Here is a 113766-nt window from a genome sequence, read left to right as displayed (position 1 = left end):
GGGGTGATGTCCTACAGCGATCTGCAGTCGGTCGCGAAGGACGTTGGCGTGAAGGCGAATTTGAGCCGGGAGGAGATGACCGACGAGATCATCGAAACGGTGACGGGCGAGGGGTCGGATTCGGACGAAGAGTCGGAGTCCGAAGCGGAGGCGGAAGCCGAGTAGTCGACTAACACGCATCGAACCCCGTTCGGAGAGGGGAAAGAGGCGGACACCACGCGGTAATCTCGGAGAGACCAATGAGCGAATCGCAACTACACGATCGGGTGCACGAGGTACTGAACCGGGCCGACACATCCAGTGGGTCGATCGTTTCCGGGGGCGATGCGGACGGCGACGACGAGTCGGCCGAGACGGACCTACTCGAGGCCGCCGCGGACGCGAGCGATCTGCTCGAATCGGCAGACCCCGACGAGTTGCTCGCGGCGGTCGGGCTGGACACCCTCGAGGACGGGAGCGAACCGGGCTCGATTCCGGAGGCGATCGCCCGCGGCGAACAGGAGAACCTCGAGGACCTCCAGCGGTTGCTCCACCTCTCGAAACTCGCCGATCGAGCGGACGATGGGGGGCTCGAGGCGGCCGTCGGCGACCTCCGGGAGACGATCGGCGAGCGGGCCGAGGCCGGCGGTGCCGGCGAGGAGAGCGACAGCGGCAGCGACGAACCGGACGCCGAACCGGCGAGTAGCGAGGACGGAGCGGACGAATCGACGAGCGACGAAGCGGACACGGCCGAGAGTGAGGACCCGGACGAGTCGGAGACCACCGGTGACATCGGGGACCGTCTCCGATCGGCGATGAGCGATTCGTTCGCCGACTTCGGCGACGAAATCTCCGAACTGAAAGAGCGACTCGAGTCGGCGAGTGCGGGGGCCGCCAGCGGCGAATCCGCTGGGGATGGGGACGATACCGACGAACCGGCCACCGATGCCGAGGACGGGGACGAAGCCGCGGCCGAGGAAGCGGAGACGGACGATACGGACGCGGAGGACGACGAGGGCCTCCTCGGATCCGGACTCGGAAGCGACGGAAACCGGGGCTCGGCGTCGGGCGGCCCGAGTCGCCACTCGACGATGGCACCGCCGCCGTCGAAGCGGGCGGACATGCGCGGGACCGCACGGCACTCGACGATGCCGGACAAGCACGGGTAGGTGCCAGGATCGGGTTCGGTCGGTGCCAGTTGGGGTTCGAACTCGCTCGAGACCGGTGCGACTAGTCGGGACCGGGTAAGCCCGCTCGAGACGGAGCGAGACGAAGCCGGGCGAAGCCATGCGTACTCCCGCTGAAACCTTATTCGCCTCGCCGTCGACGACCGGGTATGACAACCCATATCAGCGAGACGCAGGTCCGCCACTGGCTCGACGACACGGCGATCCGCGACGTGACCGAGCACACCGACGAGGACACCGCGTTCAATTTTCAGGTCGAACTCTCGCACCTGCCGGTCCACGTGATCAAGGAGGGCGAGTTCGGCCCGGTTCGAATCGTCGGCCGCAGCGGGTTCGACACCGAGGAAACCAGAAATCTGCTCCGCGACGATCAGCAACGCGCCGAGTTGCTCCGGTACGTCGGACCGATGCTGGCGGCGACGCCGGGGTTCTACACGTTTCTCGACGAGGAGGGGATCTCCTGTCAGTTGCGCGAAGCGGAGACGGTGCAGGTCGAGTACCGCATCTATCCGGACGGCGCATCCCAGCAGGCGCTAATGGACGGGATCATGTCGATCGCGACGAGCATGCGGTACGTCCAGAACGTCGTCGCGGCGGTCGCACAGTCCGAGTGATTCGTCGACGGTCGACGCCGTTCCGGTCGCCGTTTCGTAACCGGAAACCGTTACTATTTCGCCGGTAGCGCCGCCTCGATCGGGAGTCGTAACCGCTGGCGACTATTCGGAGCGGTACGTTTATAGGAGTGTCTTCCATCGTTGTTCCCAATATGGAATATCGACGCCGGGAGGTCCTCGGGGCGAGCGCGGCGGGGATTGCGACGGCCGTTGCGGGCTGCATCGGATCGGGGGATGACGATGGGGAAGGCTCGATCGCGGACGAGGAACTCGCACTCGCGACGACGACGAGTACGGAAGCGACGGGACTGCTCACCGAAATTAACGAAGCCTTCAGGGAGCGATACGGCGTGCGAGTCGCGGCCAACGCGGAGGGAACGGGTGCCTCGATCCGTTCCGCTCGAGACGGGAACGCGGACGTGATTCTGGTCCACGCCCGCTCGCGCGAAGACGAGTTCATGCAGGAGGGGTACGGCGTCAACCGGCGCGATCTGATGTTCAACGATTTCGTCGTCGTCGGCCCGAGCGACGATCCGGCCGGCATCGGCGACGCCGAGGGCGCGGCGGCCGCCTTCGACGCGATCGCGAGCGCCGAGGCGACGTTCGTCTCCCGCGGGGACGAGTCCGGAACGCACACGAAGGAACTCGTGATCTGGGACGAGGCCGGCGTCGAACCCGGCGGCGAGTGGTACCAGGAACTCGGGCAGGGGATGGGCGAGACGTTGACCAACGCGAACGAGTCGGGGGCCTACACGCTCGCCGATCGGGGCACCTACCTCTCGCGGGACGACCTCGACCTCGAGATCCTGGTGCAAGGCCCGATCGAGGGCGGCCCGGAGCTACTCGCGAACCCGTACGGGATCATGGCGGTCAACCCCGAGATTCATCCGAACGTCAACTACGACCTCGCGATGTCGTACATCGGGTTTTTCACGAGCCCCGAGGGCCAGCAGATCATCGAGGAGTTCACCGCGAACGGCGAACAACTGTTCTATCCCGAGGCGCTGTCGGAGGACCCGAACTTCCAGCAGTACGTCCCCGAAGGGTGGCAACCTGACTCCTCGGACGACTGATCGCGGTCGGCTCTCCCCACACCACTAATGGCATTCGAAGCGTTCTCCGATCCGACGTATCTCCGGAGCATCATCCGGATCTCGCTGACGGTCAGTCTGATCGCGGTCCTACTGAGTACCGCCCTGAGCCTGCCGATCGCCTTCGCCGTCGGCTTTTCGGACTTCAGGGGGAAGCGGTTCGTCACCGCCGTCATCAACACCGGGATGGGGTTTCCGAGCGTCGTCGTCGGACTCCTCGTCTGGTACGTCCTCTCGAATCAGGGGCCGCTGGGGTCCCTGAACCTCATCTACACGCCCGAGGCGATGATCATCTCCCAACTCGTCCTCGCCGCGCCCGTGATCACCGGCGTCGCGCTCTCAGCGATCGAAAGCGTCGACGACGCCGTGCAGGGGGCCGCCTACGGGGTCGGTGGCACGCGAGCCGATGTCGCCCTGATTACGCTCAAAGAGGCCCGATACGGCGTCATCACAGGCGTTCTCGCCGGATTCGGTCGAGCGATCAGCGAGGTCGGCTCCGTCCTCATCGTGGGCGGTAACATCGCCTACGCCGACGGCACCTCGAAGACCCGAACCCTGACCACCGCGATCCAGTTCGAGGTCCGGAAGGGCGAGTTCGAAACGGCGCTGGTACTCGGCGCGGTGTTGCTCGTCCTCGTCTTACTCGTCAACGGAGTCGTCTTGCGACTCGGAGGTCGATGATGCACGAGAGATACGACGCCCACGAGAACCTCGCGTCCGATCCCGATGAGACGACCATGAACCTCGCGCTCGAGGATGTCGCCTACGGCGTCGACGGCACGGAAATCGTAACGGACGTTTCACTCGAGGTCGAGTCCGGCGAGATCGTGACGATCATCGGTCCCTCGGGGGCCGGCAAGACCACGCTGTTGCGGCTGGCCGCCCTGTTCGAGCGACCGACCGACGGCGTCGTCCGCTGTGACGGGACGGACCCGTGGGCTCGCTCTCGAGACGAGCGACTCGAGATCCGCCGGCGGATCGGCATGGTCTTCCAGCGGGCGAGCCTGTTCGAGACGACGGTGGCGCGCAACGTGGATATCGGCGGCCGGGTCCGCCGGCCGTGGTCCCAGCGGCTCCGGGACTTCGCACAGCGAGTCGTTACTCGCTGGATTCGGGGCTCGCCGACGGTCGACGACCGCACCCTCGAGGCGCTCGAACTCGTCGGGCTCCGGGACGAGTGGGACCGCGATGCGGGGTCGCTGTCAGGCGGGGAGGCCCAGCGGGTGTCGTTCGCCCGCGCGCTCGCGCCGCGACCGGAGTTGCTCGTCCTCGACGAGCCGACCTCCGATCTCGATCCGCGGAATACGGCCATCCTCGAGCGGGCGATCGAGCAGGTCCGCGAGCGCGACCGCGGCGTCTTGCTCGCGACCCACGACATGCACCAGGCCGAGCGGATCTCGGACCGCGTCGCCTTCCTGCTCGAGGGGGAACTCGTCGAGGTCGGCCCGCCGGACCGGATCTTCGACGACCCGCGCGACGAGCGGACCGCTCGCTTCGTCCGTGGGGATCTATTGTACGATGAAAACGAACTTCCAGCCTGACCGCGAAGGGTGACTCGAGCGGTCCCATCGCGATCGGTCGGGACCACCGCGTGAGCCACCGATGACCATGGAAAAGGAGTTCGACCCCTATCTGCGGATCGACGATGTCGCAGTCGACCGCAGCGACGTCGCGATGTTGCGCGCGATCGACGAGCGCGGCTCGCTGTCGGGCGCGGCCGAGGCCCTCGAGCGCTCCTATCCGCGGCTGCAACAGCGGGTGGTCGAACTCGAGGCGGCGATCGGCCCGCTGGTCGAGCGGACCCGCGGCGGGGCTAACGGCGGCGGGAGTTCCCTGACGGGGACGGCCAGAGACCTGCTGGCGCGGTTCGATCGGCTGGTCGCGGCCTACGAGGGCGTCGCCCGCGTCGACGAGACGGTGCTTTCAGGCCCGGTCGTCGACCGCGATGGCGAACTCGCGACCGTCGCGACCGGTGTCGGGGACGTGCTGGCGGTCGTGCCGTCCGACGCCGCGAGCGCGTCCGTGACGATCCGATCCGACGCCGTCAGCCTGCACGCACCGAGCGACGTGCCCCGAGCAGAGGGGACGAGCGTCAGAAATCGGTTTCCGGGGACCGTCTCGTGGCTCGAGGCCGGCGATGCGGTCGCGCGGGTGGGGATCGAACTCGGAGGCGACGGCGGTGACAAGAGCGGGAATGCGGACGACACGGAACTCGTCGCGCTCGTCACGCGGCGAAGCGTCGAGGCGCTGGGGCTCGAGCCCGGCCGCTCAATCGTCGCCTCGGTGAAGGCGACGGCGGCTCGCGGCGTCGCGGACCGTGTGCGGAGGGCCAACGGCAACTGACCGAGTTACTGCGTCCCGCCGACGCCGATCTCGTTCTCGAAGCGCGCGAAGAAGTCGTCGACGAACCGCCGGCGGGACTCGCCGAGGCGACGTCCGGGTTCGGTGTACAGCGCGTCCAGCCGCTCGTCGACCCACTCTCGAAGGAGCGTGATGTCCGGCAGCCCCGACACAGCCACTTCGGATGCCGACGCGTCGTCGATTACCGCGTACGGTTCGCCCCGTCTCCCCGACCGTTCGCCGACGATACAGGACAGTCGGACGATCCCGCGTGCGCCGGCGGCGTCTAACTTGTCCGCGTCGAAGAGCAGCCGCGCCTCCAGCGTCTCCGGCTCCGGCGAACTCGCCCGAATACTGTGCGCCCGGATACAGTGCGTGACGGCGTCGATTCGGTCCGCCGCGACACCTTCTCTCTCGAGGCGGTCCGCGGCCTCGGCCGCGCCCCACGCATCGTGATCGTCGATCTCGCCCGTTCGCTCCAGCGGGCGACCGATGTCGTGGAACCAGGCCGCCGCAGCGAGGACGTCTCGCTCGACGGCGCTTTCGCAGTCGTTTGCCAACCGAATCGATAGGTCTCGGACGCGGGTGGCGTGGAACCGATCGTGCGCCGGGAGGGCGTCGTCGTAATAGGGCATCGACAGCGCTCGAGCAAGGGGGGCCAATTCCTGTGGCATCGTGGCCGTGAGAAGCACCGGCCGATACTACAATCCTTCTGAACTATCAGAGAGACGATCGGATTTCGAGAGCGTCTCCGGACGGCGGCCGACGAGCCATAGGCCTTTCTCGAGGCGGGCCGTATCGACGTCCATGTACGACTCCGTTCTGGTCGCGACCGACGGCAGTGAGGCCGCGGCCACCGCGGTCGACCACGCGGTCGCGCTCGCCCAGCGGTTCGACGCGCCGCTGTACGGGATCGCCGTCGTCGACGAGCGGACCGATTACGACAGCGGTATCGTCGACCCCGAGGAGGCCCGCCGACACCTCGAGGAGCGCGCGGACGACTGGCTCGCGGATCTCGAGACGACGGCGACCGAGGGCGACGTGGCCGTCGAGACGGTGGTTCGGTCCGGCGTTCCCCACGAGGAGATCCTCGAGTACGCGGCCGAGGTGGACGCGGGTGCGGTCGTCCTCGGCTCCCGCGGCCGCTCGTCGTTCAAGGGTGCGCTGCTCGGGAGCACCGTCGATAGGGTCGTCAGAACCGCGGACCGCCCGGTACTGGTTGTCGGGTAGCGAATCCGACGGGCTCGGATCGGTCGCGAACCCCGCAGGACGGCGGTATCAGATGTGAGTGCCCGGTTAGTAGAGGGAGAACATTTACCACTGCTGTCGTGTGACGTAGTCGTATGTCACTGCTCGTTCCCTTCGACGGCTCGGAACTGGCGACCCATGCGCTCGAGCGCGCGTCGACGTTCGGCGACCTGCTCGACGAGGAGGTCGTCGTCCTGACGGTGATTCCGGACGACGCCGACTACGCGCGAGAGCGGGGCTGGATCACGCAGGGCGAGCCGTTCGACGCGGAGGCGATCGCGGCGGGGATGCAGACGCGCGCCGCGGATGTCGCGCCGGAAGCGACAGTCAGGGTCGAGCGGGTCAGCTCCGACGAGCCGACCGCGACGTCGACGACGAACGTCGTCCGCGAGATCCGCCGCGTCGCCGGCGAGATCGAGGCGTCAGTCGTTTTCATCGGCTCGGAGAACGCTGGCTCGGTGATCGCGCCCCAGTCGAGCGTCGGGAGCCCGGTCGCGAACGACCAGCGCTACGACGTGTACGTCGTTCGCCGGCACGATACCGACGGTACCGAGGAAATCGTCGATATCGACTCGACGACGGACGAACCGTAGCCGACCTCGAGCGGGACCGACCACACTGTTGGGGGATGGATTCTCGCGAACGATTGCGCAGCGCCGTCCGTCTCTGCCCACCGGCTGGCGATTTGGAGGAACGTTTATTCCCCTGACCATCCACGGTTCGGACGAGATATGGTCGATCGGAACGGGTGGGACCGAGACGCGTCCGCACCCATCGGACCTACCCACACCCCGCCCGAGTCGTTCGTCGAGCAGGCGAACGTCTCCGATCCGGGGATCCACGAGGCGTTCGAGACGAACTGGCCGGAGTGTTGGAACCGCGCGGCCGACCTCCTCTCGTGGGACGAGGCCTACGACACCGTCCTCGAGGAGGCAGACGCCCCTTTCTATCGCTGGTTCGCGGACGGACGCCTCAACGCCTCGTACAACTGTCTGGACAGACACCTCGAGTCGGGGCGCAAGAACCACGCCGCGATCCGCTGGGAGGGCAAGCAGGGCGAGCGCCGGACCTACACCTATCGGGACCTCTACGTCGAGGTCAACGAGTTCGCGGCGGCGTTACGGGACCTCGGCGTCGAGGAAGACGACGTGGTGACGATCTACCTGCCGATGATCCCCGAGTTGCCGATCGCCATGCTGGCGTGTGCCCGCATCGGCGCACCCCACAGCGTGGTCTTCGCCGGGCTTTCCGCGGACGCGCTCGCGACGCGGATGGACGCGGCCGACAGCGAGTATCTGGTCACCTGCGACGGCTACTACCGCCGGGGCGACGCCTTCAACCAGAAGAGCAAGGCCGACAACGCCCGCATCGGCCTCGAGCAGGACGTTCGAACCGTCGTCGTGGATCGGCTCGGCGACGACCTGCCCCACGTCCTCGGCGACGACGAGTGGGACTATCACGACCTCCGCGACGAGTTCGCCGGCGCGACCGTCGAGCCGGTGTCCCGCGACGCCGAGGACATGCTGTTCCTGATGTATACCTCCGGGACCACTGGCGAGCCGAAGGGCGTCGTCCACTCGACGGGGGGCTATCTCGCCCACGTCGCGTGGACGAGCCACGCCGTCCTCGATGTCAAACCCGAGGACACCTACTGGTGTGCGGCCGACATCGGCTGGATCACCGGTCACTCCTACATCGTCTACGGCCCGCTCGCGCTGGGGACGACGACGGTGATGTACGAGGGAACACCGGACTATCCCGACCGCGATCGGCTCTGGGAGATCGTCGACCGGAACGCCGTCGATGTCTTCTACACCGCGCCGACGGCCATTCGCGCGTTCATGAAGTGGGGATCGGACTACCCTGACGCCCACGACCTGTCGTCGCTGCGGCTGCTCGGCACCGTCGGCGAGCCGATCAGCCCGCGCCCGTGGAACTGGTATCGCGAACACATCGGCGGCGGCGACTGCCCGGTCGTCGACACGTGGTGGCAGACCGAGACCGGCGCGGTCACGATCTCGACGCTACCGGGACTCGACGAGATGAAGCCCGGCTCCGCCGGCCCGCCGCTGCCGGGAATCGACGCCCGAATCGTCGACGAAGCCGGCGACGAGGTCGACCCCGGCGAGACGGGCTATCTCACGATCGCCCGCCCGTGGCCGGGGATGGCCCGCACGCTGTACGACAACGACGAGCGGTTCGTCACGGAGTACTGGCGGCGGTTCTCCGATCCCGACGAGGACGCGTGGCGCTACTTCAGCGGCGATACGGCCCGGATCGACGAGGACGGCTACATCACCGTCCTCGGGCGGGTCGACGACGTCATCAACGTCTCCGGCCACCGGCTCGGCACCATGGAGATCGAGAGCGCGATCGCCGATGTCGACGGCGTCGCCGAGGCCGCCGTCGTCGGTCGCTCGAGTCCGACCGGGGACACCGAGGTCTACGCGTACGTGAGCACCGAGAGCGGTCACGACTCCGACGCGGCGGTCCGGTGCGCGATCCGCGACAACATCGAGTCCGCGATCGGCCCGATCGCTCGGCCCGAAGCGGTGATCTTCACCCCGGAACTGCCCAAGACCCGCTCGGGCAAGATCATGCGCCGCCTGCTCGAGGACGTCGCGAACGGCGAGGAACTCGGCGATACCAGCGCCCTGCGAAACCCGGAGATCGTCGGCGAGATCCAGGCCGAGATCGGCGAGGAGGGCGACCCCGACGGATCGATCCGATAGGATTTCGCTGTTCCGACGATCGCGAAACGTACTCTCCTCGGCTATTGCCCACTGCAATCGAGTATCTGCCAGAAACGTTGTTCAGTGGCGATACAATTATGTTCGCGCCGCCAGAATGGCCGAACAGAATCGATGAGTCTCGAGGGGAGTGTGGGGGACGTACTCGGGCGGCGGGAGTACGAGTCGCTGCTCGACGCGGCCGAAACCTACCGGGAGGCGCTGGTGATCCGGCTCTGCGGGGATGTCGGGCTTCGGCCGGTCGAGTTGACGCGGCTCACGATCGACGATATCGATCAGGTACGGATCGATCCGCCGCGGTACCTGATCCGGGTGCCGACCGACGACGAGCGAGAGTCCCGAACAGCGTACCTGCCGACCCGCGTCGAACGGGAACTCCGACGCTACGCCCGCAGTAACGACCTCTCGACGGACGACCTGATCTTCACCGTGACGCCCCGCCGGCTACAGATGCTGGTCTCGGACGTCGCCGAACGAGCGAGCGAACTGGCCGACGACCGCAGTCTCGCCGATATCTCTACGAGCGATCTCCGCCAGTACTTCGCCCACACCGCGCTGGTCGACCACGACGTGAACCCCCGTGTCGTCAAGACCGCAGGCGGCTGGCGCAGCTTCGAAGCCCTCGAGTCCTACCTGCCCGAGCCGACCGACTCCCAGATCGTCGACGCATTCGACGCCGTCGAGGAGCCGTCGGGTCCCCGATCCGGCGATCCCCAGACCGGGCCCGCGGTGAGCGACGACAGCGTCGTCCGGCTCCTGTTGGCCGCGAGCGACCGGTACGCGCTCGTCCGCCTCGATGCGGACGGCTACGTCGAACGCTGGAACCGGAGCGCGGCCGCGCTGTTCGGCTACCGCGCCGGCGAGATCGTCGGCACGCACGTCTCCGCGTTCTACACCGACGACGCCGTCGAGGACGGCGCGCCCGACCGCACGCTCTCGCGGGCCGTCGAGGAGTCCGGCTGCGAAACCGACGGCTGGCGGGTCCACAAGGACGGCTCGCGCTTTCGCGCGACCGAAGTCGTCTCGCCGCTGCGGGACGATCGGGGCCGCCACCGCGGCTTCGCCGTCTTCGTCCGCGACGGAACGGCCGCCCACGAGGAACTCGAGACCGTCCGGGAGCGCCGCGACGAACTCGAGGGGCTGTACGCGGTCGCCCGGCGACACTGGGACGTGACCGACGCGCTGCTCGAGTCGACCGATCACGAAGAGGTCGAGACGACGACGTGTACCGCGCTCACCGACGGGGAGGCCTACGACGCCGCGTGGATCGACCGGGCGACGATTTCGGATCGCCGCCGGGAGTGGCGCGCGTCCGGCGGGATCGATCCGGATGCGGTCGAGCGGCTCGTTCCCGACGAGTGGCGGGCGGACGAGCCGGTCGAGTCCCTTGCGGATGCGGAGCCGACGGAGACCGCCCGGTCGCGGGACGAGGCGGTTACGGTCGCGGATGACGTGACGGCGACGCTCGAGGACGGCGATTCGTTTGCGGGGGCCGTCGCGAAAGTCCCGCTCGCGTACGGCGATACCGTCTACGGGACGCTCTCGGTCGCGACCGACCGACCGGCGGCGTTCGGAGAGGACGAGCGCACGTGGCTCGCGACGATCGGCCGACAGGTCGGCTACGCCATCGCCGCCATTCGCCGGCGGAACCTCCTGTTGTCCGATCGCGTGATCGAACTCGAGGTCGCCTGTCGGGACGACCGCTCCTTTTTCGTCGACGCCTCGCGCCAACTCGACTGCCGGTTCGAACTCGACTCGCTGGTCCCGATCGACGAGTCGACCCAGCTCTACTACGTCCGGCTCGAGGGGGCGTCGCCCGCCGACGTCTTCGACCTCGCCGACGCCGCGCCCGGGATCGAGGACTGCCGGCTAGTCGAGACCGACGAGGACGGCTGGCGCGTCGAGTTCGTCATCGAGGGCTCCTGTCCCATCGTCACGCTGACCGAGTACGGCGTGACCGTCCACGAAGCGATCTTCGAGGCCGGCGCGGCGACGCTCACCGGCGACTGCGCGGCCGACGCCGACCTCCGGACGATCATCGACGGCCTCCGCTCGGCGTTTCCCGACTCCGAACTGCTCGGGAAACGCGAGGCCGAACGGACCGTCCAGACGGCCCGCGAGTTCCGTGAGGGCCTCGAGGACCGGCTGACCGACCGACAGGAGGCCGCGCTCCGAGCGGCCTACTTCGGCGGTTACTACGACTGGCCACGGGAGAGCACGGCCGAGGAAGTCGCCGACGCAATGGGGGTCTCCTCGCCGACACTGCACAACCACCTTCGGAAGGGCCAACACGAACTGCTCCGGACGTTCCTCGACGATCCGGACGGGTAGGCCGTGACCGCACACCGTCGGCCATCGAGACTAAGTCTCTAGAGAGTCCGTCGGTTCCGGACGAATTCAGCGCCAAAATACACGTTCATTGTCATCTGTTATCGCTCGGAACCCCCGTTTCGCACTCGAAAACCCGAACGTTCGGGGGCGGCGGTCGGCTATCAGGACCTAATATAGTCAATATATGCTAGGTTCCCCTCCGAGTATCGGGTCGATTTTGCACAACTAGAGGCCGCCTTTACTATGGATGTACTCGATTGAGTGGGTGTACCATGTCACAGGACAATGCCAACCTCGAGGCACGACTCGCGGAGCAGGAGGCGTTCGAGCCGCCCGAGTCGTTCGTCGAGCAGGCAAACGTCTCTGATCCGGGGATCTACGAGGAGTTCGAGGAGAACTGGCCGGAGTGTTGGGAGCGTGCGGCCGACCTCCTCTCGTGGGACGAGGAGTACGATTCCGTGCTCGAGGACGACAACGCGCCGTTTTACGAGTGGTTCACCGACGGGAAACTCAACGCGTCGTACAACTGTCTCGATCGGCACGTAGAGGAAGGACGCGGCGACAGCGTCGCGATCGAGTGGGAGGGCGAACTCGGGGAGACGCGAACCTTCACCTACGACGAACTCTTGGACGAGGTCGAGGACTTCGCCGCGACGCTGCGCGACCTCGGCGTCGAGGAGGACGACGTCGTCACGCTGTACATGCCGATGGTGCCGGAGCTGCCCATCGCGATGCTGGCGTGTGCCCGCATCGGCGCACCGCATAGCGTGGTCTTCGCCGGCTTCTCGGCCGACGCGCTGGCGACGCGGATGAACTCGGCCGACAGCGAGTATCTGGTCACCTGCGACGGCTACTACCGTCGCGGCGACGCGCTCGATCACATCTCGAAGACCAACGAGGGCCTCGAGGGGGTCGAGCACGAGGTCTCCGATGTCGTGGTCGTCGACCGACTGGGCGACGACTTAGAGCACGACCTCGCGGAGAACCAGCACGACTACGACGAACTCGTCGCCGAACACGAGGGGTCGACGGTCGAGCCGGTCTCCCGGGACGCCGAGGACATGCTGTTCCTGATGTACACCTCGGGGACGACCGGCGAGCCGAAGGGTGTCAAGCACACCACCGGCGGCTACCTCGCCTACACGGCGTGGACGAGCCACGCAGTCCTCGATATCGAGGCTGATGACACCTACTGGTGCTCGGCCGACATCGGCTGGATCACCGGTCACTCCTACATCGTCTACGGCCCCCTCGCGCTGGGGACGACGAGCGTGATGTACGAGGGGACGCCGGACTACCCCGAGAAGGACCGGCTGTGGGAGATCGTCGAGAAGAACGGCGTCGACATCTTCTACACCGCGCCGACGGCCATCCGCGCGTTCATGAAGTGGGGCGAGGAGTACACGCAGAACCACGACCTCTCCTCGCTGCGGCTGCTCGGCACCGTCGGGGAACCGATCAATCCGCGCGCGTGGAAGTGGTACTACAAGCACATCGGCAACGAGGAGTGCCCGATCGTCGACACCTGGTGGCAGACCGAAACCGGGGGCATGATGATCACGACGCTGCCGGGAGTCAACACCATGAAACCCGGCTCCGCCGGCCCACCGCTGCCGGGGATCGACGCTCGCGTGGTCGACGCCGAAGGCGAGGAAGTAGACGCCGGACAGGCCGGCTACGTCACGGTCGACAACCCGTGGCCCGGCATGCTCCGCACGCTGTACAACAACGACGAGCGGTTCCTCGAGGAGTACTGGCAGGAGTACTCCGACGAGGAGGCAGACGAGTGGGTCTACTTCCCCGAGGACGGCGCGAAGATCGACGACGACGGCTACATCACCATCCTCGGCCGGGTCGACGACGTGATCAACGTCTCCGGCCACCGGCTTGGCACCATGGAGATTGAGTCCGCCGTGGTCGGCGTCGAGGGAATCGCCGAAGCCGCCGTCGTCGGCGGCGACCACGAGGTCAAAGGCGAGGCCGTCTACGTCTACGCCATCCCCGAAGACGGCTACGAGGGCAACGAGGAACTCGAGGAGCGGGCCGTCGAGGCCGTCCTCGACTCCATCGGGCCGATCGCCAAGCCCGAGGAGGTCGTCTTCACGCACGAACTGCCCAAGACGCGCTCGGGCAAGATCATGCGTCGCCTGCTCGAGGACATCGCGAGCGGTAACGAACTCGGGAACACCTCGACGCTGCGTAATCCGGACGTCGTCGACGACATCGCAGACCAGGTAGCGACCGACTAATCGATCGCCGTTCGATTTTCGAGATTCAACAACGACACACTCACACGATTCGCATACATATGCCAGATAATAACACTCACGACTCAGCCGACAACCGAACCGCAACGGACGGTGGCGTGGCCGGACAGGCCGGCCAAGCCCACCGAAACACCGACTACCTCGGCTCGGAGGTGAACCTGCTGAACCCGAGTACGCCGTTCATGCGCGATCACCTGCGCATCGTCTGGACCGGCTTCGCCATCTGGATCCTCGCGGTCTGGGGCCCGGTGACGGCGACGTACCTCGCGACCGACGCGATGACGACGCAGATGCCGGTGCTCGGCTTCCCGCTGCACTACTTCCTCGTCGCCTTCGGCGCGCCGACCAGCGCGCTGATCCTGTCGTTCTGGTACTCGCGAAAGCGCGACGCGTTAGACGAGAAGTACGGCATCGATCACGCGACCGCCGGCGGAACCAGCCGCGGCGGCGAGGCCGCTGCTGCTGACGGCGGTGAGCGATCCGACGAATCGCGAGCCTCGTCGGAGCAACGCTCTGACGGAGGTGTCGACGAATGACGGGCGTTCCGGTCGTTCCGTTACAGGAGAGTCTCCTCCCGGAGGCGATGGACATCTCGTTCAAGATTCTCCCCGCGCTCCTCGTGGTTGGGATGCTGGGCCTGTTCCTCGCCATCGGCTTCGTCTTCCGCGTGGCCGACACCGAGGACATGTGGGTCGCCGGCCGCTCCATCGGGAATCTGGAGAACGGGATGGCGATCGGCGCGAACTGGATGTCGGCGGCCTCCTACCTCGGGATGGCGGCCTCGATCGCACTGGCCGGCTTCTACGGGCTGGTGTACGTCGTCGGCTGGACGACGGGTTACTTCATCCTCCTGATCTTCATGGCCGCACAGCTGCGCCGGTTCGGGAAGTACACGGCACCCGACTTCGTCGGTGATCGATTCAACTCCGACAGCGCACGCGCCATCGCGGCCGTGACGACGTTCCTCATCGGGTTCGTCTACGCCATCGGGCAGGCAAAGGGCATGGCGCTCGTCGGCCTGTACATCTTCGGTGACTACGGCGGCCTCATCCCCGGCCTCGACGGCTACCAGGTGATGGTCGTCGCCATGATGATCATCACCGTCGCGTACCTGACGCTGTCCGGTATGATGGGCGCGACGAAGAACCAGGCTGTCCAGTACGTCATCCTCATTCTGGCGTTCGTGGTCGGCCTGCTCGTCGTCGGCTACACGAACGGCTACTCGACGGTGCTACCCCAACTCGAGTACGGGATGCTGATCGACGACCTCGGCAGCGAGTTCTCCGAGCCGTTCGCGACCTCGAGTTACTACCTCTGGGTCGCGACCACGTTCTCGCTGATCGTCGGGACCTGCGGACTGCCCCACGTGCTGGTGCGGTTCTACACGGTCGAGAGCGAACGAACGGCCCGCTGGTCGACGGTTTGGGGGCTGTTCTTCATCTGCATCCTCTACTGGAGCGCCCCGGCGTTCGCGGCGTTCGGGACCGACCTCTACACGCAGAACGTCAACCCGACCTACGGCGACCCCGGCATGACCGGTGCAGCCAGTGAGGTCATCGTCGTGCTGGCGGCCCAGCTGTCGAACCTGCCCCAGTGGTTCGTCGGACTGATCGCGGCCGGCGGGATCGCCGCGGCGATCGCGACGATCGCCGGCCTCTTCATCGCCGGTTCCTCGGCGATCAGCCACGACATCTACACGAACATCATCAACGAGGACGCGACCCAGCGCCAGCAGATCTTCGTCGGTCGCCTCTCGATCGTCGCGCTCGGCGTGCTGACGACGCTGGCCGCACTCGACCCCGCGTCGTCGATCGCCGCGCTCGTCGGCTACGCGTTCGCGCTGGCCGGCTCCGTGCTGTTCCCGATGTTCTTCCTCGGGATGTGGTGGGAGAACGCCAACCGTCCGGGCGCACTCGCCGGCATGACCACCGGGCTCGTTGGCTGGTCGATCCCGATGATCAACGAGATCGTGCCGAACTACGTCTCCTCGCTCGAGGCCCCGCTGTCGGCGGGGCTGGCCCAGTGGATGCCGGCCATCGGGTCGGCGCTCATCACGCTGCCGATCGTCTTCGCGGTGACCATCATCGTCTCGCTGATGACCGACGAACCGCCGATGGAGACCAAGCGCGTCGTTCGGCAGTGTCACAGCCCCGAACCGATGCGCCAGCAACAGACTGCCGAAGACGTCGTGACCGACGGGGGCGAGACCCCCGCGGACGACTAAGACAATGTACGAACGCATACTCGTTCCGACCGACGGGAGCGACACGGCCGAGATGGCGGTCGAGCACGCGCTCGATCTCGCCGAACAGTACGGGGCCGATGTACACGCCCTGTACGTGGTTGATACCAACGCGATGAGTCTCAGCCTCGGCGGCGAGCAACTCGACCGCATCGAGCAGGGCCACTACGGCGAGATGGACGAGGTGCGGGAACGCGCCGAACGCGCCACCGGCTACGTAGCCGACCGCGCGGCCGAACGGGGGATCGAAACCGTCGAGCACGTCTCGGCGGGACGGCCCCACGACATGATCGCCAACTACGTCGCCGACAACGGAATCGATCTCGTCGTCATGGGATCGCACGGCCGGTCGGGCGTCAGACGGGCGCTGCTCGGCAGCGTGACCGAACGGACGCTCCGCTCGACCCGCGCACCGGTCCTCGTCATCGATACGGACGAAAGCGACTAATCGATCGGGACGCAGCTTTTTTCGCGACGCCACTCGGGTAGCGACGGCGAATCCGATCCGGCAGGCGGCGAGAACAGTCGGCGGCGCTGTCGGTGCTACTTTGACGGGGTCGTCCGAGCAACCGGTCCAGAACCGGCCGTCGAGACTACTGGTTCTGGCGTCTGGTCGCGAGTTCGAAGTTCCAGATGAACCCGAAGTACGCGACGATTCCCGCGAGCATGAGCATGTAGTACACCAACGTCGGCGGCCCGAGCAGGTAGTTGACCGTCTCGACGATCGTCACCCAGACGACCGCGAACGCGAGGTCCGTCAGTATCCCCCACCGCTCCTCCCGTGCGGTCCGGAGCCACTCACCGGCACCCGTCATCGGCGCACCACCCGGTTCCTGAAAGCGACCATAGTGTGACCCTTTCGCAGGGGACCGAAAAAGCCTATCGGAGAGGCCGGTCGTCGACCGCCGCTCGAGGCCGGCTCCGACCCGCTACTCGTCCCAGTACGCCGTCTCGTCGTCGAGGTTGTAGTAGCCCTCGAGCGACCGCTCGTCGCGGCCGCCCGGCGGTGAACCGACGAAGACGCCGAATTTCTCCATCTCGGGGTAGACGGTTATATCCGGCTCGTTCATCGTCGATATCGCCAGATACCGGAGCGGCTCCTCGCCGTCGTTGACGACCCTGTGACCGCCGCGTTCGTCCGCCGGGAGCGCCACGTAGTCGCCGGCCGAAAGCGGCTCGAGGCCGTCTTCGGCTTTGAGTTGGCCGTCGCCCGCCAGCACGTAGATCGCCTCCTCGTTGGCCGTGTGGTAGTGATAGGGCCACGACCGCATCCCGGCCGGCAGTTCGTAGAGGCTGCAGCCGAGGTCGTCGGCGTCGACGGCGCTCGAGAGCTCCTTTCGACGGAACGCAGTCTCCCCGTGATCGGACTCGTTCCAATCAAGCGTCGATTCGTTGACCTTCTCCATAGCCTGTGACTGGTAGGCACAACAGTATAAGCGTTCTCGAGCCTCGAATCGTGTCAGGTCACGACTGATCGGGGCACGAGAGGGGAACGAACCGATCGGTGGGTGCAGCGCAGCATCCGCTCGCGAAGCGAGCGGTTCACCGAGCGCGCCCTTGGCGCGCTCGGTCTTCCTCGTGAGTTCCGAAGGAACGAACGAGGGCTCGAGAGAGCTTCGCTCTCTCGGCGTTTTTCATCGAAGTCCGCGAGAGCTCTGCTCTCGCGGGCCCATCAGAAATCTCCGATTTCTGAGGTCGTTTTTGTGCCAGCGCGGGACCTTCGGTCCCGCGGGCCATGCGAACGGGCGCTACGCGCCCGTGAGCAGACGAGCGGTGAGCAAGCAAAGTCGTTCGAAAGACGCGAAGCGTCTTTCGTGATGACGAGAGGCCTCCGGTCTCTCGAACCACGAGCGAACCCGAGGCACAAAAAGTTCGGTTGGAAAACGAAACCCCCTAACCCCGTCCGAGAGTGAGTTCGCACATGCACGACGATAGCGAGGTCGTCGTCCTCCGGCTCGGCCACCGCCCCGGTCGGGACGATCGGATGACGACCCACGTCGGACTGACCGCGCGGGCGCTGGGTGCCGACCGCGTGCTCTTTCCCGACAACGCCGGCCAGTCGCTCGAGACCGTCGCGGACATCACCGATCGGTTTGGCGGCCCCTTCGAGGCCGAACTCACGGAGTCGCCCCAAGCCGTCATCCGCGACTGGGAGGGGCGGGTCGTCCACCTCACGATGTACGGCGAGCGCGTCCAAGACGTCGAGGACGAGATTCGGTCGGCCCACGCGACCGAGGGCGAGTCGCTCTTACTCGTCGTCGGCTCCGAGAAGGTTCCCTTCGACGTCTACGAGGAAGCCGACTGGAACGTCGGCGTCACCAACCAGCCCCACTCCGAAGTGGCCGGTCTCGCCGTCTTCCTCGACCGGTTGTTCGAGGGCCGCGAACTCGATCAGGAGTGGAGCGGTGCCGATCGGGAGGTGCTCCCGATGGAGACGGGCAAGCGCGTCGAGTCGGCGGACCCGGACGCTGACGCGGAGCGAGACTAGCGACGCGCAAAGCGAACGGTCCCGCGGTACCGAAGGTCGGCCGTCGACTCAGTCACCCAGTCGAAACAGCCGGAACGGCCGACCGAGCCGACTACTGACCGTCCCCACGAGATTTCGGACGAACGGGCCGGCACCCATCTCGTCCTCGTCGATCGTATACCCGTTTCCGACTCGTTCGATCGGCCCCGACTCGCCGTGAATCTCCAGTAGCCGCTCGAGGTCCTCGTTTGGAAGGCCGGTCTGGTCGCAGATTTCGTCGCTGGTGAGCGGGCGGTCGGCCTCGCGGAGCGCCTCGAGAACCCACTGGTTGTGCTGGCCCACAAGGGCAACCTCGTCTTTCGTCATGGCCTCAGCAGTCGTGTCCGGTTCGCCATCGGTGGTCGCTCCGCCGCTGTGTCGTGCATACAACCCGTCGAGGCAGATCCAACAACCCGCCGCGAGGAGGGCGCTGCCGAACCAGAGGCCGCCATCCCGGAACTGGACGACACCGGCGATGACGGCAAACGAACCGAACCCGATCCGAGCGAGTGCCGGATCGATGTCTGCGCTGTCGAACGCGACTTCGCCGAGCGGCGCGATGACTGCGGCCACGAGGACCATCCCGATGATGGATGCGTCAACGCCGAGAGCGAAGAGGACGCCGGCGAAGACACCTACCGTGACGATATCCGCGGTGTCGATCCGATTGCGGAGCCACGTGACGGACCCGGAGGTCATTTGTCGTCCGTAATACAATAACAGTGGTAAGTGTATCGCTCGAGTCAGCAGCCTATCGGTACGATCGAATGCTCTGTCCCGGTACTGTGTGGGGTACAATTTTAAGCACGGCCCTCGGTACCACAAATCATGGATCTGGAAGCGGTCGATCAGTCCGCGCGAGCGGGGAACGTCGCGAAACTGTTCGACCAGACCGCAGTACACCACGGCGGGAGCCAAGCGATGGAGCACCACGGCCGCCGCTGGACCCACGACGAGCTACGCGACTGGACAGCCGAACTCGCCGGCGGCCTCCACGATCTCGGCCTCGAGCCCGGCGACCGGATGCTGGTTTTCCTGCCGAACTGCCCGCAGTACCTCGTCGCCTCCCTCGGCGCGTTCAAGGCCGGCGTCGAGATCTCGCCGGTCAATCCCCAGTACAAACGCCGCGAAGTGGCCTACCAGCTCGAGGACACGGCAGCGACGGCGATCGTCACCCACCCGGCGCTGCGCGAGGTGGTCGACGAGGCGATCACGGACGCGGGGATGGAGCCGGAAATCATCACGATTCAAAGCGAGGACTGGCCCCGGGACCCCGAGGATCACGCCTTCGAAGAACTGCGCGGCGAGCCGACGCTGGTCGACCGCGCCGACGACGACGTGGCGCTGCTGCCCTACACCTCCGGGACGACCGGCGATCCGAAGGGGGTCCAGCTCACCCACGGCAACACGCGGGCACAGCTCCTGTGGCCGCTGACCGCCTCGAACGTCGACGTCGACCCCGACGACATCCGCAGTCTGACGTGGCTCCCGCTGTACCACATCACCGGTTTTACGCACACCGCCCTCCAGCCGCTGGTCGGCGGCGGGCGGCTCTACTTCCGTAGCGCACTCGAGTGGGACGCCCAGGAGTGCATGCAACTCATCGAGGACGAGGGAATCACCCACTTCGTGGGCGTGACGACGATGTACGCGGACATGGTCGAGGCCGAGGGCTTCGGCGAGTACGATCTCACCAGCCTCGAGTCAGCGTCCGAGGGCGGCGCGAAGCTTTCGACGGCAGTCCAAGAGCGATTCGAGGAGACTGCGGGCGTGAATATCTCCGAGGGATACGGCCTCACCGAGACCCACGGCGCGACCCACACGCAGTCGGGCTCCACGTTCGGCCTGAAACACGGCACGATCGGCCAGCCCTTGCGGATGACCGACTGCAAGATCGTCGACGAATCGGGCGACGAAGTCCCGCCCGGCGAGGAGGGCGAACTCGTCGTCCGCGGGCCGCAGGTCATGAAGGGGTATCTCAACCTGCCCGAGGCCACCGAGGCGGCCTTCACCGAGAACGGCTACTTCCGGACCGGCGACATCGCCCGCCGCGACGGGAACAACTACTACGAGATCGTCGACCGCAAGAAGCACATGATCAACACCGCTGGCTACAACGTCTATCCCAGCGAACTCGAGAACCTCCTGCTCGAGCACGAGGCCGTCGCCGATGTCGCCGTCGTCGGGATTCCGGACGACCGGCGCAACGAGGTGCCGAAGGCGTTCGTCGTCCCCGCCGAGGGCGTCGCCCTCGGCAGCGATATCACGGCCGAGGAACTCACCGAGTTCTGTCTCGAGGAGATGGCCAGCTACAAACACCCGCGCGAGATCGAGTTCATCGAGGAACTCCCGCGGACGACGAGCGGGAAGATCCAGAAGTACAAACTCGAGGAAGGCGAGGGGTAATCCCGCCGCCCCCGTCGCGACCGGTCCGGATCGGCGTTTTCACTGCGTTTCGTAGTAGCGGACGCCGTCGTCGGTCTCGTAGGAAACCGAGCCTCGGTTCTCGAGCGTTCCCAGTGCCCCGAGCGTATCGAGAACCGGCGCGTGATAGCGGACGTTTCCGACCCGCTCTTCGGCGATCGAAAGCGGCGTCGCGGGTTCGATCGCCTCGAGTGCCGTCCGCGTCTCCTCGAGGAGCGTATCCAGTCGCTCGCGCGTCGTCCGGATAACGCGCTGGGGGTCCTCGAACGCAGGGCCGTGGCCGGGGAAGACGTGCGTCGCGGTCGTCTCGGCCAGCCGGTCCATCGCCTCGTCGTAGGCCTCGACCCCCTCGTAGGCCCCGCGGTCGAACCCGACCTGAAAGGCCCCGGCGCGGAACGGTTCGATGAGCGTATCGCCCGCGAAGAGGACCGTCGTTCCGTCCACAGTCGTCTCGTAGCAACAGTGATCGATCTCGTGGCCGGGCGTCTCGAAGACTTCGAACTCGCGGCCACCGACAGAAACCGGCCCCACGGGATCGAACGGCTGGACGGTTTCGGCATCGATTAATCGCCGGTCCCTGCGGCGCGACTCGAGTTCCTCCTCGAGGACGTCGTCGCCGTCCTCGCCCCGATAGCCCGCCGATCGCGCCGTCTCCCGGAGTCCGGACCGGACGGTCTCGAGATCGCGCTCGAGCCGCGAAATCGCCGCCTGTGAGACGTGCACCGTCGCGCCGGTGTCTCGAAGCGCCGGGAGTTGGCCGATATGGTCGCTGTGGACGTGAGTCACGAGGACGTGGTCGATATCGGCCGGTTCGTAGCCGAATTCGGCGAGTCCGTCCCGCAGTTCCGACCCGCCGTCCTCGCCGGGTGCACCCGCGTCGATCAGGATCGGTTCGGGCCCCTCGAGCAGGTAGGCGGCGACGTGTTTCGGCGGCCACGGAACGTCGAACTCGAGGCGACGAATGCACGAGAGATCGGAGTCGGCCCGCACGGCACCGCACGACGCATCGGTAGTCATCGTCTCGAGACGTGCCAGCCAGCACCATAAACGTCGCGTCCGAACGCGCCGATCAATCGAACTTCACCATCTTATAACCGTTGAGTATCGAACTGAGACCTGTTCTGTTCAATCGGTACGTGGAGGTCACCGGTGAAGACGAGTGCGCTGCTCTCGTGGCGGCAGGGAATCGCCACGCCCTCCCCAACCGATTCGCTCGCTCCGGCGTCGCTCACTCATCCCTCGCGCAGCTTCGGGGTCCGTCTCACTCGCTGTTCGACGCACCCCAGCGCGCGCCACCGCTACGTGAACCCCGGTCCGGAGTAATACGGGGCTCATCCGAGCGTCTCGAATGATGTTTCAATAGCGGCGACAACCAGCACTGCGCCATCGCGGGCGGGGTACTTGATAAGACTTAATGGCCTCATGCCGTTACACGTAGGTAATGGCTTTTGAGGACCTGCTCGAGGACCCGGTGATCCAGAAATATTTGCACGAGCTGGTCGGTCCCAAGGGGATGCCCGTCGCGGCGGCACCCCCGGACGGGGAAGTGACCGACGAGGAGCTCGCCGAGGAGCTCGACCTCGAGTTGAACGACGTGCGGCGCGCGCTGTTCATTCTCTACGAGAACGATCTCGCCACGTATCGGCGACTGCGCGACGAGGACTCGGGGTGGCTGACCTACCTCTGGACCTTCGAGTACGACAACATCCCGGAGAACCTCGAGGAGGAGATGTATCGGCTCCACGAGGCGCTCGACGAGCGCCGGGAGTACGAGCGCAATCACGAGTTCTACCTCTGTGAGATCTGTTCGATTCGCTTCGAGTTCGGCGAGGCGATGGACTTCAACTTCGAGTGCCCCGAGTGTGGGTCGCCGCTCGAATCGATGGACAACAACCGACTGGTCACTGCGATGGACGACCGCCTCGACGCCCTCGAGGACGAACTCAACATCGACGCGGACGCCTGATGGTCGTACTCGCAACCAAACTGTACGTCGAAGGCGACGCTCGAGAGCGCTCGCTGGATTCGCTGCGCTCGCTGGTGGCAAACGAGATCGGCGAACTCGACGTCGAGTTCGAGATCGGCATCCGCCACGACGACTTCCCGTCGGTAACGATCGAAGGCGAGGACGCTACCGTTGCGCGAAACGTCCTTCGCGAGGAGTTCGGCGAAATCGTCCCCGACCTCGAGGCCGGCGAGACCTACGTCGGCACGCTCGAGTCGTGGGACGAGGACGGGTTCGTCCTCGACGCCGGGCAGGGAGACGGCGTGCGGATCCCGACCGACGAACTCGGGCTCGGTCCGGGGTCGGCGACGCAGATCCGCGAGCGCTACGGGCTGGTCCAGCACCTGCCCCTGCGGTTCGTCTACGGCGGCGACGGCGAGGAGCCGTCGCGGCTCGCCGAGGACGAGCAGGATCGCCTCTACGAGTGGACCCGCGGCGACGGCCGACTCAACGTCAACAGCGCGACCCGGGCCGAGGTCCGAGCGACGCTCAACCGCGCCGGCCACGCACAGGACTATGTGACCGTCGAACGGCTCGGCCTGCTCGAGCAGAGCGTCATCTGTACGGAAAACACCGATCCGCCGGGGCTGCTCGCGAGCGTGGGCGAATACCTCCCGGCCGAACTCCGCTGTGTCGTCCCTTAGCATGAACCGACGGCTCGTTTTCGCGACGATCGCGGTCGTGTTGCTCACGACGGTAGCCGGCTGCTCGGCGCTTTTCGGCGGGGTATCGGACGAACAACTCGATCAGGAGCAGGACTACAGCGATCTGCGTGACAGCGACGCCGACGTCGCCATCGAGGTCGAAGACGGGAGCGTCATCGAGAGCGGCGAGTTCCGGGCGGTCTACGACCTCAATGGAACGGAGGAACTGTCGCTGTACCGGTCGGCACTCTTCCACGACGAGCCGCTAGAGATCAATAGCGTCCGCTACTGGCATCCCAACGGCACCGAACTGACCGGCTCGGAACTCGAGGTCGATCAGAGCCGTTCGGAGACCACTGTCCAGGTGCCCGACGGAAACGGCACGCTCGCGTTCTCGGGCGACGCCGGCCGAAAGACGTTCCAACTGCCGGCCTACGTCGAGGGCTCCTACGAGGTGACGCTGCCCGAGGGCCACCGGACGACGAACTTCCTGTTCGGGGACGCCTCGCCGAACGGGTACGAACGCGAAATCGTCGACGGCCGGGAGCGACTCTACTGGGACGAACTCGACAGCACGGTTTCGCTGCGCTACTATCTCACGCGTGACATTCCGTTGTTCCTCGGACTCGTCGGGGCGGCAATCCTACTCGGGGGCATCGGCATCGGGTACTACTACCGACAGGTCAAACAGCTCCAAGAACAGCGAGAGGAGTTCGGCCTCGACGTGGACACTGACGACGATTCGGACGGCGGGCCGCCGGGCTTCCCGTAGTTCCCGTAGTCTGTTTCTGCCGCACCGTCGCCGCCGTCGAATTCGGAGCGACAGTCAGGAGTGGATCGTCCGCTCGTCGAGCCAGACGACTTCGTCGCCGTCGATCTCGAGTCGCCCTTTCACGTGAGTCGTCGCCATGTGCGGGGCCTCGAGCGAGGCGGGTCGGACGCGTCTGGTCACGTCGATATCGTCGACGAGCCAGCCGTAGTAACGGCCGTCGCCGTCGGTGACCGAAAAGACGAGGAGTTTCGGATCGTCGACCCGGTCTGCCGTCCGGAACGACGACCCGAATACCCGCGGCAGGTCGACGACTCTGACCCGTTCGCCGGCGGCAGAAAGCGTCCCCGCGTTCCACGGATCGTCGGCGGCCGCGAGGGGGTCATCGTCCGCGACGCCGAGAACGGAGGCGACCGACTCGGCCCTGACACAGTATCGCTTCTCCTCGAGGTCGAACGTGAGTACCGTGACTCGGTCGTCGGTCCCGCCGTCGTCGTTCGATGCCGATCCCATTCCACCTGACGGATGTCCGTTCGAAAAATAAGCGTTCCGATGCGCGACATAGCGCGACGTAACTGTAGAATCAGAGATGACTAGTACTGGTTACGGCACACTAAGCGGCGGTCGTCGACGCGAAACGCGCTCTCGGTGCCGTGTAAACGAGATGGTGAGGGTGATGGTGACACAGGTGAACGTTTTGGACTGTGTGACTATCACGGTGGAGTCAACGTTTTATTGATGGACCCTGATACACGAACAGGACCATGGCCCCGGATCTCTCGGAAAAGCTTCTCGGAATCGATATCGACGACGCCGATCGGACCCGCGACGCGGACGGCGACGACGGCGAGCAGGAACGACTCGCCCAGTTCGTCTTCGTCGGCGTCGGCGAACACCGGCTCGCGCTCCCGGTCGACGCGGTCAGAACGCTCGCGGAACCGCCGGCGGACCTGACGCGAGTCCCGCGCTCGCCGCCGGCGATCGAGGGACTGATGGACCTCCGCGGGGAGATCACCGCGGTCATCGATCCGACCGTTCACTTTCCCGTCACCGAAACCCGGTCGGGCCGCGAGCGCCTGCTCGTGCTCGATCGGTCGAGCGACCAGCAGTCAGTCGCGATCCGGGTCGACGACGTCATCGGCGTCGAAACGATCCCCGAGAGCGATATACTCGAGGGCGACGCGGTCGAGACCAGTGACCTCTCGGGGGACGCCCTCGAACATCCCCTGATCGTTGCGCTCGTCACGCAGGAACGGGAGCCACGCGCCGATCTCGGGAGTGCGGTGGCCGACGATCCGGCCGACGACGCCGCCAGTGTGACGGCTGCGCCCGGAGCCGGTGGACTGGACGCCGCGGGCGGCTCCGCGGTTCTCTCGTCGGCTCGAGGGACGGACAGCGGGATCGGTGAGTCGGTCGGCGAGGCGTTCGAGGTCGAACCGACGGCGGACGACACCGCGGACGCGGACGACCAGGACGAGGGCGATGAATCCACGCGCGAAATCGTCGTCGAGGCGACCGCAGTGATCGATATCGACCGTCTGCTACAGGCGTCCGGCCACTCCGAATAACCGCCGTAGACGGCCCGTTTCAGATCTAGTGTCCTGAGTGGTGTCTCCGGGGCGTATTCGACCTTATCACGTCTGATAATCGGGAGACAGCATTTATGGTAGTTGTATCTCTACGGGGATTTGGTGTACTAACTGAATGTCGACAGGGGTGCTCATCGTAGACGACTCTCATTTTATGCGGAATCTACTGCGCCAGATCTTGGAACAGGATTACCGCATTCTCGGAGAGGCGTCCAACGGCGCTGAAGCCGTTAAATTGTACAAAGAACACGATCCCGACATCGTCATGATGGACATCGTGATGCCGAAGTGTAACGGCATTAAAGCGACCGCGGCGATCAAGAAGATCGACCCGGACGCCCGCGTCATCATGTGTACGAGCGTCGGACAGCGTGAGAAAATGAAACTCGCCGTGAAGGCTGGCGCGGACGGATACGTCACGAAACCGTTCGAGGAACCCAGCGTCAGAAAGGCCCTTTCGGACGTCGTCGCTGCATGACGCGAGTACTCGTTGTCGACGACTCGAAGTTTATGCGGACAGTCATCGGCAACGCGCTCGAGGCGGCAGACTACGATGTCGAAACGGCAGCGGACGGGTCGCAGGCGGTCGAGACCGTGGACGCGTTCGACCCTGATGTCGTGACGATGGACGTCGAGATGCCCGAGATGGGCGGTATCGACGCTGTCGAGCGGATCATGACGTCGAATCCAACCGCGATTCTCATGCTCAGCGTTCACACCGAACGCGGCACGGAAGCCACGCTCGATGCCTTAGAACGCGGGGCCGTGGACTTCCTCCACAAGCCCGACGGCTCGGACTCGCGGAACATCGCTCACCTCACGGACGACGTCGTCGCGAAAGTCGACGAACTCGCCGAGGCCGACGTGTCGTCGGTCGCGCTCGCACGGGCCGCCGCGACCGCCCACGCGACCCGAACGGGACGCGCCGGCAGCCCGGCGCGCGAAACCGCGACCAGAAACGCCGTCGCGGGCGGCGGCTCCGACGCCCGACTCTCTCCCGATCGCGGGACGGCCGCGCCGAACGCGTCGCCCGGGATCGGAACCGGCTCCGAATCCGACGAGGAGACGGCCCCCGTCGCCGTCGAGGGCGAGCGCGCGGACGCGCCGACGGTCGTCATTGGCGCGTCGACCGGCGGGCCGAAGATCGTCGAACGTCTGTTCGAGCGGCTCCCGGCCGACCTCGAGGCGAAGGTACTGGTCGTCCAGCACATGCCGCCGGGCTTTACGGAACGGTTCGCGGAACGCCTCGACTCACACAGCGCGTACGATGTCAGCGAGGCCGCGGACCGCGACCGAATCCGACCCGGCGAGGCGGCGATCGCGCCCGGGAACGCCCACCTCGAGGTGGCCAGCAACGTCGGCAGCGCCCTCCGTCTGCGACTCGACGACGGCGACCGAGTCCACGGCGTGCGGCCGGCGATCGACGTGACGATGGAAAGCGCCGCCGAACGGGTCGCAGACGGGCTCTGTGGCGTCGTCCTGACCGGGATGGGCCGCGACGGTGCGGCCGGGATCGAGGCGATCAAGGCCGCGGGCGGCCACACGATCGCACAGGACGAGGCGACGAGTCCGGTCTTTGGTATCCCCTGTCAGGCGATCGAAACCGGCTGTGTCGAGACGGTCGCGCCCGCCGACGGCATCGTCGGCGCGATCGTCGACGCGTTCACGACGGACGGTGAGAACGATGACTGATTATCTGACAGACTTCGTTCAGGAGAGCGAAGAACGGATTACGGAACTGAACAACGCCTTACTCACGCTCGAGCGCGATCCCGACGACGAGGAGGCGATGGAGAACATCTTCCGGATCGCACACACCCTCAAGGGTAACTGCGGGGCGATGGGGCTGGAGTCGGCCAGCGACCTCGCCCACGCGATCGAGGATCTGCTCGATGCCGTCCGCGCCAACGAGACCGAAGTGACGGCGGAGCTGATGGACGTCATCTTCGACGCCGTCGACGAACTCGAGACGATGGTCGACGAGGTCGCCGAGTCCGGCGAGATCGAGACCGATCCGTCGGCCACCATCGAGGCGCTTCGCGACCACCTCGCGGACGCGGACGGCGCGGCGGCTCGCGTCGGAACGCCCACGACGAGCGAGATCGACGATGTCTGTGCCCGGTTCGAACCACCGGCCGACGACGCTCACAACGTCTATCTCGCGCGGCTCGCGATCGCACAGCGCGAGGGGGTCAACAACGGCGAACTGGTCGTCGACGCCCTGATCGACGCGTTCGATCTGATCGGCACCGAGCCGCCCCGCGAGGCGATCGAGGCCGCGGACTACGGCACCGCGTTCGACGCGGTCTTCGGGACCGCGGTCGGCGAAGCCGCGATTTCCTCCGGCCTCGAGCCGGTCGAGGAGGTCGACGACTTCGAAATCGTCGACGTCAGCGATCGATTCGAGACTGCCGAGGCCGCGGAGCCGCCCGCCGGCGCGGAACCCGGCGACGACATCTCGTCGGACGAAGCCCAAGACCTCGAGGTCGATGACCTGCTCGACGAGTTCAACGAGTTCGACAACTTAGACGAGATGGTCGAGGACGTCGAGGACGAGGAACTCGACGCCTTCGAGGACATGGGCGAAGCCGGCTCGTTCGACGACCTGCTCGACGAGGACGACGTCGCCGAACTCGAGGCCGAACCCGGCGAACCGCCGGCCGACTCCCTCGAGGAGGACGAGGCGGCCGCCGAGGGGACATCCGAAGCCGACACGGAATCGGACGCCGACGACGCCGACGAAGTCGACGATGCCGGTGCGGTCTTCGACGAACTCAAAGACGAGGTCGAGATGGTCGGCTTCGACGAGTTACAGGACGAACTCGAGGAACTCGAGTTCGACGAGTTCGACGACGAGGAAGAAGTCGACATGGACGAACTCCTCGGCGACGACGCCGACGACGATTCGTTCCTCGACGACGCGGAGCCGTCCGAGAGCGCGGTCGACGACATCTTGGTCGACGCGGAATCGGACGACGGCGCGGAACCGTCCGAGGATGCGATCGACGAGATGCTTGTCGACGCGGAACCGTCCGATGATAACGTCGACGAAGCGATCGCCGTCGACGAGACGACCGCTGAGAGCGATGCTGCCGAAGCGGCTCAGTCCACCGAGGACGACCTCGACGATGCCGTCGACGACCTCGCATTCGACGAGGACGACGTGTCGGAAACCGGAGACGATGATATGACGGCGACGGATTCCGATGCTGTCGCCGCCGGAGACGACGCACTCGAGGCGTCATCGCCGGCCGAAACCGACGACCAACCGGCTGCTACCGACACCCAGCCGGTTGATTCCGACATCCAATCGGTCGGTTCAGAACCCGCCGTCTCGAGCGACGAGACTGCCGGCGACGATGGCGCGGCAGCCGAACTCGACGGCGAGGACGGAGCCGACACGGTCACCGACGAGGAACCGGCAGACGCGCGCTCTACTGGTGCTGTCGAGTCGGCCGATACTGGCTCTGTCAGCGACGATGGCGACGGCACCGACACCGAGTCGGTCGAGGATGCTGTGCCCGAAACGGCCGCGGCCAGCGCCGAGGCTGCGGACGCCACCGCCGAGGCCGACCTCGAGACCGCCGAAACCGACGATACGTCGGCAGTTGCGGAACGGGAGGACGCTTCGGCGATCGAGGAACCGGACGACACCGCGGTAGCCGCGGAATCGGTCGATACTGCGACAGCCGCGGACGAGAACGCGGACGACGAGTCGACGACCGACTCGTTCGGTGAGTCCGCCGCGGACGACTTCGAGCCGACGGCAGCCTTCGACGACGACTTCGAGGCCGCGAACGACGAGACGGATCCGTTCGGGGACGAGGAGTTCGGGGTCGATGACGACTCGTTCGACGACCTCTCGGCCGACCCGGTCGAGTCCGAGACGGATTCGGACGACGACTTCGAGGCCGAGTTCGACGAGGGATCCGACGAGGCGTTCGCCGGAACCGGCGACTTCGAGACCGACGACGCCGGCTTCGATTCGCCGGCATCGGCATCCGACGCCGACGACTCGAGTCTGCCCTCGGCCGCCTCCTTCGGCGACGATTCGACCGCCTCGGATGACGACGGCGACGACGATGACGTGGTGCGGATCGTCGACGAGCCGGAGATGGAAATTCCGGATATCTCCCTGCCCGAGACGAGCGATCGGCCGGACGCCGACGACGAGACCGACGAGATCCAGTCGGTCCGGGTCGACGTCGAGCAGATCGACTCGCTGCTGACTCTCGTCGAGGGGCTGGTGACGAGTCGCGTTCGACTCCGGCACGCGGCCGATTCGAACGACGGCGGCTCGGCGCTCGAGACGGAACTCGACGCGCTGTCGGACCTGACGACGGACCTTCAGGAGACGGTGATGGACATCCGGCTGGTGCCGCTCCAGTCGGTGACGAACCGCCTCCCGCGGGTCGTCCGCGACATCGCCCGCGATCAGGACAAGGAGGTCGCCTTCGAGATGACCGGCGAGGACGTCGAACTCGACCGGAGTATTCTCGATCGGATCGGCGACCCGCTGATCCATCTGGTTCGCAACGCCGTCGACCACGGGATCGAGGCCCCCGAACGCCGCGAGGAGGTCGGCAAACCCCGCGAAGGGGCCGTCGAGGTCCACGCCGACCGCTCGCGGGACCGCGTCACCATCACCGTCGAGGACGATGGGAGTGGGCTCGACCCCGATCGGCTCCGTTCCGAAGCCGTCGAGGCCGGTATCCTCGACGAGTCGGACGCGGAGTCGCTCCCCGACGAGGACGCCTACGATCTGATCTTCCATCCCGGTCTCTCGACGGCCGACGAGGTGACCGACGTCAGCGGCCGCGGCGTCGGGATGGATGTCGTCAAACGGACGATCGAGGACTTCGACGGCACGGTCTCGATCGACAGCGACGAGGGTGACGGGACGACCGTCACGATGACGCTCCCGGTGACGGTCGCGATCGACGAGATCCTGTTCGTCGAGAGCGGCGGCGAGGAGTTCGGCGTCCCGACCAAGGCCGTCCAGGACATCGAGGCGGCGACCGCGATCGAGACGACCGATGGCGACTTCCTCCTCCCCGGCGAGGACGGCGACTATCCCGTTCTCTCGCTCGCCGATGTCCTCGAGACGCCGGCGACCGGTGCGAACGGCGACGGCATGGTCGTCCGCATTCGCGACGAGGTACGGGAAGTGGCGCTGCACTGCGATCACGTCCACGGACAGCAGGAAGTCGTCGTCAAGCCCTTCGAGGGCGTGATGAGCGGCATTCCGGGGATCAGCGGTGCGACGGTGCGGGGACGAGGGGAAGTAGTCAACATACTGGATGTGACGACACTATGAACGAACACGAACACCGACACCGACGGAGAAACCTATGACGATGATGGTCGATATTCGAAAGCTGAGCTTCATAAACGAAATGGCGAAGGTCGGGACGAACGGCGTCGCCGACAACATGAGCAAACTGACCGGCGAGGACGCCCAGATGGAGGTGACGAAGACCAACTTCATCGACGTCGAGGACATCGAGTCCCAACTCGACGGCGGGAAGCGGGTCGGCGTCCGCGTCCGGCTGCTCGACCCGCCCCACGGACACATCCTCATCCTCTTCCCCGAGGCGAGCGCGAAGAAGATCACCGCGATCATGCTGCGCGACGTCGTCGACGACATGGGCGATGTCTCCGGGAAGATGGCCCGCAGCGCCGTCGAGGAGATGGGTAACATGATGGCCAGCGGCTTCATCGACGGCTGGGCCGACGTGCTCGGGCGTGCGATCGATATCGCCGCACCGCAGCTCGTCTACGCGCCGACGGAGGACATCGTTACCCGAACGGCGAGTCTCGGCGGTGACGATCTCGCCCTGTTCTTTGATTCCGATCTGTCCGTCCCCAGCTACCAGATCGAAGCCGAAATCTACGCATTCCCCGACTTGGAAGAGTTCGTGGAAATGGTCAACGGCATCGACGTCCAACCCGCATGAAACTCGACGTCAACGCACTCGGCACGTTCTACCGAATGGCTCGAGAGGGGGCCGGATTAGCGGCGGGCCGACTCACACACATGCTGGGCGTCGAGACGCAGGTCGGCGTGACGAAACTCAACTTCATGCGGGGACAGGAGATCCAGCGCGACTTCGAGGATTCGACGGAGAAAGTCGGCGTTCGCGTCAAGTTGACCGGCGGGATCGAAGGCTACTCGGTCGTCGTTTTCGACCGGAAGAACGCGCTCCGGATCGTCGAAACGCTGCTGGCCGAGGCCGGCCCCAACGCGGATGTCGACGCCGACGTCAGCGAAATCGACGGCTTCGACGAGATGACCGAAAGCGCCGCGACGGAAGTTGGTCACATCATGAACAGCGGCTTCATCGACGGCTGGGCCGACGTCTTGGAGACCGTCATCGACGTCTCGACGCCCGAGTTCGTCGAGGGCCAGACCGCCGAGCCCTTTTTCGGCGATATCGACGAGGCACCGGCCGACGACGACCTCGCCTTGCTCTTCCAGAGCCGGATCGAAACCGTCGGCACCGAGGTCGGCTTCAGCCACTACCTCTTCCCGAAACGCGAGTCGATGTCGAAGCTCTTGGAGCGCCTGCGCACGAGCGGGGGCATCGAGTACGACAAACTCGACGGCTTCGACCGAATGGCCGAACGCGGTGCCGAAGAGGTCGCCAAGACGGCGACGACGCTGACCGGCATCGACACCAGCATCGATATCCGCCGGCTGAACTTCGTCTCGCTCGAGGCGATTCCCGAACAGGTCGCCGACGAGAAACTCGTCGGCGTCGCCTTCGAGTTCGACGGGATGCCGAGCGGCTATCTCCTCTTCTTATTCGACGAGGAGTCCGCTCACGAAATCGTCGACGCGATGGTCCCCATGGAGGTCGACGAGGACGGCTTCGGGGAGATGGGAACCAGCGCGATCAAAGAGCTGGGTAACATCATGGCCAGCGGCTTCCTCGACGGCTGGGCGAACGTCCTCGATACGACGATCGACCACTCGACGCCGGAGTTCATCCACGATATCGGCGCTGCGGCTGTCGATCCGGTGATCATCCAACTCGGGGAAAACCAGGACTTCGCGTTCGTCTTCGACACGGTCGTCATGGCCGACGGCCGCGAGTTCGACTGCGAAGTGTACGCGATCCCCGACGAATCGGACCTCGAGCGAGCGCTGAACAACTTAGACGTCGATCGGATCGAGGAGGCCCCGACGACGGCGGAGTTCCAGGAAGTCGATAACGCATGAAAACCTACGGCACCGAACCGGGCGCACCGACGCCGGTCCAGGTCGGCATCTCGGAACTGGTCGTCAGTGACGGCGACGACACGCTCAAATCCTACGGGCTCGGCTCGTGTCTCGCCATCGCGCTGTACGATCCGAACACCGGAATCGGGGGGTTAGCACACGTCATGTTGCCCGACGGCGACGACGCGGACAACAGCGATCGCAAACCCGGCAAGTACGCCGATACGGCGATCCGAGCGCTCCTCCGCCGAATGGTCGAGCGGGGAGCCAACTACACCGCCGTCGAAGCGAAGATGGCCGGCGGTAGCGATATGTTCGAGTTCGAGAGCTTCGGCGACGGCGTCGGGCAGCGCAACATCGTCGCCGCGAAGGCGGAACTCGAGAAACTCGGTGTGCCCCTCGAGGCGGAAGACGTCGGCGGCGAATACGGCCGGACCGTCGAGTTCACGCCGGGCACGGGAATACTCACCGTGAAGACGTCCGACGGGGACAACGGAGTGACGGAATTGTGATCGGCGACGGTGCTGGTGACACCGGAATCGATCCCGACGACCACACCACCAACAGCGGGAGCGATGCGCCCAGCGGCGATGACGATGTCTTCGCCGACCTTCTCGCGTTCGTCGAGGACGAACTGGCGTTCGCGACGAGCCACTACAACGACAGCTATCTCGACCGACGCGTCTCCTCGCGAATGCGGCGCACGCAGCGTGACACCTACGGCGCGTACTTCGAGAAACTGCGAGCCGATCCGGCCGAGCAGGAGGCGCTACTCGAGGCGTTGAGCATCAACGTCACCGGCTTCTTTCGGAACCCCGATGTCTGGTCGGGGATTCGAACTATCCTCCGCAAACTGTCCAAAAACAGTGCCACCGTCCGGATCTGGAGCGCCGCGTGTGCCGACGGCCGGGAGCCGTACTCGCTCGCGATGCTCGCTCGCGACGATCCGGAGATCGACGAATCCAGCGTCTACGTCCTCGGAACCGACATCAGCACACCCGCACTCGAGACGGCTCAAGCGGGGGTTTACGAGGAATCGAGAACGATCGATCTGGACGAGCAGCTCTCCTTTCTCGACGACTACCGGCAGTACGTCGACGTCGACGGCCGAACCTATCGGATCGGTGACGACGTACGACGAAACGTCCGCTTTCAGCGCCACGACCTGATCAACGACGAACCGAAGTCGGGATTCGACCTCGTCATCTGTCGCAACCTGTTCATCTACATCGACAACGCGTACAAACGGCCGATGCTCGAGACGATCGCCCGCTCGCTTCGAACGGACGGCTACCTCGTCATCGGCAAGGCCGAGACGATTCCGCCCAACCTCCAGTCGTCCTTCGCCGTCCGCGAGGCCCGCTTGCGGATCTACCAGCGAGAGCGGTAACCGACGGCGGGACGCCTTGGGTGGGCCCCAGTTCCAAACTGATCACGCGGTCCTGTTCGCAGACTGGAAGACAACCACTCGTTACATGACGGTCCGCCGTATACTCCCGACGGATGCCTTCGCCCGACCTCCGATCGTTCGTCGCCCGCGTCGGGGCACTGGTCGACGCCGCGCCGCCGACCTCCCGCCGGGAGACCCGGACCTCGCTCGTCGAACCCTTCCTCGAGACGCTCGGCTGGGGCTGCCGTGCCGACTCGTGTGTCACGGACCGCTCCGTCGATGGTACTCGGCTCGAGTACGTGCCGTCGATCGATTCGGTTCCGGCGCTGTTCGTCGCCGTCGAAACCTACGACGACTCGCTCGACGAATCCCGAGCGAACGCGCTCCGGAAAGCGATGGCCTGGACGGGCGTCGACCGCGCGATCTACACGAACGGCCGCGAGTACCTCCTGCTCGCGGGCACGACCGACGTCGAGTACCGCGCGCTCAGGCTCTCCGAACTCGCCGATAGCGAATCGGCCCTCGACAACTACTCGAGGGAGACCCTCGACCGTCGGCTCGAGCAACACGCCAGAACCCACGTCGCCAGACAGCTCGCCGTCGAGCGACCGCAACTCGTCGACTCGATCGTCGATCGGCTCGCGGCGGCCACCGTTCAGGGCGACGTCTACGCCGACGAGTTCGAATCCGCGGCCGACCGGTTCCTCGACCGGCTCGTCGTCGCGTTCGCCGAGGACGATCCGAACGGCCGGGACACCGCGTCGGATGTCTCGATTCGGTTCAGCGAATCGGCGATCACTGACGACGGAACGCCGACGACCGCCGGCAGCGACCCCGCCCCCCGGTCCGGAACGAACGGGTCCGAGCCCGATAGCGACGGCAGTTCCGAGGCCGGTACGGACGCGACGGTGGATCCGGAACACGTTGCGGGCTCGAGCACGGATGCCGCTGCCGAACCGGACACGGACGATACGACCGGGTCCGAACCGAACGATGAATCAGCGTCCGCCGCTCGAGACGACGGACAGACGCGATCGGCTACCGACACCGAGACGGACGCCGAGGGTGACGACGGAAGCGCCACGGCGAGGACGGACGGCGAATACGTCGTTCGGTTCTTCAACGAGCGCGGCTCGATCGGTGCGATCGGCCACTCGACAGCTGAGGGAGCGCTCGTGGAAACCGCCGAATACCTCTTCGAACGCGGCCTCTCCGGGGTCGAGGTTCCGTGGAGTCCCGACGACGCCGACGACACGGTCCTGAACGCCGAGCCCACTCACGCCGACGGCTCGCCGATGGCCGCGTCGACACAGCTCTCGAACGGCCTCTATCTCGCGACTGCGGGTAATGTCGACGAGCTGGCGGCTCGAGTCGAGGCGCTGGCCGCTCGCGCTGGTTTGCGGGCGATGCTGACCGGTGATTGGGAGAAAGAGTAATCGGGAGTCGGCCGATCCGATCAGTACTTGATGTCGACATCGACCAGCGTCACGACGACGCGACCGGGATCACCGGCATCGCCGACGTCGCACGTTCCCGCATCCCAGTTTCCACTGTCGAGCGTCGAACTCCACGCATCATCGTAATCGCTTTCTTCGACGGAGATATCCACGTCGCTCGTCTCATTGTAGACCTTACTACTACGATCTTCGACGGACATCGTGAACCCGAGCCCGTCACTGCTCTGTATCGATCGGTCATCCGCCGAGACCCTGACGAGCGAGATAACCGCCGTTTCGTCACCGCATCGCAACTGCGGTCGTTTGCTGACAAGGCTCCAGGACTCCGACTCGTCGCTCCGGACGAGGCCGCCGCCCTCGTAGGCGATTCGATCTCCCTCGGACGTGTACGTGAATTCGCCGAGGTCAATGGTGGCCCCGGCCCCGTCTCCGTACCCGTCGAACCGAGCATCGTCTATCGGATCCCCATCGATCGAGATCGTCAACGTCGTTCCGCTATCGCCGGTCCTGACCGTCCCCTCACGCAACGCGAGTTCGCCGTAGCGTTGCTCGATTCCATCGTATCTGATGACGTCGTTGAAGTTTACGGCGAGCGCCTCCATCGCCCGTTCGGCGTTTTGCAGTTGTTCGGCCTCCTGATAGTCTCGCATCGCCTGGAGTCCGGTCATCGACAGCAACGTGACGGAACTGAGGATGATCGCGAACACGAGAATAAATGCGAGCACGTCGGAGACTGCCCTATCGCCGCGCTGTTCTGACGCAGCCGTCATCGGTTGTGTTCGTCTCATCGGGATCGACTCCTGATCGATATCTCATCGCTTTCGTAGACGATTTCGATCGTGCCGCCGGTCGCCGACGTCTCACTGATAGTTTCGTCAGTCTTGATCGGCACGTGAGCGACGGCATCGGTGTCCTCCGCGGTCAGTGTCACACAGTCTACTTCGTCGAGCAGCGGCTCGTCACAGTCGGTTCGTAATTCGATAGTGTACCGAGAACTCGCGACCGTCCGCGGATGCTCGGTCGTCAGAGTCACGCTATCGTCGGTTCCATTCGCGATCTGATCGACGTTGCCGATTTCGTCGGCGATCCGTTCGCCGACCGTCTCGAGCGAGGCGTCGGCGCTGCGTTCGGTCTCTGACTCGAGCATGGTTCCTGATGCCGTCAACAGCATGGCGATGAGAATCGTCGTGATACCGATCGTGAGGACGTGAGTGAGCGTGATTGACACGGCGCGGTCGCGCTCGTTTTGCTGGCCGATCGTGGGCATGTCAGGGACACCTCGGTTGGATGGTCAGATCTCGTCTGTGGCTGAGCGAATTCGAGTCGTACACGACGGTTACATTGACGTTTTCCAAGGTTGGATCGCTATTAGCGGTCGCTTCGATGTCCCTGATATTCACGGCCGCCGGTGTCGAGTGAGCCGTCGTGTTCTGATAGGCCGTATTGAACGCCGAGATGTTGGCTACTGCCTGATCCTCTAACGTACTGTTGTCACTCGCACCCGATTGGTCTTCCACCTCTACGAGCAGACACCCGATGCTCTGGTCAATCTCGTGTTCGATTACGTCGGCGTCACTCGCACTCTGACTCGTCCCGCCGGAGGATAGCGTCTCCGTATAGAGAACGCCGTTGAAAACGACGACGATGCCTAGAATGATGAACGCGAGCGAAACCGCGCCGATGAGGATCACCTGTGCGCGCTCGCGTCGTCGGGTTACCATAGTATCACCCGCACCTCTACGACGTTGTAGAGCGGCGTTTCATCGTCATCTGTATATTTCCGTGGGATCATCTCGTAATTGTTTCCGTCCTCGGCAGCGTCCCGGAGTTCGTCGGTGTTCGAGTCGGAGGTTACCGTCTGGTTGTCGTATAGCGTGACGGTGTAACTCGCGGTCAACGCACTCGAGGGGGGACTGCCCTGATAGACGAACGTTCGCTTCCCGCCCTCTTCCGGGTGCAACTCGACGTTATAACTCCAGCCGTTTTCACTGAACCGTTCTTTGAGGACGTGTCCCAGCGTAGATTCGTTCGCGAACTGGTTCACCGAGTAGGTCTGATTCTCTTCCTCGGGTGCCGGCGGCTGCTCCGCGTTCTCGAAGCCGCCCTCTCGGTCCCAGTTTCGGGTCACCTCGGAGAGGTTCCCGTCCTGATTTGAGACGATCAGCGCGTCCTGTGCCTCCTGTTGAATCTGGGCCTGGACCGTCCGGTCGGATAATCCACCCGTCGTCGGCGTGATCACGGCCGACTGCAGCGCGAACAGGACGGCCATCAACACGATCAGCGCGCTGATGAATCCCTCGAGGGTGTAGGCCTGTCCGCGGTCCGTATCGGTTCGGTCGTCGGTTCCACGCATATTACCACACCCTCACGACGAGTCGACAGGCGGGGTCGCAGTTCCCGGACCCGTCTTTGATCGTGACGATACGTGCCGAACTGGCTGCCGCCTGCTCGTCGTACACGTCACCGGATGTCCGGTTTGCCTGCTCATCGATCGTGGCACTGTCACCGAACGTCTCGATACTGATATTCACGTTATCGATTTGATGTCCATTGCTCGAGCGAAGGCTGAGATTCTCGGTCAAATCCCCGTTTGCATACGTCGTGTTGAATGCCGTCGGATCGATTTCGTTCCCCGATCCAGTCGACGTGTTGTGGACGATTCGGTCCGCAATCCGGTCGGCTTGTGCCGTCTCCGCGCCACTGATCGACGAGTCGAATGGCGTCACGACCGTCGGGAGAAACGAGAAGACGAAGGCGATCGCTAGCAGGAAGACGCCGATACCGATGGCGAAATCCTGCGTAGTCTGGCCCCGCCGATCCAGCGAGATCGAGATCGTCCGCGGCCGCCGGGATTTTCCTCCCCTGCGTGTTCGTTTGCGACTCATATTAGGCCACCAGCATCCAGCCGATGAGTGCGATCGACGACAGTCCGACCGCGTATTTCAACCCGCTCAGCAGGTCGGCATCTCGGATGTAGCCGCAGATGAATCCCGAGATGATCGCCTGTAAGGTCACCGCGTGGAAGAACAACACCGAGAGCATGTCGACGTCGATGTTCTCGCTGAGGTTCGCCCCGCTCGTTGCGCCCCCGCCACCGGCACTGGATCCACCGGCCTCGGCACCGCTCCCGCCGGCGTTGAGGCCGGCCATCGTATCGATGAACTGCGTTTTGAGGATCGCAATCACCGCGAGTACCGTCATGAACGTCATGATGATGATCACGATCTGCATCCGCGTTCGGGATTTCCGCTCGCGCTCGATATCGTCGTGGTTCTCGCTCGCGGTCGCAGCCGTTCGGAGCACGTCCGAAATCTGGTTCGACGCCTCCTGTGCTTCGGTAATCAGACGCGTCGTCCGAGCGAGTCGCGGAATGTGGTACTTGTTGTTGAACTCGATGAGCGCCTCCTTGAGGCTCATCCCGTAGTTGACCTTCGTGTGCATCATCTCGAACTCGCGGGCCAGTTTGCCGTTCGTGGTATCGGAGACGGCCTTGAATGACTCGAGTAGCGTCAGTCCGGTGTCGTTCGAACTCGAGAGTTTGCGGAGGTCCTCGGAGAGTTTGTTGACGACGGAATTCCGGTGACGAACGTTCCATTCCCGGAAGATCGCGAGGGGGATCGCGGTGATATACAGCGGCAGGTAGATGTAGAGGAACGTCCCCCAGATCGGTTTGTCGAGGAGTTCCGCCCACGACAGCGGCGCTGCGCCGTTGACTACGGCCGTGACGACGATGACCAGTGTCAGGGGGACAGTTAGCGCGAGGGTGATCAACGGATTGTCGCGGAAGAAGAGATGGGGCTTGCGCAGGACTTCCATCGTCTCGTAGGTCCCCTCGCGGTTCTTGATCCGGTCGAAGACGCTGTGCTCGCCGGTGAACTGCTCGACGAGTCCGAGGCTCAACAGCCCGTCGTCCTGCCCCGTTTCGGTCCGCTGATCGGTATCTCCCATCGAGAGGAAGCCGTCACCGGGCTCGTCGTGTTTGACCGTCGAGACGAGCACGATGAAAGCGACGCCGATCATCGGAATGAGTCCGTAGACGACCATGTAGAGCATGTTGTCCGTCACGGTCGCGTCCGGAATCATCTTCATGACGACCATGATGATGATCAGAAGCAGCGGGAACAGGGACAGCGTCATGTACATCTCGCCGAACAACTCGAGCGTCTCGAGGGTGAGTTCCTGTTCCTGCTTTGCGGTTCGCATGTGCTTTTCTTTCTTGTCCTGCAGGAAGCTCTCCATGTCGCCACCGCTGTTGACGATCGAGAGCATGTCGGTCAGGAACTGCGAGAGGTCGTCGCTCGGCGTTTCCAGCGCCTGCTTTCGGATCGCAGTTCGGTAGTCGATGTCGAAGTATTCGGTCTCCTTGACGATGCTCTGGAACTCGTTTGCGACCTCACCGTAGGTGTCGTCGGCCTCAGCCATCGCCTCGATGATCTCGAGTTGGTTCAACCCCCCGACCGACAGGGCGTACATGAACGAGACCGAGTCGGTCAGGAGCATGTTGATCTCGCGCTTGCGGGTCGAGGCGCGCGAGTAGGGGATCGCGACCATCGATCCGAACCCGATCGCAAAGCCGATCGACCCGAATACCAGCCCGGTAACGAAGACGACGGCCGGGACGCGAAGCATCTCGATGATGTCGAGGAAGAGCCCGTGGCCGACCGGGATGCCGATGAGCGCCTCGTTCGAGAGGAGGCCGATGGCGAAGATGCCGTAGCCGAGCAGTAGGCCGATCAGCCAGAGACTGAGCCCGCTGATAAAGCCGATCCCGAGCGCCCGTGAGAGGTAGAGTTCGACCGTATCCGTCATCCGGGCCTGGGCCAGTTTCGTCTCGACGTCGCCGACGAACTCGCTATCCTCGCCGAACAGTCGATCGTAGAGGGGGTAGAACCGATCGCCGAGCGCGTCGGAACTGGCCGACATGCCCGAGCCGCCACTGTCGTCGGTCTGCAGGCTCATGAGTCGCTGTCCTCGTCGCTATCCTCAGCGCCGAAGATACCGCCGTTGTTCTCCGTCGACTCCTCGTCGTCGCCGCCTTTGAAAATCGACTCGTCGCTCGAGTCGCCGCCGTCGAACAGCGAGCCGTCGTCGTCGGCGTCGTCCGCGTCGTCGTCGGTGAAGATGGATTCCGATCCGCCGCCGAATATCGAGTCGCCGTCTCCGTCGTCAGCTCCGTCCTGCGAGCGTGGAGCCTCGGCCGTCGACTCGTCGCTCGGTGACGGGTCCTCGACCGGCGGTTCGTCGCCGGCGTTCGGCTCGCGTCCGGCGCTCGGCCGGTCTCGAGAAGCGGGGGTCGTTCCCGCAGCCGGCTCGTCATCGGCTGCATTGTCCGAACCCGATTCCGGTTCCGTTCCGGCTATCGGTTCGCTATCGTCGGCTGAACCGTCCGGCGGGTCCGCAGTACTGTCGTCGATATCGATCGTCGGTGGCTCCGGCTCGTCGCTCGAGGCCGTTGCGTTCGCGTCGTCGGGAGTCGCTGCGTCGTCGGTGGACGGCTTCGACTCGGTGTCGGATGCGCTCTCAGCAGTCGGTTCCGTCGTCGAGTCGCTCGGTGTGTCCGTCGACGGCGCATCGGTCTCAGCGGTCATCTCCGAGGCCGAGTCGGCGGACTCGAACTGCTCGCTGAAATCATCCGCAGATGTCTCGTCTGCCGATTCCGGATCGAAGATCGAATCGAGATTGTCTTCCGGGAACATCGAGTCGAATCCGGAGGTGTCCGGTCGAGGGGATGCCGTCGAATCGCCGGTCGCGGCTGCCCCTTCCGAGTCGGGGCCGTCGATTTCGTCGATCGTCCCGCCCATGTCATCGAACAACCCGCCGAGATCCCCGTCTTCGGCATCTTCGTGCGGGAGAACCGTCGAATCATCCGACCCGTCCGACCCATCCGAACTCGAGCCCATAGTTCCGTCCGCGCCGGTATCGGCCGGTTCTGCCGTCGAACCCGCCGCGGTCGATCGACTCGGTTCGGATTCCGTCTCCAGACGGGCCGGTAGCTCCGCCCCCGTATCCGCGGCTGCTGTTTCAGCGCCTGTGGCCGAGTCGTCTCCCGTTTCGCTACTCGAGGCGGTCGAACCACCGGGACTGCTCGTATCGCCGGCGGTCGCCGTCTCGGCGGCTGTGTTCGACGCCGTTTCGGAACCGGCGTCGGTGGTGGCCGTCTCGTCGGCGGACGCGGCGCTCTCAGCGGCGGCAGGCGCGTCTGCGGTTGCGCCGTCACTAGCTTCGACATCGAATCCGGTGTCTTCGCTCAGCCACGCCGGCTCGTCCCCGCCGTCGTCGCCCTCGATCGCGAACTCGGTCGAACTGTCGCCCAACTCCCACGCGCTCTCGTCGACGGTGTCATCGACATCGCCGCCGAACTCGAACTCCTCGCTGTCGGCGGAGTCGACGTCGATCGTACTCTCCGTCTCGACCTCGCCGAGCGCGCTCGCGAGACCGCTTGGCACCTCGCCGCGGAACTCCTCGAAGACCGATTCCTCGGCCCGCTCTAGGATGTCCATCGAGAGGTTGTACGTCTCGCTGGTCGACTCGGGCCGGGGCACGAGTTCCTCTTTTTCGGGATCGACGTCGATCAGCACGCTCTCCATCTCGCGGAGGTCCTCGAGGCTGTCCTCGAGTTGGCCGTTCGCGATGAGCGTGAGGATCGTATCGGGGTCGTTGATGAACGCTTGGACCGTCGCGGCGACCTGCGCGTACGTGTTCAGCTCGTTCTTGATGAGGTAGGCGAGGATGATCTCCCGCTTGAACAGTTCCTCCTCGAGCTTTTCGTTGCTCCACCCGCGGTCGAACTGGATCTCTTCTAAGGTGTTCGAGTCCCCCATCTTGAGGTACTCGTCGGTTTCGGCCTGCCACTGGTAGACGTCCTGAACGTTGATCTCGTCGTGTTCGGCCTCGTAGTGGTTGATCTCGGTCAGGGACTTGTTCCGGCGGACCTTCCGCCCCTGGACCCGTGTCTGGGTCTGGATCGAGACCAGATCCAGCGCCGTGAACATCGTCTTCGAGACGTTGATCGGGTCCGTCGTGAACCGCTTGAGAACCTCGTCGACGGAGTCGGCGTGGAAGGTGGTGTAGGTGGTGTGACCGGTCGACATGACCTGGAAGAGCGTCCGTCCCTCCTCGCCACGGATCTCGCCCATCACGATGTAGTCGGGCCGCTGGCGAAGCGCGGCCTCGAGCAGGTCGAACTCGTCGACGTCGCCCTGCTCGTCGTCGGAAAACGACGGTCGGGTGACGCTGGCGATCCAGTTTCGCTGGGGGAGTTCGACCTCACGGGTGTCCTCGATCGAGACGATCTTGGCGCTCGAGGGGATAAAGAGGGAGACGGCGTTCAGCGAGGTCGTCTTCCCGGATGCGGTACCACCGGCGAAGATCAGGCTCTTGTGGTTCTCGATGGCGAGCCAGAGGAAAGCCATCTCGTCGAGCGAGAAGGTGTTCCAGTTGATGAGGTCGATCGGGGTAAAGGGGACGTCCTTGAACTGCCGGATCGTGTAGTTGGTCCCGTGGTCGGACACTTCCTCGCCGAGCGTGAGCTGGGCGCGCGAGCCGTCGGGCAGGGTCGCGTCGACCTGTGGAAGCCGCTTGCTGATCCCCTTGCCCGATCGCTGGGCGAGTTTGACGACGAAGTCGTCGAGTTCGTCCTCGCCGTGGTAGATGTTCGAGATGATCTGCTCGTACTCGGAGTGGTAGACGAACACCGGCGAGTTGTAGCCGTCGACGGAGATGTCCTCGACGTTGATGTCGTGTTTGATCCCGTCGATGCGCTCGTAGCCGATGAAGTCCCGTTTGAGCAGGTAGAGCAACTTCTCGACCTGATACTCGCTCAGGGTGTCCGGGTCGTCGGCGAGGATCGCCGGCTCGGGACGTACTTCGATTCCCTCGAGTTGACTCGGACCCGCGTTCTCGGCCTCTGTTTCGTCGTCGTCGAGAAGTCCACGGAGCGTCTCGAGGATTCCCTCGGCGGTCTCGCCGGAGGTCGCCTCGAAGAGGTCGTACCGCTTCAGCAGTCGCCGGGTCTCGTCCTCGATGACCGTCCGGCGGCCGTCCTCGCTCGACTGCTCCTTGATGCCGTCCTCGGAGTACTTGATCGCCTTCCGGAGTTTGCCCGAGAGGAACTCTTGGAGTTCGATCTCGATCTCGTTCCGGTAGGGCTCGATCATGTAGTACTTCTTCTCGTTTTCCTTCTCCGAGTGGAAGATGACGACGTAGGCGTAGGGTTTGTTCACCCAGTAGCGCTCGACTTCCCGGAAGTGAGTCTTCTTCTCGAAGGGAACGGCCTTCTCGAGGTCGTAGCGATTGGAGACGGTGGTGTTGCCCGCGGCCGTCGAGAAGAACTCGTCTTCCTCGATGTCCGCTTGGACGTTGACCGTCCGTTCCTCGACGATATCGTCGAGTTCCAGCGCGGCGTCGTTACCGGCCGCGAGACGCGCCTCTAACGTGTCCGGATCGAAACCCAGCGCCTCCTTCTCGTCGTGACGGACGATCTCGCCGTCACCGTCGCGCGGGCGACTGCCGTCCTCGTCGTAGTAGTACTCCCACTTGTAGTGTTCCCAGGTCCAGGTGTCCTTGACGACCGGCGTCGTTTCCGGATCGACGTACTCACAGAAGATATCCCAGAGCGTGGCGGCGTCGTCGCCGGCGGTGGGCAGGACGCGGTCCGCGAGATCGTCCGGATGGTGTCCGAGATACGATTCCGGATCGAACTCGACCTGATTCCAGTCGTCCCCGCTCGGGACCCTCGAGCCGACGGTCTCGTCGGTATCGAGTCCGAGTTGATCGTCCGTTGCGTTCAGTTCGGCGTCGTCCGGATACAGCTCGGAAATCTCGTCGCCGTACCCGTACTCGTCCATGAACTCTTCCCACGTGTACTCGCCGACGCTGACGGCCGAGTTCGATATCGGGTCAGCCCCATGAGACCGCTCGTCTTCCGACGCAGAGTCGGATGCCTCCCCCTCAGAAAAGTCCCCGGCATCCGATTGGTCGGCCTCGTCAATAGCCATTGCGTCTACACGAACGCTCACCCCTCAAAAAATTCATCCGCCCATTACCATTTCTGATAATCCTACGTCCGGCGGTTTCGTATCGTTTCCAGCAGTTTTCGTAAATATATAAGTTATATTATAATAACCGAATGACGGACGAATTCGAGCGGCCGGTGACTGCTCGTGCTCGGTTATATAACATCAGAATGGGTGTGTCGGATTACCAATCACTAGTGGCTACAACGGAAGGACGGGAGCGGGATATCTCGACCGAACTCGAGTAACTCATACCAGTTTTTATCTGAATATATACATCATGTTTATATACACTTATTTCCCACTTGTGGACGTGGTTGTCTGTGGAAGATAATAACACTACACACGAGGTGGGAGGTAACATGAAACAACGGAATCTCACGAGGTATGATCGACGAACGTTCCTGAAGACGGCGACGGTCGGAGCCGGTCTCGCATCGGTTGCTGGCTGTCTCGGCGGCGGGGGCGACAGCGGCGTCACACTGGGTGCGATGTACATCCGATCCGGGTTCGCCTCGCTGTACGGGGAGGAGGCCGAGCGAGGATTCGAACTCGCGGTCGACGAGATCAACGACGACGGCGGGATCGACGGGGAGGACGTCGAGGTGATCGTCCGGGATACGGAAGGCGACGCCCAGACGGCGAACCGACAGATGACGAGCCTGATCGAGGAAGAAAACGTCGACGGGCTGTTCGGGCTGGACAGCAGCGGCGTCGCACAGGCGATCGCACCGCAGGTCGCCCAGAACCGGATTCCGCTGATGGTCACGCACGCGGCGACGCCGTTCCTGACCTCGCCGGAAGGCGAACACGAGAACTCGGTCGGGAACGACTACGTGTTCCGGTGTTCCAACACGGTCACGCACGACATGTACGGCGCTGCACGCGTCGTCTCGGAACTCGACGGGACCGAGTGGGCGACGCTCGGCCCCGACTACGCGTTCGGCGAGGAGACGTGGGACTACTTCCGCGCCTTCAACGAGGGCATGGGCAACGACGTCGAGTTCGTCGCCGAGCAGTTCTCGCCGCTCGAGACGAACGACTTCTCGCCGTACATTAGCTCGATTCTCGACGCGGAGCCGGACGGCGTGATCACGCCGCTGTGGGGGGCGGACCTGACGACGTTCCTCGGGCAGGCCGAGGGTTCCGGCTGGTTCGACCAGATCGATCACACGCTGGTCAGCGTCGGCATGGGGACGGATCTGCCGGCCGACGGGGATCCGATTCCGGAGGGGACACACGCCTCGACGCGGTACGATCCGTTCGTTCCCGACACCGAGGAGAACCAGACGTTCCGCGAGACCTACGTCGAGGAGTACGACACGCTACCGACGTACAACGCGGAGGGTGCCTACCGGGCGCTGTACCTGTACAGGCAGGCGATCGAAGAGGCCGGCGGCACCGACGCCGACGATCTCATCGAGACGTTCTCCGGTATGCAGCACACGGGTCCCGTCGGAGAGTACGAGTTCAACGAGGAGACCAATCAGGCGACGGTCGCGTCCATCTGGGGCGAAGTCAGCTACTCCGACGAGTGGGGAAGCAACAGGTTAGAGCCGGTCGAGCGGTACGAGGCCTCTCCCGAGGAGATCGAAGACGCGCTCGGCGACTCGGACCTGCCCACGGGCGTATAACCCGACAGAACCATTATTGACATGTACCCGATAAACGTATTTCCGCTCGTCGGCCTCTCGGACGTCGTCGTCGGCCTCAGTCTCGGGAGCCGGTTGTTCCTCATCGCCGTCGGACTGAGCCTGATATTCGGCGTCCTCGGGGTGCTCAACTTCGCCCACGGCGCATTCTACATGCTCGGCGCGTACTTCGCGCTGAGCGTCGCGACGAACGTGGTCGACAACTTCTGGCTCGCCGTCCTCCTCGGCGCGCTCGCCGTCGGCGTCGTCGGTGCGGCGATCGAGGTCGCGACGATCCGGCCCCTGTACGAGCGCCTCGAGAGCGACCTCGACCAGTTGATCGTCACGTTCGGCTTCGTCCTCGTCATTCACGAGGCGGTTCGGTACCGCTGGGGGTCCCAGTCCTACCGAACGGACGCGCCCGCGATTCTCGACTTTACGGTACAGATCGCCGGAAGCCAGTTCCGCGCGTACCGACTGTTCGTGATCGTCGCGGCGGTCGCCGTGATGATCGGCCTGTGGCTGTTCATCACGAAGACCTACTTCGGCTCGCTCGTCCGGGGAACGTCCTCCGACCGAGAGATGGCGTCGATGCTCGGCGTCGACGTCCCGCGGCTGTACACCGCGGTGTTCTTCGCGGGGAGTTTCCTCGCCGGCCTCGGGGGTGCCCTCGCGGCACCGATCCAGTCGATCAGTCCGGCCCTCGGCGATCAGGTCATCATCGACGCGTTCATCATCGTCGTCATCGGCGGGCTCGGCTCGCTGTCCGGCGCGTTCGTCGGGGCGATGGTCGTCGGGATGATGCAGAGCTTCGCGACCCAGTTCCTCGGGTCCGGTAACATGGCGGTTCCCTTCGCCGCGATGGTCGTCGTGTTGCTGTTCAAACCCGAGGGACTCTTCGGAGGGATCGGCGAATGAGCACCCAAAACGACGGCGTCGTCGATCGGATCGGGACCTTCGGCCGGCAGGCGGTCAGCGGCTGGACCAGAGAGCGGTTCGTCCTGCTAAGCCTGCTCGGCCTGCTGTTGGTCTCGTTCGCCCCGCCGTTTCAGGTGTTCCTGTTCACGGAGTTCCTGATCATCGCCCTGTTCGCCGTCGCGTTCAACCTGCTGTACGGCTACACCGGACTGCTCTCGTTCGGCCACGCGATGTTCTACGCGGGCGGCGCGTACGGACTCGCGATCGTGATGCGAGATTACCAGCAGCCGATCGCCGACGTCGTCGGCACCGGGCTCGCGCCGCTGGCGACGCTCGTCGTCGGCGGTCTGGTCGGGCTCTTGCTGGTGCTCGTCCTCGCGATTCCGGTCGGCTACCTCAGCGTCCGCCTCGAGGAGATCTACTTCGCGCTGATCACCCTCGCGTTCGGGATGCTGTTTTTCGTGCTGCTGGAGCAGAACCCCTACGGCCTCACGAACGGGACCGACGGCATCTTCGTGGTCCTCGGGTTCGTCGAGGTCGGCGGCACGGAGTTCAGACTCGGCGACCGGCGGCTCTACTACTACCTGACGGCGGCAGTCGTCGTCGCGTCGATCTACGCCGTCTGGCGGATCGTCAACTCGCCGTTCGGGACGATCTGTAAGGCGCTCCGAGAGAGCCCGGACCGAGCGGCCGCCCTCGGCGTCAACGTGACGGTCCACCGGTGGATGACCTTCGTCGTCTCGGCGCTGTTCGTCGGGGTCGCCGGCGTGTTGATCGCCGGCTTCGCGAGCGTCGCGACGCCGAATATGTCACACTGGTCGACGAGCGCGATCCCGGTCGTCGCGACGGTCATCGGCGGTGCGACCTTTTTCGTCGGCCCGATCGTCGGCGCGTTCATCTACCTCTACGTCCGCTGGGGAATCAGCCGGTTCCCGGCGCTCGAGGACCAGTGGCAGCTGTTCTTCGGGATCATGCTCATCGTCGTCGTCCTCTACTTCAAGCAGGGGGCCGCCGGCGGGCTGTTCATGGGCCGGGACTGGCTCCTCGACGTCCACGCGGCGTACCAGCGTGACGGCGTCGGTGCCGCCGCGGCGTTCGTTCGCGAATCGATCGGCGCGACGTTCAGACGCGCGATGGCACGGCTCACATCGACCGGCCGCGATGACGGAGGTGTCGACCGATGACCACGGTGCTCCGAACCGAGGACCTCCGCAAGCAGTTCGGCGACCTGATCGCCACCGACGACGTCTCGCTCGCGTTCGACGACGAGGACGTCACCAGCATCATCGGCCCCAACGGGGCCGGTAAGACGACCTTCTACAACCTGCTGACCGGTGTGTTAGAACCGACCAGCGGCGAGATCTGGCTCCGCAAGGACGGCGAGATGCGCGAGATCACCGACGCGCCGCCCCACGAGGTCGCCCGCAGCGGCCTCTCGAGGTCCTACCAGATAACGAATATCTTCGAGGGGCTGACCGTGCGCGAGAACCTGCAGGTCGCACGGATCGCCCACGAGGGACGGACGTTCGACATGCGCTCGCGCCCGGACAGCGACGAGGAGCTTAATCAGGACATCGACGAGCTGCTCGAGCTCACAAACCTCACGCCCATCGCGGAGACGCCGTGTGACGAACTGAGTCACGGCGAGAAGCGCAACGTCGAGATCGCGCTGGCGCTGGCGATCGAGCCGTCGGTGTTCCTGTTAGACGAGCCGACCGCGGGGATGAACCCGACCGAGACGGAGGAGATCGTCTCGCTCATTCGGGAACTGAACCGGGACATCGAGGCGACGTTCATCGTCACCGAACACGACATGGATGTCGTGACCGACATCTCCGATCGGATCGTCGTGCTCGCCGAGGGCGCGGTGCTGGCCGACGGCGAGCCCCAAACGGTACTGAGCGACGAACGAGTGACCGAAGCCTACCTCGGAAGTGAGACCGTATGACCGTTCTCGACATCGACGACATCGACACCTACTACGGCAACAGCCACGTCCTGCACGACGTTTCACTGGATCTGGCGGAGGGAGAGGTCGTCGCACTGCTCGGCCGCAACGGAGCCGGGAAGACGACGACGATGCGCTCGATCATGGGCGTCACCCCGCCCCGGCGCGGCAGCATCAGATACCGCGGCGAGGAGATCGTGGACAAATCGCCCGACGAGATCAACGACCTCGGGATCAATCTGGTCCCGGAGGACCGCCGGGTGTTCCCGACGCTGACGGTCCACGAGAACATCGTCCTCGCACACAAGCTCGCGGCCGATCCGCGGCCGGTCGAAGAGATGTACGAACTGTTCCCGATCCTCGACGATCTGCGGACGAACAACGGCCAGAACCTGAGCGGCGGCGAACAGCAGATGCTCTCGGTCGCCCGCGCGCTGGTCCAGCGGCCGTCGACGCTGTTGCTCGACGAGCCGACCGAGGGGCTCGCGCCGGTCATCGTCGACGACCTCCAGGAGATGCTGCAGGCCGTCGTCGAGGAGGACGTCACCGTCTTGCTCTCCGAGCAGAACGTCACCTTCGCGTTCGAACTCGCGACGCGGGGCTACGTCATCGACACCGGCTCGATCGTGTTCGAGGGCTCCATCGAGGAAATCCGGGAGCGCGACGACCTGCTCGAGAAGTATCTGGCCGTCTCGCCGGAGGAGGTGGCCTGAGATGACCGGCACCGACCTGACGATCCGGCCGTTCTTCTGGCGGCCAACGAACCTCTTTCCGGAGACCCGGTTGATCTCCCGGACCCACGACGGCATCGTTGATACGTCCTACGGCGAGTTCGGCGACCGGGTCCGGTCCCTGCTCGCGGCGCTCGAGGACCGCGGCTTCGGTCACGGCAATCGGATCGGCACGTTCGGCTGGAACCACCACCGCCACCTCGAGACCTACTACGCCGCGCCGCTGTCGGGCGCGCAGTTGCACACGATCAACGTCCAACTCGGCGACGACGACATCGTCTACATCGTCGAGGACGCGGGCGACGACATCCTGTTCGTCGATCCGGGCGAACCGTTCGCGACGATCGAGCGGCTGTGGGACGAGCTGGCTGTCGACGAGGTGGTCGTGATGGGCGAGACCGTTCCCGACACCGAGGTCGACGCCGTCGCCTACGAGGACCTGCTCGACGAATACGACCCCATCGACGAGGCCGACATGCCGAGCCTCGAGGAGGAGTACCCCGCCGGGATGTGCTACACCTCGGGGACGACGGGGCGGCCGAAGGGCGTCGAGTACACGCACAAGATGATCTACGCCCACGCCATGATGGTAATGACTCCCGCCGGCCTCGGTATCGAGGAGAGCGACGTGGTCATGCCCGTCGTGCCGATGTTCCACGTCAACTCCTGGGAGTTCCCCTACGCCGCGACGATGGCCGGCGCGACGCAGGTCTACCCCGGTCCCTCGCCGAGCGCGGCCGACCTACTCGAGTTGATCGAGCGCGAGGGCGTCACCATGACCGCCGGCGTCCCGACGGTCTGGATCGACCTGCTCGAGCACGTCGACGAACACGGCGGCGACCTCTCCTCGCTCGATCGGATCGTCGTCGGTGGCAGCGCCGCGCCCGAGGAGATGATGCGCCGCTACGACGAGGAGTTCGACGTCACCGTCGAGCACGCCTGGGGGATGACCGAGACGATGAGCATCGGCTCGGTCTCCCGACCGAAGTCCCGCATGGCCGACTGGGACCCGAGCCGGAAGTACGAGAAACGGCGGAAACAGGGGCTGCTCTCGCCCGGCCTCGAGATGCGCGTGGTCAACGACGCGGGCGAGGAAGTCCCGTGGGACGGCGAGTCGGCCGGCGAACTGTGGGTCCGCGGGCCGACGGTGATCACGGAGTACTACAACCGTCCCGACGCCAACGAGGCGGACTTCGAGGGCCAGTGGCTCAAGACCGGCGACATCGTCTCCGTCGACGAGGACGGCTACATCGAGGTCGTCGACCGCGCGAAAGACGTCATCAAGAGCGGCGGCGAGTGGATCTCTTCGATCGCACTCGAGAACGCCCTGATGGCCAACCCGGACGTGGTCGAATCGGCGGTGATCGGCGTCCCCCACGAGAAGTGGCAGGAACGGCCGCTCGCGACCGTCGTCACCGCCGAGGATACCGACCCCGACGAGGCGGAACTGCAGGACCACCTGCGGGAGACCCTCGAGCAACCCGACTGGTGGCTCCCCGACGAGATCCGCGTCGTCGAGCGGATCCCCAAGACGGCGACCGGGAAGTTCGACAAGCAGGGCCTGCGCGAAAAGCTTGACGTGGGCGACGACGAAACGGAGGATCGATGAGCGACCTGTTCGATCTCGAGGGGCGAGTCGCGGTGGTAACGGGCGGCGGCCGCGGCATCGGCCGCGCGATCGCCGTCGAACTGGCGAACGCGGGAGCCGCGGTGGTCCCGAGCGCCCGCTCGACGGACGAAATCGAGGCCGTCGCCGCCGACATCGAGGACGCGGGCGGCGACGCACTCGCCGTGCCCGCGGACGTGACGGACTCGGACGACGTGGGCGCGGTTATCGACCGAACCGTCGAGGAGTTCGGCGGCGTCGACATCGTCGTCAACAACGCCGGATTCAACCCCGACGACGCGCTCGGCCGGCCGGAAGACGTCGAGACAGAGGGCCTCGACCGCGTGCTGGATGTCAATCTGAACGGCGCGTACGAGGTCACCCGCACCGCGGCTGACCACCTCCTCGAGAGCGACGGCGGCTCGGTCGTCAACGTCGCCAGTGTCGGCGGGCTGGTCGGCCTACCGCGCCAGCACCCCTACGTCGCCTCGAAGCACGGACTCGTCGGACTCACCAAGAGCATGTCCCTCGACTGGGCCCCCGAGGTCCGGGTCAACGCCGTCGCACCGGGATACGTCTCGACGGACCTCACCGAGGACCTCGAGGACAACGAGCGACTGCGCCAGTCGATCATCGATCGCACGCCGCTGGATCGGTTCGCCGACCCCGAAGAGATCGCTGGTCCGGTCGTCTTCCTCGCGAGCGAGGCCTCGAGTTACGTGACCGGCTCGGTGCTCGCGGCCGACGGCGGCTGGACGGCCCGATAGGGACCGGGTTTCAGTCGATTGCCCGTTCGCGACCACCGCTTTCTCCCGATCCGAACCGATCAGGTTCGGTCCGAGCAGTCCATCATGAAAAATGACGGGATAGTTGTGACCGCGTGGGGGTTCTCCCAACGCTTAGCCGCCGGTCCGGGCTACACCCGCTATGCACTACAACGACAGCGACCGAGCGCGCGAGGTCGCCGAGCGTGCGAACGACTTGCTGGAGGAGGTCGTCCTCCCGATCGAACGCGAGCGGGCCGGCGGGATGGCCGTCTCGAGTGGCACCATCACGGAACTTCGTGAAGCCGCCCGCGAGTACGACGTCTACGCCCCACAGATTCCCGAGGAGTACGGCGGGATGGGGCTTTCCTTCCGCGATTCGCTGCCGGCCTTCGAGGAGGCCGGTCGCAGCCTGCTCGGACAGGTCGCGATGCGCGTCGACGCCCCCGACGAAGGGAACATGCACCTCCTCGAGTTGGCCGGCGACGAGTTGCAGAAAGAGGCCTACCTCGAGCCGCTGGTCGCGGGCGAGATCACGTCGGGCTTCTCGATGACCGAGCCGATGCAGGGGGCGGGGTCGGATCCGAAGATGATCCAGACGACCGCCGAGAAACGCGAGGCGCAGGGCGCCTCGGAACGGAGCGGCATCGCCGCGGAGAAAGACGGCGACGAGTGGGTCATCGACGGCCACAAGTGGTGGACGACACAGGGCGTCGAGGCCGATATCCTGATCGTGCTCGCTCGAACCGATCCCGAGGCCCACCCCTACGAGGGCTGTTCGCTCTTTCTCGTTCCGGCCGACGCCGACGGCGTCGAGGTCATCCGCGACGTACCCCACATGGGCGGCGGCAACCGGGGCGCGTCGCACGCCGAAATTCGCTACGAGACCGTCCGCGTGCCCGACGAACACCTGCTCGGCGAACTGAATCAGGGCTTTACCCACGCCCAAGAGCGACTCGGCCCCGCCCGCCTGACCCACTGTATGCGATACTCGGGGATGGCCCAGCGCTCGCTCGACATCGCGAAGGCCTACGTGAGCGAACGACAGGGATTCGACTCGACACTCTCGGACAAGCAATCGCTTCGCCACCGGATCGCCGACGCCGAAACGAAACTCCACATGGCCCGAACCGGCATCCGCGACGCCGCCGATCGGATCGCCGCCGGCGACGACGCCCGCGTCCCCGTCTCGATGTGTAAGGTCTACACCGCAAACGCCACGCAGGACGCGATCGACCTCGCGGTGCAGTGTTGCGGTGCCAACGGCATCGGCAAGGATCTCCCGCTCTCGGACTTCTACGAATCGGTCCGCCAGTTCCGCATCGTCGACGGGGCCGACGAGGTCCACCGGCGGGTCATCGCCCGCGCAGCCTTCGAGGACGTTCCCACGGAGGAACTCGAACCGCTCACCCGCTTCGGCGATCCGAACCGGGAGCGAAGCACGGACCACTGACGGTCCGTCGCCGATCCCGGTTTCGCCGGCCGCGTCCCCGGTTTCGGCCGCTCGAGTGGCACGATCGTCTAGGAACGGTGACCGCGGTCACGGGCCGGCACATCGGGTGTCGGTCACCTCGAGAGTCGGTCCTTGAGCCGGGTCATGGGGTGTGACACACCGCTGGTCGGCCGGTTCCAAATGGGGTCGGCTCGAGGGCCGTATCCGGCTGGCGTGACGGGATTCGAACCACGCGAACGGCTCGCTTCGCTCGCCGTTCTCTCATTCGAATCCCGTGCCCGTCCGCTCCTCACGTCCGTTCGTCGCAGGACGGGCGTGGCGGGATTCGAACCCACGATCAGAAGGTTAGGAACCTCCTGCCCTATCCGCTAGGCCACACGCCCCGGCGCGAAAAGAATTTAGTTGGTTTCCGTTTCGGGTTCCGTCTCGGTCTCCTCGTCGGTGGTGACGGGTTCCGTGTCGACGAACTCCTCGTCTTCCTCGAGGTCGGCATCGCTCGCGTCGCCCTCGTATTCGCCGGTTTCGCGCATTTCCTCGAGTTCCGTTTCGACCTTCTCGCGCCCCTTCTGGAACTCACCCATCGCCTCACCGGTCGATCGTGCCAGCTTCGGAATCTTGTTGGCTCCGAAGAGCAAGATTGCAATGATGAGAATGATGGCGAGTTCCGGAGGCCCCATGCCGCCGGGGATGAACAGCGGTGCAATTTCGGCTACCATCTCTATGCGTGGCTTACCCGCTGTCAATTATAACCTTTTTGGACCACTTAGGTAACCAAAAAGCCGCGACAGTCCGTTTGAAGACGACAATAGGAGATTTTGACCGCATCGATCAGCGGCCGCATCACGGTCGGTCACAGAAACGCGGGTGACGGAGGACCGATCACCGTTCTCTCGGTCCAGTCTCGGGTGAGAACCTGGACGGTCGGACCGATAGCAACCAGTTCTCCCAACACCCGGGTAACTGGTCCGCGAACGAAACTATCTTTCCGGCTTGTACACAATACTCCGACGATGGTAACAACTGGAGACGCCGCACCCGACTTCACCGCACCGCTCGCAAACGGCGACATCGAGGAGTTCACGCTCTCCGAGCGCCTCGAGGACGAGGCACCGATCGTCCTCGCGTTCTTCCCCGGCGCCTTTACCGGTGTCTGTACCACCGAGATGTGTACGTTCCAGGACCGACTCGCCGCGTTCAATGACCTCGACGCCACCGTCTACGGCGTCAGCCGCGACTCGCCGTTTACGCTCAACGAGTTCCGCGAGCAGAACGGCCTCGAGTTCGGCCTCATTAGCGACTACAACAAGGATATCATCGACGACTACGGGATCCCGATGGACTTCGCCGATCTGGGCGTCCACGGCGTCGCCAAGCGCTCCGTGTTCGTCGTCGACGGCGACGGCAACATCGCCTACTCGTGGGTCAGCGACGACCCCGGCGTCGAACCCGACTACGACGAGGTCGAGGCCGCGGTCGACGACCTGTCGTAACGTCGCATCACGCAGTCACGACCGTCGCAGGGCTTTTTTAGTCCGCAACCGACGTACCGGTATGAGCGACCCCGCTGTCGACGAGGACTCCCGCCGCGTCTATACTCCAGACGACGATCACAACTTTCCCGACGAGAAACTGAACTCGGTCCTCGAGTTCATCGACGACGACGAGGAGATCACGACGTATCTCGAGGCCCAAAACGTCAACGCGGTCGACCGGATGCGGTACAACGACCACGGAACGAAACACATCGAGATCGTCCGCAACCGGGCGCTGTGTCTCTACGACCTGCTCAAGGCCGGTGAGGTCGACTTCAACGGCGCGCGCCAGCAGGGACTGGCCGAGGAGGACGAATCGGTCATCGTCGCGCTGGCAGCGACGCTGCACGATGTCGGCCACGTCGTCCACCGCGACAGCCACGCCTACTACTCGATCCCGCTGGCGGCGGACATCCTCGACCGGATCCTCCCCGAGTTCTACGACATCGCCGAGACGGTCCGGATGAAAGGCGAGGTCCTGCACGCGATCCTCTGTCACCACACCGCCGAGACGCCGTTGACCACCGAAGCCGGCGTCATCCGCGTCTCCGACGCCCTCGACATGGAACGCGGCCGTTCGCGCATCCCCTACGAGCACGGCGGCCGGGGCATCAACACCCTCTCGAGTCAGGCCATCAGCAGCGTCTCGCTCCAGCGGGGCGACACCACGCCCGTCATGGTCGAAATCGCGATGACCAACGCCGCCGGTGTCTATCAGGTCGACAACCTACTCAAGGCCAAACTCGAGGACTCCGGCCTCGAGGACCAGATCCGGATCGTCGCGCTCAACACGAACGAGAACCGCGAGCAGTTGGTCGAGCGGATCGAGCTCTAGAGCAACGAAATTTTACGCTGCGGTCTGGCACGCTCCCGACAAATTTCTTGTCGGGAGCGTGCTGTCCCTCGGTAAAATTTCGATCAAAAGCACTCCTCCTTCCGTTCCGCTCGATTCTCTCGCTCCACATCAGTCGTCGGCCCGCGAGCGCCTTCGGCGCTCGCGGCGGGTTTCGGGTACCTGCCTGCCCTCCCCCGGGTTACGAGTTCCTCGCAGTGCTCGGAACTCGCTCCCGGCCATTCAGGTTAGTCGATCTCCCCTCAGGCGAGTTCGTACCGTCCGTCCTGCCGCTCGAGATAGCCCCGGTCCCGAAGCGTTCCGGTGATCGAGAGGATCGTCCCCTTCGTGACCGCGAGGTCGTCACAGAGGTCGTCGGCGGTCGCGCCGTCGCTGGCGGCCAGATACAGGTACACCAACTTCGCGCGAGCGGAATCGAGATCGGTCGGGATCGACACGTCGAGGTCCGTCGTCGCTGTTTGGTTCATACACGAACCTCTGTATTTCGACGATAATAAACGTCATCTACAACGATCGTCGAAAACAGGGTGGTGAGACGGTCGTCATTGCTGTCGATACGGAATGCGTCGATCGTCGAATATGCTCCGAAGAGACGAGTCAGTTGCTCGAGTAGCGGATTTCGGATATAGTCGATCGTCGTACCACTGATTCGTGAGACTCGTTCACATCGGAACTGCGGCCGGTGAATCCGGGCGGACCGTTTTTGTGGGCTCACTCGCGAGTATTAATCCAATGTCGACGCTACTTACTCTCCTCGCGCTCCTAACCGGATTGCTGACCGGCGCACTGTTCCGGTTTCTCAACGTCCCGATCCCCGCCCCGCCGGAACTCCCCGGAATCGTGGGTATCATCGGGATCTACATCGGCTACAGGCTGATCGAGTACCTCGACATCGGCGTTGACCTCCTCGAGATACTCGGCGTATAGCGGAAACGAGGCTCAGTGTGGGGTTCAGGACGACTCGAGTATCGACGAGAGCACACGTCTCTGCTGGGGAATTTCGTGTGACTAAAACGGTCGAATTGTCCGTCGGACGATCCGCTCGATGAAAAATCCGCTGTGACTGCGGAGTGCGCTCAGTAGCTGCGTTCTTTCGGCTCGTAGGTCTTGTTCTGCCCCTCGAGGATGACCGGCCGGTAGAAGATCGAGGGTTCGCCGTCGTCCCACGAGATGAGCGTGTGTTTGAGCCAGTTCTCGTCGTCGCGGATCTGGTTCTCCTGTCGCCAGTGAGCGCCGCGGAACTCGTTGCGCACGAGCGCGCCGAGCGCGATCGTCTCGGCCACGTCGATCAGGTTCCGCGTCTCGATCGTCTGCTGGAGATCCGTGTTGAACGTCTTCGAGGGGTCGTCGACGTAGACGTCCTGGTACTCCTGTCGGCACTCACGGATGATCTCGAGTGCCTTCTTGACGCCCTCCTCAGTGCGGAAGACGTTGACGTAGTCGGTCATGGCCTTCTGGAGCTTGGCGCGGATCTCGGCGTGCTGGACGCCGTCTTCCTTGTCCATCAGGGTGTCGACGCGGTCGCGGGCGGTTTCGACCGTTCGCTCGAGGATCCCCTCGGCGTCGGCGGTGACGCCACCGTCAGCGGCGACGCCGCCGGTCGTGTCGAGTCCCGCTTCGCCGGGCTGAACCGGCAGTTCGGTCTCGGTCTCGTCCTCGACGTCGTCGCCGTAGCCGGTCCGGATCTCGGGTTCGCCGAGGTCGTCGCCGGCGGCGTGGCGGCCGGCGCGCTTGCCGAAGACGATCAGTTCCGGCAGGGCGTTCCCGCCGAGGCGGTTGCCGCCGTGGACGGAGACGCAGGCGCACTCGCCGGCGGCATAGAGGCCGTTGACGCAGGTCTGGCCGTTCTCGTCGACCTCGATGCCGCCCATCGCGTAGTGTTGGCCGGGCTTGACCGGCATCGGCTCGACGAGGCCGTCGACGCCCTCGAAGTCCTCCGCGAGGTGGAGGATGTTCTCGAGGCGGTCCATGATGCGCTCTTCGCCGAGGTGGCGCATGTCGAGGTGAACGTACTCGTCTTCGACGCCTCGCCCTTCGTTGACCTCGGTGAGTTCGGCGCGGGCGACGACGTCCCGCGAGGCGAGTTCGCCGGAGTTGTTCGCGTAGCCGTGCTCGAACATGAACCGCTCGCCCTCGTTGTTGTAGAGGATGCCGCCTTCGCCCCGGACGCCCTCGGAAATGAGGACGCCGGTCGAGGGTAGCGACGTCGGGTGGAACTGAATGAATTCCATGTCCTCAATCGGCGCGCCCGCACGGTAGGCCATCGCGTGGCCGTCGCCGGTACAGGAGACGGCATTGGTGGTGTGATCGAAGGCCTGCCCGGGGCCACCGGTCGCGAGAACGACGCCCTGATTGGCCTTGAATCCCTCGATGTTGCCGGACTGGACGTCGTATGCGACGACGCCGTGGCACTCGCGGTCGTTCGGGTCCGACTCGTCGGTGGTCGCGAGGTCCATCACGTACCACTCGTCGTAGACCTGAATGCCTCGTTTGACGACCTGCTCGTACATCGTGTGCAGCAGGTGGTGGCCCGTCTCGGCTCCGGCGTAGGTGGTCCGCGGGTACGAGAGTCCGCCGAACGGACGCTGGGAGACCCGACCGTCCTCCTCGCGGGAGAACGGCATCCCCCAGTGCTCGAGATTGATGGTCTCCTCGGGGGCGTCCTGTGCGAGGGTCTCGACCGCCGGGGCGTCGCCGAGGTAGTCCGAGCCCTTCATCGTGTCGTAGGCGTGGAGTTCCCAGTCGTCGCCCTCCTGCAGGGCGGCGTTGATGCCGCCTTCCGCCGCGCCGGTGTGGCTGCGGACGGGGTGGAGTTTCGAGACCATCGCCACGTCGGCTCCCGCTTCGTGCGCTGCGATCGCGGCCCGGAGGCCGGCGCCGCCGGCGCCGACCACGATAACGTCGTGTTCGTACATGATTACCAGAACTTCAGGTTCTTCTTGACTGCTTCCCGCTTGAGCTCCTGAATGTGCTCGGTGAGCGGAATGTCCTTCGGACACACCTCGGTACAGGAGAACTGGGTCTGGCACCGCCAGACGCCGTGTTCCTGCTCGAGAATGCGGAGTCGGTGCTCCTTGATCTCCTCGCCCTCGCGGTCGTCCATGGCGAACTTGTAGGCCTTGTTGATCGCCGCCGGACCCAGGTACTCGTTGTCGCCGGCCGCGATGTTACACGAGGACATACACGCGCCACACCAGATACACCGCGAGGACATCTTGATCTTCTCGCGGTTTTCCGGACTCTGGCGCTGTTCCTCGAGGTCGTCGACCGGGGGCGTGTCCTCGTCCTGGAAGTACGGCTCGACCGTATGCATCTGGTCGTAGAAGTGGTCCATGTCGACGACCAGATCCTTGACGACCTCCTGATGGGGCAGGGGCTCGATGCGAACGGGCTGCTCGAGTTCCGAGATCTGGGTCTTACAGCCCAGTCGCTGCTTGCCGTTGACGAAGAAGGCGTCGGAGCCACAGACAGCCTGTCGACAGGAGTGGCGGAACGTCAGCGACGAGTCGTACTCGTCGCGGGCGTACATGACCGAGTCGAGGACCGTCATCCCCTTCTCGAAGGGGACGTGGAAGTCGTCGAAGCGGGGTTCCTGCTTGCCCTCGACTTCGGGGTCGTAGCGGAACACCTTGAGGTGGACCGTCTCGCCCTCGAGTTCGGCCTTCTTTTCGGCGTGTTCGTCGACCATGCCGCCGCCTTTCCGCTCTTCGGCGGCCGGCGACTCCGCGCCTTTCATCTCCGGGTCTTCCGGTGCTTCCTGCGTTTCGGGTTCGGCTTGTTGCGTACTCATATCAGATCATCCCTCGCATCGTGAGTGCGACGTAGGTGCCCTGTGCGACGAGGGCGAGACTCGCGATGACCAGCACTGCCAGCACGACCTTCTTTTGGGTTCCTTCGAGGCCCTGATTGACCAGCGCGTTGTAGACGCCGTTGACGCCGTGGAACGTGGCAGTAATCAGGAACAGGACCATCGTCAGGAAGTACCCGATGTTCTCCATTCGGGCCTGAGTGCCCATGAAGGTTACCTCGTACGCGTGGTTGACGAAGTGTAAGAGGAAGAAGTGGAAGGCGAGAACCACGACGAGAAACGCCGCCGTGACTCGTTGGAGGAACCAGCCGGTTCCGCCGGGGGTGAAGGAGGAGTATCGTTCCGCCATCAGATCCCCACCCCCGTCAGGAAGGTCGGGACGCTGGCGACGGTGATCGCACCCGTCAGCACCAGCGAGGCGTAGAAACTCTTGTCCTGTGCCTCAAGTCCGACGCCGAGATCGACCATCAGCAGGCGGAGGCCGTTCAGGATGTGGAAGACGGCCACCGCGAGCAGGCCCACCTCGAGCAGTCGGATGAGGAACAGCCCCTCGAGTCCCTGCAGCGTCGTGGTGTAAATATCGTTCTGTGCTTCGATGACTTGTTGACTCTCACTCGCAGCACCGATAGACGTGCTCAGCACGGCGATATGGGTGAACAGGTAGCCGATCAAGACCCATCCGGTGAACTTGTGGAAGATCCACGCCCACATGCCGGCCGAGAACTCCTTCCAGCGACCGAAGTCCTCGATGAGACCGCGATTGTAAGACTGACTCATGCGCTCATGTGGACCGTTTGACCGTGGGGGTATAGAAGTTACTTTTATCTCTCCTGCCCCAACTTCCGTGCATACAATTATTTTCAGAACGAAACGGTCTTTTGCCACGGATTCCCGAATCAGTTCGGGACCCGGTACCCGACCGTTCGACGCCCGGCTCGGTCAGTCGTTCTGTCGGAGTTCGGACCGCGAACGCTCCGTCGTCCGCTCGCGCTCCAAGGCCGTGAGCGTGTCCGGCGAGAGGCCGACGAGGTGACAGAGCGGGTTCCCCGGATAGACGACCGGATTCTCGAGGATGCCGACGATGAGCCCGGTAAAGGGGGCCTCGACGGTGACGATGTCTTCCTCTTCCTTGAAGGGGTTCGTAATGGTACAGATCACTTCGCCCTCCTTGACGAGCGTGCCGCGGCCGCATTTCATGTCGACGATGCCGCCGGCGTCGGCGCGGAGCCACGTCTTCTCGTTGTCGTCGTCGATGACGGTCCGCCAGCCGGGCCAGTGAACCGACGACTCCCGGTGCAGGCCGAACTCGGCCAGCACGCTCGCGACGCCGGTGAGCGCGCGGTCGATCAGCCGCCGCTGGAACCGGTGGGCCTCGCCCATCTCGACGGTGATCGCGGGGATTCCGGCTTCGGTCGCCTCGCGTCGGAGCGTGCCCGATGGGCCCTCCCCCGCGATGATGACGTTGGAACTGAACGCCTTGGCGAGTCGGCCCACGTCCGATCGTTCCATGTTGGCCCGGACGTGGAGCATGTTCGTTCGCCCGCGCGTCGACGTGTGGAAATCGACCCCGAGGTCGCAGGGCTCGATGAAGTTCGTGAAGATTCGGTGGGCCATCCGTCTGGCGCTGGTCGACCCCTCGCGGCCGGGGAACGACCGGTTCAGGTCCCGATCGTAGATCGGCAAATATCGCTCTTGGGCGAGGAAGCCGGGGACGTTCATCACGGGCAGACAGACCAGCGTCCCGTGGAGCACGGAGTGGTCCCAGTCGTGGGCGACCTCGCGGACGACCTCGATTCCGTTGAGTTCGTCGCCGTGGGCCGCCGCCGAGAGGAAGACCGTCGGTCCCGGCAACTCGCCGTTGATCACCGTGACGGGAATCCTGACGGGGTCCCCGAGGTACGTCTCGCTGATGCCGTAGCGGATGTTCGCCGACTCGCCGGGATCGACCCGGCCGCCGTTGTACGTGAACGGTTCGGCCGTCGCGTCGGAGCCGGGCTGATCGGGCGGTTCGGTCGCCGCCGCGTCGTCGCTCATATCAGGTTCTCCGGGGGCATCACCGTGAATCTTCTCCCTTCAGCTCCGAGCGGTTCCGTGTTTTGCGCTCTCGAGGCGTTCCGTGCCGCTTTTTCCGGAGAAAATCGGTTTCCCTCGAACACCGCCGATCAGCATTTGGGATCGTGGGCATACGTTTTGTATCTGGCTGTGGTACGATATCGCATGGAGATCCGTGAGGCTACCAGTTCGGACGCCGAAGCGATTCGCTCGATCGCCCGCGACTCGCTCAACTCCACGTATACGACCTTCCTCGAGGAGGAGACCATCGACGCCGCGATCGAGCAGTGGTACGGCGACTCGCTTACCGAGGAACTCGAAGACGACCGCGCGCTCTTCTTGGTCGTCGAACGCGACGGGGAGATCGCCGGCTTCTCCCAGAGCGAGCTGGTCGGCCAGCAGTCGAAGACCGGACACCTCCTCTGGTTGCACATCCACCCAGACCACCGCGGCGACGCGACGGGCGTGCGACTGCTCGTCCGCACCCGTGAAGGGTTACTCAAGGAGGGGGCCGACGGCATCCAGTGTTTCGTCCTCGCGGACAACGAGGGCGGCAACGAGTTCTACCGGGCCCACGGCTTCGAACAGGCCGGCCAGCGCGAGGTCGAGATCGGCTCGGAGACGTTCACCGAGAACGTCTACGTCGAATCCGACCTCGAGGACGACGGCGAGTGGGGTGCGATCGACGAGACCGTGGTCGACGGCGAGACGGTCTACGTGAGCTACGGCGAGGCCGCCCGCGGCACGCGGTCGCCGTTTTACACGGCCTACAAGAGCGCCGACCGGCACGATCGGTACGCGTGGTTCTGTGGCAACTGCGACTCGATCGACAACGCGATGGACGCGATGGGGCGGATCGAATGCAACAGCTGTGGCAATCGGCGGAAAGCGACCCGGTGGGACGCCTCGTACCTGTAACAAGTCGATCCGCGTTCCGAGCCGCCGTCTCCACACTCCACACTCGAGGCGGTCGCTCCCGTTTCGATACCGCAGTGACTCTCCGTTCTCCCCGCGTCGGTATTGATTCCGAATAGTCGGCTCGAAACGAGTATTCGCTCCACCACTATCTCGTTTGTTCTAAGTAGTCACTCGAGCGGGAGAGACATCCTCGGTTACCTGTACGGCCGAATTTCGGCCGTTTGAGTCCCCGTTACAGTCACGTTCGAGCCCGTTCCCGTCGAACCGCCGAACTGTTGTCCTCGCTGGGGCCGCTGGCAATTTTCGCGCGATCGCTGCTGTTGCCGCCGGTTTCGGGCTGTTGCCCCCGCATTACAATTGACCGATCCCTCGTGGCCTCGAGTACGTTGGTCGCTATCCGCTTCGCGTCGGGCCGCCGCGAGTGTCCCGTCGGCCCCCATCTACTATGAACAGGGAAGACCACATCGTCAGCGGCTTCAAGGCAACGCTCGTCGCGCGCGCGATCTACATGGCATCGAGCGCGCTGCTAATGTTCGTCCTGTCGCGGTACCTGCTCGAGCCGGACGGGTACGGCGCGCTGTACTGGGCGATCGGGGTGTTGACCATCGTCCAACTGTTCGCGGATCTCGGGCTCAGCAAGTCCGTCGCGCGGTACATTTCGGAGTACCGCGAGTCGGATCCCGGGCAGATACCCCATCTGATCAAGACGGTGATCACGGCCAAGATCGTCCTGCTCACGGTCGTCGGCTACGTCCTCTTGCTCTTTCACGAGCAGATTGCGATCGCGCTCGGCGATCCGGGCGCGGCCCCGTTTCTCGCCGCGGGCGTGCTCTACCTCGTCGTCTTCTCGGGAAGCACCTTCTCGCAGGTCGCGCTCCAAGGCTTCAACCACCTCGGCTACAGCGCGATCGTACAGGCGGTCAGCGGTGCCGGTCGGTTCCTCTTCGCCGTCGCGTTCGTCCTCATGGGACTCGGGGCGCTCGGTGCCCTCTTCGGATACATCGTCGGCTACGCCATCGCGGCCGCCGTCGGACTGACGATCCTCTACTACGGCTTCTACACTCGGTACGACACGGCCGAGGAGTACGAGGACGGCCTCGCGCGCCGACTGATCGAGTACAGCATCCCGCTGACGGCGACCCGGAGCGCGAACGTCATCGATAAGCAGATCGACATCGTGCTGGTCGGCGTCTTCCTCAATCCCGCCGCGGTCGCGTTCTATACCCTCGCAAAGCAGATCACGGACTTCGTCCTCGCGCCGGCGGAGTCGCTCGGCTTTACCATCTCGCCGAACTTCGGCGAGCAGAAAGCCGCCGGCCAACTCGAGGAGGCCAGACGGATTTACGAGACCTCGCTGACGAACATCCTGTTGCTCTACATTCCGGCCGCGGTCGGCCTCGCGATCGTCGCGGAACCGTTCCTGACGATGGTGATCGGGAACGACTACGCGGGCGCGGTCCCCGTCCTGCAGGTGCTGGCCGGGTTCGTCGTGTTGCAGGCGATCACGAACCTGACCAGCGACAGTCTCGATTACCTCGGTCGCGCCCGATCGCGCGCCATCGCGAAAGGCGGGACGGCCGTCGCCAACTTCGGGCTGAACATCCTGCTGATTCCGACGATCGGGGTCGTCGGCGCCGCGCTCGCGACGGTCGCGACCCACACGGTGTACGTCGCGGTGAACCTCTACATCGTCCACACCGAGCTCGGGCTGAACGTTACTCGGATCGCCCGCACAACCGGCCTCATCTGCGGGATCACGGGCATCATGGGAGTTGCGGTGTTGCTCGTGACGCCGCTGGTCTCGAATCTGGTCATGCTGTTCGGCGCGATCGCCGTCGGGGCGATCACGTGGGGGGTGCTCGCGGTGATGAGCGGGCTGGTCGATCCCGGACAGGTGCGATCGGTCATCGGGTGACGCCGTCTCACCCCTCGTCGGCAGCCCGGCGATTCGACCTGACTGAATGACCTGCCAATACTTATCCGGCGGGTCGGCGTCTAGTTCGTATGGCTGTTGCCGATCCCGTGACGGTCGGGGTATTGAGTCTTCATACGAGCAAGGAAACGAAAGCGATTCTCAACGCGGTGGAAGATCTCGGCCACGACAGCGAGTGGCTTCGCACCGAGAACACGTCGATCAGCGTCCGCGACGGCAGCCCCGTCCTCGAGCCGGACGTCGACGTGATCGCGAACCGAATGCTGCTGTCGAACACCGAACAGCCCGCCGAGGAACTCGGGCTGGTAAACGCGTTCTCGCAGCTCGTCCCGACGCTCAACACGCCGAGCGCGGTGATGACGGCGATCCACAAGCTCTCGACGGCGACCGCGCTCGCGTCGAACGACGTTCGGACGCCCGACGTGACGCTCGCTCTCAGCGGCGATAAGCTCAATGCCGCCCGCGAGCGCTACGGCGAGGAGGCCGTCTACAAGACCGCGATCGGCACCCACGGCGGCGGGACGTGGAAGGTCGGCCCCGACGACCCGATCAACGCCAAGGTGGGCAACCGGTACGCCTTCCTGCAGGAACTGGTCGACCAGGAAGACGTCCGCCATCGCGACCTGCGCGTCTACGTCGTCGGCGGCGAGGTCGTCGCCGCGATGTACCGCTACGCGCCGGACAACGACTGGCGGACCAACGTCGCGCTGGGCGGCTCCGTCGAGGACGCGACCGACGACCTCCCCGCGGAAGCCCGCGAGATGGCCCGGCGCGCAGCCGAGGTCATCGACCTCGACTACGCCGGCGTCGACCTCGTCGAGGGCGACGAGGGCTGGTTCGTCCTCGAGGTCAACCCGACGGCGGGGTTCAAGGGGCTCTACGAGGCGACCCAGATGAGCCCGGCACCCTACATCGCGAAACTGGCGATCGAGCGCGCGGGCGGCGAGGTCGACGACGACCGCGTCCGGGAAATCGCGAACGTCCTCGACGACTCTCGGCCGGCGGCCCAGCCGCCGGACGCGGTCACGGCGGATACGGAACCCGCGATCATCGGCTACACCGAAGAGGTCGTTCTCTCCGGGACGAGCGGCTCGAAGTCCGTCCTCGCCAAGTCCGACACCGGCGCGACGCGAACGAGCATCGACACCGGCCTCGCCGCGGATATCGGTGCCGGCCCGATCAAGTCGATTACCCGCATCCGCTCGGGGAGCAGCAAGCAGTCCAAGAGCCGCCCCGTCGTCGACGTCGTCGTCGGTGTCGGCGGCAACCAACACACCGTCACGGCAAGCGTCGAGGACCGCAGCCACATGGACTACCCCGTCCTGCTCGGTCGAGACATCCTCGAGAACTATCAGGTCGACGTGAGCCGCCGGATCGATAGCGACGTTCCCGATACGCCGGAAGAAGAGGAGTAGTCGACCAAGGGAGCGACAGAGCGACCATACCACCGTGATCCGCTACTCGGCGTCGCCGCTTCCGATTACTTTATTGACCTGTTTTGCGAATGGGGACTCACATGACGACGGTCCTCGCCTCTACCCTCTCCGACACGCCGGTGATGGGCTCCGACGGGACGGAACTCGGCACGGTTCACAATCTCACGATGAACGTCGAGACCGGGGAACTCCGACGAGTACTCGTTACCCCGGCGAGCGACGATATTCGCGGGTTCGACAGGAACGACGACGGAAAGATCGTCGTTCCGGCAAGCCGCATGAGCGATCTCGACGACTACCTGATCGTCGATCTGACGAAACGCGAATCGGACGCGTAGTCGGCCGGCACGGTCGGTCGCCCGTCTCCGGTCGCTGTCGACGACCACTCCGATCCACGAGATTGATGGGTGCTCAGGCAACGTTTTTCGATGACCGATACCGAACGGTTCCGATTCCCGCCATCGCCGAGTCTCTCGTACACATCACCCTGTTTTCCACTATCGAAAATTTACTGTCCGAAACACAAACCTGAGGTTGTGATCGGTACATATATTATTCTCTAATTCGTTTGCCCAACTGTACGAACCATACATGAGCGACAACAAACGGAAGCGAAACCACGAGTGGTGGCCGAACCAGTTGAAGCTGGACGTGCTCGACCAGAACGCCGAGAACGTCGGCCCCTACGACGACGACTTCGATTACGCCGAGGAGTTCCAGAAACTCGACCTCGAGGAGGTAAAGGCCGACCTCAAGGACCTGATGACGACATCTCAGGACTGGTGGCCGGCCGACTACGGGCACTACGGGCCGCTGTTCATCCGGATGGCCTGGCACAGCGCCGGTACCTACCGCACCACTGACGGCCGCGGCGGCGCGGCCGGGGGGAACCAGCGCTTCGCGCCGCTCAACAGCTGGCCTGACAACGTGAGCCTCGACAAGGCGCGGCGACTGCTCGAGCCGATCAAGCAGAAGTACGGCCGCAAGCTCTCCTGGTCCGACCTGATCGTGCTCGCCGGGAACACCGCCCTCGAGTCGATGGGCATGGAGACCCTCGGCTGGGCCGGCGGCCGCGAGGACGAGTTCGAACCCGACGAGGCCGTCTATTGGGGTCCCGAGGACGAGTGGACGGCACCGCAGGACCAGCGCTTCGACGAGAACGACGAACTCGACGAGCCGCTCGGCGCTACCGTAATGGGGCTCATCTACGTCGACCCCGAAGGACCGAACGGCAATCCCGAGCCGCTCGAGTCGGCAACGCGGATCCGTCAGGCCTTCGGCCGCATGGCGATGGACGACGAGGAAACGGCCGCGCTCATCGCGGGCGGACACACGTTCGGGAAGTCCCACGGTGCCACCGACGACGACATCGGCGCCGAGCCCGAAGCGGCTCCAATCGAGGATCAGGGCCTCGGCTGGACCGACTCCGGCAAGGGCTCCGAGACGACCACCAGCGGCATCGAGGGTGCCTGGAACGCGTGGCCGACGATGTGGGACACCTCCTATCTCGACAACCTGCTCGACTACGAGTGGGAACTGACCGAGAGTCCCGCCGGCGCGAAGCAGTGGCAGCCGGTCGAGGAGGGGGCCTACGACACCGTCCCCGACGCCCACGACCCGTCGGAGAAGCACGCCCCCATGATGATGACGACGGACGTCGCCCTCAAGCGGGATCCGGAGTTCCGGGAAATCATCGAGAACTTCCGCGACAACCCGCCGGAGTTCCTCGAGGCCTTCGCACGAGCGTGGTACAAGCTGATCCACCGCGACATGGGCCCGCCGGAACGGTTCCTCGGCCCGGATGTCCCGGACGAGACGTTCGTCTGGCAAGACCCCGTCCCCGACGCCGACTACGACCTGATCGGAGCAGCGGACGCTGCCGACCTCAAAGCGGACATCCTCGAGTCGGAACTGTCCCGGTCCCAGCTGGTCAAGACCGCTTGGGCTGCGGCGTCGACCTACCGCGACAGCGACAAGCGCGGCGGCGCCAACGGCGCGCACATTCGCCTCGAGCCCCAGCGCAGCTGGGAGGTCAACGAGCCGGCGGAACTCGAGACCGTCCTCGAGACCTACGAAGCGATTCAAGAGGAGTTCAACGGCTCGCGAAATGACGACGTGCGCGTCTCGCTGGCCGATCTCATCGTGCTGGGCGGCAACGCGGCCGTCGAGCAGGCCGCGGCTGACGCCGGGTACGACGTGGAGATTCCGTTCGAACCCGGACGGACGGACGCCTCGCAGGAACAGACCGACGAGGAATCGTTCGAGGCGCTCAAGCTGAAAGTCGACGGGTTCCGGAACTACTTCGGTGGCGAATACAACCAGCCGGCCGAGGACCTGCTGGTCGACCACGCCGACCTGCTCGACCTGACGGCCTCGGAGATGACCGTGCTGGTCGGCGGCATGCGCGCGCTGGACGCGAACTACCAAGACTCCGATCTCGGCGTCTTCACCGACGAGCCGGAGACGCTGACCAACGACTTCTTCGTGAACCTGCTCGACATGGGTTACGAGTGGGAGCAGGCCTCGGAGGACGAGGAGATCTACGAACTGCGCGACCGCGAAACAGGCGAGGTCGAGTGGCGGGGGACCCGCGTCGACCTCATCTTCGGGTCGAACTCCCGGCTCCGTGCCATCGCACAGGTCTACGCCAGCGAGGAGGAGAAGTTCGTGCAGGACTTCGTCGACGCCTGGCACAAGGTCATGACCAACGACCGCTTCGACCTCGAGTAATCGCAGCCAAGCGCCGCCAGTTTGGCGGCCGTATCCGATATCCGTCGAGACGATCCGTCTAACTCAATTGCCGACCGATCTTGTTCCGAACACATTTCTCGATCGGGATGGTGTAATATACTATCCATCGAGCGTGTTCGACATCGTCGGTATCGGACTGGCGATTGTCGGCCAGATCGCAGTCGGCATCTTTACTCGTGGCCGAGAGCTGGCCGCCGATCGCGCCGCGGCGACGGCGCTCGGCGATCCACGCGCGCTTGCCGCCGCACTCGAGCGGCTCGCGAATGCGACCGAAGCGAAGCCGAGCGTGGATCTCCGCCGGCAGGCACGGGCGACCAACGCGATCACCGTCCTCCCTCCGTCCAGGGCCGATCGTCGCTTTTCCGGTCTGTTCTCGACGCATCCGCCGGTTGAAACGCGTCTCGCGCATCTCCGGTCACTGGTGGCCTGATCGACCATGCCTTCGAAACCGAACCAAAGCCGTCCCCGTCACTCGCTTTTGACGACGACTTCGTCGTCCGTGATTTCGGTTATCTGTGACGACTCGACCGGGTAGTCGTCGTCACCGTGGCTGCCCCAGTCCAGTCGCGCCTTGAGCCGATCCGTCAGCCCGGGCTCTGGATCGACGTACGCGGTCTGCCCTTCGACTTCGGCGACCATGCCGATCTGCTGCCCGGACTCGTCGAGGACGGCTTTCCCCTGATCGTCCCGCGAGAGTTCGACCGCCGATGCGTCCATCGGCGTGTCCATCGCCTCGTCCGTCGTTCCCGCGCCGGCCTCGGTGCCGGTACTCGCCGTCGCTTCGCCGCCCGCGGCACCGCCGGTCTCGGTCTCCATCCCGGCCTCGGCTGAGTCCGCGGCTCCATACTCCTCGACATCGATGATTTCACCCTCGATCACGTCGCTGCCGATGATCTCGGATTCGACCAGTTCGGTCTCCTCGAGGAGGTAGGTCATCCGCAGGTGTTCGTCTAACTCCTCCTCGACGGTGCGGCGCTCGATGAGTTCGCTCCGGACGGCGTCGCCCTCCGTGCGCTGGCTCTGGATGACCTCCCGCTCGAGCACGTCGTCGGGGGTGACACTCGAGCGGACGACATCGCTCTCGAGGATCGATCGCTGGACGCTCTCGAGTTCGATGTCCGTCTCGACGGTGTCGCGTTCGATCTCTTCGTCCTGCTCGATGTCGATGTCGACGACGCGGCTCTCGACGATGTAGCGTTCGAGTTCCTCGATGGTATCGAGGCGGGTCTCGTCGACGGTCACCTCGAGGCGGTCCTCGCCGACGAACTCGGTCTCGATGACATCGCGAGAGAGCAGTTCGGAGTCGACGACCTCGCGCTCGACCAGTTCCGTGTCGATCACCTCGCTCTCGATCGTGTCCCGTTCGACGATTTCGGTTTCGACGACCTGCGTCTCGACGATTTCGGTCGTCACCGTCTCGCCGCGCCGCAGCGAGTCCTCGAGTTCGTCTCGGCCGAGGTCGGCTCGCTCGAACGCTCGCTCGCGCTCGACCATCTCGAAGAAGCCCAGCCCCTCGCCGGTCGGCTCCTCCTCGTGGTAGACGAACACGAGGTCTTCGTCATCGAACGTCTCCATGAACTCGTCCCACGTATACTCCTCGTGGTTCTCGCCGATCTCGTCGCGGCGGGCAAAGGAGTGGCTGGGCCCCTCGCCGTGGCCCTCGCCGCCGCGGATCGAGACCGGAACGGCGTCGCGGGCCTCCGCCCACTCCCTGATGCGTTCGGGATCAGTGGTCATTCGCCGCTGCTCGGGCGCGTCCGGATCGGACGGTGGTGTCTCGTTTGCCATCTCACTAGGCCCCGCGACCGAACTGTACTTGAGTCGATAGGGCCATCCCGTCACCTCAATAGTTCGTTTCTCGAGCCCCCGCCCGCGGCCTGCATACTCGGGTGCGTAATCGCGAATTAGCCGGCGCGTTCGTTGGTTCCTCGCTCGGCTTTCCGAACCCAATCCCGTATTACGCCGCTCGAGGCGGCCGAGTCGAATCGGGATGCGGTACAGCGGGGCCCCGGCGTGACCTACTCGGCTTCGTAGTCGGCCCAGAGATACCGGGTGGCGACACTACGATATGGCCGCCACCGTTCTGCGACCTCGCGCATCTCCGCTCGAGTCATCTCCTCGCCGTCGCCGTACAACCCTTCGATCGCCCGACGGACGGCGAGGTCGCCGAGGGGCAACACATCCTCGCGCTCCAAGACGAACAGGAGGTACATGCGCGCTGTCCACGGACCGATCCCCTTGATTTCGGTGAGGGAATCGACCACGGCCTCGTTCGAGTGGTTGGCCAGTCCTTCCCGCGTGAAATCGTTCTCGCGGAACGCGCGGGCGGCGTTGCGCAGGTACTCGACCTTGCTCCGGGAGAGGCCGGCCCCGAGCAGCGCCTCGTCCTCCGCGTCTAACACCGCTTCGGGGGTCACCTCGCCGCGGAACAGTTCGAACACGCGGTCGCGGACGGCGGCGGCGCTCGCGGTCGATAGCTGCTGATTGATGATCGAAATACAGAGCCGCTCGTACTCGTCCCAGTCCTGTTCAACGTACGGGTCGTGTCGGTCGATGAGCTCCGCCATCACGGGGTCTCGACGCAGTACGGAGTGTGCCTCCTCGAGCATTCGTGTCGGTACCGCGGGAAGGGGCCGGGGAAAGATAGGCGTCTCGGTCGACGGGCCAGTCGGCGTCGGCGTTTCTCGTCTCCCTACTCTTGATGTCGCTCGTCGGGCAGGTCGGGCTCGACGTTCGCCAGTCGCATCGCGTTGCCCGTCACGCCGGACTCATGTCCCTCGTCGGTCGCGTAGATTATTGCCGCCAACGCGCCACGCACGTGGTCTTCGTCGCGCTATCGCTGGTGATCGTGGTCGTCTGAGACGGCCCAGATCGGTGGCCGAGAATGTGGCTCGAACGAATGTGAGAGCCGCATGACCCGGGGAAGGGCAGGCTGTTACCCGGTGACGACCGCGAGCGAACGCAGTGAGCGAGCGGGCCGACGACTGACCCGAAACGTAGTAAAGGGGAAGGAGGAGTGCTTTTGATCGAAATTTTGCCGAGCGTCGGCGAGACGTGCGCCAGCGATGCTGGCGTCGTCTCGCCAGAGCGCAGCGCAAAATTTCGGTTCTAGTCGTCTAAGAGTTCTCGAGCGATGACGTTCTTCTGGATCTCGGTGGTGCCCTCGTAGATCTGGGTGATCTTCGAGTCGCGGTAGAAGCGCTCGACGGGGAAGTCGTTGACGTAGCCGGCACCGCCGTGGATCTGGACGGCCTCGTTGGAGACGTCGACGGCGACGCGGGAGGCGTACTCCTTGGCCATCGAGGCGAGTTTCGTGATGTCGTTGCCCTGATCGACGTTCCACGCGGCCTTGTAGGTCAGGTTGCGCGCGGCCTCGGTCTTGGTCGCCATGTCGGCGAGCTTGTGCTGGATGGCCTGGAACTCCGAGATGGACTGGCCGAACTGCTCGCGGTCCTCGGCGTAGTCGAGCGCGGCCTCGAGTGCGCCTCTCGCGATGCCGAGTCCCTGTGCGGCGACGCCGGTTCGGGTGGCGTCGAAGAACTGCATCTGCTGGAGGAAGGCGGCGTCGCGGTCGCCGACGAGGTTTTCCTCGGGAACGCGAACGTCGTCGAAGATGAGTTCGGCGGTGTCGGAGGCGCGGATGCCGAGCTTGCCGGTGATCTTGTCCGAGGAGAAGCCATCGCGGTCGGACTCGACGATGATCTGGCTGAAGCCGTCGTAGCGGCTCTCGGCGTCGGGGTCGGTCTTACAGAGGACGACGAAGAAGTCGCCGACCGTGCCGTTGGTGATCCACATCTTGTTGCCGTTGATCACCCACTCGTCGCCGTCCTTCTCGGCGCGGGTCGAGACGGAGGAGACGTCCGAGCCGGTGTCCGGCTCCGAAATCGCCGCACCGGAGATCTTCTCGCCCAGCGCGACGGGCTCGAGGAAGCGCTCCTTCTGGTCTTCGGTCCCGAACTCGCGGATGGCCTCGGTCCCGAACGAACAGGCCATGATCGAGAGCGCGATCCCGGGGTCGTGGGAGAACAGTTCCTCGGCGATGAGCGCCGACTCGAGGGTAGAGTAGCCGGCTCCGCCGTACTCGATGGGGATCGAGGAGCCGACCAGCCCCATTTCGGCGGCCTCGTCGACGATCTCGTGGGGGAACTTCTCTTCGGTGTCGTACTCCTCGGCGTTGGGAACGATCTCGTTTTCGGCGAACCGACGGACCTCGTCCCGGATTTGTTGCTGTTCTTCGCTGAGTCCGAATTCCATGGACGATCGTTACTAACGGAGCGATAAAGAGGTTTGTAACCGGTAGTAAACAGAACTATCGTTTCTATGAGGTGAGAGGGAAACGTTGAAACGAGTCCACATAGGATGCTTGGGCATGGAACTCGAGGATATCAACACCGTCGCAGTTCTGGGAGCGGGCAACATGGGTCACGGGATCGCGGAGGTCGCCGCGATGGCCGGCTACGACGTGAACATGCGCGACATCAACGAGGAGTTCGTCCAGAACGGCTACGAGTCGATCGAGTGGTCGCTGGGCAAACTCGCCGAGAACGACCAGCTCACCGACGAGGAAGCAGACGCTGCCCTCGAGTGCGTGACGCCGCTGGTCGACATGGAGGAAGCCGTCGCGGACGCCGATTTCGTCATCGAGGCGGTTCCCGAGCAGATGGAGATCAAGAAGGACGTGTATACCGAACTCGAGGAACACGCCCCCGACCGGGCGATCTTCGCGACGAACACCTCGAGTCTCTCGATCACCGAACTCGCCGAGGTGACCGAGCGGCCCGAGCGGTTCTGCGGGATGCACTTCTTCAATCCGCCGGTCCGAATGCAACTCGTCGAAGTGATTTCGGGTGCCGAGAGCGCCGAGGAGACGCTCGAGCTCACGGAGGCGTTCGCCGAGGACCTCGGCAAGACGCCGGTCCGGGTCCACAAGGACTCGCCGGGCTTCATCGTCAACCGCATTCTGGTGCCGCTGATGAACGAGGCCGCGTGGCTCGTCAGCAACGACGAGGCGACCATCGCGGAGGTCGACTCGACGACCAAGTACGACATGGGCCTGCCGATGGGCAGCTTCGAACTCGGCGATCAGGTCGGCAACGATGTCAGTTACCACGTCCTCGAGTACATGAACGAGGTGCTGGGCGAGGCCTACGAGCCGGCCCCGCTGCTCGAGGAGAAAGTCGAAAATGAGGAACTCGGGAAGAAGACCGGGAAGGGGTTCTACGATTACGAGGACGGCGAGGGCGTCCAGATCCCGACCGACCAACAGTCGGAGTTCGTCAAGGAGCGGCTCCTCGCGACGATGGCCAACGAGGCCGCGAAACTGATCGGCGGCGACGTCGCCCCGCCGGAGTCGATCGACGAGGCGGTCAAGCTCGGGGCCGGCTTCCCCGACGGCCCGGTCAAGCTGGTCGACGACTACGGCCTCGCGCCGCTCCACGAGACCCTCGAGGAGACCTACGAGGAGACCGGCCACGAGCGCTACGCGCCCGACGAGTACCTCGCGGAGCGGGCCGACGCGGGCGGTTTCTACGAGTCGACCGACGACGCGGACGGCGTCGACTTCGAGACGATCCGCCTCGAGTACCCCGGCGACTACGTCGGCCACATCGTCCTCGACCGGCCACACCGGATGAACACGATCAGCGACGACCTGCTCGAGGAGCTCTCGACGGCGATCGAGCAGTTAGCGGAGGACGAGGAGGTCCGTGCGCTCCTGATCACCGGCGAGGGCGAGAAGGCGTTCTCCGCGGGGGCGGATGTCCAGAGCATGGCCGGCAGCGGTGCCGACCCGATCGAGGGACAGGAACTCTCGCGGCTCGGGCAGTCGACGTTCGGTGCCCTCGAGGCCTGCGATATGCCCGTCGTCGCCGGGATCGACGGCTTCTGTCTCGGCGGCGGGATGGAGCTGTCGACCTGTGCGGACATGCGCGTCGCCAGCGAGCGCTCCCAGTTCGGCCAGCCCGAACTCGACCTCGGCCTGATCCCCGGCTGGGGCGGCACCCAACGGCTCAAACACATCGTCGGCGAGGGCCGAGCGAAGGAGATCATCCTCACCGCCGAGCGCTACGACGCCGAGACGATGGCCGACTACGGCTTCGTCAACGAGGTCGTCGACAACGACGGCCTCGAGGACCGCGCCCTCGAGTTGGCGACCGACCTCGCCGGCGGCCCGCCGATCGCCCAGACGTTCACCAAGCGCGCGATGCTCGCCGGCCGCGACGACACGGAGGCCGGCCTCGAGTACGAGGCCTCCGCCTTCGGCCACCTGATGGCGACCGACGACCTGATGGAGGGCATCACGGCCTTCATGGAGGACGAGGAGCCGGAGTTCGAGGGTAAGTAACCGAGCCGTACTGAACGACGCAGCGACCGGCCACCCGTTTGGATTGCGTTCGAACTTCGGTATCTGTCCGCCCCCGTTCGTTCGTCATCGACCGCGATATACGTCCTCACTCTGACATCTGGTCGCGAGATTTATCACCCAGAGGTACCATTGGTGTCCCGTGGCTGTAATCGATGAAGAGAACGGAGGGGTTCCAAAATGAGTGACGGGCCCGAGGTGCTCGTCGTCGACGACGAGGCTCGTCTCGCGGACCTGTTCGCCGCGTGGCTCCAAGGCGAGCGCACCGTCGAGACGGCGTACGACGGAGAGGAAGCACTCGAGAACATGACCGACTCCGTCGAGGTCGTCCTGTTAGACCGACGGATGCCGGGACTCTCCGGCGACGAAGTCCTCGAGCAGATCCGCGACGACGGGTACGATTCCCGGGTCGTTATGGTGACGGCTGTGGATCCAGACTTCGACATCATCGAGATGGGCTTCGACGACTATCTGGTCAAGCCGGTCTCGAAGGACGAACTCGTCGAGATGGTCGATGACGTGGCCGACCGCTCGGACTACGAGTCGGATATTCAGGAATACTACGCGCTCGTCTCGAAGAAGGCGCTGTTAGAGTCCGAGAAGGCCGACCGTGAACTCGCAGACAACGAGGAGTATCAGGACCTCTGTGACCGCGTCGAGACGCTCGAGCAGCGGGTCGACGAGACGGTCTCCGGGATGTCCTCCCACGACGATTTCGTCGGCGCGTTTCAAGACCTTCAGTCCGAAAATTGAGCCTCGGTTTCGAACTCGAAGCGGGCCCCTCCGCTGTCGCTTTCGGTCGCGCCGACCGACCACCCGTGCCCGGTAGCCACTTCTCTGACGATCCACAGCCCGATTCCGAGCCCCTCAGCGGACGACGAGACTGACGGATCGAAGAGTTCGCCCCGGAGGGTCTCGGGTAATCCCTCGCCATCATCTTCGACGAAGAACCCCCGGTTCGCGCCGCTCCCGTCCGCCTCGAGCGGCCCGACGCGAACGGTCTCGGTGGTTTCGCCGTGCTCGATACTGTTCCGGAAACAGTTCTCGAGGAGCCGTAGGAGCCGCGATCGATCGGCCTCGAGCGTCGTCGTGCCCGCGACCGATAGCGTCGCAGCGTCCGTCGAGACGTGTTTCCACGCCGCTCGCGCGGTCGACTCGAGGTCGGCGGGATCGGTGTCGGTCGCCCACTCGCCCTCGCGGGCGATCGCCAGCACGTCCTCGATGATCGACTCCATGCGGTCGAGTCCCTCGCGGGTCTTCTCGGCGTGCTCGGGGTTCCCGCTCTCCTCGAACAGGTCGAGGTAGCCCTGCGCGACGCTCAGCGGGTTGCGGAGGTCGTGACTGACGATTCGGGCGAAGGCGTCGAGGCGCTCGTTGCGTTCGCGGAGTTGCCGTTCCCGGCGCTTCCGTTCGGTCACGTCCCGGAGCACGCCGACCGAGCCGAGGAACGCCCCGTCGGGAACGAGCACGGCGATCTTGGCCTCACAGGGGATCGTCTCCCCGGTTTTCGTCTCGAGGATCAACTCGAGGGTATCGGTGCTCCCGCCGGTCTCGAGGAGCGATCGGATGGTTTCTTCGCCGGCAGCCACGTCCTCGCGGTCGAACAGGATCGAGGCGTGTTCGCCGAGTAGCCCCTCGCGGCTGTAGCCGGTGATCTCGACCAGCGCGTCGTTGACGGTCGTGAAGTGGCCCGACTCGTCGAGGACGTACATTCCGTCGCCCGCGGTCTCGACGAGTCGCTCGTACCGGTGGAGCGTTCGTTCCTGCTGGTCGTGCCGGCCGCGGAGGGCGATCGTCTCGAGGACGTGGGACGCGGCCGCGGTCGCGTCTCGAATCGCGTCCCGCTCGCGCTCGGAGAACGGCTCCGTCGCGTAGATGACGACCACGCCGTAGGGGTCGTCGCTCGCGGCGAGCGGTGCGACGGCGACCGACCGAACGCCGCGCTCGAACGCGAGGCCGCCGAACGGAACGCGTCCCCGCTCGTCCTCGTCGTACCGCGTACTGTGGAGTTCGCTGGTCCGAACGGCCCGCTCGAGCAGCGGTTGGTCGCCGCCGCCGATGTCGAACGTTCGCCGGAGCGACCACTCCGTGGTGTCCGTATTGGAGAGCCACGGGATAATCGCGCGTTCGCCCCGGTCGTACTCGCCGACCCACGCGAACGTGAACCGGTCGCTGTCGGTCAGCTCCTCGCGGAGCACCTGCTCGACGGTGAGCGGCGATGTGGCGTCGACCAGCCGGCAGCGAACGCGACTGACGAGGGTCGCGAGATCGTCGGAACGATCCTCGAGGGTGGGAGCATCCTCGGCGGTCGTACCAGAATCGGCGGCTTCCATGCCGGTACCGGCCGTGGTAGCGGGGGTCGCCTCGGCATCGGTTCGCTGGAGGATCTCGTCCGCCAGCCCCGTTGCCGGATCGGTGTCGCCCGCTCGAGCGGCGATGTCCCCAAGAACGGCACCGGTCTCGCCGTCTCCCTCCCAGTAGCTGATCGTCGAAGCCGTCGGGCCTCGCGCTCGACGGTGTTGACGAGCGCCGGTACGTTCGCGACGGCGCTCGGATCGATGACGACCGCGTCGATCGACTCCCGCTCGAGTCGGTCGATCGCCTCGGCTGATCGCTGGGCGATGACGACGTCGACGGCCGCGTCGGTGAGAGACAGTGTGATGGACGCTCGCGTCGATCGATCGCTGCTCACGCAGAGCACGCGTGGCCGGCTCATACGGCCGGAACACTGACTGTTGGCATCTCCATGACGACGATGGGTCTGCCGATACACATGGAACCGAACGTGATTGTTCTTTCGGCCAACTAGTCCCCGAGAGGGCGAAGCGGCAGGTCTCCGCAGCGGAGACTCCCCGGCCGCTCAGGGCGCTTGCCCGTAGATCAGGTTGCGTTGAATCTCGTTCGCCCCCTCGTATATCACCGGGATTCGTGCGTCGCGGAAGACGCGAGCGATCCGGCGCTCGTCCAAGACCGAGCGGCCGCCGTGGAACTGCATCCCCTGCTCGGAGACGTCGACGGCCGTCTCGGTCGCCTTCGTCTTCGCCATCGCGGCCCAGTACCCCGCGTTGTCCTCGTTGGCGACTTTCTCGCGGGCGCGCCACGTGAGCGTCCGGGCGCTCTCGAACTCGACCAGCATGTCGGCGAGGCCGTGTTGGACCGACTGGAAGTCACTGATCGTCCGCCCGAACTCCTCGCGGTCGTGGGTGAACTCCCAGGCCTCCTCGATGGCGGCCGCGGCGATGCCGAGTCCGTGACCGGCGACGGCCACGCGACCGTGATTGAAGAAGTCCGCGAGCAGCATGAACCCGTCTCCCTCGCTGCCGATCATGTTCTCCTCGGGAACCCGGCAGTCCTCGAGTTCGATGTGGGCCTGCTTCGAGGCGCGCATCGCCATCTTCTCGGGGATGTGCTCGGCCTCGTAGCCGTCGGTGTCGGTCGGCACGATGAACATCGAGTGGTTGCCGTACCGGTTGTCCTCGTCGTCGCCGGTGCGGGCGTAGAGCGTGACCCAGTCCGCTTCGACGCCGTTGCCGATCCAGTACTTCTCGCCGTTGATGACGTACTCGTCGCCGTCTTTCTCCGTCGTGGTCTGCATCCCCGCGAGGTCGCTGCCGGTCTCCGGCTCCGAGACTGCGAGCCCGGAGCGCTGGTCGCCCTCCGCGACCGGCCGAATATACTGCTCGCACTGCTCGTCGGTGCCGTGTTCGTAGGTAATTTCGCAGCCGAAACTCGCCAACTGCAGGGTCAGCGCGATCCCCGCGTCGGCCCGGTAGAACTCCTCCGTGATCGCGAGCAGTTGAGCCAGATCCAGCCCCCGCCCGCCCCACTCCTCCGGAATGTCTTGGGCCACGAGGTTCGCCTCCCGGCCCGCCTCGAGGATCTCCTCCGGATACTCGCCGGCCTGAAAGTACTCCTGGGCGTTCGGTTCGATGTGTTCGCGCGCAAAGTCGCGGGCCTCGGCCTTGACATCGCGTGCGTGCTCCGGGACGATGCTGTCGTCGAGCAGTTCCATGTTCCGTCACACGGGCGCTCGGTGGAAATATTCGGGGGACAATATCGCAACCCGCGACGGCTGTCAGCCGGTTCGAATCGCGCCGTCCGTCCGCCGCTATCGAACCATCCCCACGAGATCGTCGATCGAACCCGCCGCGTCCGCGTGGGACTCGAGCAGGGAGATGTCCCAGACGAGATCGGCCAGCAGGTGGGCATAGAGGACGGCTCCGGTCACGATCGCCAGCGGGACGCTGGCCAGCGCGATCGCCGGGACCGCGATCCCGGCGATCACGACGTGGCTCAGCAGTCGCGAGAGGACGCCGACGTCGCCGGGGTCGAAGATTTCGGACTGATCGGTCGCCGCTGTGCCGGGGTTTGCCAGACAGAACCGAACGGCGTCCCAGTCGCCGGTCTTGAACCGGGCGATGAGGAAGTGATCCAGATCGATGAAGACGCCGACCGCGGTACCGTAGGCGACGACGACCGCCGCCGGGACGACGTTGCCGAAGAGAGTGACCGGCGGAAGCAACGCGGTCAGGATTCCGGCGACGACGACCGACACGGCCGCGTGGTGCTTCGAGTAAATCGGAACTCACCTACGGACGACGTGCACGCGGGACCACTAAACCGTCCCGGCGGGTTTCGGGTCGGCGGGCAGCAGTCGTCCGTCGATAGTTCGCAGCCGTCCGCCGAAACCCGACCCCCTTCTATCCTAACCCACCACAGCCTCGAGCCCGGACCGAACTCAGCCGGCGAAACCGGAGAGCAACCACTCGTCACCGTCGCTGTCCTCGTCGGCGATACTCGGCGCGCTCACGAGGACGAACGCGCTCTCGCGGTCGCCGTTGCGGATCTGTCGCGTCGATTCGGGCGGGATCCACAGCGCGTCACCGGTCTCCATCGCGACCGGCTCGTCGTCGACGACGACCGTCGCATCGCCCTCGATGAGGACGTAGATCTCCTCGTGTTCGTTGTCGGTGTGGTCGTGGGGCTTGCTGTTCCAGCCAGGATCGCAGCGGGCCACCGTGACCCCCACCTGCTCGGTCTCGAGCGGGTCGCTGAGAAAGTGCATTGCGCTCGAGACCTGCTCGACCTCCTCGTAGTTGACTTTCCGGTATGACATGTGTCCCCATTCGGGGGGCCGACAGTAAAACTACGCGTTCCGTTTCGGTCCGTGCCATTTCCGCGACGAACGGGCGCCGATTCGTATGGTTCCGATCCGAACGGCGCGCTAGTCCTGTGCGAGCGGGTCGAAGCTGTCGACCGGGATGACGGAGTAGTCGACGGTCAGCGCGTCTCTGGTCGCTCGGATCTTGCCGACGAACGTCGAGATGTCCTCGAGTTCGCCCTCGAGGACGAACAGTTCCATGCAGTAGTGGTCGCCGACGTGGCTGTGGAAGTTCGAGGCGACGAGGTCCTCGTGTTCGTGGCGGAGGTGCATCATCCGCTCTTCGACACTCGTGGTCTCGTAGTCGAACAACACCGTGACGATCCCCATGAGATCCCGGTCCTCGAGTCGGGTGTCCTCGAACTCCCCGAGGAGGTTGCGCGAGGCTTCCCTGACGACTTCGCTCCGACCGGTGTAGCCGTGCTCCTCGGAAAACTGATCGAGTCGCTCCAAGAGTTCGTCCGGCATCGAGACGCTGACGACTGCCATATAATAACTCGAGTGGCATTACTATTAAGGATTATCATAATCGGCGACCGAGAGCGGCATCTCGAGGCAACCGCGGGACTGTCTCGAGCCGGCGGTCTAAACGTGTTCTCGCGGAAGCAGGTCCTTGAACTCCTGGTCGGCGAGCCACTCACAGAGCCGGACGAGTTGGTCGCTCGCCGCCTCGAACAACTGTTCGCCCTTCTCCGCGGAGGCATCCGTCTGATCGCCCAACACGCCGTTCTCGGTGTTGTCCGCCGCGTCGTAGAACGTCCGCGAGCCGTGTTTGACCGTCTCGGCCGCCTCGACGCTCGGGATCCCGGTGTCTCTGGCCTCCTCGAGCCGATCGTCGTGGACCAGTTCCGGCTCGAGATACTGGATCATCGAGGTCTCCTTCGGCCCGCCGTGGGGGCCGTTCTGCTCGAAGAGGTCGTCGACGAGGTCCGGAATCGACTCGTCCCACATCCACTCGATCGCGTAGGCGACCTCGTCCTGCCGCAGACGCGCCCCGACCTCCCGGAGGTGGGGAACGTTCCCGCCGTGGGCGTTCACGTAGATTACCCGATCGATGCCGTGGGACATGAGGTTGCGCGTCAGCGATTCCATGTACTCCCGAAACACTGGCGGCTCGACCCACATCGTCCCGTGGAACTGCCGGTGGTGGCCGCTGACGCCGATATTGATCGTCGGCGTACAGAGGTAGCCGGTCCGGTCTGCGACCTCGCGGGCGAACGCCTCCCCGATCAGGTGGTCGGTCGCCTCCGGCAGGTGCGGGCCGTGCTGTTCCGTCGAGCCGAGCGGCACGAGCGCGAGGGATTCCGAGTCGAAGTACGTCTCGAGGTCGGGCCACGCTTCGTCGGCGAGGTACATACCCATCCGTCGTGTCCGGATCACCAATAGCGTACCGCGAAACTCCGGTCCACGACCGAACGGAACGATGGAGCGCTCGACGCGCGGTCCAGTAGCCGTCGGAAACCAACGGCTCAGGGGACAGCGACGCCGCCGACGCGCCGCATTCGGTAATACGGTATTACCACAGTCGGGGCTTGCGGGGACGTTGTCGCTGGTTCGCTCCCGGTCCGTTCCGTCGAATCGGCCGGTATCGCCGCGCATTCAGCGATCTATTCGGAATCGCGCACCCGAACACGGCGGTTCGTCCATGCTCTCGTCGCGAGGCGGTAGCATCGAACGGAGACCATCCGAGTGCAGTTGCACCCGCCTCGAGCCACAGTCGATCGCACTCGGACCGATTCTCTCGGCCCGCGCTCGAGACTGAGTCGGCGGTTTCGCAATGAGTGAAATCGGACACGTTCGGTCGGTCACCGCCGCCGGCGGTTCCGACCCGATCGACGGCGCTCATCGTTCCACTGCCGCGCTCGATTCCAATATGCGTTTATCGACCGACGGCACGATGATCGTTCCGGGACGGATCGCGACCCGTCTCACGGACTCGTTCGGGATCCGTATCGATCCGTCACGGTACGGTCGTCCCGCAATTCGCGGTAACAGACACTTCAATCGCCGCGGTCGAAGCGAGCGATACACGTTGGTTTCATTAGGTTTTGATACGCACTCAATTACGAAGGGCGGTCGACGACTAGCTACGCGGACATGGTATCACCATACCTTGCCCAAGCACAGGTTCCCGACTGGCTGCAGGACCCCGCTGCGGAACTGGTCACGTTCCTGCCGCGGTTGATCGGCGCGCTGATAATCCTCGCGATCGGCTGGGTTCTCGGCCGCGTCGCGGCGGGAATCGTCCGACGGCTCGCCGACGGGATCGAACTCGATCGGATGGTCCTCGAGACGCCGCTCGGCCGGATACTCGGCGGCACGGAACGAGCGGTCTCGAGCGCCTTCGGCTCGCTGGCGAAGTGGTTCGTCTACGGCCTCGCGATTCTCGCGGCCGCGAACGCGCTCGCGATCGCAACGCTCTCCCAGTGGATCTCGACGGCGGTCTCGTACCTGCCGGCCTTTATCGCGGGACTGCTCGTCATCACCTTCGGGTTCGTCGTCGCGGACTTCATCGGCGACGCGATCGAACGGACGCGCGCGGCCACCGAAACCGCCTACACCAGCTGGTTCGCCAACGGGGCGCGGATGTTCCTCTACTTCACGGCGATCGTCATCGGCCTCGACACGATGGGGATCGACGTCGCCATCCTCTACGTGTTCGCACGAGCGCTCGCGTGGGGACTCGGCGCGGCCCTCGCTATCGGCGCGGGCGTCGCGTTCGGGTGGGGCGGCAAGGACTACGTCTCCGAAAACATCGACCGCTGGATGAACCGGACGAGCGAGGTCGCACCGAGCGAGGGTGACACCGCCGGAAGCCGGTCTCGGAGCGGCGAGCCGACCGGCACCAATCCGAGCACCGATCGCGAACCCGGGTCCGAGCCCGGTCCCGGGCCGAGCGACGACGACTGATCGTGCGACGACCGACCGCGGGCTATCGACCGCAATCCGCGGTCAGTTCGCTCCGATCCCGGCCGCCGATCGGCCACGCGCCGACTCGTCGGCCTTCTCCTGCGGAAACAGCGGTTTGACCGGGACGATTACGTGGGCTCGCACGAGTCGCCCGTCGTTCCGTCGCCACTTTTTGAGGTGTGACAGCGAGTGCGTTCCGGCGTAGCCGTCCTCGATTCGCTCGCAGACCGCCTCGAAGGCGTCCCCGTCGAACTGCTCGGCTGCGACACAGTCCGAGACGACCGCGACGCTTCCGCGCCGGGCGTAGACGTCGAGGCGTCCTTCGAACGCGTGCTCGAGGGCCTCGATCCAGTCGTGGATCTCGCCGACCGTCGGGCGGTCCGGTGCCGTCGGAAAGGTGATCGACGCCTGATACCGGTCGGGTTCGGCCCGGACGTGGCGCTGCCAGAGTCGCCGCAGTGATCGTGCGATTCCGACGCCGGGGGCTCGCGAGAGCGCGCGAGTCGCTCGGTCGGTCGCGGCCGACGCGTGCCGCCGGAGGGCCGTCAGGGATTCGGCTCGATCGCGTTCCCTCATTCGTTCTCACCTGCGAGTTGCGGGCACCGGTAATACGTCCTTTGTTGTGGCCGCGATGCCGACCGCCCAGCGGCGGTCGATGAGCGCCGCCGCCGGTTCGCGAGAGTTTTGTACAATCACCCGCTACCCCGCGTCAGTATGCTTCCTTCAGGGAACCGCCCCTCACGTCCGATCCTCGCCGGCTCCGTGGCGCTCGTCGCCGTCGGCGTCGCGGTTAATACCGGCTTTGACGCCCCGCTCCGAACGGTCCCTGCGCTCCTGTTGATCGCGCTCGGCGTCGCCGGCGTCACGAGCACCGAGAGCGACTCCGGACCGGCGCGGCTCCAACGCGTCGCGAAGCGATGGTGGCTCCTCGCGTTCGCGGCCTTCCTCCCCTACGCGCTGGCGACGGCTCCGGCCAGCGAGTCCGCCGCGGCCGTGGGCGACGCGTTCGCCGGCCCGATCGTCGGCCTCGTCCTCGAGTCGATCGCCGGCGCGCTGGTCCTCTGTGCGGTGTCGATGACGGTCTGCTACGGCTTCGCCCGGTATGGCATTCATCCGGGTCGACCGACGCCCGAGGAGCGGGTCCTTTCGGGCGACGACTGAGACGGATCGCCGTAACATAACGCCGGACCGGCGTTTCGTCGGCCGGGAATCGACCGGGTGATCGGTATCGAGGTCGTCGACTCGGCGGTACATCGCGTCCATACCTGTGACGAGCGGCGGCGCTGGACTTATCCGTCAGAGCGGCTTCCTCTCTCTAATGACCGAACCGGCGGAGCCGGCGGGCCTAGCCCCCTGGAACGAGGGCGACGAGCGGGCGGCGCGTCAGTGGTACCGTACCCTCGTCGAGACGGTTCCGGGCGGCGTCTTCCAGCTGGACGGCGACGACCGGATCGTCGCGATCAACGACGCGCTCCTCGAGCTGACGGCCTCCAGCCGGGAGATTCTCCGGGGCGAACACGTCTCGGTGCTGCTCGGCGAGTCCGGCGTCGAGGCGCTCGAGCGGGCCCCCGCGACGGGCGTCGCCACGTTCGAGCGATCGGTTCGGACGGCCGCCGACACCGCGATCCCCTGCGAGTTGCGGCTCGGGACGGTCCCGGCCGCTGACGGCCGGCAGGGGACGATCGGCATCGTCCGCGAACTCGATCCCCGAGAGGTAGACCGGGGTTCGCAGACGGAGCCGACGGGGCCGAAGACGGAGCCGGACGACCGGGCCGACTCCGCCACGGAGTCGGAACCGGAACAGCCCCTCTCGCCCCCGTTCGAACCGATCACCGCGGTGCTCGAGGGGGCCGACGTGGGCGTCTTCGTCCTCGACGACGAGTTCGAGGTCGCGTGGATCAACGACGCCGCCGAACGGTACTTCGGGCTCGACTCGAGGGCCGTGATCGGCCGGAACAAGGACCGGCTGATCGACGAGACGATCAGCGAGCGGGTCGCCGACCCGGAGCGATTCGCCGAGATACTCGGGGCGACCTACGACGAGAACAGCGACGCCGAGCGCTTCGAGTGCCGCGTCACCGCGGACGACACCCGCGCGGAACGCTGGCTCGAGCACCGGAGCAAGCCGATCGAATCCGGCCCGTACGCGGGCGGCCGCGTCGAACTCTACTACGACGTCACCGAACAGCACCGGCGCGCCTACCAGCTCCGCCGGCTGAACGAGGCCGTCCGTGAATGGCTCGGTGCCGACACGCGCGAGGCGGCCGCCGAGCGGGCCTCTCGGCACCTCTCCGATATCCTCGATCTCGAGATCAACGGCGTCTTCCTCCACGATCCGGAGCGGGCGGTCCTCGAGCCGGTCGCCTGGTCCGAGCCGGCCGCAGCCCTGTTCGGCGACCTCCCCACGTTCGGGGCGGGCGAGGGGATCGCGTGGCGCGTCTTCGAGTCCAACGAGCCGGTTATCTACGACGACGTAACGTCCGATTCGGACGTCTACAACCCCGATACGCCCATCCGAAGCGAAATCTGTCTGCCGATCGGCGACCACGGCATCGTCCTCATCGGCTCCGAAGAGGGGACGGCGTTCGACGACGGCGACCGCTCGCTCGCGAAGATCGTCGCCTCGAGTCTGGAGGTGACCTTCGACCGGATCAGCCACGAGCGGACCCTCGAGCGCGAGCGGTCCCAGACCGAAACGCTCCTCAAGACCGCGCCGGTCGCGATTTCGGTCGAGGACGCCGACGGGGAGACGGTGCTTGCGAACCGCCACGTGCAGACGACGCTCGGCCTCGGCGACCGCGAGCCGCTCGGCGAGACCGAACTGCTCGCGCGGCAGGACGTCCGCGACGCCGACGGGAACCCTATCGACCCCGACCGCGGTCCCTCGGCCCGGGTCAGGGAAACCGGCGAACCGGTCGCCGACGAGGAACTCGTCTTCGAGGACGAGACGGGGGAACGGACGTGGTACTCCGTCACCGCCGTCCCCGTCTTCGACCGCGACGGCGCGCTCGAGCGGGTCATCTCCGCCGGCGAGGACATCACGGCGCTCAAAGCACAGGAGCGCCGCCTCGAGGACCGCAAGCGGGAACTCGAGACCGAACTGAGCGAGATCCTCGGTCGCGTCTCCGATGCGTTCTACGCCCTCGACGACGAGTGGCGGTTCACGCTGGTCAACGACCGCGCCACGGAACTCCTCGGGCACTCGGAGGCGGAGCTCGTCGGCGAGAACATCTGGGAGCGGTTCCCCAGCGGAACGCGGTCCGATCTCGTCGACCGCTACGAGCGGGCGATGGAGACCCAGCAGCCCCAGTCGTGGGAGCGCTACTCCGACTCGCTCGACATCTGGATGGAGATCCAGGCCTACCCCTCCGAGACGGGGCTATCGGTGTACTTCCGGGACATCACCGACCGGAAGCGCCGGGAGCGACAGTTAGAGCAGTACGAACGGATCATCGAAACCATCGAGGACGGGATCTACGCGCTCGACGAGGACGGCCGGTTCACGATGGTCAACGACGCGTACGTCGAACTCACCGGCTACGATCGCGACGAGTTGCTCGGGAGCCACGCGTCGCTCGTCGTCGACGAACCCGTGATGGACCTCGCCCAGCGGATCGCGACCGACGAGAGCGACGAGCCGACGGTCGAGACGACACTCGAGACGAAGGCCGGCGAGGAACGGCCGGTCGAAGCGACGGTCACGTCGATCACGACCGACGAGAACGGGACCGGCCGGATCGGCGTCGTCCGGGACATCACCGAGCGGCGGGAGCGCCAGCGCAAACTCGAGGCGAGCGAGCAGCGCTACCGCACGCTCGCCGAGAACTTCCCGAACGGGGTCGTCGCCCTGTTCGACGATCAGTTGCGCTACACGGCCGCGGGCGGGCAACTCCTCGCCGACCTCGGAATCGAACAGGAGACCGCGATCGGGCAGACGATTCACGAGCGGTACCCCGACGACGTGGCCGCCGAGATCGAGCCCCACTTTCGGGCCGCCCTCGGGGGCGACGAGCGCTCCTTCGAGATGGGGTATCACGGCCGGGACCTCCGCGCCCACACCCTCCCGGTCCGGACCGGGGACGAGGTGGCTGCCGGCATGCTCGTCGTCCAAGACATCACCGAGCGCACGAAGTACCAGCGCCGCCTCGAGGAGTCGAACGAGCGCTTGGAACAGTTCGCCTACGCCGCCTCCCACGACCTCCAAGAGCCCCTGCGGATGGTCACGAGCTACCTCCAGTTGATCGAGAACCGCTACGCCGACGACCTCGACGCCGACGGCCGGGAGTTCATCGACTACGCCGTCGACGGAGCCGAGCGCATGCGCGAGATGATCGACGGCCTCCTCGAGTACTCCCGGGTCGAAACGCAGGGCGACCCGCTCGAGCCGGTCGATCTCGACGGCATCCTCGACGATGTCTGTGAGGACCTGCAGTTCAGTATCGAGGAAGCAGACGCCGAGATAACGGCCGACGCGCTTCCCCGCGTCGACGGCGACGCGAGCCAGCTCCGGCAGGTATTCCAGAACCTGCTGTCGAACGCGATCGAGTACAGCGGCGACGAGCCGCCGCGGATTCACGTCGCCGCAGAACGCGACGGCGGGAACTGGGAGATCTCGGTCAGCGACGAGGGGATTGGCATCGATCCCGACGATCAGGAGCGGATCTTCCAGGTGTTCCAGCGGCTCCACAGCCACGAGGAACACGCCGGCACCGGGATCGGCCTCGCGCTCTGTCACCGGATCGTCGAGCGCCACGGCGGCGAGATCCGGGTCGATTCGGAGCCCGGCGAGGGAGCGACGTTTTCGTTTACGCTGCCGGCCGTCGACGGGGCAGCATAGATCAATTCAGTCGGCTGCAGTCAGCCAACAGCTATATATCCGACCACCTACTCAACCCGGCAAAGCGGTGCACGACGTGATTCCGACAACACGCGGTTCGGACCGATCCCTGCTCGCCGCCTCGCTCGCCTGTTTCGCCGTCGCCGGCGTCGCGAACGTCACCGTCGACGGGGCCGGAGTAACCCTCGGAGCGACCGCGGTCGCCATCGGGGGCGTCTACTGTGTCGCTCGCTATGCCCAGTCGATCACCCGGCGAACGCTCGCCCGGACGGCGCTGGGGCTCTGGCTCGCGTTCCTCGGCGTCGCCGGCGGGCACGCCGTCGGCCTCGAGACGATCGGTTCCGTCGCGCCGGGTCCCGCGGGGGCGACGGTCGTCGCGCTCACCGCGGTCACGTGGGCGACGCTGCTCGCCGCCGCCGGCTCGACGATCTTCCTCGGGTTCCGGGAGTACGGCTCCCCGGCCCCGGCCGACGAACAGATGCTCGACGGCGAAACCTCCGACTCGCTCTAGGCGGAATCGCTGTTCTCTCACCGACCCTCGCTGATTCTCCGCCGAAACTGCTCCGCCATCTTCGGGACCGCTCTCGTCGCGACTCCGAACTCACTCGACCCGGTAACTCACTGCGATTCCCTCGCCGAGCGGGACCATGATCGTCTCGAAGGCCGGATCGGCCCGGACCGTCTCGAGGTAGTCGATAACGCCCTGCGTGTGTTCGTTGACGTCCGCCGGCGCGGTTCCCTCGGCCCACTCGAGCAGGTCGTCGAACTCCACGACGCTCGCCGTGATCGCGTTGTCGGCGACGACGACGCCGCCGACGGGAATGTTTGATCGAACGGCTTCGAAGGCATCCGCGTAGCGCTTCTTCTGGTGGTCGATCAGGACGATGTCGAACGGCCCGTCGTAGCGGTCGATCGTCGCCATCGCGTCGCCGAGTTCGTATCGCGAGACGTCGTCGTAGCCGCCCGCGGCCATGTACTCGCGGGCGAGGTCGAGTTCGTCCTCGTCGACCTCGGTGAGGACGATCTCGCCGTCGTCGGGGAGCGCCTCGGCGAACCAGTAGGCCGAGTAGCCGTAGCCCGAGCCGAACTCGAACACGCGCTCGGCCCCGTTCAGGCGGGCGACGAAGCGCAGGAACGCGCCGACCTCGGGGCCGACGTGGGGGAACCCCTCGGCGGCGGCGAACTCGTCCATCTCGATCAGCGTCTCGTCGGGGTCCGGGCCGGCCGCGCGAACGAAGCGAGCGATCTCGTCGGTCATACTCGCGTATACGTCCGCCAGCCCATAGGTTTCGGGGAGCCAGAACCCCGCCAGCGACGGTATCCTTTTTGTTCTCGCAACCGTCATTTCGACCGATATGCCCGCCGAACACCCACTCGCCGACGCCGTCGACAATCTGGTGTACGAACCGGTACAGGTCCGCGACCACGGGATCGATCTGACTGTCAGCGCCGTCTACGAGGTCGCCGCTCCCGGCCGACTCGACTTCGGCGGCGACGAACTCACGGACGCCGACCTCGAGCCGGTCCCGACGGAACTCGAAAGCCCCCACGACGAGTACGGGTGGTGGCACCTCGAGGGCGGCCAGTACGTGATCCAGCACAACGAGTTCCTCACCGACCTCGAGGGGGCGGCACAGCTCCAGCCGCGTAACGAGTTGCTGGCCCGCGGCGGGTCCCACCCCTCGATGCAAGTGCGAGACCACCTGCCGCTGATCCCGCTGACGGTGGCCGACGGCGGCCTCCGGATCAAGGAGAACGCGCGGGTGTCGACGCTGGTCCCGATCGGCGCAGACGCGCAGTAACGACTGCCGGCCATCGCCGGATCACCGCTGGCTTGCTACCAGCTCGCCGGAACGGCTCGAGCGGGCACGGCTACGAGTCGTACGCGAGGTGCTCGACGGCCACGACCAGCCGATAGAACAGTTGAAGCAGGATCACGGACACGATGAGGCCGATCGGGAGGATCGAAAACACGAGGATGCTCCCGGAGCTGAGGATTCCGTATATCGAACTCGCGAGCCAGAGGAGTCCGATCACAACAGCAGCGGGGGACCGTAGCTGATCACGGAGGGAGGCTGGCGACATGAGTCTGTATTCCAACATCTTTGTGAAAACCATTTCGGACCGCTAACAGAACGGCGAGGCGAAATCTCGACTGTGAGCGCGCCTATCGGCCGTCGTACTCGGGATCGCGGTCCTCGAGGAAGGCGGAAACGCCCTCGGCGTGATCTTCGGTCTCGAAGACGATCCCCTGTGCGACGGCCTCGTCGGTCAGGGCCTGCTCGAGGGACTTCTCGAGGCCCTCGCCGACGAGTCGGTTAGCGTGGCGGAGCGCGATCGGCGGCCCGGAGACGACCTTCTCGACGAACTCGTCGGCTCGCTCGTCGAACTCGTCGGCGTCGTAGACGTGATTGACCAGTCCGAGCTCTTTCGCGCGGTCCGCGCCGAAGATGTCGCCGGTGAGGACCAGTTCCTTGGCGACGTTCTCGCCGACGATCCGCGGCAGCAGGTAGGAGGTCCCGGCGTCGACGCTCAACCCGACCTGCCGGAAGACGAAGCCAAAGGCAGCGTCGGTACTCGCCAGTTGCACGTCACACGCGATCGCGAGGTTCGCACCGGCACCGACGGCGGCCCCGTCGACCAGTGCGATCGTCGGGATCGGGAAGTCGATGAGCCGCGTCATCAGTTCGTTCGTCGACCGCTCGAGCCGTCGTACCCGATCGTCGGCGGGGACGTCGTCCTCGATGGCCTCGGTCATCCGCTCGATGTCGCCGCCGGCGGAGAACGATCCGCCGGAGCCCTGCAGGACGACGACGCGGGCGTCGCTGCCCTCGATCTCGTCGAGCGCCTCCGAGATCCCGGTGCTGATCTCCTCGGAGAGCGCGTTTCGTCGGTCGGGCTGGTTGAGCGTGATCGTCGCGGCTCCGTCCGCCTCGAGATCGAGGAGGACCGCATCACCGAGCGCCATCAGTCGTCACCCTCCCCTTCGCGGAGTTTGAACTTCTGGACCTTCCCGGTGGTCGTTCGGGGGAGTTCGTCGACGAACTCGACCTCACGCGGGTGTTTGTACTCCGCGAGGTTGGTCAGACAGTACTCTTTGATCTCCTCCTCGGTTACGTCGCCGTCGGGCGTGCGGACGACGAAGGCCTTGACGGTCTCGCCGCGGCGCTCGTCGGGGATGCCGGCCACGGCGGCGTCGGCGACATCGGGGTGCTCGAAGAGGAGTTCCTCGACTTCCCGCGGGTAGACGTTGTAGCCGCCGGTGACGATCATGTGTTTCTCGCGGTCGACGACGTAGAAGAAGCCGTCCTCGTCGTGGTAGCCGATGTCGCCCGTGTGGAACCAGCGGCGGCCGTCCTCCTCGGTGAAGGCCTCCTCGTTGGCTTCGGGCAGGCCGTAGTAGCCCTTCATGACGTTCGGCCCGGCGACGACGATCTCGCCGGTAATCTCGTGGAGGTCGGCCGCTCCAGCGGCTTCGCCGCTTTCGCCTCGTCGCGTCTCCGCCGCGACGCTCTCCTCGTCGATCGGGCCCTCCTCGACCGGCGGGACCTCGCCGAAGTCGTCGTCTTCGGGCGGCTCGTCGCCGCCCGAACGGTCAGCGGAACTTCGTTCCGCGCTATCGACCACTTTGGAGTCGACGCCGGGGACCGTCTTCCCGATGCTGCCGACCCGCCGCCCCTCGATCGGGCTGTTGAAGTGGGTGATCGGGCTGGTCTCGGTCAGGCCGTATCCCTCGTAGATCTTCGGCTCGTAGCGTTCTTCGAACTGGCGCAGGACCTCGACCGGAATCCCGGAGCCGCCGACGCCACAGAGCCGCAGCGAGGACATATCGAACTCCTCGGCGTTGGGCTGGTTGATCACGTCGTTGTACATCGCCGGCACGCCGTGCATGATCGTCAGCTGTTCGTCCTCGATCAGCGAGACGGCGTCCTGTGCGTCCCAGGAGGCCATCGGATAGTACGCGCCGCCGTTGAACAGCGCCGCGTTCATCGTCACCGTCATCCCGTAGATGTGAAACAGCGGGAGGACGCCGAGCGATCTGTCGTCCGGCCGGATGCCGTCGGGGATGAGCTTCGCCGCGGCCTTCGCGTTCGACGACAGGTTCTCGTGGGTGAGCTGGACGCCCTTCGGCTGCCCGGTCGTCCCGGACGTGTACGGCTGGACTGCGACATCGTCGTCGGCCCGGTCAGCAATGTCGGGGACTCCCCGCTCGAGGAATTCCTCGAACTCGGTCGCGCCCTCGGCCTCGCCGCCGATGCTGACCACGTGTTCGACGCTGGTCTCGTCTTGGACCTCTTTGACGAAGGGGACGAGGTCCGCCAGCGCGACGACGACCTTCGCCTCGCTGTCGCCGAGCAGGTGGCCGATTTCGCGGGCCTTGTACTGGGGATTCATCGGGACGACGACCCCGCCGGCGCGAAGCGTCCCGTGGAAGGCGATCAGAAACGGCGGGACGTTCGGGAGATAGAGCGCGACGCGGTCGTCCTCGCCGACCCCTCGCTCCTCGAGCGCGGCCGCGAACGCCCCCGTCTGCCCCCAGAACTCCTCGTAGCTCGTCTCGGACCCCTGAAAACCGATCGCGGTGTTGTCGCCGTGTTCCTCGACGGCACCCGCGACGTTAGTGACAAGATTTGTCATACTCCGTGCGATACGTTTCCGTGTATCGTAAAAAAGATTTACATCGTTCGGTCCGATCGGCGATTTTTCTTACCAGCGATAACGAGAGGGGCAGTCAGTCGCCGCTGGGACGGCACGGAATCGGACTCGCGGTCGCGACACTGCCGACTCGTTTGCCGGTCCTCGCCGGCGAGGACTCGAGGGTATTTACCGCCGCACTTCCAATCACGCGTGTCATGTACCAGGACATCCTCGTCCCGACGGACGGGAGCGACGGGACCCGTCAGTCGCTCACGCACGGGTTGACGATCGCGGACCGCTTCGACGCGACGATCCACGCGGTATCGATCGTTCCCGAGGGGCCGCTCGGGACGCTTCAGACCGACGAAGCGATTCCGGCCGCCGAGCGGGCGGTCGAGCGCGTCGAGGCCGAAGCGGACCGGGAGGGCGTCGACGCCGTCACGGCGGTCGAACGGGGCGTTCCCCACGAGGAGATCCTCGCCTATGCCGACGACCACGGAATCGATATGATCGTCATGGGGACGCAGGGCCGGACTGGACTCGATCGAGTGCTGGTCGGCAGCGTCACCGAGCGGATCGTCCGGATGGCCGACGTGCCGGTCGTGACCGTCCGCCTGAACGACGAGATCCGAATCGAGGACGCCGACGAGGCGGCGCGGATCGCCCGGAAAACGGCCGAGCAGGAGGGGTACGACGAGGTGACCGTCCTCGAGGACCCGCATCGAACCAGCGCCTCGTGGATCGTCCCGCTCGAGACCGACGCGGGGCCGGTCCACGTCCACGTCGATGCGATCACGAGCGAGGCCCGCATCGCGCGGGGACCCGAAACTGAATAGACCACTAGACCTGCCTCGAGTGCTGATGGGGACGGCCCGAGAGCACGGATCGACGGGTCGACGGGAGCGTAATCGGGGCCAACAGCGGGGTACGGACCGCCATCGTCGTTCCGGGAGGGCTTACACGGGACAAACGCGCCGTTTTCCGTCGTAACGATAGCGCTACTTTTTGACTGCAATTCCGGTTGGCGAGCACGAATGAGGGACACACTGTGAACCGGCGACGGCTGCTGCGATGGGCTGCGGCGAGTAGTACCGTCCCGGTCGCCGCCGGCACTGTCCAATCACAGTCCGACGGATCGACCGCGGGAACTGACGGGGGCGGATCGGACGTGACCGTCCGTCTCGTCGACGTGACCGACCCGGTCGAGGGCGGCGGGCTGCTCCGATGGACCGCCGAACTCGAGAACCGGACCGACCGAACGGTTCGCCCGACCGTCGAGTACCTCGTCGACGACGAGTCGGCCGGGACCGTCACGCTCACCCTCGAGCCGGGGGAGACGGAGCGACCCTTCCCCCGCAGCTACCGGATTGAGCCCGCCGCCCGGGATCGGGCGGTGACGGTTCGGGTCCGAACCGAGGGCGATTCGGCGGCGCGAACGGTCACCGTACTCGGAGTCGACGAACTGGACGACGGGCTGACGCGTCCGGGCGAACCCGTCGCGGTGCAGCCGGGAACGACGGTCTTCTTCGAGGCCGGGGCCGTCGATCCCGAGACGGACGGATCGCAGTTCACCGGCTGGTGGGTCGACGGCGAGAGCGTCGGCGACTCGATGGTCGGCCCCGCGTGGCAGTCAGTTTACTACGCGGAACAAAACGCCCATTACTGGCAGTACACCCCCGAATCCGAGGGCACCCACGAGGTCACCGCCGGCATCGACACGGAGGACGGCAACTACCGTGCCGACTGGACCGTGAGCGTGACGCCCGACGGACATGCGTCGCCGACGATCGAGGCCGCTCGCCCGGAGCGGGGGACGCTTCCCGCCGACCGCGGCGGGACGATCGACCTCGAGATCGACGTTGCCGATCCGGACGGCGCGCTTGAGCGTGTCGTCTGGTGGGTCGGCCAGTCGGACCTCATCCTCGGAACGTCCGAAGTCAGCGGGACGGCGGATACGGCGTCGCTGACCGTCGACGGCGGCCTCTGTCACACGTGCTCGGTCATCGCGTGGGTGATCTGCGACGACGGCACGTTCGCGTCGGAATCGCTCTGGCAGGCCGACGATACCGGCTCCGGCGACACCGGGCTGAGCGCCTCGATCATCGAGACGAACGATCCGGTCGATGCCGGAGATATCCTCGAGGTGACCGCCGAACTCGAAAACGGCGGCACCGAACCGGTCACTCGAGACGTCGACCTCGTCGTCGGCCACGACCCCCAGCGGGTCGATACACGATCCGTCTCCGTCGCCGGCGGCGGGACCGAGACGATCACCCTCGAGTTCGAAACGGCAGTCGTCGACCGGACGCAGGCGTTCCCCGTCCGCGTCGAAGCCGACGACGCCGTCGCCGAACGGACCGTCGAGGTGATCGGGACCGCTGACGCGGGCGGGCGAGTGACGATCACCGGGACCAACGACCCCGTCGACGCCGGCGACGTCCTCGAGGTGACGGCGACCCTCGAGAACGCGACCGATCGGGCCGTCAGCCGGGATGTCGAACTGATCGTCGGGCATGATCCCACGGTCGTGGACACGCGCCGACTCTCGATCGACGGCGGCGGGTCGGAATCGATCACGCTCGAGTTCGAGACGGCCGTCGTCGCGAACGACCAATCGTTCCCCGTCCGCGTCGCGGCCGACGGCTGTGTGGCCCAGCGAACGGTCACCGTCCGCGGGACGAACTGACGGGATGGGGACGGGGGCGGACAGGAGCGGTGACGAACCGCCGGGAATCGGTTGTCCACCGTGTGCGACTCGTCTCTCTCGCATTCGTCGCTCCGCTCGAGTGCGCTCGCGACGGCTCGAACTGCCTCGAGACGAACGCCGGCTCCGAGACTGTACGGATCGAACGACCGAGTCGGTCGGATGCACGGCAGACCGATCGAGAAACGTCGTCCGCGGGGACGGTAGGTGGTGGTTTCGAACGCGACCCCACGGACAGTTACACGAGACCGATCCCGGAGTATAAAGCTATTCACATAGTACTTCGGTCGTTCCACGGGCAATGGACCCGTTCAGCCGACTCGAGTCCCCTCCGTTTACGACGACCGAGAGTTGGTCGCCGTCGTGCGAGGAGCGACCGCCGATCGAGAGACAAGCGCCTCGCAACGTCCGTCGTGACGGTTCCGCTATGAATACTTTTTAGTAGGCAGTATCGTATGGTAGACCATGGCAAACAAGGAGAGCGATGGGGTGTCTCTCGACAGGGTGGCCACAACGTCTGGGTTGTACGAACGCCTGCTGCAGTCGTTCGGCTCGCCGGAACCGCTGGTTCTGGTATTGCTGGCGCTCCTGATGTTCCTCTCCCTCATCACGGGCCATCAGCTCGGGCTCTGGTAACGTCGGTTCGATCGGCGACCGGGGATCACCGATAGCAGCGCGTCGAGGTTGTCACACAGGAACAACCCCGTGTGACCCGGCAGAAGAATTGGCTTTGAACCTCGGAGTTAGCTCGCTGGAAGAGAGACAACTTCCGAAGATGCCGTACTTGTAGGTAGAGGGTTTGAACCGACGGAATCAAGCCAGGGGTGGGATTTGAACCCACGAAGTCTCGATTACAAGTCGAGTGCATGAACCGCCCATGCTCCCCTGGCGCAGGCCGTGGGTTAGCCGTCCTCCTTTGAGTGTGTATCGTTTTCCGCCCGGTCCTCGAGCGATCGCCCCATCGTCACTCGGAACTCGTCGTACCCCTCGCGGCGGTAAAATCGGCGGGCGTCCTCGTTGCCGGCCATCACCTCGAGGAGTATCCTGTCCGCGCCCCGCTGTGCGAGCGCATCCTCGGCGGCCTCGAGCAGCGCAGAGCCGATTCCCTGACCGCGGGCGGCGGGTTCGACGTAGATGTTCGAGAGGAGGCCGCGGGTGGTGTCGAGGTCGAGCGAGCCGCGTTCGATCGAGACCGAGGCGAAACCGACGAGTCGGCCCTCGAGGCGGGCGACGAGCAGGCCGTCGTTGATCCGGTAGGCCGCGAGCGTTTCCCGCATGGTCTCGCGGTTGGCGTCGGCGCGTACGGCCGAGTCGTACTGTCGCTGGTCGCGGGCGAGGCGGACCCACATGTCCGCGAGGGCGTCGAGATCGTCCCGAGCGGCGGGCTCAATCGTCGGCTGCGGGTTGTTGGGGGGCATTCTCGAGTGCGGTCACGGCAGGGAGCGATTCGGCGGTGAGCATTCGGAGCGCCGCGCCGCCGCCGGTGCTGATGTGAGAGAAGTCGTCGATGCCGAGCCGTCGCAGCGCGGAGGCCGTGTCGCCGCCGCCGACGATGCTCGTCGGGATGTCCGTGGCGGCGCCGTAGAGCTGTTTGGTCCCCGTCTGGAACCGGTCGTCCTCGAAGACGCCGGCGGGGCCGTTGAGGATGACCGTCTCGGCGTCGTCGAGGATCCGCCGGTAGTAGTCGAGCGTCGACCCGCCGATGTCCATGGCGGACTCCTCGTCGCCGGGCGGCAGGGCGTTGACGCCGAGTTCGTGGCGCTCGCCGTTCCGGGCGACGGCGACGTCACGGGGGAGCGCGATTTGATCGCCGTAGGCGTCGAGGAGGTCGGCGGCGCGGTCGATCTCGTCCCAGTAGCCCTGATCGTAGATGAAATCCGAGCTGGCGTCGCCGAGGTCGACGCCGTCGGCGATGAGAAAGACGTTACCGACGACGCCCGCGGTGAGGACGTGATCGGCCAGCCCCTTCTCCAAGACCGACCACGCGACGTCGATCGAATCGGGGACTTTCGCGCCACCGAGGACGTAGACGCGGGGCTCGTCGGTCTCCTCGATAGAGCCCAACACGTCGAGTTCGGACTCCATCACGCGGCCGGCGTAGCCGGGGAGGACGGTCGGGAGGCCGACGAGCGAGGGCTGCGAGCGGTGGGCCGCGGCGAAGGCGTCGTTGACGTAGGCGTCGAGGACGGACTCGAGGCCCTCGACGAGGTGGGTCCGCGCGGCGCGCTCGGGGTCGAACTCCATGTACTCCTCGCTGTAGAAGCGCGTGTTCTCGAGGACGACGCAGTCGCCGTTCGAGAGGTCCCTGACGGCCTCGCGGGCGGCCTCGGTGAAGGTCGCATCGACGTAGTCGACGGGCTGGCCGAGCAGTTCCGAGAGGCGATCGGCGTGGGACCGAAGCGAGACGAAATCGTCGCCGCCGGGCCGACCCTGATGGGCGAGGACGGCGACGCGGCCGCCGCGGTCGAGCAGTTCCGAGAGGGTGTCGACGTGGGCGCGGAGCCGGGCGTCGTCCGCGAGCCTGCCGCCGTCGTCGATCGGACTATTGACGTCGACGCGGACACCGACGGTAGTCCCTTCGACGTCCAGGTCGTCGAGGGTCTCGATCATTATCGACCCCTCCACCGCGCCACCCGAAAGGTCTTTCTATCGGAGAGATACGGGTCGGCGGCCGCTGGCACGGGCTACGCTGTCGTAGGGGCCGACTACCGGTCACACCGTTCGACAGTCCGCACAGACCAGTTGCCCGTTGGCGTCCCACAGCGAGTCGGCCAGCGAGCCACAGGCCTCGCAGACGCCCTGCGTGGTGTACTCGTCGCCGCCGTTCGGGAGCAGTTGGGAATCACCCTCCTCGGGAGCGCGGGCGGTCGCGGCGGCGGCCCCGGGTTCGCGGTCGACCGGCGGTTCGCTCGAGCGGGCGGGGGTCATCGTCGCCTGGAACGAGCCCGCGGCGGCGATGACGTCCCGCTGGGTGACCAGTCCGACGATGCCGTCCTCGTCTTCGACGACGACGTTGCGGATGTTCTGGCGGGCCATCGTGGTCGCGACGTCGGTGAGCGATCGGTCGGGGTCGACCGTAATGACCGGCGTCGTCATGGTGTCGCCGACGGTCGTCTCGCCCGGATCGCGGGCGTCGGCGACGAGCCCGAGCACGTCCCACTCGGTGACGATGCCGACCGGCTCCGCGCCGCGGACGACCAGCGCGCAACTCGTCCGTTCTTCGCGCATGAGCCGAACGACGTCGCGGATCGCGTCGGACTCGCTGACGCCGACGTAATCGGTCGTCAACACGTCTCTGACGGACAGCTCCGATTCCATGTGCGAATGAAACCCACGGACGGGCTAAAAGCTACCTCCACTACACTTAAGAAAATCGGCGGCGAAGTCCAATAGATCCGCGACTCATACGGTTTACTGTAACGATTTACCGGTGGGACCGCAGAGCGGTCGCGGTCCCACCGGCAATGACTTACAGTAGACCGTATCAGGCCGTCTCCCACTCGAGTTCGACGCGGGTCCCGTCGGCCCGGCAGGTCTCGAGGGCGTGTTTCGCCTCGAAGCCGGCCTCGTGGGCGCTCTCGCCGCGGCCGACGCCGACCTGCATCTCGACGTCGACTGCGGCCTCGACGTGGGCGATCGCCTCTTCGTAATCGGGCTCCTCGAGGTCGGGGCAGACGACGATGACGTTGTCGCCGCCGACGAAGAAGGAGAGGCTCTCGTGGGCGTGGCGCATGTGGCGCATGAGTTCCGCGTAGCCCTGCTCGATCTCGATGAAGGTGTCGAAGGCGTTGAGTTCGTCAGTGTAGTTGCCGGTCGCGTTGATCACGTCGAAGTGGGCGATCTGGATGTCGTCGTCCGTTCGATGAGCGTCCTCGATGACCCGTCCCTCGAGACACTCGCGGCGGTTCTTGTCCTGTGCGCTGCCGGCCTCCTGCAGGCGTTCGGTCGCGTCCGAGAGCGCCTGGACCGGGCTCGTGCCGGTCGCGACGCCGAGGCTGAGCGTCACGGGGTAGCGGTTGCCGACCGATTCCTGGAGGAGCGCGTGGTCCTCGAGCGAGCAGCCGTTCGTGACGGCGATCATGTTGTCGAAGCGAGTGAAGAACGTGTAGCCGCCGCGGTTGCCGATAAACTGAGAGATGTCCGCGAACAGCCGGGACTGCATGGTCTGGAGGTCGGCCTCCCGTCGCGGCTCCGGCGTCACGGTCCACGGCCCGTAGTTGTCGATCTGAACGAGCGTCACCTGCGTGTTAGTCACGGTGATCGACTCTTTCGAACGGCGTCGTATAAGTGATACGTAATCCAGATTCGTGATGCGCCCGAACGGCCCGTTAGGCGTGCTTCTTTTCCGGGTTCTCGCCCTGCGGGTGGTACGTCCAGAAGTTGCCGGCCCGCATCGCCGCGCCGACGGCCTTGTGCATGTCGACCAACGTCTCGAACTCCGCGGGTTCGACGTACTCGAAGATATCGCTGAGCGCGACGACCGTCTCGTGGTTGATCCGGATCGGGTAGTCGCCGTACTCCTCGACGAACTCGTCGCGGTCCATCGGGAAGTCCTCCTCCTCGTCGACCTTGTCCGCGATGATCCGCATGTCGTACTTGCGCATCCCCTCGCTGCCCTCCTCGCCGTCGGGATCGACCGGCCAGTTACTGCTCATACTCCGACGTGTGCAGGGGACCCGCAAAAGGATTACTCTCCGCGGCTGTCGTCCTCGTCGGCGACGGTCACGTCCGGGCGTGTGCAGTGGCAACTCGGTCGACCGACGGCGATCTCGGCTCGCTTCACGTGACTGACGGACGGTTGGCTCCACCGGCAATCGGACCGCGCTCGCGCCGGACCCGTCTCGAAGCGCACATTCCTCTCCAACGGGGTGGGGAACATCCCTCCGGAACTCCGGCATACCGGTCCCGCCATTGGCATGCTGACACAACGTATATCCGCGAATCCGGGGAACGGAACGTATGGGCGGAACCGAGCCCGAACTCGACGAGGTCGATCGGGGAATCCTCCACATGCTGCAGAAAGACGCCCGGGATAACACGACCAGAGAGATCGGGGAAGCGGTGGGCGTCTCCGCCGGTACGGTGCGAAATCGGATGGAGAAACTCGAGGACGCCGGTATCATCCGGGGATACGTTCCCGATATCAACTACGAGAGAGCGGGCTATCAGCTCGTGATCCTCTTTACCTGCACTGCGAGCGATCCGTCCGAATCGGTCGCCGAGGATCTCCTCGACGAACACGGGGTCGTCACGGTGCGGAAATTGCTCGCCGGCGAGGAGAACTACCACGTGACGGTCGTCGGGTCGGACACGGACGACGTGTCCCAGATCGCGAATTCGATCCGCGAGTGCGGACTCGAGATCGTGCGGTCGGAGGTACTGGACGAAGAGTACGTACAGCCGTTCAACCACTTCGGAAAGGAGTTTTCCTGACCGGAACTCGGAGACGAGACGGTCGGTACCGTCCGAGCCGAGACGTGTTGCCGGGAGACCGCGGTAGCCACCGACGTGCCCGTCGATGCCCATCCGACGAAATCAGCGACAGACGCCACCGTCGTTTCGAGGACGAGTGCAGTCGCCCGGTTTCGGATCGAACGGGTCTCCCCGCCGGCAGCCGTTCCGATCGAACCGGCCGCCGCCCCTCCGCTCGACAGCGCGATTTCGACGCGGAGACGGCAGTGATACTGATCGAGTTGGGACGAATATTATGAGGACATCTACTAAATTATCAAACTGTATCCGACCTATACAGAGTTAGTTGAACGTCCACCAAGGCTTTATCCGTGCAGGGCGGCTGCAATGGCATAATGGAACGCAACCACACTGCTCGTGAAACGAGTGCCAGCACGCCCGTCACTCTCGTCGTCGAAGCGGTCGCGGACCGCGAAGGCGTTGCACCGATGGAGCTCCAGCCCCCGCTGTACGACGCGGTCGATCCCGAGGCGTTAAACGCGCTCGTTTCGTCGGCGGACGGCGACACCGACACCGGGACCGTCCGGGTGTCGTTCGAATACAACGGCTACGACATCACCGTCGGGAGCGACGGCGACGTCTCCGTCGGCGAACCCGGAACGCAGCAGTCGATGCAGTCAGAAGCCGATATCGGCCGATAGCGCGCGCTGCGTGGACGATCCGCCGGAGTTCGGATTCACTGTCGCCGCGGCTGACTGTCGACCGAACGAGTCCGCGTGCTCGAGCGGGAAAACCCGGCTCTCGGTGGCTGTCTGTCGGGTCATCGTCGAAATCGACCGTGGGAATCGGAGCCGAATTGCCCTTGGTTCGAAAGCACGCACGTCATCCCGTCACCTAGCATAGGCCGAGTATCTCGTCCGATGACCGACTCTCACCCCGTGGAGGCGCTCTTGATCGATCCGAACCCCGAGCACGTCCGCATCTTCTTCGAGGCCCTCGAGAACGAGAAAATCGCGAGTCGCATCCACGCCGTCTCGAGCGGCGGTGAGGCACTCGATTTCCTGCATCGACGCGGCGAGTATTCCGACGCCGTCCAGCCGAACCTGATCCTGCTGGACATCGATCTCCCCGAGATGGACGGCCACCGGCTTCTCGAGGACCTCATTGCCGATCCCGACCTCGAGGGGGTCCCCGTGATCGTCCTCTCGGGCTCGAACGAAGCCGAACGCGTCGCGCGGTCGTACGAACTCCGCGCGAACGCCTACGTCCAGAAGCCGGTCGAATCGGCGGCGTTCATCGACATCGTCCGCTCGTTCGAGGACTTCTGGCTCGAGATCGTCCGGCTCCCGCCCAGCGAGCCGGAGGACGGCGAGCACCCGTAATCACGTCGAGCGGTCGGCTCGTGCCCTCCCAGAAGTCGGTCAGACGGGTCCGTTATTCTGCGTTGGATTCGAAACGTGTGTTCGACAGGTACTGGACCGGACACTCGATCCAGAGAGCGCAGGGCTCCCGGAATCCGCGACTTATTGTGCTTGCCAACCAACCGGTGGTATGAGCATTATCGCCGAGTTTTCCGTCAAGTCGGACGATCTCGCATTGAACCACGCACTCACGGAGGCGCCACAGATGATTGTCGAGATCGAGCAGGTCGTGGCGACGATGGAAGATCGGCTGATGCCGTATTTCTGGGTGAGTGGCGGCGATCACGAGGAATTTGAAGACGCGTTTCAGAACGATGACTCCGTGAGAAACGCCACTGTTATCGACGAGGTAGAGGACGCGCGATTGTATCGTGCCGAGTGGACGGACAACGTCGAGACCATCATCTATGCATATGTGGAACTGGGGGCGACGCTCATGCAGGCAATCGGCAAAGCGGAAGACTGGGAACTGCGAATGCGGTTCGATAACCACGACTCTCTCTCCGAATTTCAAGACTACTGTGATGCAAACGATATTTCGATCGAACTCAATCGAACCCAAGAACAGGAACAGCCGATGGCGAGCGCCCAGTACGACCTCACGCCGACGCAACGGGAGACGCTGGTCGCTGCGCTCGAAGCGGGCTACTACGAGACCCCACGGGCAGTGACGATGCGGGAACTGGCGGACCAACTGGGGATCGCTCAACAGACACTCTCAAACCGATTTCGCGCCGCATACAGCAATCTCGTGACGAGTACGTTGACGATCAGCCATCCCGATGAGAGCGACGAATAATTCACGAGCGACAGCGTATCTGGCCAGGCCACTCTTGAAGTAGTACTATACAGCACTCCACCTCTTCCGCAAGGAGATGTTTTATCCATACATGGTTACGACCTCCACCGAGTTCGATACGGTTCTTGAACTGTGTCAAGAGCGACACCGCCGTATCATCCTCGCAGTTCTCGCAACTGAGAAGCGGTCGCTAACGGTGAACGATCTCACGAAGGCGATCGTCAAACACAACCATCATGTGCCTCTACTCGAGATTTCCGAAGAAGAATCGCGGGAGATTCGCGTCTCTCTGCATCACATGCATATCCCGAAGCTGGAACACCTCTCGCTCGTTCACTACGATCAGGAACGCAAACTCGTGGAACCAACCCCCCAGTTCGACCAGTTGCAACCCCAGCTTTCGGCCGTCATTGACGCTGATCCTGAGCTTGAAGCGCCAGTTGCGCTGTGAGAGTGGCCGGAACCATTTCGAGCGCCGTGGTGGAGTGATCGTCTTGTCCGCTGTGTAGCGCGTAGCCAACGGTCAGTCTGCAGCCGTCGATATCGAACTGTCCTCTCTATTTCACCCGTCTCTCTGGACGACGAAATCGCGCTCCACTCGAGTTCGAGACCGGGAGCCTCGCTCGAGGTCGCGCCCGACCTGAGTCTCTTTCACGCCGTTTGCAGTAGATATAAGTCACAACGAGTCAACGGTTAGAACGGAAGCCGATCTCCGGAACCGGGGGACGACACTGAAACGTCCCGGGTGCTGGAACCACCCGAGACTCGGCTTCCAACCCGAGAGGGTTAGCAAGCCATGATTGCGTACATTCTACCGGGATATAAACGTCCCGCACGACCGTCGAATCGCCCGACACGACTCTACTCGACGCTGCAACTGGACTCGAGCCCTGATCACAATGCGTAGCGACGTCGACTCGAGCGGTGACGCTGACTCGAGTACCGATACCGACTCGTCGTCGCTCCCCGACTGTCCCCGCTGTGGCGAGCCCGTCGGCTTCGTGACCGCCACCGGTCCCCACACCGGCACCGCGAGTCCGTGTGGCTGCTCGGTCCCGCCCGGACTGCTCGAGCGCGATCGGGAGGAGTAGGTCGGGGCTCGGACTCGAGCCCCGGCGGACAGCCGGCCGGTCGGCGGTGGCGACCGCGACCACCACACCACCACCACGTTCGCCGACATCGGCCGTCGATCGGTCGGTCCGTGAACGGGGGCTCGAGTATCAGTTGTGAGTACAGTATTCTCGTCGGAGACGTTGATTTAACCATCACTGCCTGTGATCTCGCAACAGGATTTATAGGAAGATACTGTCTCGATTTAGAGAACAATGGGTGCGGGACGCTCGGGGGCTGATGAAACGGATGCCGATCCGCCAACTGTCTATCAGGTTCCGATAAAGACGGCGAACGACGAACCGATTCGAACCAATTTCGAGCGAACCGTCGTCGACGGCGTTCGTCGGGATCGACTCGCCGGTCTCTGTGATATCCCGCTCGAGCACGAGACGCTTCGCGTCTGGGGAAATCGAGAGAGCGAACCGGCCGAGGCGGGCGACTATCTCCTGTTTGCGGATCGCGACGGCCGCCACGGCGGTGAGTATACGCTTCTCGCCCGTATCGACCACGCGACGATTCTGGACGCGGAGACGGCAGCGGAGTTCACGGATGCGATCGGGTGGGGCGAGGTGACGGACGCCTCGTATCCGCACGTGATGTTTCTCGACCCGATCTACGAGACGACGCTGGACCGGGCGACCTTCTGGGAAACGCTCGGCTTCCGAGGGTGGCCGAACGATACGTTCAGCGCCATCAACTTCGGTCGCAACGGATCGACGTTTTTCACAGCGTACGATTCGATCGCTGAGTTCATCGAACAAATCCGCGGCAACAGGATCTATCCGCCCGAATCGGTCGGCGAATACGAAACGTTCGACGCGGCGATAACCGATGTTCGGACTCGGCTCGAGGAGTCTGCGAGCGACACGACGTGGCTCAAAACCCGTCTCGGGGAGGTACTCATCTCCGAGTGGTCGGCTGCGCTCACCGGGTTCAAACCGTCCGATAGCGTCTCTGCGAGCACTGCCGCAACGTTCGATCAACTACGGCGTATCTACGAGTCGATCGAACCCGAACTCGAGGAGACCGCCGACGAACTCGGTGTCCGGTCCCTCCACTCGTTTGCACCGGCGAAAACCCTCTTTTGCTGTTGGATCCGTATTCTGCAGAACGAGATCGACCACGACGGGGGCGTGCTGAGCCAACCCCGACTGAACAGCATTCTCCGCGATACCTACACCGTCGAGACCGAAACGGAGACAGAGACGGAACCGGAATTCGAACTGACGGACAGTAGCCATCCGGTATTGTCCCACATCCGGTCGACATCACCGGAGGTATACGCGTTCACTGCACCGTGTGACTACTGGCTAACGAGCCTCGAATACAGCGCAGTGTCTTTCGACGCGGACCATCGGAGCCGGTGGGCGGACCTCTCGGAAGGCGACGTTGCGATCCTCCACGCTCGTGCGGAGCCGTCGAGCGAGGCGTTTGATCGGCAGCCGAACGGCATCATCGGCGTCGGGATTCTCGGTGAGTGGTTCGAGAAGGACGAGCCGTGGTGGCGGGACGAGCACGAGGCCGGTGAGTCGTACCCGCTGGTCGCAACGTTCGACCGGCTGTTCCTCACCGGTTCGGTCGACGATATCGATACGTCTCGATCGATCACTGAAAAGACGCCATCGATAATCGATCGAGAGTCCGCCGCGCTGACGGCGAACCTCCTTCCGATCGACCGAGCGAACAGTCTCTGTGCGGCGGTCGCCGATACCGAATTCCCGGTCCAGTCGCAGTACGCGACGTTTCGAACCGACGACGGGGAAATCGATTACGAACGGCCGATGGCGCTCGTCGACGCGCTCGCAGATGAACTGAGTGAAGTCCCGACAGTCAACGTTCACAAACCGTATCGCGGTTCGATTCGGTCCGATCCGCTCGAGGGGCTCTACTTCCCGGACGATCAGGGCGAGCGAATCCTCGAGCAGATCACGACGGCACTCACGTCCGGCAAGCACATTCTCCTGACCGGGCCACCGGGAACCGGGAAGACGGAGATCGCCCGCCGGGTCTGTTCCTCGCTCGCGGAGACGTATCCGTCTCTGTATTCGGGGTTCGAAATGACGACGGCGACCGCCGACTGGTCGACGTTCGATACGGTCGGCGGATACATGCCGAACGAATCCGAGGGCAGCGGTGACGGCGACGATCTCGCGTTCACGCCGGGGATCGTCCTCAACCGCCTCAAGAACAACCGGACGGGAGCCCAGTCGAACGAATTACTCATCATCGACGAACTGAACCGCGCCGATATCGACAAAGCGTTCGGCCAGCTTTTCACCGTTCTCTCGGGGCAGTCGGTCCAGCTTCCCTACACCAAAAATGGCCGCGAGATCGAGGTGACGACGACCGACGACGGTGCTGCCCGCCCCGCAGCCCATCAGTACCTCGTCCCGAATTCGTGGCGTATCTTTGCGACGATGAACACCTACGACAAGACATCGCTCTACGAGATGAGCTACGCGTTCATGCGTCGGTTCGCGTTTATCCGCGTTCCCGCACCCGAACTCCCCGAGGACCGGACGGACGAAGAGCGATTGGAGCAACTCGTCTACGACTACGCGAACGCGTGGGATCTCGAGATCGATCGCCCCGAAGCGATGGCCATCGGTCGCGTATGGCGGGAGACGAACCACGCCGTCGAGGAACGATCGATCGGCCCCGCGATCATCGAGGATGTCCTGCGATACGTCAATCAGCATCCGGAGGACGAACTCGAGTACCATCTCACGCAAGCGGTCATCAGCTACGTCTTCCCCCAACTCGAGGGCGTGCCGAAGCGACGGAAGATCGTACAGGAGATCGCGGCCGTCAGGGAAATCGACGCATCCCTGCTCGAGCGAGCCGCTCGAGAGATGCTACAGGTGGCAGTGAATGAATAGGGACGACCTCCTCGACCAGCTCACCGAGGACATCCTCGCCCACGTGATGCGCGGGTCGTTCCCCGAGCGCGAACTGGCGAAGTCGATCAAACCGGACCAGTTGGACGACCGGTTCGAGGAGTACGAACTGCTTCTCGATCTCCACTTCGTCCTCAAATCGGATGTCGTCTCGTTCGTCAGAGAACTCCCGAAACATCTGCGGAGCGTCCGAACGGAAACGCAGACGACATCGCGAACGCGGCGCGGTACTGTCGATGGACGAATCAACTGGGGAGAGACGATCAAGAAGCGCTATTCCGAACACCCGCGAGACCGGTCGATTTTCGTCTGTGACAACCGATCGATAGACTACGATATTCCCGAAAACATCGTTCTCAAACGACTGATTTCGGTTGTTCACACGACGATCCGCGAGGCCGAAGAGTACCTTCGCGGGGAGTACGACTGGGTCCAAGAGACGTGGAAGGGCAACGAGAACCTCATCGACGAGTTACAGCGAATCGTCGAGCGAAACGTCCACGTTCGACGGATTCGCGACCCGGACACCTACGAGCCCACCGAGCGGATGCTGACGACCGCCGCGAATTCGCGACAGGAAGTGTACCGCGAGGCCGCCTCGCTGCTCAAATCTCGAGAGCGGCTGTTCGAGGGCGATTCGGACGAAATCCGAGACCTTCTCGAGGAAACGGCGATCGCACCTGACGATCAGGACTCGCTCTTCGAACTCTACGTCCTCTTTCGGTTCGTCGCGACGCTCGAGCGGTTACAGGAGAGCCAGCCGGAGTTCAAGACTATCGCAACGGGTCGACAAGAGGTGGCTCGCTTCGACGGCGACAAGAAAATCGCTCTCTACCACGACAACTCTGCGTCCGACCGAAATCTGTCTTTCGTCGCCGTCCCCGATGAAGAACAGGAGGAACTCTCGCGGACCGACGAAGTACAGCTCACGGCACAGGACATCGCCGGCGACTACTTCGGTCGAGACTTCCGAAACCACACGGGTCGTCCCGATGTCATCGTCCTCGAGATCATCTCCGAGTCGGACGACCGGCACGAGTATCTAATCGTGGAAGTGAAAAACAGCACGAACGAGGAGACGATCCGCCGCGGAATCAAAGAGACGCTGGAGTACCTCGCCTTCCTCCGAGTCAACGAAGACTACGTCTTCGGGAACGACGACGAGAGCTACTTCGGGTCGGGCTGGAACGGACTGCTCGTCGTTCAGGATTTAGACGAGGAGACTGCGTCGCTCGAAGAACAATCCGAAAACCCGGTGACGATACTGCAGGCGGCGGAGTTGGAACAGGAGTTGGCGGCTGTGATACAGGAGATTTTGTAAGCCGAGATCGATGCGGTAAGGTGTGTCTGAATCGGACGTGATCGCCAAACCGAAGACTCAGCCGACGATCCGTCGTAGATAGTCGCCTTAGTCGTCGGCTGTCGTCTCCGCGTCCTTACCCAGCACTTCCTCGCGGTGCTCGTCTAACAGTGGCGCGCGACCGCGGGGCTCGGGGTTCGTCTCGCTCATCTTGATCGGGTTGCCCGCGATCTCGACGTCCCTGTCGGCACCCGGCTGTTCGACCGGCACGAGCATGTCTCGAGCGGCGACATGTGGATCGTCGAAGATCTCCTCGGTAGTTTGGACCGGGGCGGCGGGGACCCGTCCCTCGAGCGCGCCGACGAGTTCGTCGTTCGTCTGCTCGATGGCCCACGCGGCGAGTTCCTCGCGGAGGGCCTCGCGGTGCTCGAGTCGTTCGGGGGTCGTGGGGTACTCCTCGGCCAAGTCCTCGCGGCCCATCACGTCGCAGAGTTCGGCCCAGTGGTTGTTGTTGAACGCGGCGATGACGGCGTAGCCGTCGGCGGTTTCGAAGGCGTCGTAGGGGAACAGCGTCGGGTGGGAGTTACCCCGGCGGGTGGGGGCCTCGCCGGTGTAGGACTGCTGGTAGATGGCGCGCTCGGTGAAACTGAGCATCGAGTCGTACATGGCGGTGTCGACGTACTGGCCCTCGCCGGTCTGTTCGCGGTGGTTCACGGCGGCCAGAATGCCGATGCAGTTCAGCGTCGCGGTAAAGAGGTCGCCGACGCCGGGACCGGTCTTCGTGGGCGGGCCGTCGGGCTGGCCGGTGGTCTCCATGACGCCGCCCAGCGCCTGCGCGATGAGGTCGAAGGAGGGCTGGCCCTGCCGCTCGGTTTCGCCCGTCCGCGGGTCGCCGAAGCCCCGGATCGAGGAGTAGATGAGGTCCGGATTGTACTCCGTCAGCGTCTCGTAGCCCAGCCCGTACTTCTCCATCGTGCCCGAACGGTAGTTCTCGACGACGATGTCGGCCTCCTCGACGAGCGAGAGGAAGTCCTCGCGGTCTTCCTCCTCGCCGAAGTCCAGTTCGATGCTCTTCTTGCCGCGGTTGACGCTCTGGAAGTAGCCGCCGTAGGCTTCTTCCTCGGGATCGTCGACGAACGGCGGGTTCGACCGGATCATATCGCCGCCCGGTCGCTCGATCTTGACGACGTCCGCTCCGAGGTCCGCGAGCAGCATCGTACAGTACGGCCCAGCGAGCACCTGGGTCAGATCCACGACGCGAAGGTTCGAGAGTGCTCCCATGTGTGTAGCCACCTTGCGAAACCAGCACCTAAACTTTACTATCGATCATGAAGTTATCCTCGAGCATCGCGTTGAGTGTGAACGATCGCCATAGGGACGCTGTTAGGATGTATAAGGAGTATTATCATGGAAGATGATTAAGTTTATACCCGAGTTCCTCATGGTTCCGAACACGATGTCCCAAACGGTCGTCCTCGGCGTGATCGGCTCCGATGCCCACGTCGTTGGCATCACAATCTTAGAGCAAGCCTTCAGTGCAGCCGGCTTCGATGTCGTGAACCTCGGCGTTCAGACCTCCCAAGAGGAGTTCGCCGAGGCTGCGGTAGCCCACGACGCACAGGCTGTACTGGTCTCGTCGCTCTACGGCCACGCCGAGCAGGACTGTCAGGGATTCCACGGCGTCCTCGAGGAGCGGGGCGTCGACGCGGTCAGCTACATCGGCGGCAACCTCGCCGTCGGACAGGACGACTTCGAGCAGACCCGGAAGACCTTCCGGGAGCTCGGGTTCGACCGCGTCTTCGACTCCGAAACCGATCCCGAAGACGCGGTCGCCGCGCTGCGCGAGGATCTCCAGATCACACCGACGGAGTCGGAACGCGCCACGATTAGTTCCTAGATGATACGAGACGAACGGATTCCGTCCGACGAGCTACGGCGTATCGACGAGGAAATTCGGTCGAACTGGCCGACGGGCGAAGCCGTCGACTTCGAGGAAGCCATCGAGTACCACGAGTCGCTGCCGGATCACAAGCGATTCGCCGACATCCTCGAGTCGGCCGACAAACCCCTCCTCCAACCGCGGGCCGGCGTCCCCCGGCTCGACGACCAGATCGAACTGCTGCGATACCTCCATCAGGAGGGGCAGGCCGATCTCCTGCCGACCACCATCGACTCGTATACGCGCGACAACGAGTACGAGAAGGCCCAGCAGGGCCTCGACAAGGCCCTCGAGACGGGCGACGACACGCTCAACGGCTTCCCGGCGGTGAACCACGGCGTCGACGGCTGTCGCGAACTGATCGACGCGATCGACGCGCCGATCGAGGTCCGCCACGGCACCCCGGACGCTCGACTGCTCGCCGCGATTACCTTCGCCGGCGGCTTCCAGAGCTTCGAGGGCGGCCCGATCTCCTACAACATTCCGTACACGAAACGCCACGGCTTAGAGGAGACCATCGAGAAGTGGCAGTTCGTCGACCGGCTGGCGGGGGCCTACACCGAACGCGGCGTTCGGATCAACCGCGAGCCGTTCGGTCCCCTTACCGGCACCTTGGTCCCGCCGTCGATCGCGATCGCGATCATGATCGTCGAGGGCCAGCTCGCCGCCACGCAGGGCGTGCGCTCGATCACGCTCGGCTACGGGCAGGTCGGCAACGTCGTCCAGGACGTGGCCGCCCTGAACGCCCTGAAGAAACTCGGCAACGAGTACCTCCCGGACGAGGTCGTCGTCACGACCGTCTTCCACGAGTGGATGGGCGGCTTCCCGCCGGACGAGGCCCGCGCCAACGGCGTCATCAGCCTCGGGGGCATGACCGCCGCCATCGCTCGGCCGGACAAGGTCATCACCAAGTCCCCACAGGAGTTCCAGGGGGTGCCGACCAAGGAGGCCAACTCGGCCGGCCTGCGCACGACGCGGCAGGTCATCGACATGGCGATCGAACAGCAGATCGACATCGACGGCATCGAGGAGGAACAGGACCTCATCGAGCGCGAGACCCGGTGTCTGATGGACACCATCTTCGAGCACGGCGACGGCGACGTCGTCCAAGGGACGCTCAAAGCCTTCGACTCCGGCGCGCTCGACGTTCCGTTCGCACCCAGCGACAGCGCGGCGGGCGCTGTCCTGCCCGCCCGGGACGACGACGGTCGCGTCCGCATCTTCGAGTGGGCCGACCTCGAGATGGACGACGACATCAAGGAGATTCACAAGGCCAGACTGTCCCAGCGCGCCGACACCGAGGGCCGCGACCAGTCGTTCCGGATGGTCGCGGACGACGTCGACGCGATCAGCGACGGGAAACTCATCGGCCGACCACAGGGTGATGTCTGATATGGAAATTACAGGAATACACGCCACGCCCGGTTATTCCGGGTTCTTCTTCGACGACCAGCGCGCGATCAAGCGGGGCGCACAGCAGGACGGGTTCACCTACGAGGGCGACCCCGTCACCGACGGCTTCGACGAGATTCGCCAAGCCGGTGAGACGATCATCGTCGACATCGAACTCGCCGACGGTACCGTGGTGCGGGGCGACTGCGCCGCGGTCCAGTACTCCGGTGCCGGCGGGCGCGACCCGCTCTTTCAGGCCGCGGAGTACGCCCCCGTCATCGAGGGCCCCGTTGCCGACGAACTCGAGGGGCGGGACGCCACTGACTTTCTCGACAACGCGGAGGCCCTCGAGAACATGCAAGTAGACGTTCGAGGAAGCGGTGCTTCCTCGAGCCAACCAGACGCGAATGCGTCTGGTGCTGGCGACCGCCTGCACACGGCGATCCGCTACGGCGTCTCGCAGGCGCTGCTCGCCGCAGCGGCCGAGGCCGAGAACACGACGCGGACGGACGTGCTGGCCGATGCCTTGGGAACCGAGCCCGCGACGGAGCCGGTGCCGGTCTTCGGCCAGTCCGGCGACGACCGCTACAACAACACGGAAAAGATGTTCGTCAAGGGCGTGCCGGTCCTGCCCCACGCGCTGATCAACAGCGTCGAGAAGATCGGCGAGGACGGCGAGGTCCTGCTCGAGTACGTCGAGTGGCTCGTCGAGCGCTCGCAGGAGCTGGGGCCCGAGGGGTACGAGCCCCGCTTCCACATCGACGTCTACGGCATGATCGGCGAGATCTTCGCGGCACCCTACGACCGCGAGGAAGTGGTCGACTACTTCGCCGCGCTCGAGGCGGCCGCGGCCCCGTACCCGATCCAGATCGAGGGGCCGATGGACGCCGGGAATCGCGCGGATCAGATCGACGCGATGGTCGAACTCCGCGAGGGGCTGGCTGAGGCCGGCGTCGGCGTCGACATCGTGGCCGACGAGTGGTGTAACACCTTCGAGGACGTGCAGGCGTTCGTCGACGCCGAAGCGGCGGACCTCGTACAGGTCAAGACGCCCGACCTCGGGGGTATCCACCGCAGCGGGCAGGCCGTCCGCTACTGTGAGGGGACCGAAACACGAGCCTACCTCGGCGGCACCTGCAACGAGACGGAAACCTCCGCGCGGGCCTGCGCCCACGTCGCGCTCGCGACCGACGCCGCGCAGGTGCTCGCAAAGCCCGGGATGGGCTTCGACGAGGGGTACATGATCGTCGAGAACGAGATGCGGCGGACGATCGCCAGACGGGAACGGGAACAGTTAACGCCCGACACGGACACTGACGAGGTGACCGCAGATGACTAGGGAATCACAACGGGATTCCGACAACGGGAGCGGAGAGCGAAGCGAACCGCGACCGATTGACTGGACCGATCCCGACACGTTCGCACAGGCGCTCGAGCGGGCCGAGACCAAGGAGAAGGGCAATTTCTTCGAGGACTTCG

General features: G+C 64.8%; 107 protein-coding genes, 2 tRNA genes and 1 pseudogene (2 of these 110 cut by a window edge). 68 read left to right on the top strand and 42 right to left on the bottom strand.

The genetic code is table 11. The annotated features are described in order from the left end of the window. From FEJ81_RS12435 to FEJ81_RS12405, 7 genes are all read left to right on the top strand, one after another. Positions 1-165, top strand: the 3' end of a protein-coding gene (locus FEJ81_RS12435) for a hypothetical protein (RefSeq protein ID WP_138245590.1). 702 nt of this gene lie to the left of the window's left edge; 165 of the gene's 867 nt are visible here — the last part of the coding sequence; its start codon lies off the left edge, out of view; its stop codon occupies positions 163-165. Between the two features lie 74 nt (positions 166-239). Further along, positions 240-1148, top strand: coding sequence for a hypothetical protein (locus FEJ81_RS12430; protein ID WP_138245589.1), 909 nt, complete (start codon positions 240-242; stop codon positions 1146-1148). Positions 1149-1315: 167 nt separating this feature from the next. Next, the gene (locus FEJ81_RS12425; RefSeq protein ID WP_138245588.1) at positions 1316-1780 is read left to right on the top strand and encodes a hypothetical protein; all 465 of its coding nucleotides are present in this window, start codon (positions 1316-1318) and stop codon (positions 1778-1780) included. Between the two features lie 152 nt (positions 1781-1932). Further along, on the top strand, positions 1933-2853 hold the full coding sequence (locus FEJ81_RS12420) for an ABC transporter substrate-binding protein (RefSeq protein WP_138245587.1): 921 nt from the start codon (positions 1933-1935) through the stop codon (positions 2851-2853). Between the two features lie 27 nt (positions 2854-2880). After that, a complete protein-coding gene (locus FEJ81_RS12415) occupies positions 2881-3552 on the top strand; it encodes an ABC transporter permease (RefSeq protein ID WP_138245586.1) in 672 nt (223 codons plus the stop codon). 56 nt (positions 3553-3608) lie between these two features. After that, entirely contained in the window at positions 3609-4412 is an 804-nt protein-coding gene (locus tag FEJ81_RS12410; RefSeq protein ID WP_138246781.1) for an amino acid ABC transporter ATP-binding protein, read from the top strand. A gap of 67 nt (positions 4413-4479) precedes the next feature. Then, a complete protein-coding gene (locus tag FEJ81_RS12405; protein ID WP_138246780.1) occupies positions 4480-5214 on the top strand; it encodes a TOBE domain-containing protein in 735 nt (244 codons plus the stop codon). Between the two features lie 5 nt (positions 5215-5219). Here the strand turns inward: FEJ81_RS12405 and FEJ81_RS12400 are convergent, their stop codons facing one another. Further along, positions 5220-5885 carry an HD domain-containing protein gene (locus FEJ81_RS12400; RefSeq protein ID WP_138245585.1) on the bottom strand — a complete coding sequence of 222 codons (666 nt, stop codon included), beginning with the start codon at positions 5883-5885 and terminating at the stop codon, positions 5220-5222. Positions 5886-6018: 133 nt separating this feature from the next. Here FEJ81_RS12400 and FEJ81_RS12395 point away from each other — a divergent pair, with 133 nt between their 5' ends. The 8 genes from FEJ81_RS12395 (at position 6019) to FEJ81_RS12360 (ending at position 16497) form a co-directional block, all read left to right on the top strand. After that, positions 6019-6441, top strand: a complete 423-nt coding sequence (locus FEJ81_RS12395) for a universal stress protein (RefSeq protein ID WP_138245584.1) — start codon at positions 6019-6021, stop codon at positions 6439-6441. Between the two features lie 113 nt (positions 6442-6554). Further along, the gene (locus tag FEJ81_RS12390; RefSeq protein WP_138245583.1) at positions 6555-7052 is read left to right on the top strand and encodes a universal stress protein; all 498 of its coding nucleotides are present in this window, start codon (positions 6555-6557) and stop codon (positions 7050-7052) included. Positions 7053-7190: 138 nt separating this feature from the next. Continuing rightward, on the top strand, positions 7191-9191 hold the full coding sequence (gene acs / locus FEJ81_RS12385; protein WP_138245582.1) for an acetate--CoA ligase: 2001 nt from the start codon (positions 7191-7193) through the stop codon (positions 9189-9191). A gap of 132 nt (positions 9192-9323) precedes the next feature. Next, positions 9324-11540 carry a bacterio-opsin activator domain-containing protein gene (locus FEJ81_RS12380; protein ID WP_138245581.1) on the top strand — a complete coding sequence of 739 codons (2217 nt, stop codon included), beginning with the start codon at positions 9324-9326 and terminating at the stop codon, positions 11538-11540. A gap of 272 nt (positions 11541-11812) precedes the next feature. Beyond that, positions 11813-13789 carry an acetate--CoA ligase gene (gene acs / locus FEJ81_RS12375; protein ID WP_138245580.1) on the top strand — a complete coding sequence of 659 codons (1977 nt, stop codon included), beginning with the start codon at positions 11813-11815 and terminating at the stop codon, positions 13787-13789. 59 nt (positions 13790-13848) lie between these two features. Next, positions 13849-14343: a DUF4212 domain-containing protein gene (locus FEJ81_RS12370; RefSeq protein WP_138245579.1), complete on the top strand. Its 495-nt coding sequence runs from the start codon at positions 13849-13851 to the stop codon at positions 14341-14343. Continuing rightward, entirely contained in the window at positions 14340-16031 is a 1692-nt protein-coding gene (locus FEJ81_RS12365) for a VC_2705 family sodium/solute symporter (RefSeq protein ID WP_138245578.1), read from the top strand. The genes FEJ81_RS12370 and FEJ81_RS12365 overlap by 4 nt, the downstream gene beginning before the upstream one ends. A gap of 4 nt (positions 16032-16035) precedes the next feature. Next, complete coding sequence (locus FEJ81_RS12360; protein WP_138245577.1) at positions 16036-16497, top strand: universal stress protein; 462 nt, start codon at positions 16036-16038, stop codon at positions 16495-16497. Between the two features lie 145 nt (positions 16498-16642). Here FEJ81_RS12360 and FEJ81_RS12355 read toward each other — a convergent pair whose 3' ends face one another. After that, the gene (locus FEJ81_RS12355) at positions 16643-16864 is read right to left on the bottom strand and encodes a hypothetical protein (protein ID WP_138245576.1); all 222 of its coding nucleotides are present in this window, start codon (positions 16862-16864) and stop codon (positions 16643-16645) included. 114 nt (positions 16865-16978) lie between these two features. Next, positions 16979-17455: a cupin domain-containing protein gene (locus FEJ81_RS12350; protein ID WP_138245575.1), complete on the bottom strand. Its 477-nt coding sequence runs from the start codon at positions 17453-17455 to the stop codon at positions 16979-16981. A gap of 515 nt (positions 17456-17970) precedes the next feature. Between FEJ81_RS12350 and FEJ81_RS12345 the strand changes: the two genes are divergently transcribed. Continuing rightward, on the top strand, positions 17971-18537 hold the full coding sequence (locus FEJ81_RS12345; protein WP_138245574.1) for a tRNA (cytidine(56)-2'-O)-methyltransferase: 567 nt from the start codon (positions 17971-17973) through the stop codon (positions 18535-18537). Between the two features lie 48 nt (positions 18538-18585). On the opposite strand, the gene FEJ81_RS12340 is transcribed toward FEJ81_RS12345, so the two are convergent. Continuing rightward, positions 18586-19254 (bottom strand): hypothetical protein, encoded by a 669-nt coding sequence (locus tag FEJ81_RS12340; protein ID WP_138245573.1) that lies wholly within the window; start codon positions 19252-19254, stop codon positions 18586-18588. A gap of 129 nt (positions 19255-19383) precedes the next feature. On the opposite strand from FEJ81_RS12340, the gene FEJ81_RS12335 reads away from it, so the two are divergent. After that, positions 19384-20961: a class I adenylate-forming enzyme family protein gene (locus FEJ81_RS12335; protein WP_138245572.1), complete on the top strand. Its 1578-nt coding sequence runs from the start codon at positions 19384-19386 to the stop codon at positions 20959-20961. 39 nt (positions 20962-21000) lie between these two features. Here FEJ81_RS12335 and FEJ81_RS12330 read toward each other — a convergent pair whose 3' ends face one another. Continuing rightward, entirely contained in the window at positions 21001-21996 is a 996-nt protein-coding gene (locus tag FEJ81_RS12330) for an MBL fold metallo-hydrolase (protein ID WP_138245571.1), read from the bottom strand. 424 nt (positions 21997-22420) lie between these two features. Between FEJ81_RS12330 and tfe the strand changes: the two genes are divergently transcribed. From tfe to FEJ81_RS12315, 3 genes are read left to right on the top strand one after another with little or no spacing between them, the layout of a single operon-like run. Beyond that, positions 22421-22945 carry a transcription factor E gene (tfe, locus tag FEJ81_RS12325; RefSeq protein WP_006429779.1) on the top strand — a complete coding sequence of 175 codons (525 nt, stop codon included), beginning with the start codon at positions 22421-22423 and terminating at the stop codon, positions 22943-22945. Continuing rightward, positions 22945-23628, top strand: a complete 684-nt coding sequence (locus tag FEJ81_RS12320; protein WP_138245570.1) for a DUF2110 family protein — start codon at positions 22945-22947, stop codon at positions 23626-23628. The genes tfe and FEJ81_RS12320 overlap by 1 nt, the downstream gene beginning before the upstream one ends. 1 nt (position 23629) lies before the next feature. After that, entirely contained in the window at positions 23630-24400 is a 771-nt protein-coding gene (locus FEJ81_RS12315; RefSeq protein WP_138245569.1) for a DUF5803 family protein, read from the top strand. 54 nt (positions 24401-24454) lie between these two features. Here the strand turns inward: FEJ81_RS12315 and FEJ81_RS12310 are convergent, their stop codons facing one another. Further along, a complete protein-coding gene (locus FEJ81_RS12310; RefSeq protein ID WP_138245568.1) occupies positions 24455-24910 on the bottom strand; it encodes a chemotaxis protein CheW in 456 nt (151 codons plus the stop codon). A 251-nt stretch (positions 24911-25161) separates the two neighbouring features. Between FEJ81_RS12310 and FEJ81_RS12305 the strand changes: the two genes are divergently transcribed. From FEJ81_RS12305 to FEJ81_RS12265, 9 genes are all read left to right on the top strand, one after another. Further along, positions 25162-25965 (top strand): chemotaxis protein CheW, encoded by an 804-nt coding sequence (locus tag FEJ81_RS12305; protein WP_138245567.1) that lies wholly within the window; start codon positions 25162-25164, stop codon positions 25963-25965. A 136-nt stretch (positions 25966-26101) separates the two neighbouring features. Next, a complete protein-coding gene (cheY, locus tag FEJ81_RS12300; RefSeq protein ID WP_006181855.1) occupies positions 26102-26464 on the top strand; it encodes a chemotaxis protein CheY in 363 nt (120 codons plus the stop codon). After that, complete coding sequence (cheB, locus tag FEJ81_RS12295; protein ID WP_138245566.1) at positions 26461-27678, top strand: chemotaxis-specific protein-glutamate methyltransferase CheB; 1218 nt, start codon at positions 26461-26463, stop codon at positions 27676-27678. The genes cheY and cheB overlap by 4 nt, the downstream gene beginning before the upstream one ends. Beyond that, the gene (locus FEJ81_RS12290) at positions 27671-31303 is read left to right on the top strand and encodes an Hpt domain-containing protein (protein ID WP_138245565.1); all 3633 of its coding nucleotides are present in this window, start codon (positions 27671-27673) and stop codon (positions 31301-31303) included. Before cheB ends, FEJ81_RS12290 begins: the two co-directional genes overlap by 8 nt. 34 nt (positions 31304-31337) lie before the next feature. Then, positions 31338-31943, top strand: a complete 606-nt coding sequence (locus FEJ81_RS12285) for a chemotaxis protein CheC (RefSeq protein WP_138245564.1) — start codon at positions 31338-31340, stop codon at positions 31941-31943. After that, positions 31940-33208, top strand: a complete 1269-nt coding sequence (locus FEJ81_RS12280) for a chemotaxis protein CheC (protein WP_138245563.1) — start codon at positions 31940-31942, stop codon at positions 33206-33208. Before FEJ81_RS12285 ends, FEJ81_RS12280 begins: the two co-directional genes overlap by 4 nt. Beyond that, positions 33205-33720 carry a chemotaxis protein CheD gene (locus tag FEJ81_RS12275; protein ID WP_138245562.1) on the top strand — a complete coding sequence of 172 codons (516 nt, stop codon included), beginning with the start codon at positions 33205-33207 and terminating at the stop codon, positions 33718-33720. The genes FEJ81_RS12280 and FEJ81_RS12275 overlap by 4 nt, the downstream gene beginning before the upstream one ends. Next, positions 33717-34598 carry a CheR family methyltransferase gene (locus FEJ81_RS12270; protein WP_138245561.1) on the top strand — a complete coding sequence of 294 codons (882 nt, stop codon included), beginning with the start codon at positions 33717-33719 and terminating at the stop codon, positions 34596-34598. Before FEJ81_RS12275 ends, FEJ81_RS12270 begins: the two co-directional genes overlap by 4 nt. 113 nt (positions 34599-34711) lie before the next feature. Next, positions 34712-36034 (top strand): hypothetical protein, encoded by a 1323-nt coding sequence (locus tag FEJ81_RS12265; RefSeq protein ID WP_138245560.1) that lies wholly within the window; start codon positions 34712-34714, stop codon positions 36032-36034. A 20-nt stretch (positions 36035-36054) separates the two neighbouring features. Here the strand turns inward: FEJ81_RS12265 and FEJ81_RS12260 are convergent, their stop codons facing one another. Genes FEJ81_RS12260 through FEJ81_RS12230 form a run of 7 tightly spaced genes read right to left on the bottom strand, consistent with a single transcriptional unit; the run spans position 36055 to position 45051 of the window. Continuing rightward, positions 36055-36843: a DUF7289 family protein gene (locus FEJ81_RS12260; protein WP_229504704.1), complete on the bottom strand. Its 789-nt coding sequence runs from the start codon at positions 36841-36843 to the stop codon at positions 36055-36057. Then, positions 36840-37322, bottom strand: coding sequence for a DUF7266 family protein (locus tag FEJ81_RS12255; protein ID WP_138245559.1), 483 nt, complete (start codon positions 37320-37322; stop codon positions 36840-36842). Before FEJ81_RS12255 ends, FEJ81_RS12260 begins: the two co-directional genes overlap by 4 nt. A 1-nt stretch (position 37323) precedes the next feature. After that, positions 37324-37776, bottom strand: coding sequence for a hypothetical protein (locus tag FEJ81_RS12250; RefSeq protein WP_138245558.1), 453 nt, complete (start codon positions 37774-37776; stop codon positions 37324-37326). Then, positions 37770-38408 carry a DUF7288 family protein gene (locus tag FEJ81_RS12245; protein ID WP_138245557.1) on the bottom strand — a complete coding sequence of 213 codons (639 nt, stop codon included), beginning with the start codon at positions 38406-38408 and terminating at the stop codon, positions 37770-37772. Before FEJ81_RS12245 ends, FEJ81_RS12250 begins: the two co-directional genes overlap by 7 nt. A 1-nt stretch (position 38409) precedes the next feature. After that, positions 38410-38940 (bottom strand): DUF7287 family protein, encoded by a 531-nt coding sequence (locus FEJ81_RS12240; protein WP_138245556.1) that lies wholly within the window; start codon positions 38938-38940, stop codon positions 38410-38412. Between the two features lies 1 nt (position 38941). Continuing rightward, positions 38942-41014: a type II secretion system F family protein gene (locus FEJ81_RS12235; protein ID WP_138245555.1), complete on the bottom strand. Its 2073-nt coding sequence runs from the start codon at positions 41012-41014 to the stop codon at positions 38942-38944. After that, positions 41011-45051 carry an ATPase, T2SS/T4P/T4SS family gene (locus FEJ81_RS12230; RefSeq protein ID WP_138245554.1) on the bottom strand — a complete coding sequence of 1347 codons (4041 nt, stop codon included), beginning with the start codon at positions 45049-45051 and terminating at the stop codon, positions 41011-41013. Before FEJ81_RS12230 ends, FEJ81_RS12235 begins: the two co-directional genes overlap by 4 nt. Positions 45052-45431: 380 nt before the next feature. Between FEJ81_RS12230 and FEJ81_RS12225 the strand changes: the two genes are divergently transcribed. From FEJ81_RS12225 to FEJ81_RS12190, 8 genes are all read left to right on the top strand, one after another. Further along, positions 45432-46703: an ABC transporter substrate-binding protein gene (locus FEJ81_RS12225; RefSeq protein ID WP_138245553.1), complete on the top strand. Its 1272-nt coding sequence runs from the start codon at positions 45432-45434 to the stop codon at positions 46701-46703. Positions 46704-46724: 21 nt separating this feature from the next. Then, entirely contained in the window at positions 46725-47618 is an 894-nt protein-coding gene (locus FEJ81_RS12220; protein WP_138245552.1) for a branched-chain amino acid ABC transporter permease, read from the top strand. Then, the gene (locus tag FEJ81_RS12215; protein ID WP_138245551.1) at positions 47615-48802 is read left to right on the top strand and encodes a branched-chain amino acid ABC transporter permease; all 1188 of its coding nucleotides are present in this window, start codon (positions 47615-47617) and stop codon (positions 48800-48802) included. The genes FEJ81_RS12220 and FEJ81_RS12215 overlap by 4 nt, the downstream gene beginning before the upstream one ends. Further along, entirely contained in the window at positions 48799-49566 is a 768-nt protein-coding gene (locus FEJ81_RS12210; RefSeq protein ID WP_138245550.1) for an ABC transporter ATP-binding protein, read from the top strand. The genes FEJ81_RS12215 and FEJ81_RS12210 overlap by 4 nt, the downstream gene beginning before the upstream one ends. Continuing rightward, positions 49563-50279, top strand: a complete 717-nt coding sequence (locus tag FEJ81_RS12205; RefSeq protein ID WP_138245549.1) for an ABC transporter ATP-binding protein — start codon at positions 49563-49565, stop codon at positions 50277-50279. Before FEJ81_RS12210 ends, FEJ81_RS12205 begins: the two co-directional genes overlap by 4 nt. Before the next feature lies 1 nt (position 50280). Continuing rightward, positions 50281-51906, top strand: coding sequence for a long-chain fatty acid--CoA ligase (locus tag FEJ81_RS12200; RefSeq protein ID WP_138245548.1), 1626 nt, complete (start codon positions 50281-50283; stop codon positions 51904-51906). Continuing rightward, positions 51903-52670, top strand: coding sequence for an SDR family NAD(P)-dependent oxidoreductase (locus FEJ81_RS12195; protein ID WP_138245547.1), 768 nt, complete (start codon positions 51903-51905; stop codon positions 52668-52670). The genes FEJ81_RS12200 and FEJ81_RS12195 overlap by 4 nt, the downstream gene beginning before the upstream one ends. A gap of 160 nt (positions 52671-52830) precedes the next feature. Further along, entirely contained in the window at positions 52831-54120 is a 1290-nt protein-coding gene (locus tag FEJ81_RS12190) for an acyl-CoA dehydrogenase family protein (protein WP_138245546.1), read from the top strand. 310 nt (positions 54121-54430) lie between these two features. On the opposite strand, the gene FEJ81_RS12185 is transcribed toward FEJ81_RS12190, so the two are convergent. Then, positions 54431-54503: transfer RNA gene (locus FEJ81_RS12185), tRNA-Arg, on the bottom strand. 15 nt (positions 54504-54518) lie between these two features. Beyond that, positions 54519-54836: a twin-arginine translocase TatA/TatE family subunit gene (gene tatA / locus FEJ81_RS12180; protein WP_138245545.1), complete on the bottom strand. Its 318-nt coding sequence runs from the start codon at positions 54834-54836 to the stop codon at positions 54519-54521. Positions 54837-55130: 294 nt separating this feature from the next. Between tatA and FEJ81_RS12175 the strand changes: the two genes are divergently transcribed. Both FEJ81_RS12175 and FEJ81_RS12170 read left to right on the top strand, forming a co-directional pair. Continuing rightward, a complete protein-coding gene (locus FEJ81_RS12175; protein ID WP_138245544.1) occupies positions 55131-55610 on the top strand; it encodes a redoxin domain-containing protein in 480 nt (159 codons plus the stop codon). A 61-nt stretch (positions 55611-55671) separates the two neighbouring features. Next, a complete protein-coding gene (locus FEJ81_RS12170; RefSeq protein ID WP_138245543.1) occupies positions 55672-56487 on the top strand; it encodes an HD domain-containing protein in 816 nt (271 codons plus the stop codon). A 260-nt stretch (positions 56488-56747) separates the two neighbouring features. Here the strand turns inward: FEJ81_RS12170 and FEJ81_RS12165 are convergent, their stop codons facing one another. After that, positions 56748-56972: a helix-turn-helix domain-containing protein gene (locus FEJ81_RS12165; RefSeq protein WP_138245542.1), complete on the bottom strand. Its 225-nt coding sequence runs from the start codon at positions 56970-56972 to the stop codon at positions 56748-56750. Between the two features lie 265 nt (positions 56973-57237). Between FEJ81_RS12165 and FEJ81_RS12160 the strand changes: the two genes are divergently transcribed. Next, entirely contained in the window at positions 57238-57432 is a 195-nt protein-coding gene (locus tag FEJ81_RS12160) for a XapX domain-containing protein (RefSeq protein WP_138245541.1), read from the top strand. A 149-nt stretch (positions 57433-57581) separates the two neighbouring features. Here the strand turns inward: FEJ81_RS12160 and FEJ81_RS12155 are convergent, their stop codons facing one another. The 5 genes from FEJ81_RS12155 to FEJ81_RS12135 form a co-directional block, all read right to left on the bottom strand. Beyond that, the gene (locus FEJ81_RS12155) at positions 57582-59420 is read right to left on the bottom strand and encodes an FAD-binding protein (RefSeq protein ID WP_138245540.1); all 1839 of its coding nucleotides are present in this window, start codon (positions 59418-59420) and stop codon (positions 57582-57584) included. Between the two features lie 2 nt (positions 59421-59422). Continuing rightward, entirely contained in the window at positions 59423-60295 is an 873-nt protein-coding gene (locus tag FEJ81_RS12150) for a succinate dehydrogenase/fumarate reductase iron-sulfur subunit (protein ID WP_138245539.1), read from the bottom strand. A 1-nt stretch (position 60296) separates the two neighbouring features. Further along, entirely contained in the window at positions 60297-60662 is a 366-nt protein-coding gene (locus FEJ81_RS12145; RefSeq protein ID WP_138245538.1) for a succinate dehydrogenase hydrophobic membrane anchor subunit, read from the bottom strand. Next, on the bottom strand, positions 60662-61090 hold the full coding sequence (gene sdhC, locus FEJ81_RS12140) for a succinate dehydrogenase, cytochrome b556 subunit (RefSeq protein WP_138245537.1): 429 nt from the start codon (positions 61088-61090) through the stop codon (positions 60662-60664). Before sdhC ends, FEJ81_RS12145 begins: the two co-directional genes overlap by 1 nt. Positions 61091-61252: 162 nt before the next feature. Next, positions 61253-62347, bottom strand: coding sequence for a succinylglutamate desuccinylase/aspartoacylase family protein (locus tag FEJ81_RS12135; RefSeq protein WP_138245536.1), 1095 nt, complete (start codon positions 62345-62347; stop codon positions 61253-61255). Between the two features lie 183 nt (positions 62348-62530). Here FEJ81_RS12135 and FEJ81_RS12130 point away from each other — a divergent pair, with 183 nt between their 5' ends. The 6 genes from FEJ81_RS12130 (at position 62531) to FEJ81_RS12105 (ending at position 69833) form a co-directional block, all read left to right on the top strand. Continuing rightward, complete coding sequence (locus tag FEJ81_RS12130; RefSeq protein WP_138245535.1) at positions 62531-63283, top strand: GNAT family N-acetyltransferase; 753 nt, start codon at positions 62531-62533, stop codon at positions 63281-63283. 445 nt (positions 63284-63728) lie between these two features. Beyond that, on the top strand, positions 63729-65198 hold the full coding sequence (locus FEJ81_RS12125; protein WP_138245534.1) for a flippase: 1470 nt from the start codon (positions 63729-63731) through the stop codon (positions 65196-65198). 89 nt (positions 65199-65287) lie between these two features. After that, positions 65288-66631 carry a RimK family alpha-L-glutamate ligase gene (locus tag FEJ81_RS12120; protein WP_138245533.1) on the top strand — a complete coding sequence of 448 codons (1344 nt, stop codon included), beginning with the start codon at positions 65288-65290 and terminating at the stop codon, positions 66629-66631. 101 nt (positions 66632-66732) lie between these two features. Further along, on the top strand, positions 66733-66990 hold the full coding sequence (locus FEJ81_RS12115; protein ID WP_138245532.1) for a PRC-barrel domain-containing protein: 258 nt from the start codon (positions 66733-66735) through the stop codon (positions 66988-66990). A gap of 253 nt (positions 66991-67243) precedes the next feature. Continuing rightward, positions 67244-69382 (top strand): catalase/peroxidase HPI, encoded by a 2139-nt coding sequence (katG, locus tag FEJ81_RS12110; protein ID WP_138245531.1) that lies wholly within the window; start codon positions 67244-67246, stop codon positions 69380-69382. Positions 69383-69449: 67 nt separating this feature from the next. Then, entirely contained in the window at positions 69450-69833 is a 384-nt protein-coding gene (locus FEJ81_RS12105; protein WP_205522419.1) for a M48 family metalloprotease, read from the top strand. A 38-nt stretch (positions 69834-69871) separates the two neighbouring features. On the opposite strand, the gene FEJ81_RS12100 is transcribed toward FEJ81_RS12105, so the two are convergent. The 3 genes from FEJ81_RS12100 to FEJ81_RS12090 all read right to left on the bottom strand — a co-directional run bounded on the left by FEJ81_RS12100 (position 69872) and on the right by FEJ81_RS12090 (position 73657). After that, a complete protein-coding gene (locus FEJ81_RS12100) occupies positions 69872-71191 on the bottom strand; it encodes a hypothetical protein (RefSeq protein ID WP_138245529.1) in 1320 nt (439 codons plus the stop codon). Positions 71192-71421: 230 nt separating this feature from the next. Next, positions 71422-72012 (bottom strand): DNA-3-methyladenine glycosylase family protein, encoded by a 591-nt coding sequence (locus FEJ81_RS12095; protein ID WP_138245528.1) that lies wholly within the window; start codon positions 72010-72012, stop codon positions 71422-71424. Positions 72013-72511: 499 nt separating this feature from the next. After that, positions 72512-73657, bottom strand: a complete 1146-nt coding sequence (locus FEJ81_RS12090; protein ID WP_138245527.1) for an acyl-CoA dehydrogenase family protein — start codon at positions 73655-73657, stop codon at positions 72512-72514. A 115-nt stretch (positions 73658-73772) separates the two neighbouring features. Between FEJ81_RS12090 and FEJ81_RS12085 the strand changes: the two genes are divergently transcribed. After that, positions 73773-75746 (top strand): 3-hydroxyacyl-CoA dehydrogenase/enoyl-CoA hydratase family protein, encoded by a 1974-nt coding sequence (locus FEJ81_RS12085; RefSeq protein WP_138245526.1) that lies wholly within the window; start codon positions 73773-73775, stop codon positions 75744-75746. A gap of 198 nt (positions 75747-75944) precedes the next feature. Beyond that, on the top strand, positions 75945-76517 hold the full coding sequence (locus FEJ81_RS12080; RefSeq protein ID WP_138245525.1) for a HalX domain-containing protein: 573 nt from the start codon (positions 75945-75947) through the stop codon (positions 76515-76517). Here FEJ81_RS12080 and FEJ81_RS12075 read toward each other — a convergent pair. The 6 genes and pseudogenes from FEJ81_RS12075 to FEJ81_RS12050 form a co-directional block, all read right to left on the bottom strand. Continuing rightward, a pseudogene (locus FEJ81_RS12075) lies at positions 76502-78480 on the bottom strand (PAS domain S-box protein). The gene FEJ81_RS12080 and the pseudogene FEJ81_RS12075 overlap by 16 nt on opposite strands. Positions 78481-78624: 144 nt before the next feature. Next, positions 78625-79776: an acyl-CoA dehydrogenase family protein gene (locus tag FEJ81_RS12070; protein ID WP_138245524.1), complete on the bottom strand. Its 1152-nt coding sequence runs from the start codon at positions 79774-79776 to the stop codon at positions 78625-78627. Positions 79777-79872: 96 nt separating this feature from the next. Then, complete coding sequence (locus FEJ81_RS12065) at positions 79873-80319, bottom strand: hypothetical protein (RefSeq protein WP_394349637.1); 447 nt, start codon at positions 80317-80319, stop codon at positions 79873-79875. A gap of 183 nt (positions 80320-80502) precedes the next feature. Next, positions 80503-80880 carry a cupin domain-containing protein gene (locus FEJ81_RS12060; protein ID WP_138245523.1) on the bottom strand — a complete coding sequence of 126 codons (378 nt, stop codon included), beginning with the start codon at positions 80878-80880 and terminating at the stop codon, positions 80503-80505. A gap of 108 nt (positions 80881-80988) precedes the next feature. After that, entirely contained in the window at positions 80989-81414 is a 426-nt protein-coding gene (nikR, locus tag FEJ81_RS12055; RefSeq protein WP_138245522.1) for a nickel-responsive transcriptional regulator NikR, read from the bottom strand. A gap of 96 nt (positions 81415-81510) precedes the next feature. Further along, entirely contained in the window at positions 81511-82281 is a 771-nt protein-coding gene (locus FEJ81_RS12050) for a creatininase family protein (protein WP_138245521.1), read from the bottom strand. 741 nt (positions 82282-83022) lie between these two features. On the opposite strand from FEJ81_RS12050, the gene FEJ81_RS12045 reads away from it, so the two are divergent. After that, positions 83023-83835: a mechanosensitive ion channel family protein gene (locus FEJ81_RS12045; protein ID WP_138245520.1), complete on the top strand. Its 813-nt coding sequence runs from the start codon at positions 83023-83025 to the stop codon at positions 83833-83835. 42 nt (positions 83836-83877) lie between these two features. On the opposite strand, the gene FEJ81_RS12040 is transcribed toward FEJ81_RS12045, so the two are convergent. Next, the gene (locus FEJ81_RS12040; protein WP_138245519.1) at positions 83878-84411 is read right to left on the bottom strand and encodes a hypothetical protein; all 534 of its coding nucleotides are present in this window, start codon (positions 84409-84411) and stop codon (positions 83878-83880) included. A gap of 138 nt (positions 84412-84549) precedes the next feature. Here FEJ81_RS12040 and FEJ81_RS12035 point away from each other — a divergent pair, with 138 nt between their 5' ends. From FEJ81_RS12035 to FEJ81_RS12025, 3 genes are all read left to right on the top strand, one after another. Continuing rightward, the gene (locus tag FEJ81_RS12035; protein WP_138245518.1) at positions 84550-84996 is read left to right on the top strand and encodes a DUF1467 domain-containing protein; all 447 of its coding nucleotides are present in this window, start codon (positions 84550-84552) and stop codon (positions 84994-84996) included. Positions 84997-85153: 157 nt separating this feature from the next. Then, positions 85154-88672: a PAS domain S-box protein gene (locus FEJ81_RS12030; protein WP_138245517.1), complete on the top strand. Its 3519-nt coding sequence runs from the start codon at positions 85154-85156 to the stop codon at positions 88670-88672. Between the two features lie 67 nt (positions 88673-88739). Continuing rightward, positions 88740-89183: a hypothetical protein gene (locus FEJ81_RS12025; RefSeq protein ID WP_138245516.1), complete on the top strand. Its 444-nt coding sequence runs from the start codon at positions 88740-88742 to the stop codon at positions 89181-89183. 90 nt (positions 89184-89273) lie between these two features. Here the strand turns inward: FEJ81_RS12025 and FEJ81_RS12020 are convergent, their stop codons facing one another. Next, the gene (locus tag FEJ81_RS12020; RefSeq protein WP_138245515.1) at positions 89274-89930 is read right to left on the bottom strand and encodes an O-methyltransferase; all 657 of its coding nucleotides are present in this window, start codon (positions 89928-89930) and stop codon (positions 89274-89276) included. Between the two features lie 97 nt (positions 89931-90027). On the opposite strand from FEJ81_RS12020, the gene FEJ81_RS12015 reads away from it, so the two are divergent. Further along, positions 90028-90474, top strand: coding sequence for a dCTP deaminase/dUTPase family protein (locus FEJ81_RS12015; protein ID WP_138245514.1), 447 nt, complete (start codon positions 90028-90030; stop codon positions 90472-90474). Between the two features lie 70 nt (positions 90475-90544). On the opposite strand, the gene FEJ81_RS12010 is transcribed toward FEJ81_RS12015, so the two are convergent. From FEJ81_RS12010 to FEJ81_RS12000, 3 genes are all read right to left on the bottom strand, one after another. After that, complete coding sequence (locus FEJ81_RS12010) at positions 90545-90757, bottom strand: hypothetical protein (RefSeq protein ID WP_138245513.1); 213 nt, start codon at positions 90755-90757, stop codon at positions 90545-90547. Between the two features lie 82 nt (positions 90758-90839). After that, complete coding sequence (locus FEJ81_RS12005) at positions 90840-91640, bottom strand: enoyl-CoA hydratase/isomerase family protein (protein WP_138245512.1); 801 nt, start codon at positions 91638-91640, stop codon at positions 90840-90842. Then, positions 91640-93310 (bottom strand): long-chain-fatty-acid--CoA ligase, encoded by a 1671-nt coding sequence (locus FEJ81_RS12000; protein WP_138245511.1) that lies wholly within the window; start codon positions 93308-93310, stop codon positions 91640-91642. The genes FEJ81_RS12005 and FEJ81_RS12000 overlap by 1 nt, the downstream gene beginning before the upstream one ends. A 215-nt stretch (positions 93311-93525) precedes the next feature. On the opposite strand from FEJ81_RS12000, the gene FEJ81_RS11995 reads away from it, so the two are divergent. The 3 genes from FEJ81_RS11995 to FEJ81_RS23205 all read left to right on the top strand — a co-directional run bounded on the left by FEJ81_RS11995 (position 93526) and on the right by FEJ81_RS23205 (position 96650). Further along, on the top strand, positions 93526-94146 hold the full coding sequence (locus tag FEJ81_RS11995) for a universal stress protein (protein WP_138245510.1): 621 nt from the start codon (positions 93526-93528) through the stop codon (positions 94144-94146). A gap of 212 nt (positions 94147-94358) precedes the next feature. Continuing rightward, complete coding sequence (locus tag FEJ81_RS23210; protein ID WP_175416410.1) at positions 94359-95996, top strand: COG1361 family protein; 1638 nt, start codon at positions 94359-94361, stop codon at positions 95994-95996. Positions 95997-96479: 483 nt separating this feature from the next. Next, a complete protein-coding gene (locus FEJ81_RS23205) occupies positions 96480-96650 on the top strand; it encodes a hypothetical protein (RefSeq protein WP_175416327.1) in 171 nt (56 codons plus the stop codon). Between the two features lie 180 nt (positions 96651-96830). Here FEJ81_RS23205 and FEJ81_RS11985 read toward each other — a convergent pair. The 6 genes from FEJ81_RS11985 to FEJ81_RS11960 form a co-directional block, all read right to left on the bottom strand. Next, positions 96831-96904, bottom strand: a tRNA-Thr gene (locus FEJ81_RS11985). 12 nt (positions 96905-96916) lie between these two features. After that, entirely contained in the window at positions 96917-97432 is a 516-nt protein-coding gene (locus FEJ81_RS11980; RefSeq protein ID WP_138245509.1) for a GNAT family N-acetyltransferase, read from the bottom strand. After that, complete coding sequence (locus tag FEJ81_RS11975; protein ID WP_138245508.1) at positions 97401-98624, bottom strand: phosphoglycerate kinase; 1224 nt, start codon at positions 98622-98624, stop codon at positions 97401-97403. The genes FEJ81_RS11980 and FEJ81_RS11975 overlap by 32 nt, the downstream gene beginning before the upstream one ends. 102 nt (positions 98625-98726) lie before the next feature. After that, entirely contained in the window at positions 98727-99332 is a 606-nt protein-coding gene (locus FEJ81_RS11970) for a CBS domain-containing protein (RefSeq protein WP_138245507.1), read from the bottom strand. Positions 99333-99498: 166 nt separating this feature from the next. Then, positions 99499-100269, bottom strand: coding sequence for a GTP cyclohydrolase III (locus FEJ81_RS11965; protein WP_138245506.1), 771 nt, complete (start codon positions 100267-100269; stop codon positions 99499-99501). 73 nt (positions 100270-100342) lie between these two features. Beyond that, a complete protein-coding gene (locus tag FEJ81_RS11960; protein WP_138245505.1) occupies positions 100343-100669 on the bottom strand; it encodes a DUF5785 family protein in 327 nt (108 codons plus the stop codon). A 304-nt stretch (positions 100670-100973) separates the two neighbouring features. On the opposite strand from FEJ81_RS11960, the gene FEJ81_RS11955 reads away from it, so the two are divergent. The 8 genes from FEJ81_RS11955 to FEJ81_RS11920 all read left to right on the top strand — a co-directional run bounded on the left by FEJ81_RS11955 (position 100974) and on the right by FEJ81_RS11920 (position 108977). After that, positions 100974-101447: an Lrp/AsnC family transcriptional regulator gene (locus FEJ81_RS11955; RefSeq protein ID WP_138245504.1), complete on the top strand. Its 474-nt coding sequence runs from the start codon at positions 100974-100976 to the stop codon at positions 101445-101447. Positions 101448-101821: 374 nt separating this feature from the next. Next, entirely contained in the window at positions 101822-102127 is a 306-nt protein-coding gene (locus FEJ81_RS11950; RefSeq protein ID WP_138245503.1) for a HalOD1 output domain-containing protein, read from the top strand. A 219-nt stretch (positions 102128-102346) separates the two neighbouring features. Continuing rightward, entirely contained in the window at positions 102347-102808 is a 462-nt protein-coding gene (locus tag FEJ81_RS11945; protein WP_138245502.1) for a response regulator, read from the top strand. 169 nt (positions 102809-102977) lie between these two features. Continuing rightward, on the top strand, positions 102978-103646 hold the full coding sequence (locus tag FEJ81_RS11940; RefSeq protein WP_138245501.1) for a helix-turn-helix domain-containing protein: 669 nt from the start codon (positions 102978-102980) through the stop codon (positions 103644-103646). Between the two features lie 91 nt (positions 103647-103737). After that, complete coding sequence (locus tag FEJ81_RS11935) at positions 103738-104097, top strand: DUF7344 domain-containing protein (RefSeq protein ID WP_138245500.1); 360 nt, start codon at positions 103738-103740, stop codon at positions 104095-104097. A gap of 448 nt (positions 104098-104545) precedes the next feature. Continuing rightward, positions 104546-104737, top strand: a complete 192-nt coding sequence (locus FEJ81_RS11930) for a hypothetical protein (protein WP_138245499.1) — start codon at positions 104546-104548, stop codon at positions 104735-104737. 234 nt (positions 104738-104971) lie between these two features. After that, positions 104972-107638, top strand: coding sequence for an AAA family ATPase (locus FEJ81_RS11925; RefSeq protein ID WP_175416409.1), 2667 nt, complete (start codon positions 104972-104974; stop codon positions 107636-107638). Continuing rightward, on the top strand, positions 107631-108977 hold the full coding sequence (locus FEJ81_RS11920) for a hypothetical protein (protein WP_138245498.1): 1347 nt from the start codon (positions 107631-107633) through the stop codon (positions 108975-108977). The genes FEJ81_RS11925 and FEJ81_RS11920 overlap by 8 nt, the downstream gene beginning before the upstream one ends. An 87-nt stretch (positions 108978-109064) precedes the next feature. On the opposite strand, the gene mct is transcribed toward FEJ81_RS11920, so the two are convergent. After that, the gene (gene mct / locus FEJ81_RS11915; RefSeq protein ID WP_138245497.1) at positions 109065-110237 is read right to left on the bottom strand and encodes a succinyl-CoA:mesaconate CoA-transferase; all 1173 of its coding nucleotides are present in this window, start codon (positions 110235-110237) and stop codon (positions 109065-109067) included. 160 nt (positions 110238-110397) lie between these two features. Here mct and glmS point away from each other — a divergent pair, with 160 nt between their 5' ends. The 4 genes in view from glmS to mch are tightly spaced (at most 1 nt apart) and all read left to right on the top strand, a layout consistent with a single transcriptional unit that may run on beyond the window. After that, positions 110398-110853 (top strand): methylaspartate mutase subunit S, encoded by a 456-nt coding sequence (gene glmS / locus FEJ81_RS11910; protein ID WP_138246776.1) that lies wholly within the window; start codon positions 110398-110400, stop codon positions 110851-110853. Beyond that, complete coding sequence (locus FEJ81_RS11905; protein ID WP_138245496.1) at positions 110854-112287, top strand: methylaspartate mutase subunit E; 1434 nt, start codon at positions 110854-110856, stop codon at positions 112285-112287. 1 nt (position 112288) lies between these two features. After that, entirely contained in the window at positions 112289-113626 is a 1338-nt protein-coding gene (locus FEJ81_RS11900; protein WP_138245495.1) for a methylaspartate ammonia-lyase, read from the top strand. Continuing rightward, positions 113619-113766: the 5' end (the start) of a 2-methylfumaryl-CoA hydratase gene (mch, locus tag FEJ81_RS11895; RefSeq protein ID WP_138245494.1), read on the top strand. 980 nt of this gene lie beyond the right edge of the window; 148 of the gene's 1128 nt are visible here — the first part of the coding sequence; its start codon is at positions 113619-113621; its stop codon lies off the right edge, out of view. Before FEJ81_RS11900 ends, mch begins: the two co-directional genes overlap by 8 nt.

It is taken from the genome of Natrinema versiforme (genome assembly GCF_005576615.1).
Classification (GTDB): Archaea; Halobacteriota; Halobacteria; order Halobacteriales; family Natrialbaceae; genus Natrinema; species Natrinema versiforme_A.
This window is presented reverse-complemented; position numbering and strand designations above follow the sequence as displayed.

Bases quoted from the DNA above. Each gene is read 5' to 3' on its own strand.
- FEJ81_RS12165 (WP_138245542.1), bottom strand. From the start codon at position 56,972: ATGAACCAAACAGCGACGACGGACCTCGACGTGTCGATCCCGACCGAT.
- FEJ81_RS12175 (WP_138245544.1), top strand. From the start codon at position 55,131: ATGGTAACAACTGGAGACGCCGCACCCGACTTCACCGCACCGCTCGCA.
- glmS (WP_138246776.1), top strand. From the start codon at position 110,398: ATGGTTCCGAACACGATGTCCCAAACGGTCGTCCTCGGCGTGATCGGC.
- FEJ81_RS12255 (WP_138245559.1), bottom strand. From the start codon at position 37,322: ATGCCCACGATCGGCCAGCAAAACGAGCGCGACCGCGCCGTGTCAATC.
- FEJ81_RS12350 (WP_138245575.1), bottom strand. From the start codon at position 17,455: ATGGAGAAGGTCAACGAATCGACGCTTGATTGGAACGAGTCCGATCAC.
- FEJ81_RS12115 (WP_138245532.1), top strand. From the start codon at position 66,733: ATGACGACGGTCCTCGCCTCTACCCTCTCCGACACGCCGGTGATGGGC.
- FEJ81_RS12410 (WP_138246781.1), top strand. From the start codon at position 3,609: ATGAACCTCGCGCTCGAGGATGTCGCCTACGGCGTCGACGGCACGGAA.
- FEJ81_RS12330 (WP_138245571.1), bottom strand. From the start codon at position 21,996: ATGACTACCGATGCGTCGTGCGGTGCCGTGCGGGCCGACTCCGATCTC.
- FEJ81_RS12380 (WP_138245581.1), top strand. From the start codon at position 9,324: ATGAGTCTCGAGGGGAGTGTGGGGGACGTACTCGGGCGGCGGGAGTAC.
- FEJ81_RS12415 (WP_138245586.1), top strand. From the start codon at position 2,881: ATGGCATTCGAAGCGTTCTCCGATCCGACGTATCTCCGGAGCATCATC.
- FEJ81_RS12210 (WP_138245550.1), top strand. From the start codon at position 48,799: ATGACCACGGTGCTCCGAACCGAGGACCTCCGCAAGCAGTTCGGCGAC.
- FEJ81_RS12155 (WP_138245540.1), bottom strand. From the start codon at position 59,420: ATGTACGAACACGACGTTATCGTGGTCGGCGCCGGCGGCGCCGGCCTC.
- FEJ81_RS12090 (WP_138245527.1), bottom strand. From the start codon at position 73,657: ATGGAATTCGGACTCAGCGAAGAACAGCAACAAATCCGGGACGAGGTC.
- FEJ81_RS12010 (WP_138245513.1), bottom strand. From the start codon at position 90,757: ATGTCGCCAGCCTCCCTCCGTGATCAGCTACGGTCCCCCGCTGCTGTT.
- FEJ81_RS12000 (WP_138245511.1), bottom strand. From the start codon at position 93,310: ATGACAAATCTTGTCACTAACGTCGCGGGTGCCGTCGAGGAACACGGC.
- FEJ81_RS12080 (WP_138245525.1), top strand. From the start codon at position 75,945: ATGAGTGACGGGCCCGAGGTGCTCGTCGTCGACGACGAGGCTCGTCTC.
- sdhC (WP_138245537.1), bottom strand. From the start codon at position 61,090: ATGAGTCAGTCTTACAATCGCGGTCTCATCGAGGACTTCGGTCGCTGG.
- FEJ81_RS12085 (WP_138245526.1), top strand. From the start codon at position 73,773: ATGGAACTCGAGGATATCAACACCGTCGCAGTTCTGGGAGCGGGCAAC.
- FEJ81_RS12230 (WP_138245554.1), bottom strand. From the start codon at position 45,051: ATGGCTATTGACGAGGCCGACCAATCGGATGCCGGGGACTTTTCTGAG.
- FEJ81_RS12335 (WP_138245572.1), top strand. From the start codon at position 19,384: ATGGATCTGGAAGCGGTCGATCAGTCCGCGCGAGCGGGGAACGTCGCG.
- FEJ81_RS12100 (WP_138245529.1), bottom strand. From the start codon at position 71,191: ATGGCAAACGAGACACCACCGTCCGATCCGGACGCGCCCGAGCAGCGG.
- FEJ81_RS12035 (WP_138245518.1), top strand. From the start codon at position 84,550: ATGCTTCCTTCAGGGAACCGCCCCTCACGTCCGATCCTCGCCGGCTCC.
- FEJ81_RS12160 (WP_138245541.1), top strand. From the start codon at position 57,238: ATGTCGACGCTACTTACTCTCCTCGCGCTCCTAACCGGATTGCTGACC.
- FEJ81_RS12370 (WP_138245579.1), top strand. From the start codon at position 13,849: ATGCCAGATAATAACACTCACGACTCAGCCGACAACCGAACCGCAACG.
- FEJ81_RS12190 (WP_138245546.1), top strand. From the start codon at position 52,831: ATGCACTACAACGACAGCGACCGAGCGCGCGAGGTCGCCGAGCGTGCG.
- FEJ81_RS12225 (WP_138245553.1), top strand. From the start codon at position 45,432: ATGAAACAACGGAATCTCACGAGGTATGATCGACGAACGTTCCTGAAG.
- FEJ81_RS11900 (WP_138245495.1), top strand. From the start codon at position 112,289: ATGGAAATTACAGGAATACACGCCACGCCCGGTTATTCCGGGTTCTTC.
- FEJ81_RS11920 (WP_138245498.1), top strand. From the start codon at position 107,631: ATGAATAGGGACGACCTCCTCGACCAGCTCACCGAGGACATCCTCGCC.
- FEJ81_RS12400 (WP_138245585.1), bottom strand. From the start codon at position 5,885: ATGCCACAGGAATTGGCCCCCCTTGCTCGAGCGCTGTCGATGCCCTAT.
- FEJ81_RS12250 (WP_138245558.1), bottom strand. From the start codon at position 37,776: ATGGTAACCCGACGACGCGAGCGCGCACAGGTGATCCTCATCGGCGCG.
- FEJ81_RS12430 (WP_138245589.1), top strand. From the start codon at position 240: ATGAGCGAATCGCAACTACACGATCGGGTGCACGAGGTACTGAACCGG.
- FEJ81_RS12060 (WP_138245523.1), bottom strand. From the start codon at position 80,880: ATGTCATACCGGAAAGTCAACTACGAGGAGGTCGAGCAGGTCTCGAGC.
- acs (WP_138245580.1), top strand. From the start codon at position 11,813: ATGTCACAGGACAATGCCAACCTCGAGGCACGACTCGCGGAGCAGGAG.
- FEJ81_RS12220 (WP_138245552.1), top strand. From the start codon at position 46,725: ATGTACCCGATAAACGTATTTCCGCTCGTCGGCCTCTCGGACGTCGTC.
- FEJ81_RS12395 (WP_138245584.1), top strand. From the start codon at position 6,019: ATGTACGACTCCGTTCTGGTCGCGACCGACGGCAGTGAGGCCGCGGCC.
- FEJ81_RS11905 (WP_138245496.1), top strand. From the start codon at position 110,854: ATGATACGAGACGAACGGATTCCGTCCGACGAGCTACGGCGTATCGAC.
- FEJ81_RS11940 (WP_138245501.1), top strand. From the start codon at position 102,978: ATGAGCATTATCGCCGAGTTTTCCGTCAAGTCGGACGATCTCGCATTG.
- FEJ81_RS12150 (WP_138245539.1), bottom strand. From the start codon at position 60,295: ATGAGTACGCAACAAGCCGAACCCGAAACGCAGGAAGCACCGGAAGAC.
- FEJ81_RS12005 (WP_138245512.1), bottom strand. From the start codon at position 91,640: ATGGCGCTCGGTGATGCGGTCCTCCTCGATCTCGAGGCGGACGGAGCC.
- nikR (WP_138245522.1), bottom strand. From the start codon at position 81,414: ATGGCAGTCGTCAGCGTCTCGATGCCGGACGAACTCTTGGAGCGACTC.
- FEJ81_RS12215 (WP_138245551.1), top strand. From the start codon at position 47,615: ATGAGCACCCAAAACGACGGCGTCGTCGATCGGATCGGGACCTTCGGC.
- FEJ81_RS11995 (WP_138245510.1), top strand. From the start codon at position 93,526: ATGTACCAGGACATCCTCGTCCCGACGGACGGGAGCGACGGGACCCGT.
- FEJ81_RS12040 (WP_138245519.1), bottom strand. From the start codon at position 84,411: ATGAGGGAACGCGATCGAGCCGAATCCCTGACGGCCCTCCGGCGGCAC.
- FEJ81_RS12280 (WP_138245563.1), top strand. From the start codon at position 31,940: ATGAAACTCGACGTCAACGCACTCGGCACGTTCTACCGAATGGCTCGA.
- FEJ81_RS12390 (WP_138245583.1), top strand. From the start codon at position 6,555: ATGTCACTGCTCGTTCCCTTCGACGGCTCGGAACTGGCGACCCATGCG.
- FEJ81_RS12245 (WP_138245557.1), bottom strand. From the start codon at position 38,408: ATGCGTGGAACCGACGACCGAACCGATACGGACCGCGGACAGGCCTAC.
- FEJ81_RS12200 (WP_138245548.1), top strand. From the start codon at position 50,281: ATGACCGGCACCGACCTGACGATCCGGCCGTTCTTCTGGCGGCCAACG.
- FEJ81_RS11980 (WP_138245509.1), bottom strand. From the start codon at position 97,432: ATGCCCCCCAACAACCCGCAGCCGACGATTGAGCCCGCCGCTCGGGAC.
- FEJ81_RS11960 (WP_138245505.1), bottom strand. From the start codon at position 100,669: ATGAGCAGTAACTGGCCGGTCGATCCCGACGGCGAGGAGGGCAGCGAG.
- FEJ81_RS11945 (WP_138245502.1), top strand. From the start codon at position 102,347: ATGACCGACTCTCACCCCGTGGAGGCGCTCTTGATCGATCCGAACCCC.
- tatA (WP_138245545.1), bottom strand. From the start codon at position 54,836: ATGGTAGCCGAAATTGCACCGCTGTTCATCCCCGGCGGCATGGGGCCT.
- FEJ81_RS23205 (WP_175416327.1), top strand. From the start codon at position 96,480: ATGGCAAACAAGGAGAGCGATGGGGTGTCTCTCGACAGGGTGGCCACA.
- FEJ81_RS12290 (WP_138245565.1), top strand. From the start codon at position 27,671: ATGACTGATTATCTGACAGACTTCGTTCAGGAGAGCGAAGAACGGATT.
- FEJ81_RS12145 (WP_138245538.1), bottom strand. From the start codon at position 60,662: ATGGCGGAACGATACTCCTCCTTCACCCCCGGCGGAACCGGCTGGTTC.
- FEJ81_RS11970 (WP_138245507.1), bottom strand. From the start codon at position 99,332: ATGGAATCGGAGCTGTCCGTCAGAGACGTGTTGACGACCGATTACGTC.
- FEJ81_RS12355 (WP_138245576.1), bottom strand. From the start codon at position 16,864: ATGACGGGTGCCGGTGAGTGGCTCCGGACCGCACGGGAGGAGCGGTGG.
- FEJ81_RS12125 (WP_138245534.1), top strand. From the start codon at position 63,729: ATGAACAGGGAAGACCACATCGTCAGCGGCTTCAAGGCAACGCTCGTC.
- FEJ81_RS12205 (WP_138245549.1), top strand. From the start codon at position 49,563: ATGACCGTTCTCGACATCGACGACATCGACACCTACTACGGCAACAGC.
- FEJ81_RS11975 (WP_138245508.1), bottom strand. From the start codon at position 98,624: ATGATCGAGACCCTCGACGACCTGGACGTCGAAGGGACTACCGTCGGT.
- FEJ81_RS12195 (WP_138245547.1), top strand. From the start codon at position 51,903: ATGAGCGACCTGTTCGATCTCGAGGGGCGAGTCGCGGTGGTAACGGGC.
- FEJ81_RS12050 (WP_138245521.1), bottom strand. From the start codon at position 82,281: ATGTACCTCGCCGACGAAGCGTGGCCCGACCTCGAGACGTACTTCGAC.
- FEJ81_RS12260 (WP_229504704.1), bottom strand. From the start codon at position 36,843: ATGAGACGAACACAACCGATGACGGCTGCGTCAGAACAGCGCGGCGAT.
- FEJ81_RS12405 (WP_138246780.1), top strand. From the start codon at position 4,480: ATGGAAAAGGAGTTCGACCCCTATCTGCGGATCGACGATGTCGCAGTC.
- FEJ81_RS12345 (WP_138245574.1), top strand. From the start codon at position 17,971: ATGCACGACGATAGCGAGGTCGTCGTCCTCCGGCTCGGCCACCGCCCC.
- FEJ81_RS12265 (WP_138245560.1), top strand. From the start codon at position 34,712: ATGCCTTCGCCCGACCTCCGATCGTTCGTCGCCCGCGTCGGGGCACTG.
- FEJ81_RS12170 (WP_138245543.1), top strand. From the start codon at position 55,672: ATGAGCGACCCCGCTGTCGACGAGGACTCCCGCCGCGTCTATACTCCA.
- cheB (WP_138245566.1), top strand. From the start codon at position 26,461: ATGACGCGAGTACTCGTTGTCGACGACTCGAAGTTTATGCGGACAGTC.
- FEJ81_RS12030 (WP_138245517.1), top strand. From the start codon at position 85,154: ATGACCGAACCGGCGGAGCCGGCGGGCCTAGCCCCCTGGAACGAGGGC.
- acs (WP_138245582.1), top strand. From the start codon at position 7,191: ATGGTCGATCGGAACGGGTGGGACCGAGACGCGTCCGCACCCATCGGA.
- katG (WP_138245531.1), top strand. From the start codon at position 67,244: ATGAGCGACAACAAACGGAAGCGAAACCACGAGTGGTGGCCGAACCAG.
- FEJ81_RS12310 (WP_138245568.1), bottom strand. From the start codon at position 24,910: ATGGGATCGGCATCGAACGACGACGGCGGGACCGACGACCGAGTCACG.
- FEJ81_RS12135 (WP_138245536.1), bottom strand. From the start codon at position 62,347: ATGAGCGACGACGCGGCGGCGACCGAACCGCCCGATCAGCCCGGCTCC.
- FEJ81_RS12360 (WP_138245577.1), top strand. From the start codon at position 16,036: ATGTACGAACGCATACTCGTTCCGACCGACGGGAGCGACACGGCCGAG.
- FEJ81_RS11925 (WP_175416409.1), top strand. From the start codon at position 104,972: ATGGGTGCGGGACGCTCGGGGGCTGATGAAACGGATGCCGATCCGCCA.
- tfe (WP_006429779.1), top strand. From the start codon at position 22,421: ATGGCTTTTGAGGACCTGCTCGAGGACCCGGTGATCCAGAAATATTTG.
- FEJ81_RS12130 (WP_138245535.1), top strand. From the start codon at position 62,531: ATGGAGATCCGTGAGGCTACCAGTTCGGACGCCGAAGCGATTCGCTCG.
- FEJ81_RS12015 (WP_138245514.1), top strand. From the start codon at position 90,028: ATGCCCGCCGAACACCCACTCGCCGACGCCGTCGACAATCTGGTGTAC.
- FEJ81_RS12240 (WP_138245556.1), bottom strand. From the start codon at position 38,940: ATGAGTCGCAAACGAACACGCAGGGGAGGAAAATCCCGGCGGCCGCGG.
- FEJ81_RS12120 (WP_138245533.1), top strand. From the start codon at position 65,288: ATGGCTGTTGCCGATCCCGTGACGGTCGGGGTATTGAGTCTTCATACG.
- FEJ81_RS11950 (WP_138245503.1), top strand. From the start codon at position 101,822: ATGGAACGCAACCACACTGCTCGTGAAACGAGTGCCAGCACGCCCGTC.
- FEJ81_RS11930 (WP_138245499.1), top strand. From the start codon at position 104,546: ATGCGTAGCGACGTCGACTCGAGCGGTGACGCTGACTCGAGTACCGAT.
- FEJ81_RS12305 (WP_138245567.1), top strand. From the start codon at position 25,162: ATGGCCCCGGATCTCTCGGAAAAGCTTCTCGGAATCGATATCGACGAC.
- FEJ81_RS12425 (WP_138245588.1), top strand. From the start codon at position 1,316: ATGACAACCCATATCAGCGAGACGCAGGTCCGCCACTGGCTCGACGAC.
- FEJ81_RS12315 (WP_138245569.1), top strand. From the start codon at position 23,630: ATGAACCGACGGCTCGTTTTCGCGACGATCGCGGTCGTGTTGCTCACG.
- FEJ81_RS12095 (WP_138245528.1), bottom strand. From the start codon at position 72,012: ATGCTCGAGGAGGCACACTCCGTACTGCGTCGAGACCCCGTGATGGCG.
- FEJ81_RS11955 (WP_138245504.1), top strand. From the start codon at position 100,974: ATGGGCGGAACCGAGCCCGAACTCGACGAGGTCGATCGGGGAATCCTC.
- FEJ81_RS12235 (WP_138245555.1), bottom strand. From the start codon at position 41,014: ATGAGCCTGCAGACCGACGACAGTGGCGGCTCGGGCATGTCGGCCAGT.
- cheY (WP_006181855.1), top strand. From the start codon at position 26,102: ATGTCGACAGGGGTGCTCATCGTAGACGACTCTCATTTTATGCGGAAT.
- FEJ81_RS12365 (WP_138245578.1), top strand. From the start codon at position 14,340: ATGACGGGCGTTCCGGTCGTTCCGTTACAGGAGAGTCTCCTCCCGGAG.
- FEJ81_RS12320 (WP_138245570.1), top strand. From the start codon at position 22,945: ATGGTCGTACTCGCAACCAAACTGTACGTCGAAGGCGACGCTCGAGAG.
- FEJ81_RS12285 (WP_138245564.1), top strand. From the start codon at position 31,338: ATGACGATGATGGTCGATATTCGAAAGCTGAGCTTCATAAACGAAATG.
- FEJ81_RS12020 (WP_138245515.1), bottom strand. From the start codon at position 89,930: ATGACCGACGAGATCGCTCGCTTCGTTCGCGCGGCCGGCCCGGACCCC.
- FEJ81_RS12045 (WP_138245520.1), top strand. From the start codon at position 83,023: ATGGTATCACCATACCTTGCCCAAGCACAGGTTCCCGACTGGCTGCAG.
- FEJ81_RS11935 (WP_138245500.1), top strand. From the start codon at position 103,738: ATGGTTACGACCTCCACCGAGTTCGATACGGTTCTTGAACTGTGTCAA.
- FEJ81_RS12420 (WP_138245587.1), top strand. From the start codon at position 1,933: ATGGAATATCGACGCCGGGAGGTCCTCGGGGCGAGCGCGGCGGGGATT.
- FEJ81_RS12340 (WP_138245573.1), bottom strand. From the start codon at position 19,254: ATGACCTCCGGGTCCGTCACGTGGCTCCGCAATCGGATCGACACCGCG.
- FEJ81_RS12275 (WP_138245562.1), top strand. From the start codon at position 33,205: ATGAAAACCTACGGCACCGAACCGGGCGCACCGACGCCGGTCCAGGTC.
- FEJ81_RS12070 (WP_138245524.1), bottom strand. From the start codon at position 79,776: ATGGAACTGCTCGACGACAGCATCGTCCCGGAGCACGCACGCGATGTC.
- mct (WP_138245497.1), bottom strand. From the start codon at position 110,237: ATGGGAGCACTCTCGAACCTTCGCGTCGTGGATCTGACCCAGGTGCTC.